Genomic DNA, 115,343 nt, shown 5'->3' with positions numbered 1-115,343 from the left:
AAAAAACAACGATTTAGACATGTTATGTACTAATCCTGTACCAGATAATTTATCAACATACTACGATAGCGAAGATTACATTTCGCACACAGATAAAAAACAAGGTTTGTTTTCTTGGCTTTACCAGAAAGTTAAAGAGTTTTCTATTAATCGTAAGGTTTCGCTAATCAATAGATTTAAGTCTGCTAATAATAGAATTTTAGATATTGGTGCTGGTACTGGGGATTTCCTTCTTAAAGCTAAAAACAGTGGCTGGCAAATTAAAGGGGTTGAGCCAAATGCCACAGCCTTAAAACACGCTGCTAATAAAGGTTTAGAACTAGAATGTTCTCTAGAAAATGTATCAAACGAATATTTTGACGTAGTAACTCTTTGGCATGTTCTGGAACATTTGCCCAATTTAGAAGCACAAATAGATGGTTTAAGTAAATTGGTCAACCCCGGTGGGGGTTTGGTGATAGCCGTTCCAAACTATAATTCTTATGATGCAAAATATTATAAGGAATATTGGGCAGCTTATGATACTCCGAGGCATTTATGGCATTTTTCTAAGTCTTCTATTAAAAAATTATTTGAGCCAAAAGGTTTTGAAGTTGTAGAGATTAAACCTATGTATTTTGATTCATTTTATGTGTCTATGTTATCAGAAAAATATAAGGGGAATAGATTCATTTGGCTTAGAGGAGGCATAATTGGCTTACTATCAAATATTAAAGCCCTTTTTTCAGGTGAATATTCTTCATTGATTTATGTATTGCGAAAAAAGTAAATTTTAAGTGCATAAGCCGTACTCTATTTTATATTTTAGCGCGGCAATTAAAATTAAAATAATGAAAAAATTAGGTGTAGCATTTTTACTGTTAAGCTTAGCAGCTTGTCAACAACAAAAAATAGGGTTTGTAGACAATGTAGAATTAATGGACGGCTATCAGGAAAAGGCTGATATTGAAGAAAAATATAAGAAAAGGGCAGAGGTTTTAACCAAAAAGGGTGATAGCCTATCTAAGGCCATTCAAATTGAATATCAAGATTTACAAAGTAAAGGTCTTTCTCAACGAAAAATGCAAGAGCAATTAGGCGCACTACAGCAGAAAAGTCAGATTGTTGGGCAGCAGTTTCAACAAGAAGAAAGAGAAATACAATTGGCTGGTCAAACAGAAATGGATAGTGTTATTAAAAAAGTAAAGAAAGAAATAAAAGCTTTTGGGGAGGCCAATGGTTATACTTATATTCTTGGTGGAGGTGAAGGCGGCAGTGTGCTTTACGGAAAAGATACTGACGATTTAACAGAAGAAATACTTAAAATTCTTAATGACAAGTATACAAAGTAGTCGTTTTGATTTTTAATGAAATTTAAGGCCTCGTTTAGAGGCCTTTTTAGTTTATTGTAATAAAAACACTAAAAAGGATGTAGCGATTAAGTGAATTACAATTGTTTTAGCACCATCATAGTCTTTAGCGATTCGTTGCCCTACTAAGAGCATTAAAAGGGTTAGAGACGCCAACAAGGCAGCATAAAACCCTATTGTAGTGGTGTTGTAAAGTAAGATGTGCACAAAGCCTGCTATGCTTAGCAAACCTGTAACTACCTCAAATATTGTGATGACACCAAGTAAAGAGGGAACTACGTTGTTAAATGGTGTTTTTGAAAAATGCTCTTTTAACCAAGATAAATTGCCTTTCCATTCTATAATTTTGTCGATACCACTTTGTAGAAAAACAATAGTTATCATAAGTAATAATATAAGCTCAGCTGCTTTATCTAAATGTATGTGCATAATGTAAATTATTGAGCCTTTGAGTGTAAAAGGCGAGTTAGTTTAATGGATAAATCTGTAAAAATAAGTTTAGAATTACCATTACGTTCAATATGATAATTTGCGTTTTCTAATTCGGTATAGATTTGTTGTATATTATTCTCATGAACAAATGGAGCAAATTTAGAAAGGTCAAAACCTTCTTCGTGCATTCTTGCATAAACTAATTCTTTTGCTCCATAATTTAGTAAAAGAGCCTGTCTAAAAATGCTTTCACAATACGAAAGAAAGTTTTTTTGTGTCTCTCGTCCATATTTAGCTAACTCTTCGCTCCAAAGTATAAGATCATGAATTGCGGATTTGTTTCCTTTTGCTTTAAAGGCTGTTCTTACCCATTGTACAAACCATTTTTCAAAAACCAAATCTTCTGATCGGTTTGCAGCTAAATCAAAGGCTTTATTTAAGTTTCCATTAGCCTCATGAGCAATTTGTGTAGCTTTTGTTTCATCTAGCCCTCTTTTTGTTAACGCCTTGGCAATTAGGGCTTCAGGTATCGGAGGAAAGTGTAATATTTGACATCGAGACCGAATGGTATTTATTATTTTTTCTTCATCTTCTGCAATTAGTATAAGTACCGTTTTTTCTGGCGGTTCTTCTATCAACTTAAGTAACTTATTGGATGCGGCTGTATTAATACGGTCAGCCATCCATATTAACATTACCTTATAACCACCTTCATAAGACTTAAGGCTTAGTTTGCGTAAGATACTTTGAGATTCGTCAACGCCTATTTGACCTTGTTTTTTTTCAATTCCAATATGCTGGTACCAGTCAAATAAATTTCCGTAAGGTTGTTGATTTAAGAACTCTCGCCATTCATTTAAAAAATCATCACTTATAGCATGACTTTTTACTTTGTCAGAATTAGCTACTGGAAAAATAAAATGTAAATCTGGATGGGTATACGAATTACATTTAGCATTACATGCTTCATTTATTCCTTGGTTTTCTCCATTTGAGTTTTGGCATAGTAGGTATTGAGCATAGGCAATAGCTAAAGGTAAAGTGCCAGAACCTTCTGGGCCAATAAATAGCTGGGCATGCGGTATTCGGCCAGAATCTGCAGAATATACCAAATGTTTTTTTAAGTGCTCTTGTCCTATTATTTTACTAAACAACATTGAACAAATATAACTTTTATATAAGAGCTTTTCATTGCATTAGATAATGCTGAGATTTTGAAATTTAGCCTTTTGCTAACGTTACATAGAAATGGGAATTCTTTACATTTGAAAATTCAACTAAATACACACGCATGAAAACTATTGAAGACTTCAATTTTGAAAATAAAAAAGCATTAATTCGAGTAGATTTTAATGTACCTCTTGATGGAGATCTAAATGTTACTGATGAAAGTAGAATCGTTGGTGCAAAACCATCTATACTTAAGGTTTTAGAAGATGGAGGCAGTGCAATTTTAATGAGTCATTTAGGTAGGCCTAAAGGACAGGTTAAGGAGGATATGTCTTTAAAGCATATCGTAAATAAAGTTTCTGAAATTATAGGTGTTCAAGTAAAATTTGTGGATGATTGCGTTGGTGAAAAAGCAGAAGCAGCAGCTTCAAGCTTAGAAAATGGTGAAATACTACTTCTTGAAAACTTAAGATTTTATGCTGAAGAAGAAAATGGTGATAAAGCTTTTGCTGAAAAATTATCAAGATTAGGAGATATTTATATTAATGATGCTTTTGGCACTGCCCATAGAGCACATGCATCTACAACCATTGTGGCAGATTTTTTCCCTGAAAATAAGTGTTTTGGTTATTTATTGGCAAAAGAAATTAATGCTATTAAAACAGTAATGGAAACTGGTGAAAAACCCGTAACTGCTATTCTTGGAGGAGCTAAAGTTTCTTCTAAAATTACCATCATAGAAAATATACTTGATAAAGTTGATAATCTAATTATTGGTGGAGGTATGACGTATACTTTTATAAAGGCACAAGGCGGCAAAGTTGGGGATTCTATTTGTGAAGACGATAAAATGGAACTGGCATTAGAAATATTACAAAAAGCTAAAGAAAAAAACGTTTCTGTTCATTTACCGGTAGATGTTATTGCCGCTGATGATTTCAGTAATGATGCCAACACTCAAGTTGTAGATGTAGACAAAATTCCTGATGGATGGCAAGGCTTAGACGCAGGTCCAAGAACCTTAGACAGCTTTAAAGAAGTAATTTCCACTTCCAAAACTATACTTTGGAACGGACCTGTAGGCGTTTTTGAAATGGAGAGCTTTGCAGATGGTACTAAAGCTGTTGGTAATGCCATTGATTATGCTACCAAAGGCGGTGCATTTTCATTAGTAGGGGGTGGTGATTCAGTTGCTGCAGTTAAACAATTTGGATTTGAAAACAAAGTGAGCTACGTTTCTACTGGTGGTGGTGCTATGTTAGAGAGCTTAGAAGGAAGAGTTTTACCTGGTATAGCGGCAATTTTAAGTTAATTTTCGACTGTAAATCTTAAATTTTACACCTTAAGGCATATTTTTTTTCGTATTTGGTTAAAATAGTGCATTTTCGTTGGCCATCAAATTGTTAACGACATAGTTAGCCATGAATAGAACTATTTTAACCAATTATTTTTGTTTAGTATGTTTTGCTTTTTCTTTTGCTCAGCAACAAGATTCAACTGAAGTAAAAAACACAATTACCGTATTAGATACTATACAAACTAAAGCTTCTAGCAAACCAATGCTAGATGCAGAGGAACCTATTGTTATTGAACAATCGCAAAAAGAGTTTAAACTTCAAGACTTAGCAAAAGCTTACACATATGATAGTTTGTGGCTGGCTAAGTTGCACGAAAGCAGACAGCTTTTCTTTGAAATGAACTCTATAGTTCATAACACTGGTGAGCTAGAAGAAGAATTCAATAAACTACCAACAGATACACTAAAGGCAAGATTGGCCTACCTGAATTCTAAAACTCCCTTTAATATTGAATATAATCCGCATTTAGAAAGTGTAATCAACTACTTTTTAAAGAAGAAAAGGCCTTTAATGGAAAAAATGCTTACGGTTAGTCAGTTCTATTTTCCACTTTTTGAACAAGAACTAGATAATTACGACTTACCATTAGAACTAAAATATTTAGCTATTGTAGAGTCTGCGTTAAACCCAAAAGCAAGGTCTAGAGTAGGGGCAAAAGGGCTTTGGCAATTTATGTTTGCTACTGGCAAACAATACGGTTTAGATGTAAGTAGTTATGTAGATGAGCGTAACGACCCAATTTTGGCAACTAAATCGGCTTGTGAATATTTAGGCGTTTTACACAGCATTTTTGGTGATTGGGATTTGGCACTTGCCGCCTATAATTCTGGTCCTGGAAATGTAAACAAAGCTATACGTAGATCAGGAGGATATCGAAATTATTGGAATCTAAGAATGTTTTTGCCACGAGAAACAGCAGGTTATGTGCCCTCTTTTTTAGCTACAATGTATTTGTTTGAATATGCAGATGAGCATGGATTAAAAAAAGAGTTAGCAGAAAGACCTTATTTTGAAACAGATACGGTTCATGTGAAGCAAACAATTTCTTTTAATCAAATTCAGAATTTACTTGGTATATCTGTTGAAGAGTTAGCGGAATTAAACCCCGCATATAAATTAAATGTGATTCCAAAAGTTGATGGCAAAAACTATGCATTACGTTTACCTAGAAAGCATTTAGGGCAATTTGTAAGTAACGAAGAGGCTATTTACGCTTTTGTGGCTCAAGAAAATGAAAAACAGGAAGAACCATTGCCGGAGTTAGTTGAAGCACCAAATAGCATACGTTATAAAGTTAAGAGCGGAGATTATTTAGGTAAAATAGCAGAACGTTACGGCGTAGGTGTAAGTCAAATAAGAAGATGGAATGGCTTACGCAGTAATAACCTTAAAATAGGTCAACGGTTAACAATTTATCCAAGAAAACCGGTCGTAGCCAAGACAGTTACAAGTAAATCTAATGGAAAAACAAGAGCTAAGGTTGTATTGCCGTCTGACCCTTCAAAAATTCATATTGTTGAAAGTGGAGATTCTTTATGGACAATCTCAAGAAAGTATCCTGGTATCTCAATAGATAACTTAAGAAAATGGAATGGTTTAGAAAACAATAAGCTTAAACCAGGAACTAAACTTAGATTGTGTGATTGTTCCTCTTAAGAATGATTTCTTTCTATTCTTAATCAGTTTACGCAATCAAATACATGGTTGACTCAATTTAACTTGGTTTTATACAGATAAATGCGCTAGTTTTCTTTTATTTGGTTGTAGTTAGTTCAACTAAATTTTGAAAATGAAAAAATTGTGTGTTCTTATTTGTATGGGTGTATTGGCTTTCTCTTGTAATGAGAAAAATCAAAAAGAACGGTTTTTACCTTCTTCAACAGGTGCTGTAAACTCCCTTATGGTTGTTATGGATAGTGACTTGTGGCAGGGAGAGGTTGGAGACCGCGTAAGAGAACATTTTGCGCAACCTGCCTTGGGTTTATCTCCAATACAGCCAATTTTTACAATAACACATGTACCGCCACCTGTTTTTAGTGGAGCGGTTACGCATTCTAGGTCAATCTTATTTTTAGAAAAAGACAGCTTGTCTTTAGGTCACGTAAAAACAGATGTTTATGCAAGTCCACAGAAAATTGCAGTTGTAAAGGGAACCAGCAACGCTGAAATTTTATCAAATCTAGATGCTGTTGCTTCAAATGCAATAGCATCATTTCAGGCTACAGAATTAGAAGGTGCCCAAAAACGATTTAGACGTTCCTTAAATCAAGAAACCGCATTAAAAGAAGAGTTTGGGATTAATTTAGATATACCATCTGCTTATAAGGTGGGTAAGCATGAAGATAATTTTGTATGGATTGACAGACAAATACCAAAAGGTACATTAAATATTATTGCCTATAGCATGCCATCCGAAAGCTTTTCAAACGATAGCACTTTTGTTGCTGATATTGTAAAAATGCGGGATTCAATTGGTAAAAAATATGTTCCTGGACCATATGAAGATACCTATATGGTTACAGAAAAAGCTTTTTCGCCATACTTGTTTCCTGCTGAAATAGGAGGCAAAAAAGGAGCATTGGCTAAGGGCATGTGGGAAATTAATGGTTATCCAATGGCGGGCCCATTTTTAACCTACATTATAAATGATAAAGCTAGTAATAGAAAACTTGTTTTAGAAGGTTTTGCATTTGCCCCTTCAACGGTAAAAAGAGATTACATGTTTGAGTTAGATGCCATTTTACAAACGGTTAAATGGACTAATAATCAAGAATAATAAACTCTGAACGTCTATTAATTCTGTGAGTTTTTCTATCGCAAACTACGCCGTCTGAACACTCATTTAATAACTGTTCTTCACCGTAACCCGTAGCACTAACAATTAGCTCAGGAGAAATGCCTTGAGATACTAGGTAATCTTTTGTTGCATTTGCTCTTTTTTGTGATAACCATTTGTTGTAAGATGCTTTACCCCTGCTATCTGTATGAGATTCAATTTTAATCTTCATATTAGGAAACTGCTCCCATAACACTAAAAGCTCATCCATCTGTGCTTTTGCTGTTTCAGAGATTAAATGTTTATCGAATCCAAAGTAAATCATGTTTTGCTTCAGGATAGGTTTTACGTTAGTTTCGAGTACAGGTGCTATTTCTAGCTTATTAGGTATGTCTTCAACTAACTCTTCATTCTCTACAACCTCTGTGCCACCCTTAAACATCCTAATATTGATATTTTTTTCTGGGATATCTGTAAAAATGGTCAAAGGTGTTGATACTTTATAGTCAACGTGCTCCGCAATCAAAACGTAGTTATAGTATTGATATAGTCTTGTAAATTCAAAACTTCCTAAATCATCACTTTCAATTTTACCAATGAATTTCTCATTTTCATCAAAAATTTTAATGACAGCGTTTCTAACCACTTCGCCCGTCTCATCATCAGAGACAACACCGATTATAGTAGTTGGTATTTTTTCTGCAGCTAGTGATTTTTCAACAGCTGTAAGGTCTTTTTTCATTACTAAAGCATTCTTTACGATTGCTTTATCTATGGTTGATATTGAAGGGTCGTATACTGAACTTTTTCCAATGGCGAAATAGTAAATATCTTCACCACCTTTTCCGCCATCTCTATTTGAAGCAAAGTACCCACTGTTATTATCGGATTTTAAAACATATGAAAAGTCATCTTTGTCGCTATTAATTGGAGCTCCCATATTTACGACTGGAGTAAATTTGCCGTTAATGTATTCTGATTTATAAATATCTAGTCCACCCACTCCTAATTCCCTGTTAGAAGAAAAATATAAAGTACTACCATTAAAGTAAGGAAATAGCTCCTTTTGCCCGGAGTTTACTTCTTCACCTAGGTTTTCTGGCTCAGAAAATGTACCGTCTTTGTTAATTGTAACCATATACAAATCTGTTTCTCCCAAACTAGATTCTCTGTCTGAAACAAAAATCATTTTTGAACCATCAGGTGAAATAGTTGCATGGGCGTTTGAGTATTTATTGCTGTTTAGCGATAATTCTCTGGGCTTAGACCATTTATTTTTCTCAAAATTGGATTTGTATATTTTTAGGAGCTTTGCTTTTTCACCGTCAGCTTTTTTAATTTTCTTGTTGGTATTTCTGGTAAAATACATGGTGTTACCGTCCGGAGAGAAAGCAACACTTGCCTCTTGAAATTTAGAATTAATAGTATTTGAAAGTTTTTCTATTTCTTCAACTTTATATTCTTCATCTAAAACAGTTCCCTTGAATAAATCTATTTGTACATCTGAGCGACCTGTTTTCTCTTTAGTGCTTCTATCAGAAGCAAAAATCAATTCTGTACCATTTAGTATAATTGGTGCAAATTCTTTGTCAGCAGTATTGCTACTAAGGTTTTCTAAAACCTTAATGCCATCTTTACTTTGAGCAAGCGCGTTTGTTTTATTACTGCTGTTTAAATAAACAGTTTTCCACTTTTTTTGGAGTAATGTATTTAATTGAGCGGCTTTTTGATTTCTACCAGTGGATTTTAAGATTTTTGATAACTTATATATAGTTTCGTTAGTCATGGAGTCACCTTGAATTTCTTCAAGCTTTTCATACCATTTAGCGGCTTTATCCATAGCGCCAGATAAATAGTTGGCATCACCTGCCATTTGAATCATATCTACAGTAGGGGCAATATTTTTATTTGCTATGGCCTTATCAAATAACCTTGCAGACTGGGCAAATCTCATTTTGTTAAAACTTGCCTCTGCAGATAAATATAATCTATTAGTGTAGTCTACTGCACTTTCAAAATCTCTTTGCGCATATTCATCATAAAAAGTTTCTGTTGCTGTATCTTCATCTTCAAATTCTAGAGAAGTAACTTGCCCATTTGCTAAAAAGCTACACAACAGCCAAAATAAAATCGCTCTTACATTCATCATAGTTTACTTTATGGGGGCTTGAGATAATTGTTGTTTTAATCACATTATCGAAAGTAGATTCTATTTGTAGAACTAATAAAAATATGTTGTGAAAGGAATAGAACTGTAGGTTAACGCTTAGTTATTGTAAATCTTAATTTGAATGGTGTCAAAAGCTTGAAAATCAAACTGCAAGAAATGTACTACAAACTATTCGCGATAGATTATTATTTCTGAACGTCTATTAAGTCTATGAGCTTGCTCTCTACAATTGGTATTATCATCGCAACCATTAACTAACTTTTCTTCACCATAGCCAATAGCTTTAATAATTCTATCTGTTTGTATGCCGTGTTCAAGTAGATAGTTTTGCGTGCTTTCTGCTCTTCTTTCTGAAAGTTTTTGGTTGTAAAGGTTACTACCTCTACTATCTGTATAAGATGCAATTTCAATACGCATGTTAGGGTATTGTTGTTTAAGAGCTAGTATCTCTTGTAGGTTTGCTATGGCTTCATTATTTAGTTTTGAACTATCAAAATCAAAATATATATTTTCCTTTCCTACTAGTAATATTTCAGGCGTTGGCATTGTTTTCAAAGGCACATCAGCCATTACCCGCTTTTGGTCAGCTATATATACTGATTGGTTTGTTTGTAAATATTGCTCTGAAGTTGTTTTTATGGTGTATGACTTGTGTTGCTCTAAGTTTTTAAATGTAAATACTCCAGAGCTAGTTGTGGTTGTTGTTTCTAAAAGATTATTATTATCATCATACAACTCAATTTCTACACCTTCAATTTTGTCTCCAGAGATTTGCTCATAAATATTACCTACTATAGCACTAAAAGATTTTGCTTTTTTATGTAAATAAAAATGATAAATATCGTCGTCTCCTTTACCTCCTTTTCTATTGGAGGCAAAATATCCTTTTTCATTATTTTCATCTACTACAAATGAAAAATCATCTCTATTACTATTAAATTTTTCACCAAGATTTATAGGATTGCTATACTTGTTTTCAACAAAATTTGAAATGTATACATCTAATCCACCAAAGCCATCCGCTTTATTAGAAGAAAAATAAAGTCTATTATTGGACACAAAAGGGAACATTTCTTTGTCTTTACTATTGACTTCTGCACCTAAATTTATAGGCTCTGAATATGTTCCGTCGTCTAAAATGTTTACCTGATAAATATCGGTTTCTCCATAGCCTCCTGGCATATCTGAAACAAAATATAATTTTTTGCCATCTAAGGATACAGTAGGATGACCCACAGAGTAATTATCACTATTAAACGGAACACGTTCTGGTGTAGACCAATTACCATCTATTAATTTAGAAACAAATAGATTTAAGTGATTGGTTCCTTTTTTGTCTTTACGAAGTTTCTTCTTGTAATTGTTTCTTGTAAAGAAGATTGTTTTACCATCTGGTGTAATGGCTAAAGCAGCTTCATGAAATTTAGAATTAATATTAGAAGAAAATTTTCTCACATTTTGTAGCTCCTTGTTTTCTTGATTTTCATCAGCGGCATATAAATTTAAAAAAGGTTGATTATTTCTTTTATACCGTCTGGTTTTTAGAAAACCAGAGTCTCTAGCTGAAGCAAATACAACTTTGTTTTTAGCAATATATGTGGGACTAAAATCAGAGTATTTGCTATTAGATTTTAAATTCTTTACAACATATTCGTTTTGAAAAATGGGAGAAAAATCTTTAACTGACTCTGTAAGTTTTTCTTTAGTTATAGATCGTAATATGGTTTCTGCCTCTTTTACCTGACCAACAGCTTTTAATGTGTGTATGTAATTAAGTTTAGCTTCTAGACTTGCCGTTTCTTTAAACTTGCCAAAAAGAATATTATACCAAAAGTTAGCATCTTCATAAGCGTTTAATTCATACAAACACTTGCCTAGACGTTCTAAATTCTCTTGACTTTGTAAGCTTTCGTATTGTTCTAAAGATTGAATATAAAGTTCTGCAGCTTTAACATACCAATTGTTTTCAAAATAGTAATTAGCATCTTCTAACCAACGTTGCGGTCCTCTAGAAAAAATAGATTTACTAGAAGATTCTGCAATAGCACTGTTCGATTGTAATTCTGACTCATCTATATCTAGTGATGTAATTGTCTGACCTACAACCGTGTGTGATAAGAAACTTAATATTATGACAAATAACAACCTCATTATTTTTTGTTTGAGGAACTTCCCTAAACTATTTGATGCGGGAAACTAGGGAGCTAAAGTACTATTACACCAAAGTGTTTAATACTTTTTGTTGTGAAATGTAAAATAAGAAGTGTAAACTAATGATTTAGAGGGTTGTGTTTTGTGTAAAGAAGTTTAAAAAGAACACTAGTTCTATTTTTTATGAATTATTATCTTCTAATTTTTCATCTTCTTTAGAGGCATCTTTAAATTCTTTAATACCACTACCAAGCCCTCTCATTAATTCTGGAATTTTTTTTCCTCCGAATAACAATAGCACAATTACAACTATTAGTGCAATTTGCCAAGGTCCAATCATACCTAAAAACATCATAATTCAATTAATTATAGAATGTAAAAATACAAAACAAAGTTATGGATAGTAGAGGAATAAACGTATTATGAGAAAAAAAGTATAGATTTTACCTTAAATATTTCTTAACAACTTTTGCCTATGCGTTCAAATTAAATTCTAAGTATATCTTTGTTGCTTATGGCAAAGAAGGTCAAAAAGGGTAAGCGTATTAAAAAGAAGTTACTTCATAAGTATCGTTTGGTAATATTAAATGAGAGCACCTTTGAAGAAAAAATTTCCTTTAAGCTCAGCCGTCTTAATGTTTTTGTGTCTGGAACACTATTTATTATAGTTTTGATAGGGTTGACTACTTTATTAATTGCTTTTACGCCATTACGTGAGTATATTCCAGGATATTCGTCGACCCGTTTAAAAAGACAAGCAACTGCCCTTACTTATAAAACTGATTCACTGGTAACTGTTTTAAATTATACCAATAAGTATTTAGACAATGTAAGAAAGGTTTTAAGAGGTGAAATTGAAAATAGTGTAGCTAATAGAGATTCGCTGTTTGCTGAATATAAACTCGACCCTTCAACTGTTGATTTAAGACCTATTAAAGAAGACTTGCAATTAAGACAAGAAGTAGAATTAGAAGATAAATATAATCTTTTCGATAGAGAAGGAGATACAAAATCACTTATCTTGTTTCCACCTGTTACTGGAACTATTTCTAATAGTTTTGATGCAGAAAAAAAACACTTTGCTGTTGATGTTGTAGCCAAAGCTAATAGTCCAGTAAAGTCAGTAGCAAACGGTAGGGTTATTTTTGCCGAGTGGACATCCCAAACAGGGTACGTAATATTGGTTGAACACAAAGACGGTTTGCTATCGGTTTACAAGCACAATAGTTCTTTAAATAAAGTACAAGGAGATGTAGTTGTCGCCGGAGAAGTTGTGGCTAGTGTTGGTAATACTGGTGAATTAACGACTGGGCCGCACTTGCATTTTGAATTATGGTTCAACGGCACTCCAGTAAACCCCGTTGATTATATAGATTTTAATTAAAATGTCTTTAAAATCACTAGCAGCTAAAGTCTTTGCCTCAAGAATTGCAAAAAAAGACGCAAAATGGATTAACAGTCCAGTTAAAGCACAACAACAAACCTTTCAGCATTTAATTGCCGAAGGTGCCACAACCAAGTTTGGTAAAGACCATAACTTTGGTAGTATAAAATCCCACGACGATTTTGTATCAAAAGTTCCCATTAGAGATTATGAAGATGTAAAGTCTTATGTGTCTCTAATTAAGGACGGACAGAAAGATGTTCTTTGGCCAGGATTACCGCTTTATTTTGCAAAAACTTCAGGTACTACATCAGGGGCAAAATATATACCCATAACTGAATCTTCAATTAAAAATCAGGTCAACGCTTCTAGAAATGCCATCTTAAATTACATTCACGAGACGGGTAATTCTAAATTTGTTGATGGTAAAATGATATTTCTTCAAGGAAGCCCTATTCTCGATACAGACGGAATAATAAAAACTGGAAGATTATCCGGTATTTCCGCTCATTACGTTCCTAACTATTTGCAAAAGAATAGACTACCTAGTTGGGAAACCAACTGTATTGAAGATTGGGAAACAAAAGTTGACAAGATAGTTGAAGAAACTATAAACCAAGATATGACTGTTATTGCAGGTATTCCGTCTTGGGTGCAAATGTATTTTGAAAGACTTCAAAACAAATCAAATAAGAAAATAACCACCTTATTTAAAAACTTTCAATTGTTCATTTATGGAGGGGTAAATTATGAGCCCTATCGTTCTAGGTTCGAAGAACTAATGGGCAAAAAGGTTGATAGTATTGAACTGTTTCCGGCGAGTGAAGGCTTTTTTGCTTATCAGAATTCTCAAAAGGAGAAAGGAATGCTTCTATTGTTGAATTCTGGTATATTTTATGAATTTGTAAAGGCGGAAGAATTCTTTGATGACAAACCAAAAAGATATACCATTGGTGAAGTTGAGGTTGGCGTGAACTATGCTATGGTAATTAGCACAAATGCAGGACTATGGGCTTACAATTTGGGAGATACCGTTCAGTTTATTTCTACAAACCCCTATAAAATAATAGTCTCAGGAAGAATTAAACATTTTATTTCTGCATTTGGTGAACACGTAATTGCCAAAGAAGTTGAGCAAGCAATGAAAGAAGCTATTGAAGCTACAAATGCTATTGTAAGTGAGTTTACTGTAGCCCCTCAAACAAACCCAAATGGTGAGTTGCCGTATCATGAATGGTTTATAGAGTTTGAAAGAGAACCAGATGATTTAACCCTATTTTTAAAAACACTGGAATCTTCAATGAAGACACAAAACAGTTACTATCTTGATTTGATTGACGGTAAAGTGTTGCAGACTTTAAAAATTAGTAAGGTTGTTAAAAATGGTTTTTTGGAATACATGAAATCCAAAGGAAAACTTGGAGGGCAAAATAAAGTACAACGTTTAGCCAATGATAGAAGTGTTGTAGACAAGCTTTCAACCGTATAAAGAAATATTCTTTTTTAAAGTTACCTTTGCGCCAATGGCCATAAAAATCAAAGAAACAACTAGAGCACAAGAGTCTACAAATGCAATAGAACGTTTGTATATAACCATGAGACACCTGCTAAATAGAGGGTTTTATAAACCATCTGGTGTTTCTGGAAAAGCTTTACGCAATGCTCTATTGGTATTGAGACCAGAAATTTATGGTTCTGTAGCCGAAGATAAATCTGAATTAAACGGGCTAATCTATGTTCTCGAAAGATTACCAGAGGGTATTGAACAGTGCAGATACATTAATCTAACATCCGATGAGGGTTTTTCTAAATCGCATATTAAACCCATTATTCCACCCAAAAGAAGGCGCAATTGTTATCGTATCGATGAGGAACAAATGAATATTGAGATAACAAGAGGAAGGTCAGATATTTATGACATTTTAACGCATCTTACTTTTTTGTTTATTGAATCCAACAAGATTAGTAACCGAGTTTTAATTGAAGAGTCACAAAGTACCATACGTGATTGGGTAAAATTAGAGGAGTTTGTTGAAAGTGAGGAAAAAACGGATGAGGAAAGAGAAGTAGCTCTTATTCATTTAGCCAACATTATGGGGCGTTCTTTTGAGGAGGTCACAGATTTGCATCAAAGATTGTTTACTAAAGAAAATCCAGATAGATTTTTAAAAGTTATTTATTGGTTGGGTAAATTAGCTATTGAAGAAGAAACCACCGGTAATAAACGAACCATAACTTTTAGTCCATTACTAAGAGAACGTTTAGGTCACCACATTCATGGAGAAAAATGGGCTAACACCATAAAGAATTCACTTTTTGAAAATGATTTAATTCATAGACCAATTCACATTATTAGTGCAAATATGCACAGTGTTATGAATTCACTTTTTGCACAACGAGCACTAGAAAATGAATTAAAAAATAAAAGCGAATTACAAATTTATGAGGCCCTTAGTGCACCTGGTAATGGGCATCTACGTAAAAAAGTAGAACAATGGGCGCAAAAAAACGGAATGGTATTTATTGACGACACCTCCGGAGCTAATATCGACATTCAAATTTTTGATACTGACAAAATTGAAGATGGTAACTGCAGGTTTACAGCAATCCAAGAAAATGCCGAAGGACACAAACCTGTTATATTTGTTATGGATTATGCTTTTGGAGAGCAAGCATATGAAACTATAGATGAACTTTTAAAACCTTATGTACGAGAAGGAAAAAAGTATTTCTTAGATGTTTGTTCTATTTCTATAATGGGTAAAGCTGGTATTTTAGAAGGAGGAAAAGGTGATTTAATGATTCCTACAGCGCATATATTTGAAGGTACAGCTGATAATTATCCATTCGAGAATGAACTAAAAGCTACTGATTTTTCAGGCAATGGATTAAAAACACTTGAGGGAACTATGGTAACAGTTTTAGGAACATCATTACAAAACAAAGACATTCTAAGGTTTTTCTACGAATCAACATGGAATGTTATTGGTTTAGAGATGGAAGGAGTGCATTATCAAAAAGCCATTCAATCAGCCTCAAAAGTTAGAAAAAGCATTAATAAAGACGTAAAGGTTAGATACGCTTATTATGCTTCTGACAACCCTTTAGAAACAGGAAGTACGTTGGCTTCTGGCGGACTTGGAACTACAGGAGTAAAACCTACATACTTAATCACTCAAAAGATTCTAGAACAAATTTTTAAAACTAGCTAAACCAATGGCAGAACAACCTAAAAATTCGTCAAACGATGAAATGGATTTGGCTCAATTATTTGAATTGATAGCTCGAGGCTTTCAAAAGTTATTCAATTTTATTGGGTCTATTTTTAAGGGTTTATTTAATCTACTAATTCTTTTATTACTTTTTATCCAAAAGAATTTTATAGTCTTAACCGCAGCCATACTAATTGGTGGCGTTATGGGTTATGTATTAGATTCGCTCAAAGCAGAAAAATACATATCTAGAATGGTTGTTGAACCTAATTTTAATAGTGTTCAGCAGTTATATAATAACATAGATTTTTATAATGATTTAGCAAAGGCAAACGACTCCGTAGCTTTAGCAGAAGCGCTTGAAATTTCCGTTCCAGACGCCTCAACTGTCAAAAAGATTTTTGTTGACTCCTATTCTGATGAAAACCAGAAAATAAAGTTGTTTGATGATTTTGTAAGAGACTTAGATACCTCAACGGTTAAGGCAATAGATTTAGAATCTTACTTGAGAAATTTTAATTCGTTAGACGCACGTTTTCATCAGGTAACACTTATTAGCACAAATAGTTTTGTAGCCAAAAAAGCCCAGCCTGCAATTGTAAAATCAATTTCAAGCAATGATTATTTTAAGCTTCAGAAAAAAATAAATGATGAGAACATACTCTTACAAGACACCATTATTCAAAATCAATTGAAAGAGATAGACTCGTTACAGCAACTTTATAAGACTGTTTTAGTCAAAGAGGCGGATAAACCCATGCAAGGAACAAATATAAATCTTGCTGAAAGCGGAGAATCCAATAATAAAGAGCTGGCATTAGTACAGGAGCGAGAAATCTTAAAAAACCGTTTGGTACGGTTGAATCAAGAAAAAGCAAATAAGTCGTCTATTTTAAATGTAATTAGCGATTTTCCAAGGAGAGGGGTTAAGGTAAAGGGTATTTTGAATAGTTATAAATTTTTAGTTCCACTTATTTTATTGGGATTAACCTTACTGTTTTTAGGAGGTAAAGGCTTGAATAATTTTTTGAAAAGGTATGGCAAACAAGACTAAAAAAATATTAATAACTGGTGGTGCTGGCTTTATTGGGTCTCATGTTGTAAGACAGTTTGTAACTAAATATCCTGATTACAAAATCATCAACTTAGATGCACTAACCTACGCCGGAAATTTGGAAAACCTTGTAGATGTCGCAGAATTTGATAATTACGAATTTGTTAAGGGAGACATTGTAAATTCTGGCTTCGTTAATGAACTTTTTGCTAAAGAATGTTTTGACGGAGTCATTCACTTGGCTGCTGAATCACATGTAGATCGTTCTATTACCAATCCAAACGCATTTGTAAACACAAATGTTATCGGTACGGTTAATTTGTTAAATGCAGCAATTGAAACAGCCAAAAAAAATGCCGATTTCAGATTTTATCACGTAAGTACAGATGAGGTTTATGGTACTCTAGGTGACACGGGGTTATTCACAGAGCAAACTGCATACAGTCCAAATTCTCCTTACTCGGCATCTAAGGCCGCATCTGATCATTTTGTACGTGCTTATGGTGAAACTTATGGCTTAGACTTTGTTATTTCTAATTGTTCTAACAACTATGGGCCGAATCATTTTCCAGAAAAGTTAATACCGTTATTCATTAATAATATTATTACAAAAAAACCTTTGCCAGTATATGGTAAAGGAGAGAATACTCGAGACTGGTTGTTTGTAGTTGATCATGCACGTGCAATAGATGAAATTTACCACCGAGGAAATAGCAAGAATACTTACAATGTCGGAGGACTTAATGAATGGAAAAATATAGATTTGGTAAGATTGCTATGTGATTTAATGGATGAAAAATTAAATCGAAAAAAAGGGGAGTCTTCAGAATTAATAAGCTTTGTTAAGGATAGACCAGGGCACGATTTACGTTATGCCATTGATGCTAAAAAACTGACCACTGAACTCAATTGGAAACCTTCTGTAACATTTGAAGAAGGACTCAGTAAAACTATAGATTGGTATTTAGAAAATACAGCTTGGCTAGAACACGTAACTTCTGGTGAATATAGAGAGTACTATAGAAAACAATACGCGATTTAATTTTTATGAAAGGAATAATCTTAGCAGGGGGTTCAGGAACTAGACTTCATCCGTTAACCTTATCTGTGAGCAAACAATTAATGCCAGTATATGATAAGCCGATGATATATTATCCGCTATCTACATTAATATATTCTGGTATCAGAGAAATATTAATAATTTCAACACCACAAGATTTACCTCTTTTCAAAAATTTATTGGGAGATGGTTCCAAATTAGGTTGTTCCTTTGAGTATGCAGTACAAGATGCACCTAATGGTTTAGCAGAAGCATTTATTATTGGTGCAGACTTTATTGGGACTGAAAAGGTTGCTTTAATTTTAGGCGACAACATTTTTTACGGCACAGGACTTTCAAAACTTTTACAAGCTAATAACGACCCTGATGGAGGAATCATCTATGCCTATCAAGTAGGTGACCCAGAACGTTACGGCGTTGTTGAGTTTAATAGCGAGGGTAAAGCAATTAGTATTGAAGAAAAGCCAGAAAACCCAAAATCTAATTATGCAGTTCCGGGAATATATTTTTATGATAATAAGGTGGTAGAAATTGCCAAAAATATTGAACCTAGCAAACGTGGGGAACTGGAAATAACTGATGTCAATAGAGTTTACCTGGCAAAAGGTAAATTAAATGTTAGTATTTTAGATAGGGGAACCGCTTGGTTAGATACGGGAACGTTTAAATCATTAATGCAGGCCTCTCAATTTGTTGAGGTGATAGAAGAAAGACAAGGCTTAAAAATAGGGGCGCCTGAAGTAGCGGCATTTGAAATGGGTTTTATAAGTGAAAAACATTTTAAAAGTTTAGCAGAACCTTTACTTAAAAGTGGATACGGAAAAAACTTGATGGCATTAATTAATTAATATGGTTGCTAGAGAAACAAAATTAAAAGGCTGTTTTATCTTGGAACCGCGTGTTTTTAAAGATGAACGCGGCTATTTTTTTGAGAGCTTTAATCAAAAGACTTTTGAAGAAGCTATTGGAAAAAAAGTAAATTTTGTTCAAGACAATCAGTCATACTCAACAAAAGGAGTTTTAAGGGGACTTCATTTTCAAAAAGGTGAATACGCCCAAGCAAAGTTAGTTCGAGTGTTATCAGGTAAAGTATTAGATGTGGCAGTAGATATTAGAAAAGGTTCTAAAACTTACGGTGAACACGTAGCAGTTGAATTATCTGCAGACAATAAGAAACAATTATTTATTCCTCGTGGGTTTGCTCATGGTTTTGTGGTGCTTAGCGATGATGCACACTTCTTTTATAAGTGTGATAATTTCTATAATAGCAGTGCTGAATCTGGTATTTTGTTTAATGACACGGAATTAGATATTGATTGGAAGTTTACGCATGAAGAGCTTATATTATCCCAAAAAGATTTAGAATTGCCTAGTTTAAAAATGTATATGTCGGCAATAAAGGTTAACCAATGATATTGTAACATTGAAAGAAGAAAATTCTCAATTACGAAAACATTTAAAGCCCACACTAAGCCATAAGCTAAGAAGACTTTACCATAAGAATAGACTAGGCTTCTTGGGAAAAAATGTGTTCATAGATAAAGATGTTTCTTTGTTGAGGTACCCTAATAATATTGCAATTGATAATGAGGTAGTATTAAAAAAAGGTGCAAACATATGTGCATGCAATTCAGATGCGAAAATTGCTATAGGTAACAGAACTACCATTGGCTTTTATACCTTTATTTATGCTTCAACGAATATTTCAATTGGGAACGACTGTCTTATAGCGCCTTTTGTATACATAGTGGATAGTGACCATTCTATTGAAAAAAGCGTAAGAATTAACCAACAAAAAAATAAAACAGCGCCAATTGTTATAAATGATGATGTTTGGATTTCAACAGGGGCTAAAATCCTCAAAGGGGTTACCATTGGCAGAGGAGCAGTAATTGCCGCAGGAGCTATAGTAACAAGTGATGTTCCAGAATATACAATATATGGGGGAATTCCCGCTAAAAAAATAAGCGAAAGAAAATGATTGGTATAATCGTTTTATGTAGATACAGCTCCTCTAGGCTTCCAGGTAAAATTTTAAAACCACTTAATGGAAAGCCAATTTTACAGTATATAATAGAAAGATTAGAGAAGCTTAACCATAATATACCAGTTGTTATTTGCACGTCTAACGAACCTTCAGATGATATTATTGAAGACTATTGCAAAACCAATAATCTAGAAATTTTTAGGGGGCACTTAGAAAATGTTGCACAACGTTTTTTAGATTGCTCTAAAGCACATAATTTTTCTAGCAGTGTGCGTATAAATGGAGATAATGTGTTCTTAGATTACGAACTAATAAAATCAATGATAATAACACATCAATCATCTCATAGTCTATTTACTTCTAATGTAAAAAATAGAACTTTTCCTAAGGGCATGAGCGTTGAAATTGTTGATGTTAATTATTATCAGAATAGCATCAACTATTTTAAGGAAGAAGACAAAGAACACGTGATGACGTACTTTTATAGAAAAGAAAATAAAAGGCACAATTTCATTTATAACAGCGAGGACTATGGTAAGACTTTAAACTTTGCTATAGATACCCCGCAGGATTTTAATAATGCTAGTGCTGTAATAGAACTAATGAAAGATTCGCATGTGAATTATAAAATGAAAGAAATCATACAACTATATAATCAAGTTTATGAAAAAAAGTAATTGGGAAGGTAAGAATGGGCCCTTATTGATTGCCGAAATTGGAGGAAATCACGAAGGAGATTTTGAATACGCAAAAAAACTAACACAATTAGCAATTGAGGCCAACGTTGATTTTATAAAATATCAATTATATTCTGGTGATACGCTAGTTAGTAAGTTAGAATCACCTCAAAGAAATAAGCATTTTAAAAAATTTGAACTTTCAAAAGAGCAATATGTTGAACTAGCGGAAATTTGTAATAAGAATAACGTAGGTTTTATGGCTTCTGTTTGGGATCCAGAATACGTGGAATGGATAGATAAATACATGCCAATATATAAAATTGGGTCTGGGGATTTAACGGCTTATCCAATGCTTAAGAAATTTACCGAACTTCAAAAGCCAATAATAGTTTCTACGGGATTGTCAACTTTTAAAGAGGTAGAAGATGCTGTAAAATATATTCAGTCACAAGACGAACTTTACAAAAATTCTGAATATTTAAGTGTATTACAATGTACATCTATGTACCCTATCCCTTTTACTGATGCCAACTTAAATGTTATGACAGAATTTGGCAATAAGATAGGCTTGCCTATTGGATATTCTGACCATACAGAAGGAAGTTATGCTTTAGAAATAGCCGTTGCAATGGGAGCTCAAATTTTAGAGTTTCATTTTACAGATTCTAGAGAAAATAAAGAATTTAGAGATCATAAAGTTTCGCTAACAAGAGATGAAGTTTTGCATTTAATTGAAAAAATAAAATTGATTGATAAATTAAAAGGTGATAAAGAAAAGAAACCTTTACCAATAGAAGGCGACCACCCTACTACCTTCAGAAGAGCGGTTTATCCCATTAAAGATTTGAAAAAAGGAACTGTTATCACTGAAAAAGACATTACAGTTTTAAGACCTAACCACGGTATAGATGCAAGAGAATATGACAATCTGTTAGGAAAGAAATTAAGAGTTGATGTAAAAGAACATCAGAAATTATCTTGGGAATTATTTGATTAAATAACAATGCTTGCTTTTTTACTTCCTTGGTATTATAAGAATTACCCGAGACTTTTGGGCCTAGTGGTAAAACTATTATTTGCTTCTAAACGTATTAAAGTTGGTAAAAACTTTACATGTGACTCATTTCCAAAATTACAGGTAGATAGTACGGCAAGCTTAGTTATTGGTGATAACGTTCAATTTAGAAGGAATGTTGAAATTAGATGTCATGGAAATTCCAAAATCAAAATTGGAAACAATTGTAGAATAGATAGAGGTGTTCGCATATTAAGTGCTAATGAGAGTAAGATAGAACTCCAAAATGAATGTAGAATTGGTTTATATTCTGTTTTTAACGGTGGTGATAGTATAACTCTTGGTAAAAATACACTTGTATCAGGGTATGTTTATCTTCAAACAAGTATGCATAAGTATGATGGTGTTGGGGCAATTGCAAATCAAGGGTATAGTCATGCTCCAATAAGTTTAGGTAAAGACTGTTGGTTAGGTACGCATGCCATTATTTTTCCAGGGGTAAACTTAGAAAATGGTTGTGTAGTTGGCAGTAGCTCTGTGGTTAATAAATCGTTTTCAGAAAAGTCAATAATTGCTGGAATACCAGGTAAATTAATTAAAACAAGAACCTAATGGATTCAAGAAATATTTTGGTTACAGTTTATATAACTAACTATAATTATGGCAAATACATTAAAAGAGCCATAGAAAGTGTACTCAACCAGACCTTGAAAAACATTCAGCTAATTATCATAGATGATGGATCCACTGATAATTCAAAAGAAATAATAGAAGAATATGCAAACGAATCAGTAGTCTCAATAATATATCAGAGAAATAAGGGACTAAACATAACTAACAATGTTGCTTTGAAAGCTGCAAAAGGTAAATATATTGTTCGTCTTGATGCTGATGATTTCTTTGAGCCTACGGCATTAGAAGAGATGTCTTCCGTTTTAGAAAAAAACCCAGACATTGGACTTGTTTTTCCTGATTATTATTTAGTTGATCCAGATGAAAATGTATTGTCTGAAGTTAAGAGACATGACTTTGATAATGAAGTTACCATTTTAGACCAACCTGCACACGGGGCATGTACAATGATAAGAGTAGACTCTCTAAATACAGTTGGCGGTTATGATGAAAGTTATACTTGTCAAGATGGATATGAGCTCTGGGTTAAGTTTGTTTCAAAATTTAAGGTTACAAACATTAATAAGTCGTTATTTTCTTACAGGAGACATAATAATAATTTAACCAATAATGAAGATAGAATACTTTCGACAAGGTCTAAAATAAAAGATGCCTTTGTACATAAAGAAGAACTGCATCTACCTAATGTTGTCGGGATAATACCTGTTAGGGCTAATTATAATTTATCTCTTGAAAAATTTGGAGAATCAACGTTTTTAGGTCATAAAATTCAAACATTAGTTGACGCAAATAAAATTAAAAAAGTACTTGTAGTTTCTAGTGATGATGATGTTGAGCAATATGTTGCCTTAAATTTTGCTAATACAGTTGAATTTGTAAAAAGACCAAAGAGATTAGAAAGAATGAATGTTGGTTTATTTGATACCCTAAAGTTTTTAATCAATGAAGATTATGTTAATGAAACAGATGCTGTTCTTTTTGCCTCGTTAAACTACCCCAATGTTTTAAGTGAATCTTTGAATGATGCTATAAATACTTTAGCAATTTTTAAAGCAGACTCATTATTAAGTGTTCGCTCAGAAGAAAACAAGTTTTTTAGACACACAGGAGAAGGTATGCGAACAATTTTACAGCAAGACAAGTTTACAAAATTAGAAAGAGAGGCCTTGTATAAATACACTGGAGGCATTATGCTCACTAATATAAAAACTGCTCTGGAGAAAGGCAAAATAGTTCATGGCAACGTAGGTCATATCGTTATTGGAGAAAAGGCAGCATTAAATGCCGATTCAAAATTTGAACGTATGATGTGCCAAATCCTATTAGAAAAAGAAAAGATTGAGACGGTTAATTAGTAGTGATAACAGAACGGGTGTTTATAACCTAATTTTTCGCGTTCTAACAATAGCGGCAAAATTTGTTTTGTCCATCCTAATAGTAAAAGAGCTTAGTGTTGCTGATTATGGAGTTTTCGGAATTTTTCAAACTACAATTACTCTATCTATTTATCTATTAGGGTTTGATTTTTATACGTACAATACTCGTGAAATCTTAAAAGTAAATCAAAAATCTGTCGCTGATTGCTTAATGAATCAATTGCTTTTTCATGGGGTTATCTATGTAATTGTGCTACCCATTCTATTAGGAGTATTTTTTTTTAATGTAATTGATATTGAGTACCTCTCCTTATTCTATTTAATTTTAATAACTGAACATATATCACAAGAAGTTTATAGGTTTTTAATTGTATTAAAAAAATCAGTGGCAGCTTCATTTATATTATTTGTAAGGAGTGGACTTTGGATATTTACATTGGCTATTTATTGGTTCATAAAACTAGAAAAATCAAGCCTTTCAGTGGTTTTGGTTTTTTGGTTTCTTGGAGCGTTACTTTCTATTTTAATTGCAATAAAATATTTGCCAAAAATTTCATCCTTTTCAATTGATTACGGATGGATAAAAAAGGGGATTAAAGTAGCTGCTCCATTTTTTGTTGCTACAATTCTTTATAAAATAATGGAGTTTAGTGGACGGTATTTTTTAGATTATTGGAGCACAAAAGCAATTGTTGGAGTTTTTACATTTTATGCGAGTATAGCTAACACTATTTTTGTTTTTGTACAGGCAATGGTATTGGTTGTGATGTCTCCTTTACTTATTGAAGCTGCTCAAAACAACCAAAAGGAACTATTTGATAATCGATTTCGCAAATTCAAAAAAAAGACCGTCACTTTTACTTTAATAGCAATGCTAGGTAGTATGTTATTAATTTATCCATTTATATATTTTCTAGATAATCAACTTTTACTCAATAATATTTACATCTATTTTTTCTTAGCATTTGCTACTAGCATATTCTGTATTTCTTATTTGCCGCACTATAAGCTATATGTTTTTGACAAAGACAAAGCTTTATTAATCAGCGCTGCAATAGGTGCAACTCTAAACCTCATTTTTAATTTTGTTTTAGTACCTAGACTCGGAATATTCGGAGCCGTAATTTCACAAATAATTGGGATGACAACACTACTTTTATCAAAACAATACTTTTTAATAAAAGAAAAATTATGAGTAATGGCACTAAAAATATATTCATTGCTCACACCCCTCTTCAGAATTTAGTAGCAATTAATATTGTAAATCAGTTTTTTAAAGATGAACAATATCATAACACCCTAATTTCTTCAGTGCCCTGTAAAACAAAAAACGTCTTTAACACTGTAAGAACTATTCGAAAGAACAACAATTTAAAATTACTTTGGGACACTTATTCTGCTAAAATATACATAGATAAAAGTGTAAAAACTCAAGCTTGTTCTTTTTTTATTTCTCATACCTCAGGACTTTTGGATAACTATATTTTTTATGAATTAGCTAATAACAATACTTCCCTTGAGGTTAATTTCTTTTATGATGGAATATTATATTTCTATGAGTATAAAGAACCTTTTAAAAAAATTCACGATACGCGCAAAAAGATTGGAAAATGGTTGGGCATTTCTTATAAGTTTATACCAAAAATATTTCCTTACAACTCCTCTGAAATTAAGGCTATTTACACAGTATTGCCAAAATTTACATTGGGGGCAAAAAACAAATTGGTTAAAGTAGCAATGCAAGCTAATACGTATGAACCAAACAAAAGAAGCGCGTTAATTTTAGGCGGCAAACCATCTTTGCTTACTAATGATGAGGTAAAAGACATTTACAGACAAATGATTTCAATTATGACCGAGCAAGGTTTTGAAATTGTATTTTTTAAAGGACATCACGCAGATAAATCATCAAATTTCGAGCGCGTGGTCGGCGCTAATTTTACCTATAAAGACATTACTCAAAACAATCCAATAGAAGAGGTTATAGAAACTTATAAGCCAACACATATATACTCTTATCCATCAACAGCGTTAGTGAATCTAAAAGCTATGTATGGCGATAAAATTGATATAAATGCTTTTTATATTGAAGATAAAAAGTCAGATATTGATTACATGACACCTATTTTTGAAGAACTTAAAATCAATTTTCAACTTTTATAAAATTCCCATTGCTATGAATTTAAAAATCTATCAATTGTGCTTAGTAGCTTTGCTCATTTTTTCAGCATGTAAAAACAGCGCTAGAAAAGATGAAAATGGAACAGAAGCTGGTTCTCTTTCAGAAGAGATTGACTTGGAAGATAGGCTAATTGTTCGGATGAACATGTTAGTGCCAGAGGACGATAACTTTGAAATTTATTTTAGGCAAAAGGACGAGAAATTTCATTCAGACTTTAAGATTGCTAAAAATGTTGTTGGCTCTGCGCAAGCTCAAGATGTGGAATTTGTATTTGACATCTTAGACTTTCCATCTCATTTAAGAATTGATTTTGGTAGAAATACAAACCAAGGTCAAATGAAACTTAATAGTCTAGTTTTTCAATATAATGACAATGTTCATGAATTTACTACAGAGGAACTTAATAAATATTTTATTCCAAACGCCGGTATGATAGTTGATTTTGAGTTTGGAAATATTACCACCAAAAAGGTTAATGAAAAGTACAACCCATACTTGAACTCTAATAATATTTCTTACTTTGTAAATAAGCTAATTCTTTTTTAAGAATCAATACTTTATAAATGACAGAAAATAGGGCGATAACTATACTTTCTATAGTTGGATTGTTTTGTATTTATTTGCTGGACTTTTTCACCCTGTTTTTCTCTAAAAACGGAAATGTTTTCTTCTTTGAAATTGGCAATTTAACCATTCCTAGTCTGGTATTATTTATTCTGGTTTTAATTATAGGTACGGTTAATACTAGGGCTTATTTTTTGCTGCTTTTTTTTGTTTTATTGGCTTTTCCATCACCTATTGACGATATTTTTCCTAGTGTTCCAATAACCTCTTTGACAGACCGTAAACAAGTATTATTTCCGTTCATCACTCGCATTGACATTTATCTTTGGCTAGGAATTATAAAAGGAGCTATAAACCATGGTTTTAAGATTAAAGATTTTCGATTGAATACCATTTTAAAATTTCTATTACTACTTTTTCCATTTGTTATTTTAGTTAATCTTTTTCAATCCGAAAATCTGTGGTATGCAAACCTAATTTTAACGTACTCTTTCCAATATAGATACCTTATTTTAGTACTCATTCTAATAAGCTATTTTGATCTAAAACAGTATCAAAAACAGTTAATTTATGGGCTGTTGTTTAGTTTGGTCTTTCTATTAATTGAGGCTACTGTAAACACCTACATGATAAAGTCTCCAAGGTTGTTAAGTGGAAGTTTATCATTAAATACTTTTGCCAATATTTCTGCAGCAATTGGACTTTATTTTTTCTATCTACTTCGATTTGGCTTGGTAAAAAAGACTTTAGGTCTAATTGTTATGTTGCTTTCCTTATTTATTGTTATTAAAACAGGAACGCGCAGTGCATTAATTTTATATTTTCTTGCTTACTTATTAATCTATTTATTTTCAAATAAAAAACAACTTATATTAAATACTATAAAAATTGGGTTTGCTGTTGTAATAATAGTTGGTCTATATGTTTTAGGGTCTGACAAAAACTATGTTCCTGAACGGTATGCTTATGCTACAATTGTAGAAAGAATAACAATAAATTATGAAGGCACTTTGCTTTCTGAAAAAATTCAAATTGCTATTTCTAAAGAAACTAATTCTCTTAGAACTAGATTAGATTTGTTTGATACTTCTATTCAAATGGCATCAAAAAATCCTATTTCTGGTGTTGGTCCTGGGTTGTGGAATCTTTTAAAAAACGAATACAAACCAAAAGGAAAGTTTCCAAATGTGCTTCTAGATTCTCATAATGATTATTTGGCCATGGTAGCACAATATGGATTTATTTTAACTATTTTTCTCTCATTATTTGTGTTTTATACCCCTTTCAAAAATTTTCATAAAATCAAGGGTAAATTAGAACCAATACACTTTCTTTTTGTCATAAACTTTGCCATGGGAATAGCTGCTTGGTCTAACGCAGGGTTTTTTAAACACCAAATTGCTGCGGTTTTAGTATTTTCATCTTGTTGTTTACTAAACTTATCTAAAGTCCAAAATGAAGCAAATTTCTAATTATGCTAATGCTGTTATATTAATTGCAATTGCCTCATTTTTCTTTGGAATAGCAATTTCATCTATTTCATTTGTATTGGTTACGCTATGTATGTTTTTAATGTTCGGAAACGCGATTAAAAAGAAAAATCTAAGAGTAAGCCTCTCGAATCTTCTAATATTACTATTGCTCTTTTTTGGATATATATTAATAAGAGAATCATTTTTTGGTTTTGAAAATCTGAAGAATGTTGGATTAAAATACCTACCTTTTTTAGTGTTTCCTTTATTTTTTTGCTTACTTAATGTTTCTTCAGAGCTTAAAAGAAATATTGCAACAGCATACATTTTTTCTGCGTTGCTAAGTGCTTTTGTAAATGGTGCATTTGCTATTTATAGAGGGGCTATACTACCAGAAAAAGTAAATCTATGGTACTTTACGTATAATTTTTTAGCCGAACCTTTTAGCTTACAACCTATCTATTTAGCACTTTTTTATGTGTTTGCGTTACTATTAATCGTTGATAGATTAAAAACCAAGAAGTATTATTGGTTAATCTTTGGGTTTTTATTAGCAAACCTATTTTTACTTTCAGCTCGAAATGCCATAATCACGGCATTAGTCTTAATTCCGATTTATCTGTTGGTAAACAATCAATTCTCAAAAAAAATAGTTGCTGGTTTTTTGGTTATGGTAGTAGCAACTTTTGCAATAGCCATACAAACACCAGTTGTAAAAAATAGAATAACTAGGGCTACTAAAAAGGGTAATTTTTTCTCGGGAACTAGCTTACGTTATAATATTTGGGCTAGCGCTGTAGAAGCCTCTAATAACAATTTAGTATTTGGTTCTGGTAAACATCAGGGGCGTGTTTTACTAGTTAACGAATTTAAAAAGCGAAACCTAAAAACACCTGTTAAATATGATTACCACGCTCACAATCAATTTTTGGCTTTTTTGATTGAATATGGACTGGTAGGTCTATTTTTATTTGTTGTATTAGTAACTCAATTGGGATATGTTTTTCTAAAAAGGAGGGAGTTTTTGGGCTTTTTCTGGCTGTTGATGATATTATTTGCATTTATAACAGAGTCCATTTTAACTAGGCAGTGGGGTATAATTTATTTTGCATTATTCGCAAGCTTATTCTGGAATACAGCAATAGCCAAACAAGTAATAGCTAAAAACAATTAGCTAAATAAATCTTGGTTCTCTTAATTATACTCATATTTGTGCCCATTAGAAAAGTTTTGATATATAATCATTAATCAAATAATGAAATTAGCTATACTTGGAACAAGAGGTATACCCAATTTTCATGGGGGCTTTGAACAGTTTGCCGAATATTTTTCAGTACACATGGCTAAATGTGGTCATCAAGTTTATGTTTATAATTCGCATTCACATCCTTATCAAGAAAAGGTTTTTGAAGGGGTGCATATAATTCACCAAAAAGATCCTGAAGAAAGCATAGGCACTTTTGGTCAATTTCTATATGACTTTAATTGTATTAAAGACGCCAGAAGTCAGGGTTTTGATGTAATTCTACAATTAGGATATACTAGCAGTTCAATCTGGGGAAAATTTTTACCTAAACAAAGTGTAATAGTTACTAACATGGATGGCCTAGAATGGAAAAGGTCCAAATACTCGAAACCAGTTCAGAAGTTTTTAAAAGTTGCAGAAAAACTTGCCGTTAATAGTAGTGATTTTTTGGTTTCAGACTCTATAGGTATTCAAGATTATATAAAAGAAAAATACGGTTGGGATTCTAAATATATTGCCTACGGGGCTAATCTTTTTAATAATCCTGATAAAAATGTGCTTAGAGAATATGATTTGAGAGAATATGAATACAACATGTTAATAGCACGGCTGGAACCAGAAAATAATATTGAAGTAATTTTAGATGGTGTAGCTTCTTCTGAGAATGGTAAACCTTTTATAGTTATAGGTAAACACGAAACAAAGTTTGGTGAATTTTTAAAACAAAAATTTAAAAAGGTTGATAGAATTAAGTTTTTAGGAGGTATCTATAACCAAAATCATTTGGATAATCTTCGATACTATTCCAATTTATATTTTCATGGACATTCAGTAGGAGGCACTAACCCTTCGCTTTTAGAAGCAATGGCCTCTAACGCTTTTATTATTGCTAATGATAATGTGTTTAATAAAAGTATTTTGGGTGAAGATGCTTTATATTTTAAAGACGCTAATGATGTGAGCAACGTGTTAGAACTGAGTAAAAAAGAATATCTTGTGTTTACTAATGCAAATAGAGATAAAGTTGCTTCACTATATTCTTGGAATCATATTAATAAGGAATACGAGCATTACTTATCTAAGTGTTTAGAAGAATCAAAATAAGAAAAGCGTAGACTTAATTTATGTTTTTTAAACGTCACAGATATTCAAACTTAATCACTCCATTTTCTTACATTATTGACCTTTTGGTTATTAATTTATTTCCTTATGTAATTGAATTAAATTTATTTGAACCCATTCTTTTTCATGTTTATATTTCAATATGTTGGATAATACTTTCTGTTAAAAACGAGTTTTACGAGATTCATCGATATTCTAAAGTCTTAATAATATTTAGAAAGTCATTTACTCAATTCGTTTTTTTCTTTTTAATTCTTTACGCTTTCATTGGCTTTTTTAAGCAACCACGTATGAGTCGTTTAGACTTAGGCCAATATTTTTTATTAGTAACGGTTACTATATCTGCTTTAAAATTTGCTAATTATATTCTTTTAATGACGTATCGTCAAAGAATAAAAGGAAATCTTAGAAATGTAGTTGTTATAGGCAAGAATAAGAAGACGGATCAATTGATAAAGGTTTTCCAAGAACGTAGCGAATTTGGATACAACTTTTTAAAACAGTTTTCACCCAAAGCTCTAGGCTTTGAAATGGAACGTTGTTTTAGTTTTATAATTGACAACAAAGTTGATGAAGTGTATTGTTCTACCTCAGAGTTAAAAAATGAAGAAATTACACAATTTGTAAACTTTGCTGATAACAATCTTATCACTTTAAAATTTATACCGGACAACAAGAATATTTTTGCAAAAAAATTAAAGTTTGAGTACTACGACTATATTCCAGTTCTTTCACTAAGAGATATTCCTTTACATAATCCTATTAACGCATTTGCAAAACGTAGTTTTGACATTATTTTTTCTTTAATTGTCATCATTGGCTTGCTATCTTGGTTGACACCTATATTGGCACTTATTATCACCTTAGAATCTAAAGGCCCCGTGTTCTTTAGACAAACCCGAAACGGAATAGACAATAGAGAATTTTACTGCTATAAGTTTAGATCTATGGCCCCAAATAGTAATGCTGATGCAATCATGGCAACTAAAAATGATATGCGTATTACCAAAGTGGGTAAATTTATTCGTAAGACAAGCATTGATGAACTACCTCAGTTTTATAATGTATTATTTGGCACTATGTCTGTCGTTGGCCCCAGACCACATATGGTAAAACAAACGTCTCAGTTTTCTGAAAAAATTGATAAATACATGGTGCGCCATTTTGTTAAGCCTGGTATTACTGGGTTAGCTCAGGTAAGAGGATATAGAGGTGAAATTGAGCAACCATCAGACATTCAAAACAGAACAAAATTTGATGTTTTTTATATTGAAAACTGGTCACTCTTTCTAGATATTAAAATAATTGCTCAAACCGTTATAAATGCCATTCAAGGTGAGTCTAAAGCGTATTGATTTATGAAAAGAACTTTAATTACAGGAGCTGCAGGCTTTCTAGGGTCACACTTATGTGATAGATTTATAGCAGAGGGCCACCATGTCATTGGAATGGATAATCTAATTACAGGTGATTTAAAAAATATAGCACATTTATTTCCTTTAGAACGATTTGAGTTTCATCATCATGATGTGTCAAACTTTGTACATTTAGAAGGTAAGCTCGACTATATACTCCACTTTGCATCTCCTGCAAGTCCTATTGATTATTTAAAAATACCCATTGAAACTCTTAAGGTAGGATCTCTGGGAACACTTAATTTACTTGGATTAGCTAAAGAAAAAGGCTCTCGTATACTAGTTGCCTCAACTTCTGAAGTTTACGGTGACCCCTTAGTGCATCCACAGAATGAAGATTATTATGGTAATGTTAGTCCTATAGGGCCTAGAGGGGTTTATGATGAAGCAAAACGCTTTATGGAGTCAATAACCATGGCTTATCACAGACATCATGGTTTAGACACTCGTATTGTGCGTATTTTTAATACCTACGGCTCTAGAATGCGTTTGAATGACGGTAGAGTAGTGCCAGCTTTTATGGGGCAAGCATTAAGAGGAGAAGATTTAACCGTATTTGGTGATGGTTCTCAAACACGTTCATTTACGTATATAGACGATCAAATAGAGGGTATTTATAGGTTGTTAATGAGTGATTATGTAGAACCCATAAATATTGGTAATCCAGATGAAACTACAATCTTAGAGTTTGCAGAAGAAATCATTCAACTTACAGGTACAAATCAAAAAATTATTTTTAAAGAACTTCCGCAAGATGATCCACTGCAAAGACAACCTGATATTACTAGAGCCAAAGAAATTTTAAATTGGGAACCTAGGGTGCACCGTAGAGATGGTCTGCAAAAGGTTTTTGAATATTTTAAATCATTATCTCCAGAAGAACTTCAAAAGAAGGAACATAGAGATTTTTCTTCAAAGCAGTAAAGTGTATTTTTGCCAAAATTTATGGCATGAACATACTTATCATTGGCTCTGGTGGAAGAGAGCATACCCTAGCTTGGAAAATAAAACAAAGCCCAAAAACAACAACTGTATTTGTTGCGCCTGGTAATGCAGGCACTGCTGAACTGGCTACGAATTTACCTATTGGAGTTTCAGATTTTGATGCCATAAAAAAAGCGGTTTTACAACATCAAATAAAGATGGTTATCGTAGGTCCTGAGGTTCCTTTAGTTGAGGGTATTGCTGACTTTTTCGAAAACGATGATCAACTAAACCATGTTCTTGTAATAGGTCCTAAAAAACATGGAGCTACTTTAGAAGGCAGTAAAGATTTTGCTAAAGAATTTATGGCAAAGCATAATATTCCCACAGCAAAATATCAAAGTTTTACAGCAGAACAATTGGAACAAGGTTATGCCTTTTTAGATAAAATGAAAGCACCTTATGTATTAAAAGCAGATGGTTTAGCTGCCGGTAAAGGAGTTTTAATTTTAGATGACCTCAAAGAAGCTAAGTTAGAATTAAAAGCAATGTTGGTTGATTCTAAATTTGGGTCAGCAAGTACAACTGTTGTTGTTGAAGAATTCTTGTCGGGTATAGAATTGAGCTGTTTTGTGTTAACAAATGGTGAGCAATACAAAATTCTACCTTTTGCAAAAGATTACAAGCGTATTGGCGAAGGTGACACGGGATTAAATACCGGTGGTATGGGCGCAATTTCACCTGTTCCTTTTGTAGATAAAGACTTTGCTAATAAAATTGAAGAAAAGGTTGTAAAACCTACGATAGAAGGTTTAAAAAAGGATAATATTCAATTCAACGGTTTTATTTTTATAGGTCTTATCAATGTAGATGGGGAACCTTTAGTTATAGAATATAACGTTAGAATGGGTGATCCAGAAACTGAGGTTGTTTTTCCAAGAATCAAAAACGATGTCGTAGCACTTTTTGAAGCCGTAGGTAATGGCACATTAGATAGCATTGCCTTAGAAATAGAGCCCAAAACGGCTTCAACGGTTATTGCAGTTTCTGGCGGGTACCCAGAAGCTTATGAAAAAGGAAAAGTAATTACTGGTCTAGAATCTGTAGAAGAAACATTAGTGTTTCATGCTGGAACCAAAACTAATAATAACTCCATAGAAACTAATGGGGGTAGGGTACTGGCTTTTACTTCATTTGGTAATAATCACCAAGAAGCATTAGAAAAATCATATCAAAACCTTCAAAAAATTAACTTTGAAGGAATGAACTATCGAAAAGATATTGGTTTCGATTTATAAATAAGAATGAGAGGTAATACTTTTATCCTCTTCATTATTATCATTGAAGATTTTTAACTGTCCCATCCAGAAAACAAAAGCAACAAAGCCAATGATTACGAAAATCCAGTTAATTGCATTTGATGCCCACCAGTTTTCTAAAAATCTAAAGAAATCATAAGGGGCAAATAAGAAATTTACAAATAGGTCTTCAATACCGTAAAAGAATTTACTCATGAGTAAGTATATTTAAGAACAAAATTAGTAAAACTAATAAGTGATAACAAGATTTTTTGGCAACACTAAACCAATAAATTACATAGTAATCTTCTTTTTTCTAGGATTATTTTATTTTTTGGTGCTTTTTTTAGGACCCAATAGCGTTTCTACCACTTCTGAAATATTGTTAGGTGTTACCGGTTATGTTTTTTTGGTTGGTCAAATTTTGATATTGGATAACCTTACTAAAAAGACTAAAATCTCTGAGGTAAGTTCTTTGCCGATGTTATTTTTCTCCGTTTTGGTTATCGCTTTTTCAGAGGTAATTACAGATACTTCTATTTTAATTTGTAATTTTTTTTTATTGTTAGCCTCATACCAATTGCTGCATTTAAATCCAGCAAAAAAAATTAATATAAGAGTTTTTAATGCTGCAATTTGGGTTTGTGTGGCTAGTCTGTTTTCGCCATTTGCAGTTTTTTTTATTTTTCCAGTTTATTTGGCGGTATATTTTTATTGTGGAAATGAGCTAAGAAATTGGTTAATGCCTTGGGCAGCAATAGGAGGCTTTCTTTTAATTACCTACGCAATTTTAATGCTCGCTGGAAACCAAGATTTTCTGCGTAGTCATTATAATTTGGTTATAAAAGCCAACTTTTCTGAAGATTATAACTACAGAGACTATACTAGGTTAACCCTATATGCCCTTTTTATGACTCTAATGCTGATTCTTGTTTTTAGCAGACTTAGAAATTTAGGTCAAGGAAGAATTACAGAGCTTAGAGGATTTACAAACATTTTTATTACCGCAATTGTAATCACTTTTTTAAGTTTAGGGGGTAAAGAAGGAATTAGGCCCATATTGTTTTCATTTTCGCCAACTGCTTTATTTCTAACTAACTATTTTGAAATGTTTAAAAAACCAAGGTTAAAAGAATTTCTATTGATTTTGGTAATTATTCTTCCGTTAACAGTAACTATTCTGAAGCTAGTTTCATAAGGCTTTTGTTATAGGTATATTTGAAAAAAATTAAGCATGTTTAGCGCTCACGCCTTTTCCGTTTTTGAAGAAAGTATAGCTATCTATCATAAGTTAGACGCTGTAGATCAACCCTTTTCAAATCCTTATAAAAAAGATAGTATAGAAGGTTTGTTGTTTCGAAAAAATTGGATAGATACTGTTCAATGGCATTATGAAGATATTATTAGAGACCCAAACATACAGCCTAAAGACGCGCTTGTTTTAAAAAGAAAGATAGATGCAAGTAATCAAGACAGGACAGATTTAGTGGAATATATTGATGATTATTTTCTCAGAAAATACCAGTTGGTAGAACCGCTTAAAAATGCTAGTATTAATACAGAAAGTCCGGCATGGGCTATTGATAGGTTGTCAATTTTGGCTTTAAAAATCTACCATATGAAAGAAGAGGTAGAAAGACCAGATGCCTCAGAAGTACATAAGAATAAATGTGCGGCAAAACTAGCGGTTTTACAAGAACAGAAAATTGACTTGTCTAGCGCTATTGATCAATTGTTACAAGATATTGAAGAAGGTAAAAAATACATGAAAGTTTATCGTCAAATGAAAATGTATAATGATGATGAATTGAATCCGGTTTTACGTGATAGCAAAGAAAGATAATAGACATTTATTGGTTATTCGGTTATCAGCAATGGGTGACGTTGCCATGCTGGTTCCTGTTCTATTAGCGTTACATAAAACATATCCTCACATACGTGTAACGGTCTTAACTAAACCTCATTTTAAACCAATTTTCTCAGATTTATCTTTCGTAAATGTTTACAGTGCAGATGTTAAGGGTAAGCACAAAGGATTTTTTGGATTACGAAAGCTCTACAAAGAATTAGTTCTCTTAAATATTGATGCTGTAGCTGATACCCATAATGTTCTAAGAAGTAAGATTTTATCCTTTTTTTTTAAACTAAAAGGAATTCAAACGGCAACACTAGACAAAGGGCGTAAAGAGAAAAAGCAATTAACGACTTGGAAAGCCAAAAAGCTTTTTCAATTAAAATCTTCTCATGAACGGTATGCTTTGGTTTTTAAAGAATTAGGGTTTCACCTTAATTTAAATGAAGCGTTAGCGCTAAAATCAAAGCCTACAAATGAACTATTGTTTTTTAAAAATGAAAATGTAGTTATAGGAATTGCCCCATTTGCTTCGTTTGAAGGAAAAGCCTATCCGCTTCATTTGATGGAAAAAACCATTGCATTATTACAGTCAAAATTAGAGTGTGAAATACTTCTTTTTGGAGGTGGACAAAACGAAAAAGAAAAATTAGATATTTTGACAGCTTCCTTTTATAGCGGTGTTCACAACATAACCAATCGGTATAATTTTAAAGAAGAGCTGGCTATTATTTCTAATCTATCCTTAATGTTATCCATGGATAGTGGTAATGGGCATCTAGCGGCAAATTATGGTATACCGGTTCTTACTATATGGGGAGTAACGCATCCGTGTTTAGGCTTTTCACCTTTTAGACAACCGCCAAAAAATTCATTGAAAGCCAACAGGGAACAATTCCCCTTTATACCAACTTCGGTTTACGGTAATAAAATGCCTGAAAACTATAGAAAAGCAATAGCAACCGTAACCCCAGATGCTATTGTTAAGCGTATACTAGAAATACTAGACAACCCCAAGTTCTTGGTTTGATTAGGCAACGGTACCCTGACAACTACTACCTGCACCAGCGGTACAACCATAACAATGCTGCGATATAATTATGTTTCTATCGTTTACGATATCTTCATTATAGTCTTTAATGTGCTGTACTTTATTGGCCAGCTTTAAATCGAGCATTTGGTTAAAATCACAATCATATAACCAACCGTCCCAGCTAACTGATAGTGTATTAGTACACATAACATTGGTAACTGCAGCAGGGTTGTAGGCTTCAACAAGTGAATACATATAATCCTCGTAATTCTCAGAAGCAATTAAATAATCTAAAAATCTTGATATTGGTAAGTTCGTAATTGCAAAAAGGTTGTGGAATTGTATTCCAAAGTCTTCTTTCAAAGCTTTTTTAAAGTCGCGTTCCAATGCCATTTGGTCTCCAGGTAAATACGCTCCTGAAGGGTTGTAGACTAAATCTAGACGTAAATTACTATCTGGCATACCATAACCTACAGCATTTAACTCTTGTAATGCTTTAATAGATTTGTCAAAAACCCCATTGCCACGTTGCTTATCTGTTTTACCACGTGTATAATGTGGCATTGAACTAATTACATGAACATTGTGTTTTTTAAAGAATTCTGGCAAGTCATAATATTTTTTATTAGCCCTTATAATTGTAAGGTTAGATCTTACTATAAAGTCATTTATACCTGCCTTTGCAGCTTCTTCAACAAACCATCTAAAATTTGGGTTCATTTCTGGAGCGCCTCCAGTTAAATCAAGAGTATGAGCACCAGTGTTTCTAATAACCTCTAAACATTGTTTCATAGTTTCTTGAGTCATAATTTCCTTGCGGTCAGGACCAGCATCAACATGACAATGTTCACAAACTTGGTTACACATGTAACCTACATTAATTTGTAGAATTTCTAGTTTTTTAGGTCGTAGAGGAAAATGTCCTATTTCTGCAATTTTATCTTTAAAGTAAGGCAATTCGCCATCTGCAAATAGGCCTCCATTTAAGATATCTAATTGTTTATGTTGAGAAGCAAGCTCGTTAGCTCTTGCTTTTAAAGATTTTGTAGCCATTTAAAAGGGGTTCTTAAATAGATTTACATTGAAAGTTTATCATACTTATTCATCATTTGTACGCCATGCACTAAAGTTGCACCACTTTCTATTGCAGCTCCAGCATGTACAGCTTCCATCATTTCTTCTTTGGTAATTCCTCTTTGAAGCCCGTCTTTAGTATATGCATCAATGCAATAAGGGCATTTAACAACGTGTGCTACTGCTAAGGCAATAAGTGATTTTTCTCTTGCACTTAATGCGCCTTCTTCAAAAACTTTCCCATAATAATCAAAGAATTTTGCTCCAAGTTCCTCACTCCATTCTGTAATTTTTCCAAATTTTCTTAAATCTTTAGGGTCGTAATAAGAATTGCTCATGTATAATTTGATTTTTGATAAACCTACGATAAAATCAGTTAAAGGTTTGGTCTTATAAATCTTAAAAAGATTACATTTTTTTTTACATAAGACTTAGTAAAACAAAATAACTTTGTGCTTAACAATCCTAACTAATATGAAATCAGTTGGTTTAGTACTTTCGGGGGGTGGCATAAGAGGTATGGCTCACATAGGACTTTTAAAAGCAATGCAAGAGCATAATATTGAAGCTGATGCTGTGGCAGGCACAAGCGTTGGTGCATTAGTTGGTGCGTTATATGCAAATGGTAATTCTTTTGATGAAATGCTTCAGTTCTTTAAAGAGACACCCATTTTTCAATACAGTTTCTTCACTTTTAATAAACCAGGCTTTATAGATACTGAAAAATATTTTGATATTTTTCTTAATCACTTTCCAGAAAATAGTTTTGAAGCGTTACAAAAAAAGCTTTTTGTAGTTGCTACTGATTTATTAAATGGTGAGGAGGTTTGTTTTAATAAAGGAACTTTAATCCACCCATTACTTGCTTCTGCTGCGCTTACACCGGTTTTTAGCCCTGTAGAGATGGGAAATACTTTCTTTGCTGATGGTGGAATTATGAATAATTTTCCAAAAGAATACTTAGATGACGATTATGATTATATTATAGGCAGCAATGTTTCGGTAGCCGGTCATTTAGAGAAAAAAGACTTAAAGAATGCCTGGCAATTAGGAAACCGTGTTACCTCATTGGCTATTTACGCTTCTTGTAAAGCAAAAATTCAGCATTGCACCTGGTTTATAGAACCATCAGAGCTAGAGACTATTGGGGTTTTTGATAAAAAAAGCGTAAGTAAAGCGTTTACAATTGGTTATGATTACGCTTCAAGAGCTATCGAAAAAGAACTAAAGAAAGCGCCTATTAATTAGAAATTATACATCATCAAAGTCAACTTTCAACGTTGATGTGGTTGGATGTGCTTGGCAGGTTAAAATAAAACCGTCAGCAATTTCTCCATCAGTTAAAATCTGATTTTTTACCATTTCAGCTTTTCCTTCCTTAATTCGAGCAATACATGAACTACAAACACCACCTTGGCAAGAATATGGCGCATCTATTTTATTTTTAAGAATTGCGTCTAGAACAATTTCTTTTTGATCCATGGTAAGCTCAAATTCTTCATCATCTAAAAGAATAGAAACTTTTGTTGTCCCATCTAAATTTTCTACCACAGTATCTTCTACATTAGAAGCGGTAAATAATTCAAAATGAATTTGATTATCTGTATAGTCATTTGCTTTAAGAGATGTGCTAACGGTATCAATCATTTGTTCTGGTCCACACAAATAAAAAGCATCAAACCTAAGGTCTTTGAATTGGTTTTTAAGCACAAGGTTAACTGTAGAATTTTCAATTCTGCCAAACAAAGCACCATCTACAGACGCTTTGCTAAATAGCCATTGTATAAAAAACCTATCGGAATATTCTTGTTTAAGCGCCTCAATATCTTTGTAGTACATAGTTTCTTCTATAGTCTTGTTCCCATAAACCAAAATAAACCTATTGGTATGGTTAGACTCTAGTACTGTTTTGGCTATACTCATTATTGGAGTAATTCCACTACCCGAAGCAAAAGCACAAACAGTAGTTGAACTCGAAGAATCTGGTTCAAATACAAATCGGCCTTCAGCTGGCATAACATCCAAAGTATCACCAACCTTTAAATCTGTATTAGCCCAAACTGAAAAGGTGCCGTTTTCAACTTTTTTTATACCAACAGTTAAATTACCAGAAGAGGGAGCGCATGAGATTGAATAAGCTCTTCGTACTTCTTCTCCATCTATTTCTTTTCTAAGGGTAATGTATTGCCCAGCTTTAAAGCTAAAAACCGTTTTTAAATCTTCTGGAATTGCAAAAGAAATGGCTATAGCATTTGGAGTTAATTGTTGTACAGCGGTTACCGTTAAGGCATAAAAATCACTCATAAGAATTTAATAAAGTGCAAATCTAGGAAATCAAATGACTTTTATAAATCTTCATTCATAGAATTCAATTATGTAACAATTTGTTTCTTTGGTATACTAACATACTGAACAAAAAACCAACCTATGTTCAAACACTTTTTTAGTTTACAATGGAAATCTTTTTTCCGGTCGGCATCTTTTAAGACGGAAATATGGTTTAAAATTTTAATGCTTTTTGGGGCACTATACTTTATTGCCGTTTTCTTGAGCCTTGGCTTTGGAGCTTATTTTATGATTGAGAAATCTGGTTTAGGCGACCCATTACGAGTGGTCAACCAATTCATGATTTATTACTTGGCTTTTGAATTGGTATTTAGGTACATGCTCCAAAAAATGCCTGTAACCAATATAAAACCACTCTTATATTTACCATTTAAAAAACGTGAGGTAGTTAACTATTCTTTAGGTAAAACCATAGTATCTTTTTTTAATTGGATGCATGCTTTTTTCTTTATACCCTTTAGCATTATCCTTTTAGTTAAAGATTACAATGCAATGGGAGTAATTGGTTGGCATCTTGCCTTTTTGGCCATTATTTACTGCTTTAATTTTATTAATGTTCTAGTAAATAATAAAGACCCTTTCTTTTATGTTTTTGCTGGGCTCGTAGTATTCTTGGGTATTTCTCAATACAATGGTTGGTTCGATATCACCATTTACACAAAACCTATTTTCAACTTTTTCTATGATGTACCTTATTCGGCCTTAATACCATGGGTGGTATTGCTGCTTTTGTACTTTATCACTTTTAACTATTTTAAAAAGCACATGTTTTTAGATGGTGGTTTGGCAGTTAAAAAAGAAGAAGCAAAAACTGAAAATCTAGATTGGCTCAACAGGTTTGGTAACCTGGGTACATTTTTAAAAAATGATATTAAACTCATTAAACGAAATAAACGTTCTAGAACAGCGGTTATCATGGGCTTCTTTTTTATTTTTTATGGTTTGCTATTCTTTACTGGTAGTATAGAAGTTTATGATGGTCCCTTTTGGAGAGTCTTTGCCGGTATATTTGTCACTGGAGGTTTCTTATTCAGCTTTGGACAGTATGTTCCTAGTTGGGATAGTAGTTATTATCCATTAATGATGAGCCAAAACATTAAATACTCTGAGTATTTACACTCTAAATGGTATCTTGTTATTATAGCTACTATTATTTCAACAGTTTTGGCATCATTCTATCTGTATTTTGGGTGGGAAGCTTATGCCGCAGTTTTAGTAGGTGCCATTTATAATATTGGCATTAATGCCTATTTGGTTTTATGGGGCGGCGCCTATGTAAAAACGCCAATCGACTTAACCTCTAACAAAAAAGCTTTTGGTGATAAACAGGCATTCAACTCTAAAACGCTCTTATTAACCTTACCAAAACTTTTACTACCCATGCTAATTTATGCCATAGGGCATTTTACCATTAGTCCTTTAGCTGGGTATTTATTTGTAGCAGCCTTTGGCTTAGCAGGCTTTATTTTTAAAAATAGAGTATTTAAATTGATAGAAGAGATTTACAAAAAAGAAAAATACAAGACTTTAAAAGCCTACAAACAAAAATAGACATGATAACAATAGATAACCTTTCAAAAACATACGGTTCGCAGACCGTTTTAAATATAGAATCACTCGAAATTCCAAAAGGGCAAAGCTTTGGTCTTGTTGGCAATAATGGCGCTGGTAAAACCACCTTATTTAGCTTACTGCTAGATTTAATTCAACCTTCAACAGGGCATATAAAAAACAATGATGTTCAAGTAGATAAAAGTGAGGACTGGAAACCTTTTACATCTGCCTTTATTGATGAATCTTTTTTAATTGGATATCTAACACCAGAAGAATATTTCTATTTCATTGGAGAGTTACGCGGCAGAAATCGTGCAGACGTGGATAGCCTATTAGCCAATTTTACTGATTTCTTTCATGGAGAAATTCTTGGACAAAAAAAATACTTAAGAGATTTGTCAAAAGGAAATCAAAAGAAAGTTGGAATCGTTGCTAGTTTTATTGGTAATCCTGAAGTAGTAATACTAGATGAACCTTTTGCAAATTTAGACCCAACAACACAGATTAGACTTAAAAGTATAATTAAAGATTTAGCAGCAAAAGAGGGTGTAACGGTCTTAGTTTCTAGTCATGATTTAATGCATGTAACAGAAGTTTGTGAACGTATCGTTGTGTTAAATAAAGGCGAATTAGTTAAAGACATTAAAACATCTGCAGAAACCCTTAAAGAATTAGAAACTTTTTTTGCGGGCTAACATGAGCACAAAAGAAGTATTTTATCGAGTAAGCTAATAATATTCTAGCCTTTTTAGAGTTATGTTCAGATAGGAAAGATTTATAAATTGAAGCTGACTACTCGCTTTTTCGTATTTGTTTTAGCAACACTACTTGGTGTTATTGGATGTTCTACTAAAAAAGACGCCTTTATCAATAGAAATTGGCACGCGCTTAATACCAAGTATAACACTCTGTACAATGGCAATATTGCTTTTGAGCAGGGAAGAGAAGAATTACGTAATTCTTACCGAGATGATTTTTATGAGTTGTTGCCGATAGAACGGTTAAAAGTAACCGATGAAATTAAACTAGACTCCGAAGACAACAATCCTAATTTTGAAAGAGCGGAAGAAAAGGCAACTAAAGCCATACAAAAACACAGTATGGATATCAAAGATGAGGAACGTAATCCTCAAACAGATGAAGCCTTTTTGCTTTTAGGTAAAGCTCGATATTTTGACCAGCGATACATTCCTGCAATGGAATCTTTCAACTATATTCTTAAAAAGTATGTTGAAAGTGATAAGCTTAATGAAGCAACTATCTGGAGAGAAAAAACAAACATGAGGTTAGAAAATCCAGAATTAGCTATAAAAAACCTTAAACGCTTATTTAAATACGAAGAGTTAAAAGACCAAGAGTATGCTGATGCAAATGCAGTTTTAGCACAATGTTATGTAAACTTAAATGCTCCAGATACCGCCTTACAAAAATTAAAAATAGCACAGAGCTACACTAAAAAAAATGAAGAGCGGGGCAGATATTTGTATATTATAGGGCAGCTTTTTAACCAGTTAGGTATTAAAGACAGCGCAAATTATGCTTTTGACAAAGTAATAGCACTCAATCGAAAGTCTCCTAGGGTATACATGATTCACGCTCATTTGGGTAAAATTAGAAACACAGATATTTCAAATGAAAACAGCGAGTTTCTTCTAGAATATTTAACTGATTTGGAAGAAAACAGAGAAAACAGACCATTTTTAGGAAAAATATATCGAGAAAAAGCCCAGTTTTACTTTCAACAAGATTCTATTGATTTAGCACTTTCTTATTATAATAAGTCTCTCAGACAAGACAATACCATCAAAAAGCTTAATGCTCTAAACTATCAAAGTTTAGCTGACTATTATTTTGACATTAATGCATACAAAACTTCAGGAGCTTACTATGATAGTACGCTAACAAATTTAAAAGAGAATACAAAAATATATAGGAGCATTAGTAAAAAATTGGAAAACCTTACTGATGTTATTAAATACGAAGGTATTGTTCAACAAACTGATAGCATAATTTCTTTGTATGAAATGCCACCGCCAGAAAGGGAGGTCTTTTTTCAAGATTATATTACTGCTTTAAAAGAAAAAGAAAAGGCAGAAGAAGAAAAAAAGGCTAAACAACAACAAGCTGGTTTTGCAACCTTAGGTCAGAGTGCCGGCGGTAAAGAAAACCAAGGAAAATTTTATTTCTATAACATAACCAGTCTAGGCTACGGTAAAAATCAATTTAGAAATCGTTGGGGTAATAGAGAATTGACTGATGATTGGCGTTGGAGTGATAAAAGCAAGGTTGCGATTTCAGAAGCAACAGGAGAACTTGTTCAAAATACTGCTACTGAAAATACTGCTCCAGAAGAGGAAAAGTATTCAGTAGATTATTACCTAGCAACAGTACCTACTAATCCAGATACCATTGATAGTTTGCGTTCGGAACGAAATTTTGCAAATTACCAACTAGGTTTAATCTATAAAGAAAAGTTTAAAGAACTCAACTTGGCAAGTTCAAAATTAGAACGAGTTTTAAATGAGCAACCAGAAGAACGATTGATATTACCTTCTAAATATTATTTGTATAAAATATATGAGGATATCAATTTACAGATGGCTGAGGTGATGAAACAGGATATTATTAAGAATCATCGAGACAGCAGATACGCAGAAATTCTTTTAAATCCTGATGCGCTAATAACAGCTGACGGTCAAGGACCAGAAGCCCGGTATGCCCAATTGTTTAAAAGTTTTGAGAATCAAAACTACTTAATGGTTATTACGCAATCTCAAGACTACATTAAAAAGTTTACAGGAGACCCAATTGTTCCAAAATTTGAAATGCTTAAAGCCAATGCTATTGGAAGATTGCAAGGCTTTATACCTTTTGAAGAAGCATTAAATTACGTAGCCTTAACTTATCCTAATAGCCCTGAAGGTAAAAAAGCAGAACAAATAGTTGCTGAACAACTTCCCAAATTAGCAAATAATACCTTTTCGTTAGATTCTGTCTCTAAGGGAACAAAAAACTGGAAGGTAGTTTTTCCTTTTACAAGAAGAACAAATGAAAAAGCAGAAGCTTTAAAAACTCGCTTACAAGAGGTTGTTAAAGACCTTAATTATAAAAATGTTGTTTCTAGGGATATATATGATTTAGAGCAGCAATTTGTGGTTGTTCATGGGTTTAAAGCTAGAGACTATGCTTTAGGTTTTGCAGAACTCATAAAAAACAACCGTGATTACCGTATTAAAGATGAGAATTTTGTAATTTCATCTACCAATTACCAAATTATCCAAGTACATAAGAATTATTCGGATTATAAAGTAAAAATGTTAACCCCAGAACCGTGAACAAAATGTTTTCAGACAAACAAAAACCCCGCCCTATGCAAGAATTTGGAGGACAGCCTAACCGTATTGAAAAGAATACAAAAATTAAAGGTGATATTACCTCAGAAGCTGATTTTAGAATTGATGGTAAACTAGAAGGTAACGTAAAAACTTCTGGTAAAGTGGTTATTGGCAAAGATGGCTTAATCAATGGAAAAGTTGAGTGTGTAAATGCAGATATTGAAGGTAACTTTAAAGGTGAACTTTATGTATCTCAATTACTATCCCTAAAATCATCGGCTAATATAGAAGGTACTGTTGATGTTGCTAAATTAGCTGTTGAACCAGGAGCTACTTTTAACGCCTCTTGCACAATGGGTAAAGGCAAACCATCAAATATAGTATCTAATAGCTCAAATCAAAACGCACAAAGGGCTAAAAATGAGCCAGCAAAAGTCTCCTAAAGAGCAAAATCAACTTATAAAAAACATTGCAAGTTTTTCTGGCGTTGCCCTACAAATGGGTCTCACCATTTACCTTGGCAATTTGCTGGGGACATGGTTAGACACCAAATACGGCACAACATTTTGGGAAGATAGTATAACTTTGTTAGCTGTTTTTTTAGCTATGGCAATGGTCATACGTAAAGCCATAGCAATAAGTAAATAATGGTCATAGCAAATATTTTAAAATATACCAGTATAGTAATTGGTGTCGGATTCTTAAGTTATTGGATTCACACCAATTTTTTTGTAGGGTCAAGCTGGTTTATGGGGTTTCTTAAACAGACTTACCTGTTTCATTTTATTTTCTCACTTTTTTTAATAGTTCTGTTTGATATTCTTTCCCTAGTAAAATCGCTACACAATTCATTAGGCTTCGTTTATTTAGCATCATTGTTTTTAAAAATTGGGCTCTTTGTGCTTCTTTTTAATACGCAATTGTTTGGCGAAGTGGATATTACCAAAATCGAAACTTTAGCATTGCTACTTCCTTTTTTTCTAGCTACTGGCCTTGAGGTCTATTTTATTTCGAGAATTTTGTTAAAAATTGAAGCTTCCAACAATAATTAAATAAAATAGTGAAGAACACAAAAGGATGTATTACTTTTGCACAAAATTTTTACGAGCCTCATTTTTGAATTGTATCATAATGAAGAAAAAACTTGGAATCTTAGGTTTGTTTGTGGCATTGCTAACAACCTTTAATTCAAATGCGAACAGCGACAAGGAGCATGTTAAAGACCATGGCGGTGAAGTAGACACTAAAGAAGAGGTTACTGAATATATATTACATCACATAAAAGACGCTCACGATTTTCATTTGTTTTCTTACACAGCAGACAATGGCGAGCGCAAACATATAGGTTTTCCACTCCCTGTTATTGTATGGTCAAGCAAGGGGTTGGTAACTTTTATGTCTTCAAAATTCCATCATGACGATTCTGGTCAACACATAGTAAATGCAGGTGGAACCAACTTTGTTAAACTTCATAGTAAAATTTACGAATTAGAAGATGGAGTAACTGAGCTTCAATTCGATGCTGAGCATCATCCAACCAATGCACACAAAGTTTTAGATCTTTCTATTACTAAAAGTGTGTTTGGTATTTTGGTTGTAGCTCTTTTAATGTTGTTGTGGTTTGGTGGCTTAGCTAAGCAATACAAAAACAAACAAATTCCAACAGGTTTTGGTAGAATTCTTGAGCCCTTAGTAATTTATGTTAGAGATGAAATTGCTAAGCCTAATATTGGAGAAGGTAAATACAGACAATTTACTGGTTATTTGTTAACGGTGTTCTTTTTTATCTGGATTAGCAATTTATTAGGATTGACTCCTTTTGGATTTAACATAACTGGTCAAATAGCAGTTACTGCTGCTTTAGCTATCATAACCTTAGTAATATACACTTTTAAAGGCAATAAAGATTACTACATGCACATGTTGTGGATGTCAGATGCCCCTTGGTGGATACGTCCTATTCTTGCAGTTATTGAATTAGCTGGGGCATTCTTAATTAAGCCATTTTCATTACTTGTGCGTTTGTTTGCTAACATTTCAGCAGGCCATATTGTAGTAATGAGCTTGATAGGAATATTAATTACTATGAAATCCGAAATGACTATTGTAGGATCGGGTTTACTTTCATTCGCTTTATCGTTTTTTATTACACTAATTGAGCTATTAGTAGCTTTTTTACAAGCCTATATTTTTACAATGTTGTCGGCATTATTTATTGGTATGGCAGTTGCTGAACACGATCATCATCATGAACATGATGACCACGGTAACGAGTTGCCAGATGCTGAAGATGTAAGAGCAGATTTTATTTAAGTATTTGAATTTTTATTAATTATATAAATAGATTTTTATGACAGTTCCAAATTTAGTAGGTGCAGGTTTAATTGTAATCGGTGCTGGTATCGGATTGGGTAAAATTGGTGGTAGCGCTATGGAAGGTATCGCTCGCCAACCAGAAGCAACTGGTAAAATCCAAACTGCGATGATTATTATCGCTGCATTATTGGAAGGTTTAGCATTTGGTGCTCTTTTCTTAGGAAAGTAATCAAAAAGCAAATCGTAACACTGTTGGTTGGTAACGGTTGGTTACTGACCAACAGTTTTTAAAAATTTAAAATTCATGGAACAATTAATAAACGATTTTTCACCTGGCTTGTTTGCAATGCAAACAATAATCATGTTGGTGTTAATTTTTCTAATGGTAAAATTTGCCTGGAAACCAATAATGAACTCAATTGAGGATCGTGAAAAAGGTATTAAAGATGCTTTAGACGCTGCGGAAAACGCGCGTAAAGAGATGCAAAATTTACAGGCTGATAACGATAAGTTATTGAAAGAAGCTAGAGCAGAAAGAGAGGCCATGTTAAAAGAAGCTCGTGAAATCAAAGAAAAAATGATTTCAGACGCTAAAGAACAGGCTCAAGTAGAAGGTGATAAAATGATTAAACAGGCTCAGGCTGCAATTGAGAGTGAGAAAAAAGCTGCGATGGCTGATATTAAATCACAAGTTGCAACACTATCTGTAGATATTGCAGAAAAAGTAATAAAAGAAGAATTGGCCAACAAAGACAAGCAATTAAAATTGGTTGAGAATATGTTGGGCGATATCAAATTAAACTAAGAAGTAGCAAGCAATGAGTGATTCAAGAGCAGCTTCACGTTATGCAAAAGCCGTTTTAGACCTAGCAGTTGAACAAAAAGTAGCTGATAAGGTTGAGGGTAATATGCGAGCTATACTTGAAACTATTAAAGATAGTATTGAGTTGCAGCAATTGCTTTCTAGTCCGGTGGTTAAAGGAGACGCTAAAAAAGAGACCCTAAAAACCCTTTTTAAAGATAGCGAACAAATTACCCTGGGTTTAATAGATGTTTTGTCTTCTAACAGAAGACAAGATTTGTTAAACGAAGTGGCTTTAAAGTACATTGCTCAATACGAAGTATTAAAAGGAGAAGATGTTGCCGTGGTAACTTCTGCTATTCCTTTAACTAAAGAATTAGAACAAAAGATTCTATCTCAAGTTACCAGTCTTACAGGCAAAAAAGTAACATTAGAAAACAAAATTGATGAAACCTTATTAGGTGGTTTTGTGCTAAGAGTAGGAGATTTACAATATGATGCCAGTGTGGCAAATAAACTGAATACGTTAAAACGAGAATTTACAAATAGCTTATAAAATGGCAGGAGTAAAAGCCGCTGAAGTCTCAGCAATATTAAAACAACAATTATCAGGTTTTGAAGCATCAGCTTCATTAGACGAGGTAGGTACCGTATTACAAGTAGGTGATGGTATTGCCCGTGTTTACGGTTTGTCAAACGCCCAGTACGGAGAGTTAGTGGAGTTTGATGGTGGTATGAACGGTATTGTACTTAACCTTGAAGAAGACAACGTTGGTGTTGTATTGTTGGGTCCATCAAAAGAAATTAAAGAAGGTGCCACCGTTAAACGTACACAACGTATTGCTTCTATCAATGTTGGTGAAGGTATTGTTGGCCGGGTGGTAGATACTTTAGGTAATCCAATAGATGGTAAGGGTGCTATTGCTGGTGAAACTTACGAAATGCCTTTAGAGCGTAAAGCTCCTGGAGTTATTTATCGTCAGCCGGTTAACGAACCATTACAAACAGGTATTAAGGCAATTGACGCAATGATTCCTGTTGGTCGTGGTCAACGTGAGCTTGTAATTGGTGACCGACAAACTGGTAAAACAACAGTTTGTATTGATACCATTCTTAATCAAAAAGAATTTTACGATGCTGGTGAGCCAGTTTATTGTATCTATGTTGCTGTTGGTCAAAAGGCTTCAACCGTTGCGGCTATTGCTAAAACTTTAGAAGATAAAGGTGCCTTAGCTTATACCACAATAGTGGCAGCTAATGCTTCTGACCCTGCTCCAATGCAGGTGTATGCTCCTTTTGCTGGTGCAGCTATTGGAGAGTACTTTAGAGATACGGGTAGGCCAGCTTTAATAATCTATGATGATTTATCTAAACAAGCCGTTGCCTACCGTGAAGTTTCTTTATTATTAAGAAGACCACCAGGACGTGAGGCATACCCAGGTGACGTTTTCTACTTACATTCAAGATTGTTAGAGCGTGCTGCAAAAGTTATTGCAGATGACGGTATTGCAAAAGATATGAACGACTTGCCAGAATCGCTTAAACCTATCGTAAAAGGTGGTGGATCATTAACGGCACTTCCTATTATTGAAACGCAAGCAGGTGACGTTTCTGCATATATTCCTACCAATGTAATTTCGATTACTGATGGTCAGATTTTCTTAGAGCAAGATTTGTTTAACCAAGGTGTGCGTCCTGCAATTAACGTAGGTATCTCTGTATCTCGTGTAGGTGGTTCGGCTCAGATTAAATCAATGAAAAAAGTGGCAGGTACCCTTAAGCTTGACCAAGCACAGTTCCGTGAATTAGAAGCGTTTGCTAAGTTTGGGTCTGATTTAGATGCGGCTACTTTAAATGTAATTGAAAAAGGTAGAAGAAACGTTGAGATTCTTAAGCAAGCTCAGAACGACCCATTTACGGTGGAAGACCAAGTAGCCATCATTTTTGCAGGTTCTAAGAACTTATTAAGAGATGTGCCTGTAAATAAGGTTAAAGAATTTGAAAGAGATTACTTAGAATTCTTAAATGCAAAACACAGAGGAGTACTAGACACCTTAAAATCAGGTAAATTAACCGATGAGGTGATTGATACTTTAACATCTGTAGCTAAAGAATTATCTAGCAAATACAAGGCGTAAGTTAATTGTTGTTGCTGAAATAGTGTTCAGAAAATAACTATTCAAATTCCAGAATTAAGGAATATAAAGAATACCAATGGCGAACTTAAAAGAAATACGAAATAGGATTTCATCGGTTAAATCAACAATGCAGATAACATCTGCAATGAAGATGGTATCTGCTGCTAAGTTGAAAAAAGCACAAGACGCTATTACGGCCATGAGACCTTATGCAAATAAGTTAACAGAATTGCTTCAAAATTTAAGTGCAAGTTTAGACGGTGATTCTGGTAGTAAGTTTGCAGAAAATAGAGAAGTAAAGAAAGTTTTAATCGTAGCCATAAACTCCAATAGAGGTTTGTGTGGGGCTTTTAATACGAACATTATTAAACAAAGTGCTTCTCTTTTTCATGGCAAATATGGTGGTAGAGAAGTAGCGTTTATGACCATTGGTAAAAAAGCTAATGATATTCTTTCAAAACAGTTCACAATAGTGGCAAATCATAGCGCTGTTTATGATGATTTAAGTTTTGATAATGTAGCTGAAATTGCTGAAGAATTAATGACGTATTTTATTGAAGGTAAATATGACAGAATAGAATTGGTATATAATCGATTTAAAAATGCTGCAACTCAAATTGTAACAACAGAACAGTTTTTACCTATTGAGCCTGTTGAAGGAGAAGTAAGTACTAATGCTGATTACAAATTTGAACCTTCGAAAGAAGAAATAATTGAACAGTTAATTCCAAAGTCTTTAAAAACGCAATTATACAAAGCTATACGAGATTCTTTTGCAAGTGAGCATGGTGCACGTATGACTGCTATGCATAAAGCAACAGATAATGCTTCTGAATTAAAAGATCAACTTACGTTAACGTATAATAAAGCTAGACAAGCTGCAATTACGAACGAAATTTTAGAGATAGTAAGTGGGGCGGAAGCGCTAAACAACTAAGACTTCAAATTGTTTTAAAAGTTTAAAAGCCTCACATTTGTGGGGCTTTGTTTTTATATGGCAGCCAAAAAAACCGCATTACTATTTATTTTCATAACCATTTTGGTTGATGTTATTGGTATTGGGATTATTTTACCGATTATCCCTGACTTTATCATGCAATTAACCGGTGAGGGAACACATAAAGCGGTTATCTATGGCATGTGGCTCACAACAGCATTTGCAGGCATGCAGTTTTTCTTTTCACCAGTTTTAGGTGAATTATCAGATAAATTTGGGCGTAAGCCTATTCTATTACTTTCTCTTTTAGGGCTTAGTATAGACTATTTAATTCATGCCTGGGCACCAACAATTATTTGGTTGTTTATTGGTCGTTTTTTAGCTGGTATAACAGGGGCAAGTTTTACTGTGGCTTCTGCCTACATAGCAGATATTAGTACGGCAGAAGAAAAAGCCAAAAACTTTGGTTTAATTGGCGCTGCTTTTGGTCTTGGTTTTATTATAGGGCCCGGTATTGGAGGGTACTTTGGAGAAATTAATATCAGATTACCGTTTTACATAGCAGCTGGCCTAACTTTTGCCAATTTTATTTTTGGTTTATTGGTAGTACCAGAGTCGTTAAAATCAGAAAACCGCAGAGCTATAAATTTCTACAAGATGATACCTGGGGTGTCCTTGGTAGGGTTACGTAATTATAAAGGTGTTTTATTGTTAATAAGTGCTTTTTTTCTAGCCAACTTGGCGGGGCAGGCTTTACCTTCGGTTTGGTCCTATTTTTCTATAGAACGTTTTAATTGGAGCCCAAAGGAAATAGGAGTTTCTTTGGTTGCCGTAGGTGTTTTAGTAGCATTTGTACAAGGGTTTTTAGTTGGAAAGGCAAATACTTGGTTTGGAAAAAAAAATGTAGTTACATACGGTTTCTTATTTTGGACATTGGGCATGTTTTTATTCTCTCAAGCTTCAGAACCATGGATGTTATATGCTTTTTTAATTCCATATGCTTTAGGAGGTGTTGCTGGACCCACCGTGCAAGGAATCATTTCTAATCAGGTATCAGAAAAGGAACAAGGAAATCTACAAGGATCTATTACCGGTTTAGTAAGTATAACGGCTATTCTAGGACAGTTACTATTTGCTCCAATTTTCTATTATTTTGTGCGCCCAGAAACAGAAATCTACTTTCCTGGCGCATCATTTGCTTTAGCAGCAGTTTTGTTGTTAGTGGCCTTTATTTTAGCCAAAATTGCAATGAACCGAATCAATTTACAATAGTGACTATCAGTTAATTCAAAATCAAGATGAAAAACTATGGTTTTAGCTTTGGCATCAATTTTGGTTTTATATCTTTAAATAAAGCTTTACACAATGAAAAATGCTGCAGTAATTTTAGTTTTAACAATGTTTTCTTATATGGGATGTGCTCCACAAAAATCATTTGTTAAGAACCCTCCTTTTGAGGTTGGAGAAGCAGTTTGTTACAACTGGGTTGGTGGTCGTGCGGAATCAGGTAAGGGTACTGTAGTTTCTATTCCACTTTCAGGAGAATCAATAGAAAATATAACTTTTAAACAACTATTCTTTAGAGGAAAGGCTACAAACATTAAATTAGAAAAAATTGAATCTGGTTGGGTTGCAAAAGGTAATTTCTATGAAACCAAAACAGAAAAGCCTGATAGAATAATGCACTCAGACGCTGAAAAGGAAGTTGGTAATCAACCACCCATGATACCAGAAAAAATTCCTTTTGAGTTGGCAGATAATGAGGGCGTAATCAGCTATATAGAAGGAGAAATTGTTAAGTATGTGAAGTTAAAAGATGTGAAGGAAACCAAACAAAAAATCCGTCAATAAGCTATTATACGTACTTTTATTAAAATAACAACCCTGAAGTTAAGCTTCAGGGTTTCTTATACAATTGCATAACAGCCATTGAATCCACTTAAAAAACTTTTTCAGCAGACTTTTATATATGGTTTGGCAACCGTATTACCACGAATGATTTCTTTTATTCTGGTAATGATTCATACCGGGGCAATGATGCCAAACACCTATGGTGATGTTTCTCTTGTTTTTGCTTGGTTTGCCATATTTAATGTGGTTTTGGCTTACGGTATGGAAACTGCTTTTTTTCGTTTTTTCCACAAGGAAGATGACAAAGATTTGGTAGTATCTACTTCTTTAATTAGCATACTTCTTTCAACAATATCCTTTGCTACAATAGCATTTTTATTTAAAAACACCTTTTCTAGTTTATTAGAGGTGAACCCCACAATTGGAGCTCTTATAATTGGAATTTTAGCTTTAGATGCTTTAACAGTTGTACCATTTGCTTGGCTAAGAGCAAAAGAACGGCCCATAAAATATTCTATTGTTAAAGTAGTAAGTGTAGCTATCAACTTTGGTTTAAATATTTTCTTGCTTATTACTTTACCCAAATTGGCAAATGGCAATTCAGAATCTTATTGGGCCAAAATTTATATCGAAAATTTTCAACCAGAATATGTTTTTATTGCCAATTTAGTTGCTAGTGCTGTGGCGCTACTTTGGATTTGTGGTTTATATTTTGATAACTCGTATCGCTTTAGTAAAATACTACTCAAAAAAATGCTGAAATACGCTTTACCTGTTATGATTGCAGGTATTGCATTTACTATTAATGAGGTGGTAGACCGTATTTTATTATCAAAATTAATTTCTCCAGAAAATGTGGCTAAAACAGAGATAGGTATGTATTCAGCTTGTTATAAATTGGCGGCTTTTATGACGCTATTTGGCACAGCATTTCGTTTAGGAGTCGAGCCTTTCTTTTTTAGTCATGCAGAAACTGAAAATCCTCAGAAAACCTATGCCCATATTACCACCTATTTTGTAATTATTGGAAGTGTAATCTTTTTGGGTGTTCTTGTTTTTGCAAATCCATTAAAAGAATTGTTTATAAGAGACGAGGCCTACTGGGAAGCAATGAAAATTGTTCCAATAGTGCTATTAGCAAGTTTCTGTTTAGGAATTTACCACAACCTATCTGTTTGGTATAAAGTGACAGATAAAACACGCTTTGGGGCTTATATTTCAAGTATAGGAGCTATACTAACTTTGTTAATTAACTTCATATTTATACCAAAATATGGATATTTAGCTTCGGCTTGGGCAACACTAATAGCATACGGTAGTATGATGTGTTTATCGTACTATCTAGGCAGAAAACATTATCCAATCCCATATAATATGCGTAAAATATTTTTTTATTCATTTATAGCAATAGGATTTGCACTTATTTCATTTTATGGTTTTAACCGAAACTTAATAGTAGGCTCCTTACTGCTTTTAGTATTTTTGGGGCTGATTTATAAACTCGAAGGCGATAAGCTCAAAAAAATATTCTTAAAAAGTGAAAGTTGATATTATTAACAAGTCTAAACATCCACTGCCCCATTACGAAACAAATGCGTCGGCTGGAATGGACCTTAGAGCCAATATTTCTGAATCAATTACGTTAAAACCACTGGAAAGAACCATTGTTAAAACAGGTTTATTTATTGCTTTACCAGTTGGTTATGAAGCTCAGGTACGACCACGTAGTGGCTTAGCGGCCAAAAAAGGGATCACCGTTTTAAATGCTCCGGGTACAGTTGATGCTGATTACAGAGGAGAAATTGGAGTAATATTGGTTAATCTTTCTAATGAAGATTTTGTAATTGAAGATGGTGAGCGTATTGCACAACTCGTAATTGCAAAACATGACAGAGCTGATTGGATAGAAGTGGAAGAATTGTCTGAGACTGCTCGTGGTGCTGGTGGATTTGGAAGTACAGGCACAAAATAACAACATTTAAAACCCTAACTATGAAAATAATTGTCCCAATGGCTGGTCGTGGCTCTAGGTTACGCCCACATACATTAACTGTTCCTAAACCACTTGTGCCTGTCGCAGGCAAACCAATTGTGCACAGATTGGTAAGTGATATTACTAAAGTTTTAGGGGAACCTATTGAAGAAATTGCTTTTATACTTGGTGATCCTGCTTTTTTTGGAGAAGATGTAGTTGAAAGTTTAAAAAATCTGGCAATTGGGCTTGGAGCCAAGCCAAGTATTTACAGACAATTAGACCCAAAAGGTACTGGGCATGCTATTATGTGTGCAGAACCTTCTTTAAGCGGGCCAGCTGTGATTGCCTATGCAGATACGTTAATAAGAGCTAGTTTTGATTTAGATAAAAATGCAGATAGCGTTATCTGGACAAAAAAGGTGGATAATCCAGAGGCTTACGGGGTGGTAAACCTAAATGAAAATGGTCATATAGTAGAATTGGTAGAAAAACCAAAAGAATTTGTAAGTGATCAAGCTGTAATTGGTATTTATTATTTTAAGGATGTTGCCGTACTGAAAAATGAATTGCAATACGTTTTAGATAACGACATAATTAATGGTGGTGAATATCAAATCAACGATGGTATTAAACGCATGATGGCTAATGGAAAAGTTTTTGTAACCGGTAAGGTTGATGAATGGATGGATTGTGGTAATAAGAATGTAACTGTAGAAACCAATCAAAGAATGCTTGGCTTTTTAGAGGCTGATGGTGAAGAATTAATTTCTAATGATATTTCTCAAGAAAATGCAAACATTATTCCTCCTTGTTTTATTGGAGAAAATGTAATTTTAAAAGATTGTACTGTAGGTCCGTTTGTATCAATAGGTGCTAATACAACAATAGCAAATTCAACAGTTAAAAATAGTCTAATCCAAAGTAATACTACTATTAAAAACGCTAATTTGGATAATGCAATGATAGGTAATCATGTAAAATATGATGGTAAATTTGAAACTGTCAGTATTGGTGATTACTCGGTACTGGAATAGAAAATAGATAAAATGATAAAAAAGGCTACAGTTTTTTGGTTAACAATATCACTAAATGCTGTAGCCTTTTTATATGCTCAAGAATCACCTTCTAATACCATTGAAGAAGAGGAAAGTGCTGAGGTGTTTTTAGAAGAATATACAGATAAGTTTCAAGACCTCTTTTTCGAAGCACTAAAACAAAAGAGCATTCAAAACTATGATCGTGCCATTAATTTATTTTTAGAGTGTAAACTCTTACAAAAACAAGACGCAACCATAAATCACGAGTTAGCTAAAACATACCTTGCCGATAAAAATGCTATAGAAGCTCAGAAGTCGGCATTAGAGGCAGTTGCAGCAGAACCTGAAAATTATTGGTTTTTAAATACCCTGGTAACTGTTTTAGAAGAACTGAACAACCCTATTGAACGTATCAAAGAACAAATTCCGTTTACCAATCAAAAGCTCCAGCAGAACTTAGCTTTGATTTATTATAAACAAGAAAAGTATGCTGATTCTAAAAAAATACTAAATGGTATTACTAATAAAAGTTTTAAAAATCAGCTTCTTTCTAAAATTGAAGACACAACTAAAGCTAACAAACGCAGTAGTATAATTGAAGAAGATATTGTTTCAGAAAAAGTAGTAAGTGAAAATCCTGCTGAGGTTTTAAAAATTGAATTTGAAACATTAATTGCCTCCAAAGAATTTAAAAAGTTGCAAATCAAAGCTGCAGATGCTGTGGAACGTTATCCTTTACAACCCTATTTTTACTATGCTTATGGTGTTGCACTTAATAATACAGGAAATGCTAATAAAGCAATCGAAGTTTTGCAATCCGGACTAGATTTTTTATTTGAACCTACACTTTTAACTACTTCAATTTATGAAGAACTTGCTGATGCCTATACTAAATTAGGCAATGCATCTAAAGCAAATGAGTACCTTAGTAAGCTAAAATCTGGTTTATAAACATGGTTAAATTTCATAGAATTGGTAGAGCCTTAGTAGTTTTACTTGTTTCATTTGTATTACTATCTTCTTGTAAACCAACAAAGGGTATAGTAACGGGTGAGGTAAACCCTAAGCTATCTGTTAAAAAAACAATTCAAAATCATTATAATAATCACATAGAATTTACAACCCTTAGAGGTAGTTTTAAAATTGATTATGATGATGGTGATATTAGACAAAATGTTAGGGTTAGTTTTAGAATGAAAAAGGATGAGGTGATTTGGTTAAGTGCCCCTTTTAATGTAATTAAAGCAAAAATAACCCCTACAAAAGTTGAGTTTTTTAATAAATTAGATAATGAGTATTTTGAAGGAGAGTTTGAATACTTAAGTGGGCTATTGGGAACAGATATTGATTTTGAAAAACTTCAAAACGTTATGTTGGGTAATGCTATTTTAGATTTAAGAGATGATAAGTACAATCAAACTGTAGAAGACAACTCCTACGTTTTGCAGCCTAAAACTTTTAATGATATATATAAAATAAAGTTTTTGTTAGAGCCAGTACATTTTAAAATTGCATCTCAAGTAGTTTCTCAACCGTTAAAAGGTGGTATGTTTAATGCTAATTATCAATACCAAACTGTTTCAAACAAGGTAGTTCCCGAAAACGTCAAAATAGATGCTGTATCTGGCGATAAAAACATTAAAGTAGCAGTAGATTATAAGAATTTAGAATTTAATCAAGAGCTTAATTTTCCCTATAAAGTACCAAGTGGTTTTAAAAAAATTGAATTAGAGTAATCTATGCCAACAAATCTAAAGCAACTACTAACAATCCTACTCCTATCATGGGCGGGTATACTTTCTGCACAAAGTGGAGAACAACAAGCACTAGAAGCTAAAAAACGCAGACTACAGCAAGAGCGTGCCCAAATAAACAAACTTTTAGCAAATACTAAGAAGGAAAAAGGCAATGTGTTGGAACAGGTTGAAGGCTTAGATCAAAAAATTAATGTTAGCCAAGAATTAATACGTGTAACCAATCAACAAAGCAATTTACTAAACCGGCAGATTAACACCAACATTAGAAAAATTAGTAGGTTGAGAGAAGAGCTTAACGTTTTAAAGAATGATTATGCAGAGATGATTCAAAAATCATATCAGAATAAAAATCAACAAAACCGATTGTTATTTTTACTTTCTTCAGATGGTTTTTGGCAAGCATATAAGCGATTACAATATTTAAACCAATACACAAAGTTTAGGAAAAAGCAAGGTGAAGAAATTGCTATAAGTGCTCAGGAATTAATAGGTCTAAACAAAGAACTTGTTGCCCAGCGCAAGACAAAAGAACAACTACTTAATGAAAATCGCGTTCAGAAAGATGAATTAACCAAAGAAATAGCGGCTCAAAAAGCATTGCTGGCAACTATCAAAGTAAATGAAAGTAAATACGTTGCTCAAATTGAAGCACGTAAGCGAGAAGAAAGGAGAATCGATAAAGAAATAGACAGGTTAATTAGGAGTGCTATTGCATCAAGCAATAAAAAAACGGGTAGTTCTAGTAAAACATCCTTCACTTTAACTCCTGAGTCTAGGGCGCTAGCTGATAACTTTTCTGCAAACAAGGGTAAACTCAATTGGCCGGTTGAAAAAGGCGTTAAAAGTCAGGGTTATGGTGTTTATGCAGACAAAGTTTATCCTGGAATTAAGCATTTAAATAATGGGGTTACCATAGCAACGGAAAAAGGAGAAAAAGTTCGTGCCATTTTTCAAGGAGAAGTAATGACCATTTATACCAATAGAAGAGGAATTAAAGGAGTTTATGTTAGACACGGAGATTATATAAGTTTTTATCTTAATCTTTCAGAAGTTTATGTTGAAAAGGGCGATAAGATAGCCCTGAATGAACCATTGGGTGAAGTATATACCAATCCTACAAACAATTCTACTAAACTTAAGTTTTACTTATACCAAAACACCACAAAACTTAATCCGGAAGAATGGATTTATAGATTATAAATTATGGAAGAGCTAACTAATTTACAAGGAACATTTACATTACATAATGGAGTTAAAATGCCCTATTTTGGTTTAGGAGTTTATCTTTCACAAGATGGTTCTGAGGTAATAAATGCTGTTAAATGGGCATTAGAAAGTGGTTATCGTCATATTGATACCGCCGCAATTTATAAAAATGAAGAGGGTGTAGGTGAAGGTATTCGCCAAAGTGAAGTAGCAAGAGAAGACATATTTGTGGTAAGTAAAGTTTGGAATGCTGACCAAGGGTATGATTCCACTTTAAAAGCATTTGATAAAAGTTTAGAACGGCTAGGGCTAGATTATCTAGATTTATACCTCATTCATTGGCCAGTGGCGGGCAAGTATAAAGAAACTTGGAAAGCACTGGAACACTTGTATGCGCAAGGTAAGGCTAAAAGCATTGGGGTTAGTAATTTTTTACGGCATCATTTAGAAGATTTGCTTCCTCAAGCGCAGGTAGTACCTATGGTTAATCAAATGGAGTTTCACCCTTACTTAGTTCAACAAGAACTGTTAGATTTCTGTAAAGCACACAAAATTCAATATGAAGCTTGGTCTCCAATGATGCAAGGGAAGATATTTGAAATGGATGAGTTCAAACAATTGGCTAAAAAGTACCGTAAAACCATAGCGCAATTGGTATTGCGATGGGATCTTCAAAAAGGGGTGGTTACCATTCCAAAATCTTCAAAGAAAGAACGAATTATAGCAAATGCCCAAATTTTTGATTTTGAGATTTCTTCGGAAGATATGCAAACCATCGATGACCTTCACAAAGGTCAACGGTTTGGACCCGACCCAGATAATTTTGATTTTTAGTTTTTAATGAATAATGCTTTAAGCTCTGTAGCGTCATTAGGCTGCATTTTACCTGCTAGTACCAAACTCAATTGTTTTCTACGTAATGCTGCGGCATAACGTTCTTTTTCTAATGTAGATTCTGGTTCTAAACCAGGAACTTCGGTTGGTGTGCCTTGCTCGTCAACAGCTACAAAAGTGTATATAGCCTCATTTGCTTTTACTTTTTCACCACTAATTCTGTCTTCCATCCAAACATCAATATAGATTTCCATTGATGTTCTAAATGCCCTAGAAACCGCTGCTTCTACAGTTACAACGCTTCCTAAAGGAACAGACCTATTAAATGCAACATGATTTACAGATGCGGTAACCGTTATTCTTCTGCTATGGCGTCTTGCGGCAATACTCGCCGCTCTATCCATACGAGCAAGAAGTTCTCCTCCAAAAAGATTATTTAATGGGTTGGTTTCACTGGGTAGAACCATATCTGTCATAACCGTTCTAGACTCACTTGGTGTCTTTGTGTGCATCTGAATATTTTTTACAAAGATATTGTGTCTTTCTAGCTAAAACCTAAAGAATAAACGCTTATTTGGTGGCAAGTAACCAAGCGTCAGAAGAAACAGTTCTTTTAATACTTCTAAGATTTTGTAAGGCTTCTTTTTTAGATGCGTAACCTGCAAATGCTACTTGGTGTAGACCAAACCTATTTTCGCCTGCATATTCAGCCTTAAATCCTTTGTTTTCTAGTTGGTTTATTTTTTTGTCTGCGTTTGTTTTTTCTCTAAAAGCTCCTGCGATAATATAATAACGAGGCCCCTTAGGTTCATCTTCCTTTTTCTCAACTTTTATTTTTAATGCAGGAAATGTCAATGGGTCATTATCAAAGAAAGTTGCCTCTTGTATGTATTTTACAACTTCATTATCAACTTGTTCTTGAACTAATACATCAGTCTCTTTATACCTCTCTGAAATCAAGTATCCTGTAGTTCCAATTGTGGCAGTTAATAAAACTAATGCAGCATATTTTGCCCAAGGAATAAAAGTTGATTTTTTTCGTCTTTCAGGGGTGAATTTAAGTGGAGCCTTACTTTCTAATTGTTCAACTTCAGCTTTTAAAGTTTCACGGTTAATTGGAGTTGCAGATACGGGGACAAAACCAAAGGAAGAAAGTAAATAGTTATGCTGGTTTTCTGGTGTAAACTCAATCTTTTTTGAAGCATTCATTCCCAATTGGCCAATACCTTCTAATTGAAGTTTTTCACCAGCAAGCATTTTCTCTTTCCAAGTATTAGAGGTAATTAATACTTGTTCTAACATATCATCATAAGGCAAACGCTTTACTTTAGCAATGTAAGAAACGAGTAGTCCGTCATTTTTAGATAATTGCTCATTAAAAGCAATTTTCTTTGTTGGGGGTGTAATTAATTTGGTGTCAGCTTCAATAACCGCTGATGCTGTGTTAGTTAAAAACGCTCCTAACTCAGGTACAATTACACAATTATATCTGTAAAGCAATTCCACTATATAGAGCTCCATTCGCATAACGGCAAATATTTAAAAAATTAAACTTTGGTAAAAACTACTTGCCTAAATTTTATTAACATTATTGCAGTAATATTATAGAATCTATTAACATTTGAGTAGAACCATGAAAAGTGAAGAGTTAATTAACTTACTTCGGCTTCAGAAAATTCCGAATATCGGAGATGTCAATGCTAAAAAACTTCTAGAGCGTTGTGGTAGTGCTACAGCCATTTTTGAAGAAAAAATAACTAGTTTAAATAAAATTGATGGAATTGGCACAGTTAAGCTATCGCAACTCTTTAACACCGAGTTTTTAGATGCGGCGGAAAAGGAGTATGATTATATTACTACAAACAAAATTGAATATTCTTATTTTAAAGATAGCCACTATCCTAAGAATCTTAAACATTGTATAGATGCACCTATTTTGCTTTTTCAACGGGGGCGTATTTCTATCCCAAACAAGAAAATAATAAGTATTGTTGGTACACGTAATATGACATCTTACGGTCAAGCTTTTTTAGAAGAATTTATATCAGAAATTGCACCGTTAAATCCTATAATCGTTAGTGGTTTTGCATACGGAGTAGATATTTATGCTCATCGTATGGCCATGGAAAATAATTTACAAACCATTGGTTGTTTAGCCCATGGGTTAAACCAGATTTACCCTAAAGTACATCAAAAATATGTAACGAAGGTTGAAGAAAATGGTGGTTTTTTTACTGAGTTCTGGAGTACCAGTAATCCTGACCGCGAGAATTTTTTAAAACGGAACAGAGTAATTGCAGGTCTTAGCGAGGCAACTATTGTTGTGGAGTCTGCAGAGAAAGGAGGTAGTTTGGTTACTGCAGATATTGCCCACAGTTATCACAGAGATGTTTTTGCATTACCTGGTAGAAATACAGATAAATACAGTAAAGGCTGTAATAATCTTATTAAACACCAAAAAGCTCATATGCTGAATTCTGTTGCCGATTTAATATATATGCTAGGGTGGAAATTAGAAGAAGAATCTAAACCCATACAGAAACAGCTATTTATAGATTTGAACGAATCTGAAAGAACTATTTACAACTATTTGCAAGCTAATGGAAAAGAGCTGTTAGATATTATAGCTATGGAATGTAAGATGCCTATTTTTAAAGTATCTTCAACTCTTTTGAATATGGAATTAAAAGGAGTTGTTCGCCCTTTACCCGGAAAACTTTTTGAAGCTATTTAATAACCTACCTTTTCTCGTACTCGTTTTAATACCTCATCAGCAACTTTTGTTGCCTTTTCTGCACCAATGGCCAATGCTTCTTCAACTTCATTTAGGTTATTCATGTAATATTCAAATTTTTCTCTTGGTTCCTCAAATTTTTGAATTATGAGTTCGTAAAGTGCCTGTTTAGCGTGGCCATACCCGTAATTGCCTGCTAAATAGTTCGCAGACATCTCTTCAATTTGTTCTTGACTACCCAATAGTTTGTACAACGCAAAAATATTGTCTTTAGCAGGGTCTTTAGGTTCTTCCATTGGCGTACTATCAGTGACAATACCCATGATTTGCTTTCGAAGCTTTTTGTCTGGTTGAAATAAATTGATAATGTTGCCCTTGCTCTTACTCATTTTTTCACCATCAGTACCCGGCACGTACATGGTGCTTTCTTGCAATTTGGTTTCTGGCAAAACAAAGGTTTCACCAAATTTTGTATGAAATCTAGAAGCAACATCTCTAGTCATCTCTAAATGCTGAGATTGGTCTTTTCCAACAGGTACAATTTCTGCATCATATAATAATATGTCTGCTGCCATAAGCATTGGATAGGTAAACAAACCGGCGTTTACATCTTCTAGGCGGTCGGCTTTGTCTTTGAAAGAATGTGCTAATGTCAAACGCTGATACGGGAAAAAGCAACTTAAATACCAAGATAACTCAGTTACCTGAGGAACATCACTTTGGCGATAAAAAACGGTTTTAGTAACATCAAGGCCAAAAGCTAACCAGGTTGCTGCTGTGGCATAAGTGTTATTGCGCAATGTTTCACCATCTTTTATTTGTGTTAACGAGTGCATATCTGCAATAAATAAAAAAGACTCATTGGTAGGGTCTTCTGCCATTTCAATAGCAGGTATAATTGCTCCTAAAATATTACCTAAATGGGGGGTTCCAGTACTTTGAATTCCAGTTAAAATTCTTGACATGCGTTACTTTTAAGGTGTAAATGTAACATTACAATTAAAATTATAAAAACACTTTATAGTAAGAGTATTTTAAGATGCTCAACCATGAAGTCTAGTGTACTAAAAATTATATTTTAGCTAAGTGTTGTTATTTTTTACAAAATTAGGTCAAGCGGTTTATCGCATTTGGTTTTATACTTTAGTAGCATTGCCTATTGTTATTTTTTTACCCTTTCTTTTTATAGCTACTATTTCTGAAAGAACATACCAACAGTTTTATTGGTTAGCTAGGAACCTATGGGCTAAACCCATTCTCTTTGGTATGGGTTTGTGGCCAAAAATTAAATGGCAACAAAGAATGAAAAACAACAAAAGCTATATGCTAGTTGCCAATCACACTAGTATGATTGATATTATGCTAATGCTTTACGTAAGTAAAAATCCGTTTGTTTTTGTAGGAAAAAAAGAGTTAGAAAAGATTCCGCTGTTTGGTTTTTTTTATAAGCGGGTATGTATTCTGGTCGATAGAGATAATTTAAAAAGTAGGGTAGAGGTATACAAACAAGTACAACATCGTTTAAATCAAAATCTTAGTATTTGTATTTTTCCAGAGGGGGGTATTCCTGAAAAAGAGGTCTTTTTGGGTAAATTTAAAGATGGTGCTTTTAGAATTGCCATTACGCACAAAATACCGGTAATTCCAATCGTTTTTTTGGATTGCAAAGAACATTTTCCATGGGAGTTTTTTAGTGGCTACCCAGGAACTTTAGCAGTTCAGGTAGAAAACTTTAAAGAAACGGCAATATTAGAAACTGAAGATATTAGAATGTTGCGAGAAGAAGTGAGAAATAGTATCTATAATACCTTAAAAGAAAAGGGCATTCAATCGTAATTGAATGCCCTGGTCACCACTTAAGTGTGGTAAACACTAACCAACTTCTTTAAAACCTAAAATTGAGTCCGCTATAAATACCCACCGCATATGGGTTAAATGTTCCAGCCTCGTCAGCAAAAGCGCTAAGCTGATATTTAAATATAGGCTCAAGATTAAATTGAATGTTTTTAGAAAATTGATAATTCAATCCTATACCAATGTTTGAACTAAAGTTGACCGAATTAACATTGTTTGCTTCTCCCATTTCGGTGCTTAAACCATCTGCTTCTAATGAAATAGAATTGTCTACTAAGAATAAAGAACTAAATCCTCCAATAACATTGATTCCAAATTTTTTATCTAACAAGGCATAATTCAATTCTACCGGAACTTCAACATAACCAACATTTTGAACCATTCTACCATTAAATGCTGGAGAAGTATTGGCAAACTCAGCAGCTGATGCATTAGCGTCTGCTCTTTTAGTATTGTTTTCAACAACAATTGTTCTTGCAGTTTGATTGTAATTAATATTTTCTATTTGTGCAGAGGCAATGGGGTCAAAAGTTGCTGTAAACGAAATCTCCTCTGTATCATAACCATAATTTACTCTATGAACGCCCGAACGAACGGTAAGTTTATTGTTCAGTTTATAGCCAACACTTAAACCGTAACTTAAATTTAGATTTCCAGATTTTGAGTTTTCTGCAAAATTAGAATGTATTGGAGAGCCATCACCAAATGCATTATAATATACTGGAGCAACAGAAGGTCCTACAGACCACTTTTTATCGGCATTAACAACTTTTACTTCTTTGTCGTCTTCTTTTTGTTTTTTCTCAATTTCTTCAAAAAGTGACTTTTTGGTAGTTTGATTAGCTGCAACTTCCTCTTTGTTTTCTTTAGTTGTAACTTGGTTTAAGCCAGCGTTAATATTGGTGTCCTTAGAAAGAGTTTCATCTATAGAATTTTCCTGAACCGCCACTGCATCTTTGGAATCATCAATTTCTTTAGATAAAGTGTTTTGTTTTACATCAGAATTTTCTTTTCTCACAATAGTGGAAACTACTTCAGAGTTTTGCTTCTCAATAGCCTTTTGAGAACTTGTATTAGTAGAAGTTAGTTTATTAGTAGTAGATGTACTAAATTTTGAGGGGTATTCCGTTATAGAATCACCTGTACTACTATTCTTTTCCTGAATTTCAGTCTTTAATTCCGTGCTTGTAACTTCTATTTCTTTAGCGTCTTTTGAAGATGAATTAACTTCAGGTGTGGTTGTTTCAGTTTCAGTTAATGCTGGATTAATTCCATTATTTGAAAGAGGATTAAACACTAAAATTGAAATGAGTAATACAGCTGCTGCTCCACCCATGTACCACCATATTGGAATTACACGTTTTTTCTTCTTTTTATCTAATGAAGCTTCTATTCTAGACCAGACCTTTGCATCTGGAAGCTCTGAATAGTCATTCAGCTTCTGTTGATAAAGTTTATCTAAATTATTTTTTTCCATCGAATCAACTTCTTAAGCGATGTTCATATTTTGTTTTTCTATTTTCTCTTTTAAAATCATTCTTGCTCTTGACAAGTTTGATTTTGATGTGCCTAAAGAGGTACCCAACATTTCACTAATTTCTTTATGAGAATACCCATCTAATACATATAGATTAAATGTTAAGCGATATTTATTTGGTAATTCTTGTACATACTTCAGAAGTACATCTAAACTAATATCTGGTAGATGTTCTTCAATCTCTATTTCGTCACCAATATTTTCATTAACTACTTTTAAATACTGCTCTTTACGGTATTTTTGCATTACCGTATTTACTGTAATTCTTTTAATCCACCCTTCAAATGAACCTTTGTGATTAAATTGACCAATCTTATCAAAAATGGTCATAAAACTATCATGAAGATTATCTTCTGCTTCGGTTTTGTTTCTTGAATATTTTAAGCACATACCATAGAGTATACCAGAGTATCTTTTGTATAACTCCTCTTGGGCCATTCTTTTACCCTTTTTGCAGTTGGTTATGAGCTCGTCAAGAGTCAAATTATTTAGTTTTAAGCAGTTTTGTTGGTTATTGTAATTAATTCTGAACTTCTACTTCATATTCTAAATAGATGGGTTCATTATTTTCATCCAAGCCATTAAAGAAACGAAAAGTATAGGTTTCATCATAAAGCACTTGAAAATTAAATGTTGCAACAGCCTCTTCAACTGCATGTGTGCATTGAGCATCGTCTAACTCAGTACCAATAGCTACAATTTCTCTTGTTGTTAAATAGGGTTTTTGAACATCGAATCCTTCAAAATAGGTACACCCATTTAGACGCTCGTAAGTAACTTGTATATTGTAAACTTGGTTATGAATAAAAGACTCTGGTAACTCTACATCAGTAATTCTGAGTGTTACAAAATGAAAGTTTTCATCTGAATCTATATCACAGCTTGATACGGAGAATACCGCAAATAGTAAGATTATGGTATAAAATATCCTCTTCATTAAACTTTTTTTTCATAGGCAAGATGCAGTTTTAGCACGCAGGTTGCGCAACAAAGAGGATATTTTATTTTTTTGAAGCTTATTGCTTCAAAGCTTCAATTGCTTCTTTAATTTTAGCTTCTAATTCTTCTGTTAATTCTGGATTATCTGCTAATAAGGTTTTAACGGCATCTCTACCTTGACCCAATTTTGAATCACCGTAACTAAACCATGAGCCACTTTTCTTAATTATTTCATAGGATACGCCTAAATCTAGAATTTCACCAATTTTTGAAATTCCTGCACCGTACATAATATCAAACTCTGTAGTTTTAAATGGCGGAGCTACCTTGTTTTTTACCACCTTAACTCGAGTTTTATTACCCATTACCTCACCGTCTGTGCTTTTAATTTGAGAAGATCTTCTTATATCTAATCGAACAGAAGCATAGAATTTTAAGGCATTACCACCAGTTGTTGTTTCCGGATTACCAAACATTACTCCTATTTTTTCTCGCAACTGGTTAATGAAAACAACGGTACAATTAGTTTTGCTAATGGTTGAGGTTAACTTTCTCAATGCTTGAGACATAAGTCTTGCATGAAGCCCCATTTTAGAATCTCCCATTTCACCTTCGATTTCACTTTTAGGTGTTAAGGCAGCAACAGAGTCAATAATAACAATGTCAATTGCTCCAGAGCGTATAAGGTTATCAGCAATTTCTAAAGCTTGCTCGCCATGGTCTGGTTGAGATATAATTAAATTATCAATGTCTACCCCTAGTTTTTGGGCGTAAAAACGGTCAAAAGCATGTTCAGCATCTATAAAAGCCGCAATACCACCAGCTTTTTGTGCCTCAGCTATAGCATGTAAAGTTAAGGTTGTTTTACCTGACGATTCTGGACCGTAAATTTCTATTACTCTTCCTCTCGGATATCCGCCAACTCCTAAAGCTAAGTCTAGCCCTAAAGAACCAGATGAAATTACTTCTACATCTTGTACTTGGCTGTCACCCAACTTCATAACAGCACCTTTACCGTAAGTTTTATCTAATTTATCTAAAGTAAGTTTTAACGCTTTTAATTTGGCCTCGTTTTCTTTGCTCATTTTACTTTTTCATTTAGAAAACTAAATTACCATTTCTTTTAGAAAAACATTCCAACGCAACCTTTTAATATTTTCTCATCTAAAAGACATTAATTTTTGCCTCAACTACATAATAACTCTTTTGCCACGAAATTCTAGACTATGAAAAAGAAGAACTAGTGGTTAGGCATTCTTTAATTAGAATGCCTTTTTTATTTTTGCACTTAATTCTTTTACTTAAAATTTGATATAGCATGCAACTGTACAATACTTTAAGTGCAAAAGAAAGAGAAAAACTTATTGAAGAAGCTGGGGAAGACCGGCTTACTATCTCTTTCTATAAATATGCACACATCCGAAATACTACAATTTTTAGAAACCATATGTTTTTGGCATGGGATGCCCTAGACGTATTAGGTAGAATCTACATAGCCAATGAGGGAATAAACGCTCAACTGTCTGTGCCAGCTAAAAAATTTGATGCGTTTAAATTGCATTTAGATAGCATTAGTTTTTTAGAAAATGTACGGTTGAATATTGCCATTGAACAAGACAACAAGTCTTTTTTAAAACTAAAGGTTAAAGTGCGTCATAAAATTGTTGCTGACGGCTTAAATGACGATTCTTTTGATGTTACTAATAAAGGAATTCACGTGGGCGCTCAAGAATTTAATAAACTTATTGCTGACCCTAATAGTGTTGTGGTTGACATGCGAAATCACTATGAAAGTGAAATTGGCCATTTTGAAAATGCAGTTACGCCAGATGTTGATACCTTTAGAGATTCTCTAGATTTAATTGAACAAAATCTAGCCGAACATAAAGAAGATAAGAATCTTGTTATGTATTGTACCGGAGGTATTAGGTGTGAGAAAGCTAGTGCTTACTACAAACACAAAGGATTTAAAAATGTATACCAATTAGAAGGTGGTATTATTGAATATACAAGACAGGTACGCGACAAAGGTCTAGAAAATAAGTTTAAGGGCAAAAATTTTGTATTCGACCATAGAAGGGGAGAGCGTATTTCAGATGAGGTAATTGCTAATTGTCATCAATGCGGTAAGCCATGTGATACTCACGTAAATTGCGCAAATGAAGCCTGTCATTTACTGTTTATTCAGTGTGAAGACTGTGCAAAATCAATGAACAATTGTTGTTCAGACAAGTGTAAAGAAGTGGCAGCGTTACCTTATAAAGAGCAAAAGAAACTTCGTAAAGGGAAACACGCGAGCAATAAAATATTTAAGAAAGGACGTTCAGAAGTGCTAAAATTTAAGAATTAGCATAAATCCACTTTTTAAATTGTGGTATATTTACTGAACTATTATTTATGAACCAAAATCAACCTTTATTTTAGGTTGATCTAAGATATTATATATGGGATGTAGCAGTTGTTCAACCGGAAAGGATGGGCAACCGCGCGGCTGCAAGAACAATGGTACTTGCGGTTCAGATGGTTGTAACAAGCTAACAGTCTTTGATTGGCTTTCAAATATGTCACTACCTTCAGGTCAAAAACCTTTTGACGTTGTTGAGGTAAGATTTAAAAACAGTAGAAAAGAATTTTATAGAAACGCTGAGGACTTGCCTTTGGTTATTGGAGATGTAGTTGCTACACAAGCAAAGTCTGGCCATGATGTTGGAATAGTTACATTGGTAGGAGAGCTAGTTAAAGTTCAAATGAAGAAGAAAAAGGTAGATTATACAGACGAAGCACTACCAAAAATTTATAGAAAAGCTACTCAAAGAGATATTGATATTTGGCAAAAAAGCAGAGACAGAGAGCCAGATATTCAAAAGCGCGCACGTGAAATAGCAATCTCTTTAAATCTTCAAATGAAATTAAGTGATGTTGAATTTCAAGGAGATGGTTCAAAAGCTACTTTTTATTATACCGCAGAATCTAGGGTAGATTTTAGGCAGCTGATTAAAGATATGGCCAAAGCATTTAGCATTAGAATAGAAATGCGGCAAATAGGTTACCGGCAAGAGGCGCAGCGTTTAGGAGGTATTGGTTCATGTGGTAGAGAGCTTTGTTGCTCAACCTGGCTTACAGATTTTAGATCGGTTAGTACCGCATCTGCTAGGTATCAACAGTTAGCATTAAACCCTCAAAAACTCGCAGGACAATGTGGTAAATTAAAGTGCTGTCTTAACTATGAGTTAGATACTTATTTAGAAGCGCTTAAAGATTTTCCTCCACAGGATGCTAAGCTTGATACTGAAAAAGGAATTGCGTTTTGTCAAAAAGTTGACATTTTTAAAGAGACACTATGGTTTTGCTATAAAAACGATAATGCTAACTGGCATGCCTTACATAAATCAGATGTGATAGAAATTATGGCACTGAACAAAAAAGGTAAAAAAGCTGCGAGCTTAGAAGAGTATGTGAATGTAGATGAATCTCACGAAGAAAAAATACTTTTTGAGAATGTGGTTGGTCAAGATAGCCTAAACCGTTTTGATAAACCCAAACGAAAAAAACGTAAAAAGCGTAAACCAAAAACAAACAAGCAAAAGCCTCCTCGTAATAAAAAGTCCCCATCCAATGCGTAAAATTTTAGCACTTTTAGGTGTTGTAGTGTCACTTTACTCTTGTGGTTCAAATATGGAATTTGCAGAATACAGAAATTTGAACAACGGAAGCTGGAGTAAAAACGATACTATTTTTTTTGAATTTTCTGGTCTAGATTCAACTGCTAACTATAACCTGTTTTTGAATGTAAGAAATGATGAAGATTATCCATTCAGTAATCTTTTTGTTATTACCCAATTAAAGCATCCTTTAGGTAAAGTAGAAATAGATACGCTAGAATATCTAATGGCGGAACCTAGCGGAGAATGGCTGGGTAATGGCATGGGTAGTCTTAAAGAAAGTAAGCTTTGGTATAAAGAAAACATCAAATTTTCAGATTCTGGCGTATATAAAGTAAACGTCTTTCAGGCCATGAGACAAAACGGTAAGGTTGAGGGCATTCAAGAGCTTTTAGGTATTACTGATGTTGGTTTAGAAATTCAAAAATCTAAGTAATTAATGAAAGCTAATTCAAAAAAATCTAACGGTTTTATAAGGTTTATTAAGTGGTTTTGGATGTTATTCTTAACCGTTTTTCTTTTAGTTTTTCTTGTATTTCTTTTGGCCTCTTGGGGCGTGTTTGGAAAACTACCAACTTTTGAAATTCTAGAAAATCCGCAAACTAATTTAGCTACAGAATTTATATCGTCTGACGGGGAAACCCTTGGTAAAATTTATCTTGAAGATAACCGCACAGACATTCCTTTTGATACCATTCCTAAACACGTTGTAGATGCCCTAATAGCTACTGAAGATGCCCGTTTTCATGATCATGCTGGTATAGATGCAAGAGGTACAGTTCGTGCATTTGCATATTTAGGTAAGAAAGGTGGTGCTAGTACTATTAGTCAACAGTTAGCTAAACAGTTGTTTACCGGGCAGGGGAGTAAAAATCTAATGGAACGTTTAACACAAAAAATTAAAGAATGGGTTATTGCTACCCGTTTAGAACGTAATTATACCAAAGAAGAAATTATTGCTATGTACTTTAATATCTATGATTTTGGTAATAATGCCGATGGTTTACGATCTGCTGCTAGAATTTATTTTGGTAAAGAACCACAAGAATTACGAGTAGAAGAAGGTGCTATGTTAGTGGGTATGTTTAAAAATTCCTCTTTGTATAACCCAAGACCGCACCGTAATCCTGAAGGCACTAAAAACAGACGTAACGTAGTTTTAGCGCAAATGGCAAAGTATGGGTATTTAGACGAAAAATCTAAAGATTCGCTTCAACAACTACCATTAAAAATTAATTATAATCCAGAATCACATAATGAAGGTTTAGCCACCTATTTTAGAATGTTCATGCAACGTTCTTGGCTAAAACAGTGGGTTAAAGAAAATAAAAAACCAAACGGCGAAGACTACAATATATATTTAGACGGACTTAAAATTTATACTACCATTGATTCTAGAATGCAGAAGAATGCAGAAGATGCAGTTATAGACCACATGAAAAGATTGCAGGCCGAGTTTTTCGTTCAAAATACAAAGGAAAGAAATCCAACTACACCATTTTTAGACCTGGAAGATGCTCAGATAGATAATATTGTAGAGCGCGCAATAAAGAATTCAGCTCGTTGGAAGTCTATGAAGCGTAAAGGAGTTTCTGAAAACGAAATTAGAGCATCTTTTAAGAAGCCCACACAAATGACGGTTTTTGATTACAATAGTGATTCTTATGAAAAAGATACTGTACTTACCCCATTAGATTCTATCCGTTATTATAAAACATTTTTAAGAACGGCAATGATGTCGATGGAGCCTCAAACTGGGCATGTAAAAGCCTGGGTTGGTGGGGTAGACTATAAACATTTTCAGTATGATAATGTGATACAAGGAGCAAGACAGGCTGGTTCAACTTTTAAGCCTTTTGTCTACGCGGCGGCCATTGATCAATTGCGTTTATCTCCTTGTGATTCCTTACCAGATACGCAATATTGTATTGAAGCTGGTAAGCACGGCAATATTGAAAAATGGTGTCCAAAAAACTCTAATGGTAAGTATTCTTTAGAAAAAAGAACGCTTAAAAATGCTTTGGCAAATTCAGTAAACACAATTACGGCTCAATTAATTGATAAGGTTGGCCCAGGTTCTGTTTTAGAAATTGCCAAAAGTATGGGTATTACTAGAGAAATGTTAGAAGTACCTTCAATAGCTTTAGGAACGCCTGAAATGAATGTTTATGAAATGGTTGGAGCCTATGGTACTTTTGCAAATCAGGGGGTATACGTTAAACCCGTACTAATTACTCGAATAGAGGATAGAAATGGTACAGTACTGTATGAATATGTGCCAGAAACAAGAGACGTTTTAAGTAAAGACGTCGCCTATACCATGGTTAACTTAATGGAAGGCGTTACAGAAGCGGGTTCTGGTCAACGATTAAGAACAACAGGTGTTGACAAATACAATACGGTTTATAAAGAAATAATAACAGGCTATCCATATGAATTTAAAAATCCAATCGCCGGTAAAACAGGAACTACGCAAAATCAAAGTGATGGTTGGTTTATGGGTATGGTTCCAAATTTAGTTACTGGTGTTTGGGTTGGCGGTGAAGATAGAGCTACGCATTTTTCAAGAACTTCCTATGGTCAAGGTGCATCAATGGCATTGCCTATATGGGGTTTATATATGAAAGCAAATTATAATAATGAAGATTTAGGCATTTCAGATGAAGCCTTTGAAGAACCTGAAGATTTATCTATTACAGTTGATTGTGCTAAGTTTTTAGAGGAGCAAAAAGAAGAACTCCAAATAGATGATGATTTAGACGATTTAGATTTTTAGAGGTTAGCATTCCCCTTCTTAATTCGTACTTTTAGTAAGGACTAAAAGTATATTTCATGATTAATAAAAAAGTGGCCAATGTGCAAGATGCTTTGCATGGAGTTAAAGATGGCATGACCTTTATGCTTGGAGGGTTTGGCCTTTGCGGAATCCCAGAAAACGCAATTAAAGAACTGGTTCAACTAGGAGTAAAAAACATTACCTGTATTTCTAACAATGCCGGAGTAGATGATTTTGGTTTGGGGCTATTGCTTCAAAAAAAACAAATCAAAAAAATGATTTCTTCTTATGTAGGCGAGAATGATGAATTTGAACGTCAAATGCTAAGTGGGGAGTTAGATGTGGAACTTACCCCTCAGGGCACTTTAGCTGAAAAGTGCAGAGCTGCCCAAGCTGGTTTTCCTGCATTTTATACACCCGCAGGTTTTGGTACTGAAGTGGCTGAGGACAAAGAAACACGAGAGTTTAATGGTAAAATGTATGTTTTAGAGCATGCGTATAAAGCAGATTTTTCATTTGTTAAGGCATGGAAAGGTGATGAAGCCGGCAATTTAATATTTAAAGGTACTGCTCGTAACTTTAATCCGTGTATGTGTGGGGCGGCTACAATTACAGTTGCTGAAGTAGAAGAATTAGTCCCAGCTGGGCAGCTAGATCCTAATGAAATTCATGTACCAGGAATATTTGTGCAACGTATCTTTCAAGGAGAAAAATTTGAAAAAAGAATTGAACAACTAACTGTAAGAACTAAGAATAATGCTTGATAAGAACGGAATTGCAAAACGTATTGCGCAAGAGGTAAAAGATGGTTTTTATGTGAACTTAGGAATAGGTATTCCAACCTTGGTGGCAAATTTTGTTAGAGATGATATAAGTGTAGAATTTCAAAGTGAAAATGGAGTTCTAGGTATGGGTCCTTTTCCTTTTGATGGGGAAGAAGACGCTGATATTATAAATGCAGGCAAACAAACCATAACTACGCTGCCCGGCGCTTCCTTTTTTGATTCAGCAACTAGTTTTGCAATGATTAGAGGACAACATGTAGATTTAACAATCTTAGGTGCCATGGAAGTTGCTGAAAATGGCGATATAGCTAATTGGAAAATACCAGGTAAAATGGTAAAAGGTATGGGTGGGGCAATGGATTTAGTAGCCTCGGCAGAAAATATTATTGTAGCTATGATGCATACCAATAAAGCAGGTCAATCCAAATTACTTAAAAATTGTTCATTGCCATTAACAGGAGTAGGCTGCGTTACAAAAATTGTAACAAATATGGCTGTGTTAGAAATTAAAGATAATGCCTTTCATTTATTAGAGCGTGCACCAGGTGTAACTGTAGATGATATTAAGTCTGCCACAGAGGGAAAATTGATAGTTTCAGGAGAAATTGCTGAAATGAAAATATAGTGGACAAATTTTTCTTTCTGTTACAATATTTATTTTAACAAAACGTTGGGATATGGACAATTGATTTAATATCTTTTAACCAGAATTTTTAACCTGCTAAATTGTTCCCATGAACTCAAACTTTAATCAAGTTCCTGTAGATGAAGAAATACAGGTATATCGCAACGATTTTTTAAGCGGTATAATGATGTTGGTAAAAAAACTTTTTATGATATAAAGTATTAGCCACCAACACTACTCAAACAAAATAAAGCTGGATTTTCCAGCTTTTTTTAGTTCTAGACCTTAAATATTGTCGATAAACGGTTATTTTATATCGATAAAATGCATTTAACTTTTTTGACAACATTGAGTTATTCTTAGACAACATATAATTGGAAGAATCTTAGTTTAAAAGTAGTTTTAGATAGTGAATTAGAAACATCCAAATTGCTTGAAGCTATGAAATTCCAAATCTACCCAAATCCTACTTATGTTGAAATAAATAGAAAGAGCGGCTTCAATAGTTTTAAGCTCTTTTTTTATTTATTTAAAAAGCTGTTTATGATTTAGTTATAAACAAAACTAAAAAAGGGGTAAAACGTTTCTGTTTTATCCCTTTTTTTGTTCAATACATTTGTAAGATGGAATTGGCGTTTAGAAAATGTTCACTAGCAGATATTCACACACTAAAAAATATCAGTGTAGGTACATTTAAAAGCGCTTTTAAAGCGCAAAATAATCCTGAAGACTTTAGGGTTTATATAAATCAAGCTTTTAGTATAGAACAGTTGCTTAAAGAATTGAGCTCTCTTAATTCAATGTTTTACTTCGCTTTAAGTAAAAATGAGATTGTTGGTTATTTTAAACTTAATATTTTGGATAATCAAAATGAGTTTAAAGAGGACAAAGGAATTGAGTTGGAACGAATTTATGTACTATCAGAATTTCAAAATAGAGGATTTGGTAGTCTTTTACTTGAAGAGGTAAAAAACATCGCTAAAAACCTTAAAAAAGGCTATTTATGGCTTGGTGTATGGGAGGTTAATTTAAGGGCAATTAATTTTTACGAAAATAAAGGCTTTTATAAGATAGGAACACATCCGTATTGGATAGGTACAGATAAACAAACTGATTGGTTAATGAGATTAGATTTATGATTATGTGTAGTATAGGGTTAATCAAAAGCTTTAAAAAGCACTACAACATTATCTGCAAGACTGTCAACGTTCAGTGTAAATCCATCAACATTAAAAGATAATAGACTAGCAGAAGTAATACCTAAGTTATCACCGTTTTGATTACCGTATCTTATTCCTACACAATGGGCGCTAGAAGCATATCTAGAAATGTCATTAATAGAATTACCCGAGCCACCCACATAAATACTTTGTTGTATAATAGTTCCACCATCGTTTCTGGCAAAACCAGTAGAGGTTCCAAAGGAATTTGGCAGACCGGTCTCATTATTTCTGGTACCATTATCAGAGTTAAGATTCAAAGTTTCTACATTGGCATGAGCAACAAAGCTAATTTGAGTAGGTTGAAATGGTAAGCCAGTAATGGTTTGATTACCTGTAGCGTTTAGAACTAATACTCCTAAATAAACAGAAGCATTGTTGTTATTAGCTAATTCTTCCCAGGAGGTACCATTGAATTTATATACTTTATCAGTGTCAGAGGCATAAGCAATTGCTCCTTCTTGCGCACCAGTAACACTATTTATTTGTGCTAATGTAGCAGTTGGAATTCCTAAAACGGAATTAGAGTCTAATTGCGCAGAACTAAATTTCACGAAAATAAACAGAAGTAAAAAAAGGGGAAGTTTGCTGTACATAGAATAAAAATAAAAAACCCTAATCAATTTGATTAGGGTTTTAAAAAATTATCCTTTAATGCTTGCGGCATAATACTCTCGATTCATTCGAGCAATATTCTCGAGTGAGATGCCTTTAGGGCATTCTACTTCACAAGCCCCTGTATTTGTACAGTTGCCAAATCCTTCAAGGTCCATTTGTTTTACCATACTCATTACACGATCTGTTGCCTCAACTTGTCCTTGCGGTAATAAAGCGTATTGTGATACTTTGGCTGAGGTAAATAACATAGCACTGGCATTTTTACAAGCCGCTACACATGCTCCACAACCTATACACGCTGCTGCATTAAATGCATTGTCAGCATTTTCTTTTTCAATAGGAATTGCATTAGCGTCGATTGTATTACCTGAAGTGTTCACAGATACATAACCTCCTGCTTGTTGAATCCTATCAAAAGCACTTCTATCTACAATTAAATCTTTAATTACAGGAAATGCTTTTGCTCTAAATGGTTCAATTACGATAGTATCACCATCACTAAATCTTCTCATGTGTAACTGACAAGTAGTTACACCTCTATCCGGTCCATGAGGTTCGCCATTAATTTGCAAAGAGCACATTCCGCAGATACCTTCTCTACAGTCGTGATCAAATTCAACTGGCTCTTCACTTTTTGCAATTAAATCTTCATTTAAGATATCTAGCATTTCAAGAAAAGACATATCTCCTTCAATACCATCTAAGGTATATTCAGTAAACTTTCCTTTGGAGTTTGCATTAGCTTGTCTCCATATTTTTAAAAATAATTTCATAGCAATTATTTATAAGATCTTGTTTTCAATTCAATGTTTTCGTAAACCAAATCTTCTTTATGTAAAACAGCGTCTTTAGGTTCACCTTTATACTCCCATGCAGAAACAAATTTGAAATTTTCATCGTCACGTAACGCTTCACCTTCAGGAGTTTGATACTCTTCTCTAAAGTGTCCACCGCAAGATTCGTTTCTAGTAAGAGCATCTTTTGCAAATAATTCTCCTAATTCTAAGAAATCTGCAACTCTACCTGCCTTTTCAAGTTCTTGATTTTTTCCTTCAGAAGAACCAGGCACTTTTACATTTTCCCAGAAGTCTTTACGTAATTCTGAAATCTCGTTGATAGCTTCTTTTAACCCTTGTTCATTTCTAGCCATTCCGCATTTATTCCACATAATTTTTCCTAATTTTTTGTGGTAATAATCAACAGAATTTTGTCCGGATCCTGACATAAGCTTTGATATTCTTTCTTGAACATCTTTTTCTGCCTGTTCAAATTCAGAAGATTCAGTAGAAATTGGTCCTGTTCTAATATCATCTGAAAGATAATCCCCTATAGTGTATGGTAAAACAAAGTAACCATCAGCTAAACCTTGCATTAAAGCTGAAGCTCCTAATCTATTTGCTCCATGATCACTAAAATTAGCCTCTCCAGCAGAATAACATCCAGGTATTGTTGTCTGTAAATTGTAATCTACCCATAATCCACCCATAGTATAGTGTACTGCTGGATAAATCATCATTGGGGTTTTATATGGATTTTGGTCTACAATTTTTTCATACATCTGAAAAAGGTTACCATATTTTGCTTCAATGATTTCTTCACCAAGTTTTTTAATGGTGGCCTCATCAGGATTTTTTATTCCAGAAGTCAAGGCTTTCTCTTTACCGTAACGCATAATTGCCGCAGAGAAGTCTAAGTAAACAGCTTCACCAGTTTTGTTTACACCAAAACCAGCATCACAACGTTCTTTAGCTGCTCTAGAAGCAACATCTCTTGGTACTAAGTTACCAAAGGCTGGATATCTTCTTTCCAAGTAATAATCTCTATCCTCTTCAGCTAGCTCAGTAGGTTTTAATCTGCCTTCTCTAATAGCTACAGCGTCTTCTTTTTTCTTTGGAACCCAGATCCGACCATCATTTCGTAAAGACTCGGACATCAACGTTAATTTTGATTGATGTTCGCCAGAAACAGGAATACACGTTGGGTGAATTTGTGTGAAACACGGATTGGCAAAGAAAGCTCCTCTTCTGTGCGCTCTCCAAGAAGCCATTACATTACTACCCATAGCATTGGTGGAAAGAAAAAACACATTACCATAACCTCCGGTTGCTAAAACCACGGCATGTGCAGAATGTCTTTGAATTTCACCACTTACCAAATCTCTAGCAATTATTCCTCGGGCTTTACCGTCTACGAGCACTAAATCTAGCATTTCATGGCGATTGTAAGCCTTTATTTTACCGCGATTAATTTGACGGTTCATGGCTGAGTAGGCGCCAAGTAATAATTGTTGACCAGTTTGCCCTTTTGCATAGAATGTTCTAGAAACTAAAACTCCACCAAAAGAACGGTTGTCTAGCAAACCACCATATTCACGAGCAAAGGGTACACCTTGCGCAACGCATTGGTCAATAATGTTGACAGATTCTTGTGCTAATCTATATACGTTAGCTTCTCTTGACCTATAGTCTCCACCTTTTATGGTGTCGTAAAAAAGACGGTAAGCACTATCGCCATCTCCTTGATAATTTTTTGCAGCATTAATACCACCTTGAGCAGCAATAGAGTGTGCTCGTCTAGGTGAGTCTTGATAGCAAAATGTTTTAACGTTGTAACCTAATTCTGCTAGCGTAGCAGCGGCGGCACCACCAGCAAGTCCAGTCCCAACTATGATAACATCAATGTTACGTTTGTTAGCCGGATTTACTAGGTTAATTTCGTTTTTATGCTTGTCCCATTTTTCGGCCAATGGACCGCTAGGTACTTTTGATTCCAATACTCCCATCTTTAGTGTGTTATTGGGTTAAGGTGATGATATAAGGCAATAAAGATGAAGCCTAATGGTATTATCACCGAAAATAGTTTAGTAATCGTTTTAATAGCAGGTGAATACTTGTTGTTTACACCCATAGTTTGGAACGAAGAGTTAAATCCGTGCCATAAGTGCATACTAAGTAGCACAAATGAAATTACGTAAATAACTGTTCTCCAGAATGGCGCGAACTTTTCTACAGTTTCTTCATGATAGCGCGTTGGGTCTTCTGCTAAACCAGATACGTATTTGTAATCCATTTCATGAACCCAGAAATCATAAAAGTGTAATCCTAAAAATGCTAGTACAACTGCACCAGTTATAATCATGTTTCTAGAAGTCCATGGTGCATTTGCACCTCCATTATATTTTGCATAACCAATACCTCTTGCTTTTTTATTCTGAATTTCTAAAACAAAACCCATAATAAAATGTATTACTACCCCACCAATTAAGATAGGTTGTAATACAAACTGAACCAGCGGGTTGTAACCCATAAAGTGTGACCACTCATTAAAGGTTTCTGGTGCAATTACAGAAGTAAAGTTGATAACAAAATGTTGTGTAAGAAAAACGACCAGAAATAGTCCAGACAACGCCATTACTACTTTTCTGGCCAGCGATGATTTAATCAATCCACTCATTAGTAGTTGGTTTTATTACAAATTTACGGCACAGCTAAATCATTAACAACTCAATTGCTACTATTTAGAAAGGTTTTAAGGAAGATTCAAGAATTGTTTCAATAATGTTTTTAAAACCTTATTAAATCGTTTAAAATGTTGAACAAAAAGGGTTATTAAAAAGTTAAAGATTTTTATAACCATTATTTTGCCCGATATTAGAAAAATCTATCTTAATTTATTTCAATGGATATTGCTTTGCTGTCGGTTAGTTTAGGTGTTCATTCTACAAGAAGAATTGCTAAAGAAGCTGAAAATTTAGGACATTTTGTAGAGTTGATTGATCATACAAAGTGCTCTGTTAAACTTGGTGATGGTAATCCTAAAATTTTTTTAGGTGAAGAAGATATCACCAATGAATTTGATGCGGTAATTCCACGTATTGGTAACAAGGTAACTAAACATGGTGCTGCTATAGTGAAGCAATTTGAAATGAATGGTGTCTACAGCAGCGCTAGAGCGCTTGGTATTACAAGAGCAAGAAACAAGGCCACAACACTTCAAATAATGGCAAAAAAGGGTATACCAATTCCAGAAACCCTGTTCTCAATTAATCCGTATAACATTGAAGATCAGATTAGACTTTTAGGTGGTGCACCCGTTATAATAAAATTACAAGAAGGAACTCAAGGTAGGGGAGTTATACTCGCTGAAAGTAAAAAGTCAGCTAAATCAATTATAGATACGTTTTATCAAATGGACACTAGTATTCTAATGCAACGTTATATTGAAGAGGCTAATGGAGAGGATTTGAGAATTGTTGTGGTTGGTGGTAAGGTAATTGCCAGTATGAAACGTAAAAGCCAATTAGACGATTTTAGGTCAAATGTTCATAGGGGTGGATTAACTGAAGCAGTTCAAATAACCCCAAAAGAAGAACAAATTGCTATTGATGCCTCCCGTTATTTAGGCTTGGGTGTCGCTGGTGTTGATATTATGCGAGCCAAAAATGGACCCGTTCTTATTGAAGTAAATGCCTCACCTGGCTTAAAAGGAATAGAAGCTGCTACCAATGTCAATGTTGCTAAACATATTATAGAATTTGTAGAGAAAAATGCACTTAGAAAACGAAAATAAATTCATTGAAATTAATAATGAAATAGTAAAACCCGGCGAAGCAAAGCAACTACGTATACCTATTTCAAGATTACCTACGGGTACACTAATTGATATACCTGTACATGTTTTTAATTCTAGTAAACCAGGTCCAACTATATTATTACAGGCAGGCTTACATGGCGATGAAATTAATGGTGTTGAAACCTTACGCAGAATGTTGGAGGCTGAAGAATTTAATATTAAACGCGGTGCTGTAATTGTTGTTCCGGTGCTCAATATTTTTGGTTTTATACATTTTTCAAGAGATGTGCCCGATGGTAAAGATGTTAATAGAAGTTTTTCAGGTAGTAAAAATGGCTCGCTAGCTAGTAGAATAGCCTATCATTATACGCAGGAGATTTTACCCCAAGTAGATTTTGGAATTGATCTACATACCGGTGGGGGTCAACGAAGCAATTACCCACAAGTAAGATACACCAAAGATGATGCCTTTAGTAAAGAATTAGCAATGATTTTTAATGCACCGTTTAGCTTTGCATCTAAACTAATTTCTGGTTCATTCAGAAAAGTTTCATTCAGTAAAGGCAAGTCAATGATTGTTTATGAAGCTGGAGAGAGTATGCGTTTTGATGAAAATTCTATAATGCTTGGTTGTATAGGTATTAGAAACGTGCTTACTCACTTTAATATGATTGAGTTATCGTCAACTAAAAAAATATATACTAAACAGCTTTCTTCCACCAGGTGGCTAAGGGCACCTAGAGCGGGTATGTTTATTCCTAAAATTGAAAATGGTTCTGCTATAAAAAAAGGAACATTACTTGGAGTGGTTGCTGATACGGTTGCTAAAAAAAGTAAAGAAATTAAGTCGCCAATAAATGGTTATATTTTTTGCATTAACAACCAAGCAGTTGTTAATCAAGGCGATGCTTTATTTCATGTGGGGACTTAATCCATTTTGATTTATAAAATCTTTGGCGCGTTTAGATTTCAATTGTTTAAGATTCCAAGAGATGGCATCTTCAATATCATGAAATTTATTTATACTACTGCCAAAAAAGATTTTTTCTAACATTAGACTGGCAAAACTGCCTTTGGTTTCACCTACAACAGAATACAATAATAGACGATGGCGATTAGCAAAAAATTTTGACCAATCTGTAGGTACCACATAATACTCATTAACACGATTAGATATGTAGGCAACAGGCATTTCATCACCAAATATTTCTTTGGCTGCTTTTATGGCCCTTTCAGCCATTTTCCAATTGAAGGTTATACCCTGGTTTATTTCTGAAATAACTAGACCATCGAAAAAGTAGAATTTTCCGAAAGAATACTCTCGGATTTCTCGAATATTTTTAAAATAGGGAATATCCTTGACCCTTTTCATAATCAATTAAGATAAAGTTGGTTGCTTATCAAAGTTAGAAAAAATTAAATAAAATTTTATTAAATAAACGTAAGAAAAAACCTACTTTAAAATCTTAAATAGCAATACCAAAATATAGCCATTCTACATTTTCTTTGAATGGATTAGATTGCTTGTGCAGCTCTCCAGCTTCTATAGTGATGCAATGACCAGGCTCTAATAACAGTACCTCATTTTCTACAGTAAATTCGGCCTTTCCTTTTTGGATATAAAAAACCTCAACCATTGTGTCATGTTTATGAAGATTCACCTCTTCACCGGGTTTAAAAACTGCAGAACCAAACATCATAAGCTGTGGTATTTCTCCAGAAGAAATCATTGTTTTCTTTTTAATTTCTGGATTGTGGCTTACTCCCAATTCTGGTAGTTCTTGCTGTTTAACCAATTTCATTTTTCCATGTTTTTTAGTTGAATATTTAATGCCTTTGTTGACAGTTGAACTTCAATTAAAGACAACAAAAGTGATAACATTAAAAACACCAAACTTATTCCAAATATTATATTGGCCCAGACATTTAACTCTACATAAATTAAAAACATGGTTACCGCAGCTAATAAAAAACTCACAATTGCAGTGCCTTGCATGTTTTTAATAATATTGAGTCTTTTTCTAAGCGATTCTATTTGCATTTTTAAGGGAGTGGCTTGTGTTTTATTAAACTCGGCATTTAGTTGACGAATCAAATTGGCAATAGCCAAATACCGAGCATTGTAGGCCAACATAGTTAAAGAAATTGCCGGAAATAGTAGAGCAGGTATGCTTAAGGTTAATTGCATTACTCTATTTCAAATTCAACAGTTTCTGAAACCCCATTTCCTGCTACTAAAACAGTATATTTTCCTTTAGGAAGGTAGGTTTTGCCATTATCGGCTTCTTTTAGTTTCATTTTGTTCTTTTTTAGAAAGTTGTCTTTGCCTTCTTTAGTAAAAGCAACATCATAAGACAACATATTAAAGCCTTTATCGGCATTTATTTGGGTGGTACTAACTACAATATTATCTGCAGTTTTCACTGTTACATTATATTTTTTAGCTGCTTTACTGTAAATAGGTATTTCTAATCCTGGGGTATTTGGCGTTCCCCAAGAACTCCAACTGTTACCCCATCTTCTAGAATGTTTTAGGTTATCTAATTTCCCAAGAACAAGATTAGTTGCAAGGTTCGCATTCGTTAGTGTTTGTAAAAACCTAATGTTAGTCTTGTAGATACTTCTTCCATGGGTGCCCACAACTAAATCATTGGCTTTTGGTTGTATCACTAAATCATGAATAGCCACATTAGGTATGCCATTTTGCATATTATGCCAAGTTTTACCTTGGTCTAGCGAACCATATAAACCGTTATCAGTTCCAACAAACAATAGGTTTTCATTCGTAGGGTCTTCTACTAGTGCATTTACTGGAGAAATAGGTATACCATCAACTATGCTTTTCCATGTTTTTCCAAAGTCATCACTTTTAAAAATATAAGTTGTAAAATCATCCCAACGATATCCGTTAAGGGTTACGTAAACGCGTTCTTTCTTATGAGCAGATGCTTTTACTTCTGAAACCCACAAATTACTTGGTAAACCGTTAGTAATATTCTCCCAGCTTGCTCCGCCATTTTTTGAGATTTGAACTAGACCATCATCTGAACCCACATACAATAGACCAAATTCAAAAGGAGATTCACTAATTGTAGTAAGGGTACCAAATGCAACATTTCCCTTTTTGCCACCTTTAGTTAAGTCTTTAGAAATGGCTTTCCAATCATCTCCTTGGTTCATTGAACGATGCAGTTTATTACTTCCCAGATACAAGATATCTTGGTTATGAGATGATAGCAAAATGGGCGTTTGCCAATTAAATCTCAATGGTCGTTCACCAAGTTCATGCTTTGGCATAATGCGAGTCATTTTGCCCTTAAGATTAATTCTAAAATAATTTCCAAATTGGAACCCCGTATACACAATGTTTGAATTTCTATTGTCTACTTGTACTTGCATACCATCACCGCCCATTAATCTTTCCCAAGGATTTTTCCCAGTAGATTGCCAATTGTTATTTTCTTCAGCATTATTTGGACCTTTCCAAACACCATTGTCTTGCAATCCACCATAAACATTGTAAGGTTCTTCATTATCTACATTGATTGCATAGAATTGGCCCACTGAAGGCGAGTTGTTTTTCATCCAAACTTTACCATCGTTATAGGTAATATTTACTCCGCCATCATTACCATTAATTAAGTGGCCTGTTTTGTTTGGGTTTACCCATAATGCGTGGTGGTCAGAATGTACATTTTCTTTGTCAATAGCTTCAAAAGTTTTACCCCCATCTTTTGACATAATTAGCGGTACGCCTGCTAAATAAATTTTTTCTTTATTGCTTGGGTCTACTCGTATTTGAGCAAAGTAGTAACCATAACTGTAAAACAAATCATCTATATAATCTGTATTAGTTTTTGTCCAGGTTTTACCACCATCATTAGTTTTATACACTTCAGCGCCAATTACTGGAGTGTCAAATAAAAGAGAATTGGCATCTTCCAGGTAATTTGATAAATCAATAGGTTTAACAACCCCATCTCTTACTAAATTTTTTACGTTTTGTGCGCGATATTTCTCTTGAAAGCCGTTGGTTTTTAAATAAGTGTTTAGTTTTTTGTCATCTAATTTTAAAAAGGTAGAAACCTGCATGTTTTTAAAATCATCCTTGTCTAATTCAGTTGAATTGGTGTTCTCTTTAGCTGCTTCATTTCTCCTAAATTGATTGTCTAAAACAGCATAAATGGTTTGCTCATCAAAAGCGGCTAATCCTATTCTACCAACTCCTTGCCCTACCGGGAATCCACTTTCTGGAGTTGAAATCAATGTCCAATTAACGCCACCATCAATACTTTTATAAATTCCGGAGCCCTTACCGCTACCATCAAAATTCCATGCTTTTCTATCTTTCTGCCAAGCTGCAGCGTATTGGGTATAATAGTTATTTGGAGCATGGGTAACATCAATAATACCGGTAATATCATCTATGAATAAGGTTTTATTCCAAGTTTTACCTCCGTCAATAGTTTTGTAAATACCTCTTTCTGTATTCTTTGAATATAAATGTCCTGTAACTCCAACTACTACATCATCTGGGTTAGATGGGTTAATTAGTATTCTTCCAATATGGTGTGAGTCTGTTAGGCCCATATTTTCCCATGTCTTACCTTGGTCTGTAGATTTTAATAGACCAATTCCGGCATAACTGGAACGCGATGAATTATTTTCTCCAGTACCAACCCAGATAGTGCGCGTTTGCCAATGCACCGCAATATCTCCTATGTTTTGTGTTGGTGCCTTATCTAATATTGGTATAAATGAAATTCCGTTATCGGTTGTGTGCCATAAACCTCCAGATGCGTATGCTACATAAAACTCTGTTGGGTCATTTGGATTTACTTCTAAATCTACAACTCGACCACTCATTACACTTGGACCAATATTTTTAAATGGTATATTTTTTAAAAGCGATGTAGACTCGATTACTGCTTTTTTTTCTAAAGCACTTGTAACTTTTTCTGATGAAGTGGCAGGTTGTTGACCTAAGGTAATAGCTGTAGATAATAAGAGAAAATAAAGGTATTTCATGTGTTGGCAATTAAATTTTTTTCAAGGTATGAAGAATTCAATTGCGAACAAATTGTGACATTTGACACAAATGCTGAGTAATACGAAAAGATTTACACAATATTTTGCGATATATCAAAAAAGGTGGTTGATTTACACCAGTTTACATTTGAATTGTCTGTCTGAATTAGTAAAACAATGGTGTTTGTAAACTGCACCGAAAAAAGCAACGTCTAAATAACGTGCAACCAAAGTGAGACTTAAGGAGCCTTCGGGCTCCTTTTTTGTGCTATCAAATTGGTATTTTTGATGAAATTCAAAAAGACTAATGAAGTACAATCAAATTCCGAACTCACTTTTTATAAAAAACCGTAAAAAATTTATGGCTCATATGAAGCCTAAAAGCATAGCGGTTTTTAATTCCAATGATATTTACCCCACAAGTGCTGATGGTACTATGCCTTTTGAACAACATAGTGATATTTTTTATCTATGCGGGGCTGACCAAGAAGAAACTATTTTAGTGTTGTTTCCAGAGGCAATGAACCCCAAGCATAAAGAGGTGCTTTTTGTGAGAGAAACCAATGAGCATATTGCCGTATGGGAAGGAGCAAAACTTACAAAAGAGCAGGCAACAGCGGTATCTGGTATTGAGACAGTGTATTGGTTATCTGATTTTGAAAAGGTCTTTTTTGATTTAATGACTGAAGCAGATACTATTTATTTTAATACCAACGAACATTACAGACAAGCCGTTGAGACTCAAACTAGGGAAGACCGTTTTATTGAAAAGTGTAAAACTCAATTTAAGGCGCATGCTTGGGCAAAGTCTAACCCCATTCTACAAAACATAAGAGGCGTTAAAGAACCAGAGGAGCTAGACTTACTTCAAATGGCTTGTGATATTACTGAAAAAGGATTTAGACGTATTCTGAAGTTCACACAACCTGGAGTATGGGAGTATGAGTTAGAGGCTGAATTTCTTCATGAATTTATTAGAAATAGAAGTAAAGGATTTGCCTATACCCCAATTATTGCTTCTGGTAATAACGCCAATGTTTTACATTATGTAGAAAATAACCAACAATGTAAATCTGGTGATTTAATTCTTATGGATGTTGGTGCCGAATATGCTAACTATTCTAGTGATATGACTAGAACCATTCCGGTTAGCGGAAAATTTACAGCGAGGCAAAAAGAAGTATACAATGCAGTACTTCGTGTAAAAAATGAAGCTACAAAAATGTTAGTTCCCGGTACCATATGGGCAGAATATCACAAAGAGGTTGGTAAGATTATGACTTCAGAACTCATAGGTTTAGGATTATTAGACCAAGAAGTTGTCAAAAATGAAAACCCAGACCAACCAGCTTATAAAAAATATTTTATGCATGGTACTAGTCATCATATAGGTCTAGATACCCATGATTATGGAGAACTAAAAACCCCAATGCAAGCAAATATGGTTTTTACAGTAGAACCTGGAATTTATATTCCAAATGAAGGTTTTGGTATTCGATTGGAAGATGATGTGGTCATCCAAGAAACAGGAGAACCCTTTAATTTAATGAAGAATATTCCCATTGAAGCAGATGAAATTGAAGAATTGATGAATTCCAATTCTTAATTCTAAAACTAAAATCTATTATGAAAGTCATATTACTTCTATTGTTGCAAGCTGATATTGAACAAAAAATTAAAGATGCTCCCGATAGTTCTTATGAAATTGGAGTAACCATTGGTGCGTATTTGCCCGTAATAGTGTTGGTAGCTTTTGTTTATGCTATTTATTACGTTAAAAAGAAGAATAAAGAATCTTAGAATTTATTTGTGTTTTGTTTGTACTTGTAGAAGTATTAAACCTAAAAAGGTTACTAAAGCAGGCAGTACCCACCCCATTTGATATTTACTTAAAGGAATCCATTTTGCAAGACCTTGAATAGCCTCACCAAATCCAATACTTCCTAAAAAATCAGGTAAGCTAAAGAAAACTGTTACCAAAACAACCCATTTAAATACGCTCTTTGTTGCCAAGCGTTCTGGTAAATTGTTTAATAGAATTAAGACAATGGTAATAGGATATATTAGCATTAATGCAGGTACAGCAATTGCTATGATGTAACCAACGTTAAACTGTCCTATTAAAATACCTAATATACAGCTTAAGATTGCAGTAATTGTATACGCTTTTTCTGAATTATTTAGTCTACTTTTTGAAAAATCAGAAGCGCCTGTAATTATACCTACTGCTGTTGTAAAACAAGCAAGACTCACTAGAATACTTAAAAAAATAGTGGCTTTATCTCCGAGTGTTTCAAGACTAATAGCATTTAAAAGATTACTTCTTGTAATGTCAGTATCAAATGATTTTTGAAATAAAGCACCTGTGTAAATTAGGCCACCATATACCAATAAAAGTGCAATTGCAGCCCATAATCCGCCTTTGGCAATTAGTTCTCTCTTTGCCTCAAAAGTTTCATGGGTGTGTTTTAGATTAATAGATACAATAATTACACCACCAACAACAACGGCACCAATAGCATCAAATGTTTGATAGCCTTCTAAGATGCCCATGGCCAGTGCATTATTTAAAGTTGAAGGTTGATAGGTAAATTCAAAAGAGAAAACAGCTATGCCAATTATTGCTAAAAGAATTAAGAAAATTGCCGGAGTAAGAAATTTACCGATGAGGTCTAAAATTTTTGATCTATTGAGAACAAAGATTAAAACAAGTACAAAGAAGATACTGCTGGTTAGCCAAGTTGAAGATGTAAAAAAAGGAGCAATTGCCATTTCATGAGTTACAGAAGCTGTTCTTGGTGAAGGCAATGCAACAGAAATCACATAAATAATTACAGCATAAATAAGGCTGAAATTGGGCGATACCTTTTTAGCAAAATCAAATAAAGTGCCTTGTAATCTTGCATGTGCTCGTATACCCAATAAAGGAATAAAAACTGCAGAAAGTAAAAAACCCAATAATAACACAAACCAATCTACTCCACCTTTAAAACCAAGCATTGGGGGTAAAATAAGATTGCCGGCCCCAAAAAATAGAGAGAACAGGGCAAACCCTATCAAAAGCACATTTTTTTTGAACATTTTCTTGCTAATAATTTGTTAAAAAAATACAAAGCTGTATATTTCCACGTATAAGAAATTGTTGAATTTGCTTTCTAAGCAAAGCAAAATTTAACTAAATACCAATTTATTACATAAAATAATACTTAGATTAAAACCGTTACGTATAATACTAATGCCTAATTGGTTAAAAATGAACAAATAACAATTGTAAAATTCTGCCCCAATTGAATCTTACAATCAAAGAACTAAAAACTTATGCCTAAAACTACTTCCCCCGAGGGTGGTAAAATTTCCGGATTTTTCTGTCAGTTATTCGGCCACCGTTATGTTATTTCAAAACAAGTTACTAGTCACGTAAAAGAATATCGTTGCGCACATTGCCACAAAGAGGTCACTACCAGTGCCGAGGGTAAACTTGCAATTTTGACTGAAAAACTCAAAACAGTAAATGCTACCTTACATGAAATGTATGTAAAGCGTAATCGTAGGTTGGCTCCTATTAAACAACCTAAAAGGCGTGTTGCATAATCTTAACTAAAAGAATTCCAACCCCTTGCTTTCAATTCTATTTTCTCGTTTCCTCGAGTTACTAGATGTGCTCCTTGGTCAGCATCTGTCATATGACCAATTACTGTAAGGTTCGGATTGCCTTTTATTTTATCATAATCTGCTTGCGCAATTGTAAATAACAATTCGTAATCTTCACCTCCACTTAAAGCTACCATTGTGCTATCTATAGAAAATTCTTCTGCAGCATTTATAACTGTTGGGTCTAAGGGTATTTTTTCTTCAAATAAATTACAACCCAAATTGCTAGAATTACATAAATGTAAAATTTCAGAAGATAATCCATCGCTTATATCAATCATAGCAGTAGGTTTAACTTCTAACTTTTCTAGAATGGTTACAATATCTTTACGAGCTTCGGGTTTTAATTGTCTTTCTACAACATAAGAGTAGGGTTCTAAATCGGGCTGGTTATTAGGGTTTACTTTAAAAACTTCTTTTTCACGTTCCAAAACTTGTAAACCAAAATAAGCACCACCTAAGTCTCCAGAAACTACAAGTAAATCATTAGGTTTAGCGCCAGAGCGGTAAGTGAGTTTGTCTTCATCAACAATACCCATTGCTGTAACGCTAATTAGCATACCTTTTGTAGATGAGGTGGTATCTCCACCTACCAAGTCTACATTGTAAATTTTGCAGGCCATAGCTACACCAGCATAAAATTCTTCTAAAGCTTCAAGAGGAAATCTGTTTGAAATGGCAATAGAAACTGTAATTTGTGTTGCCAAGGCATTCATGGCATAAATGTCAGATAGGTTTACTATTACTGCCTTGTAGCCAAGATGTTTCAACGGCATATAGGCTAAATCAAAATGTACACCTTCAATCAGTAAATCTGTAGAAATAACGGTTTTCTTGGTTTTAAAATCAAGAACAGCTGCATCGTCACCAATACCTAATTCAGTGGTTTCTTGGTTTAGCTTAAAATCTTTGGTAAGATGTTTTATTAGTCCAAACTCACCCATTTGTTCTAACGGCGTAAGTTGTTTGTCTTTGTTCTCTAGCATTTTGCAAAGGTAATGGCTAAAATTAATTTGTAACTTTACTTTAAACTGTTTTTGCTATGAAATTTTCAGCTACCACCCTACTTTTCTTAGGGTTAGTATTTTTGTATTCTTGTGATAAAAATGAATCTCCTTCTACACCAACCAATATCACAGATGATGATCAATCTATGTCAGATGATGATATTGCAATAAGTTCAAAAACGCCTTGCGAGAATGGTATGGCACTTATGTATCCTTGTAACGGTTTTGATTTATTGGCTCTTGTAAGCTTGAATACAATGGATGCTGAATTGGCTAATGATGTATGGGGTTGGAAAGATGAACAAACAGGGGTAGAATATGCTTTGGTAGGTTTAGATAATGGTACGGCATTTATAGATATCTCTGCTGATGAACCTATTTATTTGGGAAAACTATCTACCGCAACTACTAATAGTATATGGAGAGATGTAAAAATCTATGGCAACCATGCCTTTATAGTTTCAGAGGCTAGTAATCATGGCATGCAAGTTTTTGATTTAACAAAGCTTAGAAATGTAGCTAATGCACCAGAAACATTTACCCAAGATGCTTATTATTCTAATATTACCAATGCTCATAATATTGTAATTAATGAAGACGAAGGCTTTGCCTATCCTGTAGGCACTGATAGATTAGATGCTTACAATGGAGGCGTTCATTTTGTAAATATTCAAGACCCATTAAACCCTACCCCCGCAGGTGGCTATGGGGTAGATGGGTATTCTCATGATGCTCAAGTGATAACTTATAACGGCCCAGATACTGACTATGTGGGAAGAGAAATATTCATAGGCGCCAATGAAGATGTTGTTGCTGTAGCTGATTTTACAGACAAGAATAATCCTGTTGCTATTTCATCTTTAAATTATTCCCAATTGGCCTATACACATCAAGGTTGGTTTACAGAAGACCAACGTTTTTTCTTGTTAGGTGACGAACTAGATGAGGTTAACTTTGGGTTTAATTCTAGAACATTGGTTTTTGATATGCAAGATTTAGACAATCCGGTTTTACACACGGTTTATTTGGGTTCTACAGCAGCAATCGACCATAACGGCTATGTTTTAGGTGATGAGTTTTATTTGGCAAATTATACCGCTGGTATGCGCCTAATTGATATCACAGATATTGAAAATGGAAATCTTAATGAAATAGGATTTTTTGATACTTATCCACAGAATGATTCTGCTCGTTTTGATGGGGTCTGGAGTGTGTATCCCTATTTCGAAAGTGGTAAAATTTTGATTAGCGATAGCAATTCAGGTTTGTTTATTGTTACAAAATCAGAATAGAAGATGAAAAATGCCTTATATTTTATTTGTGCTATTCTTTTCATGTCTTGTATCGATGATTCGTACACCGTAGAAGGCGTTGACTCAATTCCGGCTAGCTTTTCAAATATTGAATACATTAAAGGTATTGGAGGTTCTGGTGATGATACGCCTAGATCTATAATTTCGACTAGTGATGGCGGTTTTGCAGTTTTCGGTTTTACCAATAGCATAGACCAAGACCTAAGCACAAAAAATTTAGCGGTTAACGACTATTGGCTTTTAAAATTTGACGCCGCAGGAAAATTACAATGGCAAAAGACGTATGGGGGTAGCCGTGATGATAAAGGGCAAGCGGTTGTACAAACTTCAGATGGGGGCTATGCTATAACCGGCTATGCGCAAAGTTCAGATGGCGATGCCAGTAATAATGAAGGTTTTCATGATAACTGGATTTTAAAACTTGATGGCTCAGGAAATATTTTATGGGAAAAGAGTTTTGGATTTTCTGGCCATGACCACTCTTATGATTTGCTTGAAACTATTGATGGGGGTTTATTTTTCTCTGGGTTTTTAGATGTTACCTCATCAAATGGCGAAGGAGCTACTGAGAAGTCTAGCTTAGCTGCCCACGGGGTTGGTGAATTTTGGGGTACAAAAGTAAATGTTGCCGGTGAATTAGAATGGCGCAAATATTTTGGAGGAACTAATAACGATAGAGCTTATGCAGCTGTACATGGCCATGATGGCGGTTATGTAATGGCTGGGTTTACAGAAAGTGATGATTTTGATATCTCCAACTCTAAAGGAAGTTACGATTTCTGGGTAGTAAAAATTGATAAAAATGGAGCGTTGGAATGGGAACAATCTTTTGGAGGAACTGGCATAGACCAAGCCCAAGACATTTCAAAAACAATTGATGGCGGTTATTTAATTGTTGGAAATACCTTTAGTGAAGATGTTCAAGTAACTACAAACTACGGTGTTTCTGATATTTGGGTAGTTAAAATAGATGGTGTTGGAAATCTATTATGGCAAAAAAGTTTTGGGGGTTCTGGTTTTGATGCCGCTCATAGTATTAAACCTTCAAAAGACGGAGGTTTTTTGGTTGCAGGTAATTCAAAAAGCTTTGATGGTGATGCCACTCAAAATTTTGGTGAAAATGATTTTTGGGTGTTCAAAATCAATCAAGATGGTCAATTGTTATGGCAACAAAGTATAGGCGGTACTGGTCTAGATTTTGCCTATGATGTAATAGAAACTTCTGACAGCTCCATACTATTAGTTGGTGAAACCTCAAGTACAGATTTTCCAATGGTTGAAAACAAGGGAGGACAAGATCTGGTTGTCTTGAAATTAAAGGCGAATCAATAGCATAAAAAAACCTTATTAGCTCATTCGTTATAATAATGTTAGGGATAATAGTAAAATGCTACTAATGCGGTATATTTGTGCACTTTTTAATAGATTGATAATACATGATTAAAGTTTCTGAACAAGCTCGCAGAAAAGTAGTGGCTTTAATGACCGAAGAAGGTTTTGATGCCACCAAAGACTTTGTGCGTGTTGGTGTTAAAAGTGGTGGCTGCAGTGGATTATCATATGAACTAAAATTTGATGAAGCTACTTTAGAAGGCGATAAGGTCTTTGAAGATAATGCAGTTAGAATAGTTGTAGACAAAAAGAGTTTTCTCTATTTGGTTGGTACAACATTGGAATATTCTGGTGGTCTTAATGGTAAAGGTTTTGTTTTTAACAATCCTAATGCACAAAGAACATGCGGATGTGGTGAAAGTTTTTCACTCTAAATATTGAACTAAGAGAACATGGCTTATACCGAAGAAGAATTAAAAAAAGAGTTGGAAACCAAAGAATATGAGTATGGTTTCTACACAGATATTGAGTCTGATACACTTCCTAAGGGTTTAAATGAAGATATTGTTAAGGCAATATCTCTTAAGAAAAATGAGCCTGAATGGATGACAGAATGGCGACTAGAAGCTTTTCGTATTTGGCAAGAAATGGAAGAGCCAGAATGGGCTAATGTTACTTATGAGAAACCTGATTTTCAGGCGATATCATACTATTCAGCTCCAAATAAAAAACCAAAATACGAGAGCCTTGATGAGGTTGACCCTGAGCTGTTAGATACCTTTAAAAAATTAGGTATTTCTTTAGATGAACAAAAAAAGTTAGCTGGGGTTGCCGTTGATGTGGTTATGGATTCTGTTTCTGTAGCAACTACGTTTAAAAAGACCCTTGCAGAAAAAGGAATCATTTTTTGTTCCATATCTGAAGCTATTCAAGAGCACCCAGATTTGGTAAAAAAATATATTGGCTCCGTTGTACCTCAAAAAGACAATTTTTACGCAGCATTAAATTCTGCAGTTTTTTCTGATGGTAGTTTTTGCTACATTCCTAAAGGAGTGCGTTGTCCAATGGAACTTTCTACCTATTTCAGAATTAACCAAGCAGGTACAGGTCAGTTTGAAAGAACATTGGTAGTTGCAGATGAAGGTAGTTACGTAAGTTACCTTGAAGGTTGTACAGCACCAATGAGAGATGAAAATCAGCTGCATGCAGCTGTAGTAGAATTAATTGCGTTAGATGATGCAGAAATTAAGTATTCTACCGTTCAAAACTGGTTCCCTGGTAATAAAGAAGGAAAAGGTGGAGTTTTCAATTTTGTTACCAAAAGAGGACTTTGCGAAAACAATGCTAAAATATCTTGGACACAAGTAGAAACGGGTTCTGCAGTAACTTGGAAATATCCTTCTTGTGTTTTAAAAGGAAACAATTCTATTGGAGAATTCTATTCCATTGCCGTTACTAACAACTATCAACAAGCAGATACAGGTACTAAAATGATTCACCTTGGTAAAAACACCAAGAGTACCATTATTTCAAAAGGAATTTCTGCGGGTAAGTCACAAAATAGTTATCGAGGTTTGGTACAAGTGAACAGTCGCGCTGAAAATGCACGAAATTTTTCGCAATGTGATTCTTTACTAATGGGTAATGAGTGCGGTGCGCATACATTTCCGTACATAGAAACCAAAAATAAATCAGCTCAAATTGAGCATGAGGCTACAACTAGTAAAATTGGTGAAGACCAAATTTTCTATTGTAACCAAAGAGGTATCGATACTGAAAAAGCTATTGCTTTAATTGTAAATGGTTTTAGTAAAGAAGTATTGAACAAGCTCCCTATGGAGTTTGCAGTTGAAGCACAAAAATTATTAGAAATAAGCCTAGAAGGTTCTGTAGGATAATTAATCGAAAAAGAAAATGCTTAAAATAAACGATTTACACGCCGGTATTGAGGGTAAAAAAATATTAAAAGGAATAAATCTTGAGGTGAAACCTGGCGAAGTACACGCTATCATGGGTCCAAACGGTTCAGGTAAAAGTACCTTGGCTTCGGTTATTGCTGGTAAAGAAGAATTTGAAATTAAAAAAGGAAATATTGAACTAGATGGCGAAGATATCGAAGAAATGGCTCCAGAAGAGCGATCTCATAATGGTATCTTTTTATCATTTCAATATCCAGTTGAAATTCCAGGTGTTTCAGTAACTAATTTTATTAAAACAGCCATTAACGAATCTCGCAAAGCACAAGGCTTAGAAGATATGCCCGCTAACGAAATGCTTAAAAAGATTCGTGAAAAGGCAGAATTGTTAGAGATTGATAGAAAATTTTTGTCGCGATCATTAAACGAAGGTTTTTCTGGTGGTGAAAAGAAAAGAAATGAAATCTTTCAGATGGCAATGCTAGAACCTAAACTGGCCATTTTAGATGAAACAGATTCTGGTTTAGATATTGATGCTTTGCGTATTGTAGCCAATGGTGTAAACAAACTACGTGGTTCAGATAATGCTATCATTGTTATTACGCACTACCAACGTTTGTTAGATTACATTGTTCCAGATTTTGTTCATGTTTTACATGATGGTAAAATTGTCAAATCTGGTGGTAAAGAACTAGCTCTAGAGTTAGAAGAGAAAGGTTACGATTGGGTTAAACAAGAAACGGTTGCTTAAGATGGATTTAAAAGACAAATTGGTTTCATCCTTTATGGCTTTTGAAGACGGTATTGATGTTAATGACCCTGTTCACGACATTCGTTCTGAAGCCATTAAGAATTTTGAAACAAAAGGTTTTCCTTCTAAAAAAGAGGAAGCTTGGAAGTATACTTCATTAAATAATTTACAGAAAATAGACTTTAGTGTTTTTCCTAAGCAAGAAAGCGCTTTAGAATATAAAGACATTAAAAAGTATTTTCTACATGAGATAGATACCTACAAAATAGTTTTTGTTGACGGTATTTACAGTAGCTATTTATCTGAAACCACACATGATGGTGTTGATGTTTGCCTTATGAGTTCGGCATTAACAAAGCCCATGTACCGTCAGATTATTGAGTTGTATTTCAATAAAATAGCTAAAAAAGAGGATTCTTTAACCTCTTTAAATACGGCGTTTAGCAAAGAAGGCGCTTACATTTATATTCCAAAGAATAAAGCACCTAGAAAACCAATTCAAATTTTACATTTAGCAACTGGTAATGAGGCATCTTTGATGCTTCAACCAAGAAACTTAATAATTGCTGAAGAAAATGCTGAAGTACAAGTAATAGAGCGTCATCAGAGTTTAACTTCTAATGAAGTATTTACAAACTCTGTAACTGAAATTTTTGCGGCTAAAGATGCCCGTGTAGATTACTATAAATTGCAAAACGATAACGCAAACGCTTCTTTAATTGATAACACTTATATAGACCAAAAAGATAATAGCGTTGTTCGTGTACACACCTTTTCTTTTGGAGGTAAACTTACCCGCAATAATTTGAACTATTATCAAAATGGTGAACGTATAGATTCAACGCTTAAAGGGATAACTATTTTAGATGGCAAACAACACGTTGACCATTACACTTTAGTGCATCATGCGCAGCCGAATTGTGAAAGTCATCAAGACTATAAGGGTATTTATGACGGTAGTTCTACGGGCGTTTTCAATGGTAAAATTCTTGTAGACAAAATTGCCCAAAAAACAGACGCTTTTCAACAGAATAATAATGTTTTAATTAGCGATAAGGCTACTTTAAATACAAAACCACAATTAGAAATATTTGCAGATGATGTAAAATGTTCTCACGGTTGTACTATAGGTCAGTTAGATGAAGATGCTTTGTTTTATTTACAGTCTAGAGGTATTCCTAAAAAGGAGGCAGGGGCACTTTTAATGTACGCTTTTGCAAACAATGTTTTAGAAAGTGTTCGAATACCAGAACTTAAAGCAAGGGTCAATAAACTAATTGCGAATAAACTTGGGGTAAGACTCGGGTTCGAATTATAAAATTTAAATTCCCGCTTCAGCGGGAATCTTTTTTTATGGCTAACACTACTCTTGATATACAAACAATTAGAAAAGATTTCCCTATTCTTAATAGAGAAGTTAATGGTAAACCATTAGTGTATTTTGATAATGCAGCAACATCACAAACACCACAACAGGTAATAGATGTAATTGTAGCATATTATCAAAATTACAATGCTAACATTCATCGTGGTGTACATACGTTGTCACAAGAAGCTACTGATGCTTATGAGCAAGCGCGTAAAAAAATTCAAAATCATTTTAATGCAGCTAAAGCTCATGAGATATTATTTACTTCGGGCACTACTCACAGTATCAATTTAGTGGCCAATGGCTTTGCTACTATTCTAGAAAAAGGTGATGAAATTTTGGTTTCTGCTTTGGAACATCATAGTAATATTGTGCCGTGGCAAATGCTTTGTGAGCGCACAGGTGCGGTACTCAAGGTAATTCCAATGAGTTTAGATGGCGAGCTAATAATGACAGAATTCTATAAGCTACTGTCTTCCAAAACAAAACTTGTTTTTTGTAATCACGTCTCAAATGCCTTAGGAACTATAAATCCTATCAAAGAAATTATTGATGCTGCACACAATGTTGGAGCAGCTGTACTAATAGATGGTGCTCAAGCAGCCCCGCATAGAAAAGCAGATGTACAAGCCTTAAATGTTGACTTTTATACCGTATCTGCACATAAAATGTGCGGTCCAACAGGTGTTGGCATGCTTTATGGTAAAGAAGAGTGGTTAAAAAAATTACCACCGTATCAAGGTGGAGGTGAGATGATAGCGGAAGTAACCTTTGAAAAAACTACTTATGCTGATTTACCTCATAAATTTGAGGCCGGTACACCAAATATTTGTGGCGGAATTGCATTTGGAGCAGCAATTGACTATATGAATTCCATCGGTTTTGATGCTATTGCAGCTTATGAGCATGAATTACTTACCTATGGTACCGAAAAACTCCTAGCCATTGATGGTTTAAAAATTTATGGCCCTAAGCAACACAAAGCATCAGTAATTTCATTTAATATTGAGGGTATTCATCCGTACGATATAGGCTCTATTTTAGATAAATTAGGTATTGCTGTAAGAACAGGGCACCATTGTACCCAGCCAATTATGGATTTTTATCAAATACCTGGTACGGTTAGAGCTAGTTTTAGTTTTTACAATACCAAAGAAGAGATTGATGTCTTAGTGGCAGGTATTGAACGTGCTAAAACTATGTTATTGTAGTGTCGTAGATTTTCGTTAACAATAGGATTTATATTCTTCCGTTTTTGCTTTAGGTGAGAGATACAATCGCAATCATAGCGCTATTTTTAGTATTTACGCTAGTAAATGCACAACAGTATAATGAAGCTGAGAATATTGAGTTTTCTCAATATATGTACAACTCGTTTACCGTAAATCCGGCAATGACGGGTATCGAAGGCACTCCTAATTTTACCATTAATTACCGCACCGAATTAATTCGAGATTTTAACCACTACACTAGAGAAGCTGCTTTAGTTAGTTTTCCGGCTAAAAAGAAACTGGCTTTTGGTTTTTCAATTATTAATGATGAGTTTGATAATATTCAATACACCTATTTCGACTTGGCTTCTGCCTATGTGTTAAAGCTGGCAAATGATTCTGATGTGTCTTTTGGGTTAAAATTAAGGGGTAACTTATTGGACCACCGTTTTCCAGAGACGGCAAGTAGGCCTTTACAAGATTTTTATAACGGCTTAGTAAATAGATTTGTTTTTAATATAGGAGCCGGAGTAGTATACAGTAATGATTGGTTTTTTGCTGGTGCCTCGATACCTAGTTTTTTAAACACTTTGCATTATGATATTGGTGAATTACAAGTAGATACAAGAAAATTGCCAATTGTTTTTCACAGTGGATATGTATTTTTATTAGGTAATGATTTCTCGGTAATGCCAACCTTTTTTACCAGATTTCAAGACAAAGAACAAGCGGATATTGATTTAGGGTTGAACTTTTTAATGAAAGACAAGTTTGGTGTAAGTGGAGTATATCGACTAGGTGACTCTTACAGTATTTTCACAAACTTTCAAGTATTTGATTCGTTATTGGTGAGTTTTGGGTATGGTAATCAAACAAGTCTTAGAACAGAGGGCCTAGCCATAAGTAATGACGGTATTTTTCAAATAACACTTCGTTATGAAAACGTTTTAAAACGTGGCAGTAAACTATTTACACGTTTTTGATTCAATATTTAAAAGACTTCTGTACCTTTTTACAATGCAATTTGTTGTAAGGTTTTGCTAATGTTTTGATTCCCTTTTTAACGAATTGTATTTTTACAAAAAAAATAACATGACCATTTCTGAAATACAAAACGAAGTTGTAGATGAATTCTCAATGTTTGATGATTGGATGCAGAAGTATGAGTACATCATTGAAATGGGTAAATCTTTACCCTTGATTGATGAAAACTACAAAACAGATGATAATATAATCAAAGGTTGTCAGAGTAAAGTTTGGGTACATGCAGAATTAGATAAAGACAGACTTGTCTTTACAGCAGATAGCGACGCTATAATTACTAAAGGTATAATTGCCGTGCTTATTAGAGTGTTTAGCAATCAAAAACCTCAAGAAATTATTGATGCGGATACTGATTTTATTGATGAAATTGGTTTAAAAGAACATTTGTCTCCAACTAGAGCCAATGGGTTAGTAAGTATGATAAAACAATTGAAACTTTACGCCGTAGCGTATCAAACACAATTAAATTAAAATGAGCGAAGAAACTATAGATACAGAAGATTTAGGCGAGAAAATAGTTCGAGTGCTAAAAACTATTTATGACCCCGAAATACCAGTAGACATCTATGAATTAGGACTAATTTATGATGTGTTGGTTAATGAAGATAATGAGGTAAAAATACTAATGACCTTAACTTCACCTAATTGCCCTGTAGCAGAAACATTGCCAGTGGAAGTAGAAGAAAAGGTGAAGTCTATTAACGAAATTAAAGATGCTGAGGTTGAAATTACATTTGACCCCACATGGACTCAAGATTTAATGAGTGAAGAAGCAAAATTAGAGTTAGGATTACTTTAAATATGGCTGAAGAAATTATAAATAGGGTAGCACAAAGCAAACTAATTACGTTTGATTTAGAAGAGCACTTTCCTCCAGGGCAACGCCTTGTTTTAGACATTTCTAATTGGTTGTTTGAAGGTTTACTTTTAAGAGAAAAAGAATTTAGAAAATTAGTAAACGCGCATAACTGGGAACAGTATCAAGATACCTATTTAGCCTTAACCTGCAGTACAGATGCCATTATTCCTGGGTGGGCTTACATGCTCATAGCTTCGCACGCAAATACCTTTGCCAAAAAAGTTATTGTTGGTAGTTTAGAAGAGTTAAATACGTTGCTTTATGCAGAAATTCTAAATTCTCTTGATATATCACAATTTAAAGATAAGCCTGTAATTATTAAAGGTTGTAGTAATAAACCAGTTCCCCAAAATGCTTATTTAATGGCAATTGAAAAGATACAGGCAGTTGCCAAAAGCGTAATGTACGGCGAGGCTTGCTCCTCAGTTCCTCTTTTTAAAAGAAAATAAATCTAACATACGTGTGACTTTTTATACATTTGCGCGTCTAAAAATCGATGAACAGTAATCTAAACACATTAATCATGAAAAAGATTTTTGCATTAATTGCCTTTTGTTTTGTAGCAAATTTTGCTGTGGCACAAACAGAAGATGAGTTAAAAACCACTTTAAAAGAAAAACAGGATTCTATTGCGGCTATACAAGGTAGAGCAGATGCAATACAAGCACAAATTGATGCCCTACCCGGGTGGAAAACTGGCGCTTTTGGTACTATAGGGGGTAGCCTTTCAAATTTTAATAACTGGTTTGCTCAGGGCACTCCTAACAACAGTTCTGGTAATATAGGTATTACAGGAAACGCTTTTGCTAATCTTCAAGACGATAAGTTTTTTTGGAATAACTCTTTAAACTTAAATCTTGGTTGGGTTAAATTAGATAATAAAGATATTGATACTGACTCAGAAGATTTTGAAGCATTGACAGATGTTTTTCAACTTACTTCATTATACGGTAGAAGATTGAGCGATAAATTCGCAATTTCTGCCCTTGGAGAATACAGAACTACACTTTTAAATAACTTTAATGATCCCGGTTATTTAGATTTGGGTGTTGGTGCTACTTGGACTCCAATTACTAATATGGTAGTTGTAATTCATCCTTTAAACTACAATTTTGTTTTTGCGGATAACGATTCTGTTTTTGAATCTTCATTGGGCGCAAAAATTGTTGCTGATTACACTCGTAAGATTGGAGCTATTGGTTTTAAAACTAACCTTTCTGCATTTTTAAGCTACGAAACAAGTGATTTAAGCAACTGGACTTGGGTTAATAATTTCTCATATACGTTATGGAAAGGTATTGGCGTTGGTTTTGATTTTGGTTTACGTAATAGTAGACAAGAAGCAGCCAACTTTCAAGGTGTAGCATTAGAAGATGCAGATAATGAATTACAGTCATTTTATACCGTAGGCTTGAGCTACTCATTCTAGTAAAAGAGATATATATAAACAAGAAAGCCCCGATATTTCGGGGCTTTTTCTTTGCAGTTAAGTTTGGTTGGATGGTTATTTAGTTAGACATAACGATATTTGGGGGAATCATTACAGTGTCAAATGTAGTTTCTGTTTTTGAAACGCTATCTTTTTTGATGTAAAATGAGCTATTTCTGTGGTAAATCAGAGAAATCTTTAAAATCTTATTCTTGAGAATATTCATCTAAATTTTCTGGATATAAAAAGTTGTTGTACGGAAAACGGGTCACATGAATTTCTCGCACTTTCTGATAAACTTTTTTTCGAAACTCATCAAGGTTCTCTTTATTTAGCGCAGATATAAAAAGCACAGCATCTCCCATTTTGTTGAACCATGTTTTTTTCCATTCATCAAGGGTAAAATGCGCAGTTGTTCTTTCAGTAACCAAATCATCTTCATCTAATTGCTCGGGTTGATACTGATCTATTTTATTAAAGACCATAATGGTAGGCTTGTTTATACTTTTAATATCTTCAAGAATAGCATTTACAGAATCAACGTGCTCTTCAAAATTTGGGTGAGAAATATCTACTACGTGTAACAATAAATCAGCTTCCCGCACCTCATCTAAAGTACTTTTAAAGCTTTCTACAAGTTGTGTTGGTAGTTTTCGAATAAATCCTACTGTATCACTTAAAAGAAAGGGCAAGTTGCCTAATACCACTTTACGAACCGTTGTATCTAATGTGGCAAAAAGTTTATTTTCAGCAAAAACCTCACTTTTACTAATCACATTCATTAAAGTGGACTTTCCAACATTGGTGTAACCTACTAAGGCAACACGTACCAAAGCACCCCTATTGCTTCGTTGGGTTTCCATTTGGCGGTCTATTTTGGTGAGCTTCTTTTTTAATAACGCAATGCGGTCTCTTACAATACGTCTATCAGTTTCAATTTCTGTTTCACCAGGACCTCTCATACCAATACCACCTCGTTGTCTTTCTAGGTGTGTCCATAAACCCGTTAGCCGAGGTAATAAATATTCATATTGGGCTAGTTCAACTTGTGTTCTTGCGTAACTTGTCTGCGCTCGTTGGGCAAAAATGTCTAGTATTAGTCCTGTACGGTCTAAAATCTTACATTTTAGCAGTTTTTCAATGTTGTTTTGTTGCGCAGGGGTTAGTTCATCATCAAAGATTACAGAACCTATTTCATTCTCTTTTACGTAAGTTCTAACCTCTTCCATTTTACCGCTACCGATATAGGTTTTTGGATTGGGTACATCAACTTTTTGAACAAAACGTTTAGTTACCTCTCCACCCGCAGTATAAGTTAGAAATTCAAGTTCATCTAAATATTCATCAACTTTTTCAGCAGTTTGTTTTTGATTGATAACACCAATTAAAACCGTTTTTTCGTATTCTATTGATTTTTGTTCTAGCATATATTTTATTGGAATGGCAAAGCTAAACAATGTTTATGATGCATTTTGTATTTTTCAACTTTTAGCAGTTAACGCAGAAAAGTAGATGCAGCAGAAAAACACCTATGGTATAGCCTTTTACAATTTAGAAAACCTTTTTGATACAGTAGATGACCCACATTTACTAGATGATAATTTTACTCCAAAAGGTTTTAATAAATGGAAAGATAAAAGGTATCGTAGAAAATTAAAAAAATTAGCCTATGCCATTTCAAAAATTGGCGAATATGATATGGTGGCTCCTCCAATTCTATTAGGAATCGCTGAGGTTGAAAATAGCAATGTTGTTCGAAAACTAATAACGCAAGATGCATTAAAAAATGAACCTTATGATTTTGTTCATTTTGATTCTCCTGATGAAAGAGGTATTGACACAGGATTAATTTATAATACCCGTCATTTTAAAGTGCTTTCTTCAGAAACAATGCCTTTACTCATAACCAATGGTTTTGGTAAGCGAGATTATACTAGAGATATCTTATACGTTCATGGTGAGTTGAATGGTGAGGAGGTGCACATTTTTGTAAATCATTGGCCTTCTCGTAGAGATGGTGCTTCAGCAACTGAATATAAGCGTGTAAAGGCCGCTAAATTGATTCTTCAAAAGATTGAAACTATACAAGAGTCGCCCGAATCGTTAAACTGTATAATCATGGGAGATTTTAATGATGACCCTAATTCTGCAAGTATAAAATACCTAATGCAATCAGGGTTATTTATTAATCCTATGCAAAAATTATTATCACCGTATTCTGGAAGTGCTAAGTATAAAGGCAAATGGAATTTATTTGATCAAATTCTTATTTCTCATAGCTTTTTAAATTTAGAAAAAGGTACACATACATTTGAAAAAGCGAGAATTTTTGCTCCGGATTTTTTAAAAGAATGGAAAGGTAAATACAAGGGGAGTCCGTTTAGAACATTTGCTGGCAAAAAATATCTTGGAGGTTATAGCGACCACTTTCCAGTTTATTTGATTTTAAAATATTTTGAATAGTCTTACATCAAATAATGTATGATTTACAACATAGGTAAGAAAAAACCTACGTAATTCATCGAATTAATCCTTCATTTCATCTAACAAAAGTGGTAGATTAAATAAGTTAGCTATCCCAAATCTAACATAATCTACTGTTTTATGACTATCGCATTTGTCCACAAAATGCTTTTTAAAAATGTACATAATTCCTTACTCGGGATATTGTTTGCATTTACTTGTATAGTCAGTGCACAATCAAACGCTGTAGAACACACCACTTCTTACAATGCGGAAGTTTTAAATCAATTAAAAACTGAATTTAAACTAGAACAAAATAAAATTGATAAAAAAATAAATAGCTATTTACTAGATAAACAAATTCCTAAATTTCAAAAGGCTTCAAATGGTAATACCATAAGTGTTCTAGATTTTGATGCTGCTGGGGAACCAATCTTTTATACCACATTAGTTTCAATTAGTAGTATAAATACAAGAGCTAATCATTTGTATTGGAATGGTAGTTTAGATTTGGGTATTTCAGGTGAGAACATGACAATGGGTATTTGGGATGCTGGTAGTGCGTTAGCATCGCATCAAGAATTTAGTACTAGAATTTCCACTTCTGAAATTGATATTGAGGTTGATAACCATGCCACCATGGTTACTGGTATAATCTCTGCAACTGGCATAAACGAAAAAGCAAAAGGGGTAGCGTATGATGCGGAAGTTTTAAGCTTTGATTGGACTAATGACAAAACTGAAGTTATTGATGCCGCCCTAGACGGTTTATTAGTTTCTAATCATTCTTATGGGATTAAAACTTCAAATGTACCAGACTGGTATTTTGGTGCCTATTTGCCAATTTCGAGAGCTTGGGACAAAATTATGTATAATGCACCTTATTATTTAATGGTTTCTGCTGCTGGTAACGCCCAACAATCAAAACACAACCAAGAACCGATTTCTGGTAAGAGTGAAGATGGCTTTGATTTATTGGTTGGTTTTACAACAGCTAAGAACGGACTTGTAGTCACTAGTGCACAGGCTGAGTTAGACGATAATGGAAATTTAATTAGTGCTAAAACCACTAGCTATAGTAGTTACGGACCAACAGATGATGGCCGTATTAAACCAGATTTAGCAGGTGATGGTGCAGCGGTGTATACAACTACCTCCACTAATAACTCAAGCTATGGAACATCTATTGGAACTTCAATGGCTACTCCAGGTGTATCGGCGTCGCTACTACTTTTACAACAATATTACGAACAACTGTTTGGCTCTTTTATGAAAGCGGCTACACTTAAGGGCCTAGCACTACATACTGCAGACGATGTTCTTGCTCCTGGTCCTGATTATAAATTAGGATGGGGCGTTTTAAATACCAAGAAGGCAGCACAATTTTTACAACGGGTAGACTACAGTACTTTTTTAATAGAAGAAAGATTAGGCGAAGAAAACACTTATTCCATTACGGTAGAAGCAAAGGGTAATCAGCCCCTAACGGCATCTTTATCATGGACAGATGTAGAAGGTGAGTTACAAGAATCAGGTAAGGCTAATGATTACAAATCTAGATTGGTGAACGATTTGGATGTGCGTATAACTAAAGACGGTGAAACTTTTTATCCATGGAAATTGAATCCTTCAAAAGCCAATTTACCTGCTTTTAAGGGTGACAACACGGTTGACCCTTATGAAAGAATCAATATTGAAAATCCGGAAGGTTTCTATACCATAACAGTTACTTATAAAGGAGAATTAACAAATGCACTACAAGATTTTTCACTCTTAGTTTCTGGAATCAAAAACAGCAATTGCAATATTGATGTACCAACTGACTTTAAAATTGCAGCCGTTACTGATAACGGAGGAACATTGCTTTGGAATAAATCTGATGAAACACTTTATGAGGTTCAATATAAAGCAGAAGATGATGAGTTATGGGCAGTACAAGCTTTATTCGATAATAGATTTGAACTTTTAGGATTACAAAAAGGCGTACGCTATAAGGCAAGGGTTAGAAGTGTGTGTAGTGAGAATTTAGTATCTGAATTTTCAGAAGAAATTAGTTTTGTTTTTGATGGCGGAGCTACACAAATAGGTGATGCAACCCAATGGGAAAAAATGCAATTAGTACTTTACCCAAACCCAGTTGAAAGCGAGTTGATGATTGCTACAGAGCGTTCTCGAAATACGTACTATCAGGTTTTAGACCAGGCTGGTTTTATTATTAAACAGGGTAGGTTTCAAGGTTCTGTAAAGGTTTCAGACCTAGCTTCAGGAGTATATTTTATTTCTATTCATGATGAAGGAAAAACAAAAACAAAGAAGTTTATTAAACATTAAGACACGTCTTTAACTATATAAATGCTGTTTTGGTTTAAATCATAAAAACCAAATTCATGGGTCCCCCAGGGGGTATTTAATCGTAATTTATCTTTGGTTACCGTACCTCTTCCCATGAATTCTTCAAAAATGGGGTATATATCTTTTACAAAAAGTTTAATTACTGAACCTCCAAGTAACGGGTCATCATTGGTGTCTGCATGCCATTGTAGATGAATGCATAAATGGTCTCTTTTCAACCCAGCATACATTTCATCACCAAAGACGGCTTCAAATCCAGTATATTTTTTATGCCAAGCAATATCATTTTTAATATTTAATGATGGTAAGACTGGTTCAATCTGAATAAAGTTAGACACTACACTTTCTTAATTTCATTATCAGCTAATAATTCATCTCCCCGTAAGCGTAAAAACACTTGAGCTGTAGTAACAACATCTAGCTCACAATAGGTAACAATTCGTTCCAAATCGTTTTCTTTATAAAATACATCACGCACCATGCTACCATCCATATCTTCTTTAGGGGAAGGAATGCCCAATACATTTGCCATCAATTTTAAAGAAGTATAGTGTTTATAATCTCCAAACTTCCATAGTTCCATGGTATCTAGGTGAGGAACTTCCCATGGTTTTTTACCAAACAAATCTAATTTGTAGGGTAATGTAACACCGTGAATAAGCATTCTACGGGCTATGTACGGAAAATCAAATTCTTTACCGTTATGCGCGCAAAGTAAATGTTTGGCTTGATTAAAATGTTGATTGAGTACGTTTCTAAATTCTTTGAGTAAAGAGATTTCTTCACCTGAAAAACTAGTGACTCTAAAGTTTCTAATGTCACCTTTAAAAACAAAGTAACCTACAGATATGCATACAATTTTACCGAACTCTGCCCAAATACCTGCACGTTTGTAAAAGTCGTCTGCACTTATTTCTTCTTTTCGTTGATAGGCCGTCTTTTGTTCCCAAAGTTGTTGTTTTTCTTCAGTTAGCGTAGAAAATTCTTTAAACTCTGGTACGGTTTCTATATCTAGAAACAGTATGTTTTCTAATAGTATTCTGGTTAGCATTTAAGAAAGTTACAAAAAACTTTAGTTGTTAAAACAAGCTTTGTTGTTTAACCGGACTTTCGTGATTTAGTAACCATTTTTTACGATGTAGGCCACCTGCATAACCCGTTAAATCACCATTACTACCAATTACTCGGTGACAAGGAATAACAATCCATAAGGGGTTCTTACCATTTGCGGCAGCAACGGCTCTAATGGCTTTTACATCGCCAAGGGTTTTTGAAAGTTCTAAATATGAGGTGGTTTTGCCGTAAGGAATTTGTTGTAAAGCGGTCCAAACTCGCTTTTGAAAATCGGTTCCTTGTGGATTAAGCGTTAGGTCAAAAGAAGTTCGTTTGCCTTCAAAATATTCTTGTAATTGATATACAGCATCCTGTAATACTTCAGGTACAATATCAGATTGCAAGTCCTCGTCGAATACAGTTATTGAAGCAATTCCATTTTCATTACCTTCAATCTGGGTAAATCCTAAGGGGGTGTTTAAAATGGCTGTTTCCATAAGGTTATTCTTCGTCTGGACTTTGCTCTGGAATCAAGCCCAAACGTTTAGCCCTAGTTTCCCAGTTTTTGCGAGCAAGTACTTGTAAATCTTCAACATTATCCATCTCATCCATAATTTCTAAACCTAAGAGTGTTTCAATAACATCTTCCATGGTTACCAATCCACTAACGGAACCATACTCGTCTACAACCAAAGTTATTTGTTCTTTTTTCTCTACAAACATTTTTAGTAAATCTGGGATAGGCTTGGTTCTGCTAGACACCAACATTTCTCTTTTTATTGTGCCCAACGGATTTTTTCCTTCTTTGTTTACAATGGCTTCAAGCATTTCGTCTTTTAAGATAAAACCAGTAATGTTATCAGCTCTGTCTTTAAAAACAGGAATTCTAGAAAACCGCAATGGTTTGTTAGCCTCGAAGAAATCTGCAATTGAGGTGTCTTCAGATGCAATTTTCATAACTGTTCTGGGAGTCATTACATCTTTTGCTAATATTTCATCAAAAGACAATAAATTCTTTATCACTTTTGATTCTGACTCTTCAAAAACACCTTCTTCATGGGCAATATCTGTCATTGCAGAAAAGTCTTCTCTACTTAGTACGCTGCCGTGTTCACCTTTAGAGCCTATTAATTTGGTGAATAGTTGTAAGACCCAAAGTAACCCGGTCCATTTCATGATAAATACCATGATATTTAAAGCTTTAGCAGTAAAATTTGAGAGTTGTTTCCAATAAGTTGCTCCAATTGTTTTTGGAATAATTTCAGAAGCTACTAAGATTAAAATCGTCATTACGGCAGATATAATAAATACCCCATAACCTTCCCCATCACCATATAAAACCTCTGCCTGTCCACCAACTAAAATTGCCCCAACGGTATGGGCAATTGTATTAAGGGTTAAAATAGCAATTAAAGGTTTATCAACGTCTTTCTTTAATTTCTCTAGTTCAAAGGCAAATGCTTTACCCTCATTCTTTTTTACATTAACAAAAGTTGGTGTTACACTAAGCAAAACGGCTTCTAGAATGGAACACAGAAATGAAAAAAAGATTGAAATAACTGCGTAAAAAATGAGTAGACCCATAGAATGTTTAATTGCGATAAAAATAGCCAAAAAATAGTTTGACTAGGGTTATTATTGCTACTCAATTAAGTAATCATAACATAACTGATGCAATTTGGTTCGAATATTTAAGGCATAAAGGTTCCTATTTGCTCTTGTGGGGTATACTCTATTAGAAAGAAAGATAAAAATAAGTTGGTGTTCAGGGTCAGCCCAAACAAATGTTCCTGTAAATCCTGCATGGCCAAAACTAGAGGTGCTTGCAGATGGGGCGGGGTAGGCTTTTGAGAGGGGAATGGTATCATTGCCTAATAAAGGTTTGTCAAATCCTAGCCCTCGTCTGTTATCATTTTCAGGAAATTGAATTTTGGTAAATTCTTTTACCACACTTTCTGATAGTAGGCGTTGATTACCCAATTTTCCAAAATTCTGGTATAGCAACATAATTTTAAATAGATCATCAGCAGTTCCAAAAAGTCCGGCATTGCCAGATATACCACCAAGTAGTGCCGCGTTTTCATCGTGTACCCAACCTTTAGTTAAGGTATGTCTAAACAAAGTGTCTTGTTCTGTTGGAACAATTTGGTTGGGATAGCTTTTTTTCATTGGCAAATAACCTAAAGTAGTTGCTCCCACTGGTTGATAAAAATTATTCTTAAGATATGCAGTATATGTTGTACCGGTAAGGTCTTCTATAAGTTTGGGGTAAATTAGAAAAGATAAGCCGGAATACCTATAGGTTTTATCATCAGAAACGTTAGAGCGGTTGATGTTACGGTACACTTTATTCTTAAATCCATCTTTGATATAGATAGCTTCGTAAGCTTGTGTTGAATACCTTTTTTGAGGTGTAGACCTAACAAAACGCTTTTTTAGCTTTCCATTTTTCTTTGTTACTTTAGTAAGAAATACAATATAAGGCGCTAAACCTGCTTGGTGTGCCAATATTTCTCTTAGTGTAAGTTCTTGTTTGTTTTTTCTTTTTCTCCAGGGTTTCCAGTACTTTGAAAATGGTTCGTCTAGGTCAACAAATCCTTCATCAACAAGTTTCATCAATGCTGGTAAAGCACCTGTAATTTTAGTTACCGAGGCTAAATCATACAAATCAGTAATATTCACTTTTTGTACACTGTCATAGGTATGATGTCCAAAGGCTTGATGATAAACTATACTATCATTTTGAGCTACTAAAAGCTGTGCGCCGGGGAATGCTTCATTGTGTATACCATTTGTTATAATTGAAACAATCTGATACTCAAATTGTTGCTTGCTAATGTTTTGTGCGTTTATAACTGTATTGAAGCACAACAAACAAATCAACAATATGGAGTGTGTGAATTTCATTTTTAAGCTAATCGTGCTTGTTGTTTTTCAATTAAACTTTTAATTCTGTGTTTTAATGAATCTGGTTCTAAAATACGGGCATAATCGCCAAAAGAAATATACCATCTAGCAAAATGATTCTCTACATCATCAACCATAAAAACCATTTCTAATTGAGTGTCATGTTTAATTTCAGAAACAAAACCTAAACTTTTACGACTTCCTTTTAAATATTTTGCAATTCTTTTATCTACTAAAATTCGCACTTTAGTTTTTTGACTAGGTTGTTTGTCTCGCAATTCGTCTACAGACTTATGACTTTGTAAAAAAGGCGTGTTGGTTCGCTGAATGTGATGAATTCTGTCTGTTCTAAATTGCCGATAAGCTTGTCTTAACTGGCAATAGGCTAAAACATACCAAAAGTTATTTTCATTAAAAACCCCTACAGGCTCTAGAATCCGTTCAGTTGGTTTGTCTGCCTGTATAGATTCATAGTTTACTTTAACTTGTTTTTTCTCGGCTATACTTTCGAATAGAACTTCTAAAGCGTTTGGTACGGCAGTATTAAATATTTCTTGCGAAGGTGAAATTTGTATTTGATTTTCAAGACTTTCAATCCAGTCTTTTTCTGCACCCCGAAGCACTGATTTTAATTTAAGCATGGCAGATTCATGATAAGCACCTAACGACTTATCAGTAAAATTTTGCATTAGTTTTTCTGCGGCTACAAAACTACCCGCTTCTTCTTTGGTAAACATTACAGGCGGTAACCGATAGCCATCCATTATAGAATAACCAATGCCTGCCTCACTCACTATAGGAACTCCTGCAGCCTCTAAAGTTCTAACATCTCTGTAGATGGTTCGTAGACTAACTTCAAAGCGATCGGCTAATTCTTGGGCTTTTACAATACGTTTAGATTGCAATTGAATTAGGATTGCAACAATGCGGTCAAATCTTTTAACAGTATCCATACCCATAAGTAAGTGGCCTATATTCCAAAGATAGGATTTCAGACTAAAGTCTACAGGCCTTTTGTTTTTCATAAAAATATATCTAATGTGCTAAGCTATATGTACCTAATGACAACCGTATGTCAGGTGCTTTTTTAGAATTTATTTTTTACTACTGACAAAGGGCTGTCACTAGTCACTTTTAGTTTTGTTGCTGTAATCAAAAATAAACTCTTTAAATCATGGAAAAAACAGTAAATGAAGTAATTACAAAAGACCAACTTTTAAAAGATTGGCAAGCGCATAGAAGATTAACTAGAAAGGTTATTGAAGCTTTTCCTGAAAAAGAATTTTTTAATTATTCAATTGGTGGAATGCGACCATTTTCTGAAATGGCTATGGAACTTTTAGGTATTGCTGAACCAGGTTTGCGAGAAATAGTAACTGGTATTTCTGCTGAACTTAATGAACAAATGAATCACGAAAATAAAAAGCAGAATATTCTTGAAGCGTGGGATAATGCAACTCAAAAGATTAATGCGCATTGGGAAAAAATAGATGCAATTGATTTTAATAAAGAAATTATGTCTTTTGGTCAGTTTCCTGGCACGGTACAGTCGGCTTTAGCCTACTTTATTGAAAACGAAATTCACCACCGAGGACAAGGCTATGTGTATTTAAGGTCTTTAGGTATTGAACCGCCATTGTTTTACGAAAGAGATTAAAAATGAAAACAGTATTGGTTTTTAAAACTTCTGTACGGAATAAAGGGAGTATTAATCTATTAACCCCCTACTTAAACCGATTAATCAATAAAAACGGACACTGGAATTTTGACTTGGAGGATTGCGATAATATCCTCCGGGTTGAAACTCTTAGCCCTGACCCAAATGCAGTTTCTGCGTTGTTAAACAGGAACGGATTTAGTTGCGAAGAACTCTTGTAAACAGTAATCAACCTCTTAATCTGCGTTGCTATTTACAACAAAACTAGATTATTAGTGGTCTAATAGCCGAACAACATCTTTTGCAAAATAAGAAGCTATAATGTTTGCGCCAGCACGTTTGATAGCTGTTACCTGTTCTAACATTACGGCATCATGGTCTAACCATCCTTTTTCAGCAGCAGCTTTTAGCATAGCATACTCTCCTGAAACTTGGTAAACAGCAACAGGTACTTCAACCTCATTGCGTATTTCTCTAACAATATCTAAATAACATAAACCGGGTTTTACCATTACAATATCAGCACCTTCATCAACATCCATTTGGGTTTCTTTAATAGCTTCATACCGGTTGGCATAATCCATTTGATAGGTTTTCTTATCCTTAGGCACGTCTTTAATAGCAACAGGTGCAGAATCTAAGGCATCTCTAAATGGCCCGTAAAACGCACTAGCGTATTTAGCAGAATAACTCATAATTCCGGTATTGGTAAATCCTTCATCTTCTAACGCTTCTCTAATCGTCAGAATTCTACCATCCATCATATCACTAGGGGCAACAACATCGGCTCCTGCTTTGGCGTGGCTAATGCTCATTTCTGCTAAAACATCTGAAGTTTCATCATTTAAAATCTGACCTTCGGCCACAATACCATCATGCCCGTAAGTTGAAAAAGGATCTAAAGCTACATCAGTCATAACCAGCATACTTGGGCAGGCATTTTTTACTGTTTTAATAGCACGCTGCATTAATCCATCAGCATTAAGAGCTTCGGTTCCTTTATTGTCTTTTAAATTATCTGGTACCTTTACAAATAACAAAACTGAGCACAAACCCATTTGCCATAATTCTTTTACCTCTTTTTCTAAATTATCAAGACTTAGGCGATAATAGTTTGGCATTGATGTAATTTCTTCTTTTACATTTTTGCCTTCAACGACAAACAGAGGAACTAAAAAATCATCTGGAGTGATAATGGTTTCACGAACTAATCTTCTAATAGCTTCTGATTGACGTAATCTTCTGTTTCTTATAAGTGGATACATTGTTCTTTTGTTATGAGTATTAAGTTGTTAGGATTAAGATGAATTATATGTATATCTCCCCAATTAAATAGGTAACTGCGTTACCAGCAATTTTAACACGGTCTCCTAAGAACTCACAAACCAAATAACCACCACGTTCAGAAAGTTGTTTGGCGGTAAGTTTAGTTTTTCCTAATTCTTTAGACCAGTACGGAATCATAGTAGTGTGTGCCGAGCCTGTTACTGGGTCTTCAGGTATACTGCATTGTGGCGCAAAAAAGCGTGAAACAAAATCAACTTTTTCACCTGGTGCGCTTACAATAACCCCACGACAATCTAACTGATTTACTAAATGGAAATTTGGAGTAATGGCTTCAATTTCTTTTTGACTTCTGTAGATAAGTAAATAGTCTGTTTTGCCTTTGATAGTTACAAGAGGAGCTAGACCAATGGCTTCATTTATTTCATTTTTATTTTCAAGAATTGTTGTCTCATCAGTAGGAAAGTCTAGGGTTAATAAATTATTTTCATCCTTAAATACTGATAACTTACCACTACGAGGAGAAAAAAACTGAATGGTATTCTCTTGGTAATTCAGGTAATTGAATATTGCATGGGCGGCAGCTAGTGTGGCATGGCCGCATAAATCTACCTCAATCTCGGCAGTAAACCATCGAATCTCAAAGCCATCGTTTTTACGTAAGATAAAGGCAGTTTCTGAAAGGTTATTTTCTTGAGCAATTTTTTGCATCGTAACTGTTGGTAACCATTCTTCTAAGGGGCAAATAGCCGCCGGGTTACCTTCAAAAACCTTTTCTGCAAAAGCATCAACTTGGTAAAGCGTTAATTTCATGTCTTAAATTTAGGTATTAAACCCAAGTTTTAGGTTTTTGTAATACTTGAACTAATTTTTCTTCTTCGCTTCCCGGTTCAGGGGTGTGATTGTAGACCCATTGTACATATGGAGGCAAACTCATTAGTATGCTTTCAATTCTTCCATTAGTTCTTAACCCAAAAAGTGTTCCTTTATCATGCACTAAATTAAATTCAACATATCTGCCTCTTCTAATTTCTTGCCAGTTACGGTGCTCTTCTGTGTACGCTATATCTTTTCGCTTTAAAACAATAGGCACATAAGCATCAAGAAAACTATCACCAACAGCTGTCACAAAACTATACCAGTCTTGCATCTGCATTTGTTTGTCTTTTTTTAGATAGTCAAAGAACAAACCTCCAATACCTCGGGCTTCATTTCTATGGGTGTTGTAAAAGTATTCGTCACAACGTTTTTTATAATTAGCATAAAAATTAGCGTCATGCGCGTCACAAGCTTTTTTACAAATGGAATGAAAATGCTT

116 protein-coding genes (2 of these 116 only partly in view) are annotated in these 115,343 nt (G+C 34.0%); 80 read left to right on the top strand and 36 right to left on the bottom strand.

The genetic code is table 11. The annotated features are described in order from the left end of the window. Both H5V42_RS08365 and H5V42_RS08360 read left to right on the top strand, forming a co-directional pair. Positions 1 to 769: the 3' portion of a class I SAM-dependent methyltransferase gene (locus tag H5V42_RS08365; RefSeq protein WP_185782686.1), read on the top strand. Its footprint begins 59 nt before the window's first position; only the last 769 of its 828 coding nucleotides appear in the window; its start codon lies beyond the left edge, outside the window; its stop codon occupies positions 767 to 769. A 61-nt stretch (positions 770 to 830) separates the two neighbouring features. Further along, entirely contained in the window at positions 831 to 1,331 is a 501-nt protein-coding gene (locus tag H5V42_RS08360) for an OmpH family outer membrane protein (protein WP_185782685.1), read from the top strand. A gap of 51 nt (positions 1,332 to 1,382) precedes the next feature. Here H5V42_RS08360 and H5V42_RS08355 read toward each other — a convergent pair whose 3' ends face one another. Both H5V42_RS08355 and H5V42_RS08350 read right to left on the bottom strand, forming a co-directional pair. After that, entirely contained in the window at positions 1,383 to 1,778 is a 396-nt protein-coding gene (locus H5V42_RS08355; protein WP_185782684.1) for a DoxX family protein, read from the bottom strand. An 8-nt stretch (positions 1,779 to 1,786) separates the two neighbouring features. Beyond that, positions 1,787 to 2,938, bottom strand: coding sequence for a DNA polymerase III subunit (locus tag H5V42_RS08350; RefSeq protein WP_185782683.1), 1,152 nt, complete (start codon positions 2,936 to 2,938; stop codon positions 1,787 to 1,789). Between the two features lie 134 nt (positions 2,939 to 3,072). Here H5V42_RS08350 and H5V42_RS08345 point away from each other — a divergent pair, with 134 nt between their 5' ends. From H5V42_RS08345 to H5V42_RS08335, 3 genes are all read left to right on the top strand, one after another. Further along, complete coding sequence (locus tag H5V42_RS08345) at positions 3,073 to 4,263, top strand: phosphoglycerate kinase (protein ID WP_185782682.1); 1,191 nt, start codon at positions 3,073 to 3,075, stop codon at positions 4,261 to 4,263. 109 nt (positions 4,264 to 4,372) lie between these two features. Then, on the top strand, positions 4,373 to 5,965 hold the full coding sequence (locus tag H5V42_RS08340; RefSeq protein ID WP_185782681.1) for a LysM peptidoglycan-binding domain-containing protein: 1,593 nt from the start codon (positions 4,373 to 4,375) through the stop codon (positions 5,963 to 5,965). A gap of 133 nt (positions 5,966 to 6,098) precedes the next feature. Continuing rightward, positions 6,099 to 7,085, top strand: coding sequence for a DUF4837 family protein (locus H5V42_RS08335; protein ID WP_185782680.1), 987 nt, complete (start codon positions 6,099 to 6,101; stop codon positions 7,083 to 7,085). Here the strand turns inward: H5V42_RS08335 and H5V42_RS08330 are convergent. The 3 genes from H5V42_RS08330 to H5V42_RS08320 all read right to left on the bottom strand — a co-directional run bounded on the left by H5V42_RS08330 (position 7,069) and on the right by H5V42_RS08320 (position 11,761). After that, on the bottom strand, positions 7,069 to 9,234 hold the full coding sequence (locus H5V42_RS08330; RefSeq protein WP_185782679.1) for an OmpA family protein: 2,166 nt from the start codon (positions 9,232 to 9,234) through the stop codon (positions 7,069 to 7,071). The genes H5V42_RS08335 and H5V42_RS08330 overlap by 17 nt on opposite strands. A gap of 189 nt (positions 9,235 to 9,423) precedes the next feature. Further along, positions 9,424 to 11,406 (bottom strand): OmpA family protein, encoded by a 1,983-nt coding sequence (locus H5V42_RS08325; RefSeq protein WP_185782678.1) that lies wholly within the window; start codon positions 11,404 to 11,406, stop codon positions 9,424 to 9,426. A gap of 181 nt (positions 11,407 to 11,587) precedes the next feature. Then, a complete protein-coding gene (locus H5V42_RS08320; protein WP_229665608.1) occupies positions 11,588 to 11,761 on the bottom strand; it encodes a Sec-independent protein translocase subunit TatA/TatB in 174 nt (57 codons plus the stop codon). A gap of 159 nt (positions 11,762 to 11,920) precedes the next feature. On the opposite strand from H5V42_RS08320, the gene H5V42_RS08315 reads away from it, so the two are divergent. The 21 genes from H5V42_RS08315 (at position 11,921) to purD (ending at position 34,030) form a co-directional block, all read left to right on the top strand. After that, positions 11,921 to 12,790, top strand: a complete 870-nt coding sequence (locus H5V42_RS08315; RefSeq protein WP_185782677.1) for a M23 family metallopeptidase — start codon at positions 11,921 to 11,923, stop codon at positions 12,788 to 12,790. A gap of 1 nt (position 12,791) precedes the next feature. Further along, positions 12,792 to 14,279, top strand: a complete 1,488-nt coding sequence (locus H5V42_RS08310; RefSeq protein ID WP_185782676.1) for a GH3 family domain-containing protein — start codon at positions 12,792 to 12,794, stop codon at positions 14,277 to 14,279. Positions 14,280 to 14,313: 34 nt separating this feature from the next. Continuing rightward, a complete protein-coding gene (locus H5V42_RS08305; protein ID WP_185782675.1) occupies positions 14,314 to 16,002 on the top strand; it encodes a DUF6909 family protein in 1,689 nt (562 codons plus the stop codon). Between the two features lie 4 nt (positions 16,003 to 16,006). After that, positions 16,007 to 17,056 carry a hypothetical protein gene (locus tag H5V42_RS08300; protein WP_185782674.1) on the top strand — a complete coding sequence of 350 codons (1,050 nt, stop codon included), beginning with the start codon at positions 16,007 to 16,009 and terminating at the stop codon, positions 17,054 to 17,056. Beyond that, positions 17,040 to 18,098, top strand: a complete 1,059-nt coding sequence (gene rfbB / locus H5V42_RS08295) for a dTDP-glucose 4,6-dehydratase (protein WP_185782673.1) — start codon at positions 17,040 to 17,042, stop codon at positions 18,096 to 18,098. Before H5V42_RS08300 ends, rfbB begins: the two co-directional genes overlap by 17 nt. A 5-nt stretch (positions 18,099 to 18,103) precedes the next feature. Next, the gene (rfbA, locus tag H5V42_RS08290; protein WP_185782672.1) at positions 18,104 to 18,964 is read left to right on the top strand and encodes a glucose-1-phosphate thymidylyltransferase RfbA; all 861 of its coding nucleotides are present in this window, start codon (positions 18,104 to 18,106) and stop codon (positions 18,962 to 18,964) included. A 1-nt stretch (position 18,965) separates the two neighbouring features. Then, positions 18,966 to 19,529, top strand: coding sequence for a dTDP-4-dehydrorhamnose 3,5-epimerase (rfbC, locus tag H5V42_RS08285; RefSeq protein ID WP_185782671.1), 564 nt, complete (start codon positions 18,966 to 18,968; stop codon positions 19,527 to 19,529). A 115-nt stretch (positions 19,530 to 19,644) separates the two neighbouring features. After that, entirely contained in the window at positions 19,645 to 20,097 is a 453-nt protein-coding gene (locus tag H5V42_RS15300) for an acyltransferase (RefSeq protein ID WP_313792139.1), read from the top strand. After that, entirely contained in the window at positions 20,094 to 20,780 is a 687-nt protein-coding gene (locus tag H5V42_RS08275) for a cytidylyltransferase domain-containing protein (protein WP_185782669.1), read from the top strand. The genes H5V42_RS15300 and H5V42_RS08275 overlap by 4 nt, the downstream gene beginning before the upstream one ends. Then, on the top strand, positions 20,767 to 21,780 hold the full coding sequence (locus H5V42_RS08270) for an N-acetylneuraminate synthase family protein (protein ID WP_185782668.1): 1,014 nt from the start codon (positions 20,767 to 20,769) through the stop codon (positions 21,778 to 21,780). The genes H5V42_RS08275 and H5V42_RS08270 overlap by 14 nt, the downstream gene beginning before the upstream one ends. A 6-nt stretch (positions 21,781 to 21,786) precedes the next feature. Further along, positions 21,787 to 22,410: an acyltransferase gene (locus H5V42_RS08265; RefSeq protein WP_185782667.1), complete on the top strand. Its 624-nt coding sequence runs from the start codon at positions 21,787 to 21,789 to the stop codon at positions 22,408 to 22,410. After that, entirely contained in the window at positions 22,410 to 23,786 is a 1,377-nt protein-coding gene (locus H5V42_RS08260) for a glycosyltransferase (RefSeq protein WP_185782666.1), read from the top strand. Before H5V42_RS08265 ends, H5V42_RS08260 begins: the two co-directional genes overlap by 1 nt. Before the next feature lie 67 nt (positions 23,787 to 23,853). After that, entirely contained in the window at positions 23,854 to 25,002 is a 1,149-nt protein-coding gene (locus H5V42_RS08255; protein ID WP_185782665.1) for a polysaccharide biosynthesis C-terminal domain-containing protein, read from the top strand. Then, positions 24,999 to 25,970: a polysialyltransferase family glycosyltransferase gene (locus tag H5V42_RS08250; RefSeq protein WP_185782664.1), complete on the top strand. Its 972-nt coding sequence runs from the start codon at positions 24,999 to 25,001 to the stop codon at positions 25,968 to 25,970. The genes H5V42_RS08255 and H5V42_RS08250 overlap by 4 nt, the downstream gene beginning before the upstream one ends. A 13-nt stretch (positions 25,971 to 25,983) precedes the next feature. Beyond that, positions 25,984 to 26,535 (top strand): hypothetical protein, encoded by a 552-nt coding sequence (locus H5V42_RS08245; RefSeq protein ID WP_185782663.1) that lies wholly within the window; start codon positions 25,984 to 25,986, stop codon positions 26,533 to 26,535. Positions 26,536 to 26,552: 17 nt separating this feature from the next. Then, the gene (locus H5V42_RS08240; RefSeq protein WP_185782662.1) at positions 26,553 to 28,025 is read left to right on the top strand and encodes an O-antigen ligase family protein; all 1,473 of its coding nucleotides are present in this window, start codon (positions 26,553 to 26,555) and stop codon (positions 28,023 to 28,025) included. Continuing rightward, complete coding sequence (locus H5V42_RS08235) at positions 28,009 to 29,199, top strand: O-antigen ligase family protein (protein ID WP_185782661.1); 1,191 nt, start codon at positions 28,009 to 28,011, stop codon at positions 29,197 to 29,199. The genes H5V42_RS08240 and H5V42_RS08235 overlap by 17 nt, the downstream gene beginning before the upstream one ends. An 81-nt stretch (positions 29,200 to 29,280) precedes the next feature. Beyond that, positions 29,281 to 30,375 carry a DUF1972 domain-containing protein gene (locus H5V42_RS08230; RefSeq protein WP_185782660.1) on the top strand — a complete coding sequence of 365 codons (1,095 nt, stop codon included), beginning with the start codon at positions 29,281 to 29,283 and terminating at the stop codon, positions 30,373 to 30,375. A gap of 20 nt (positions 30,376 to 30,395) precedes the next feature. Further along, complete coding sequence (locus tag H5V42_RS08225) at positions 30,396 to 31,748, top strand: exopolysaccharide biosynthesis polyprenyl glycosylphosphotransferase (protein WP_185782659.1); 1,353 nt, start codon at positions 30,396 to 30,398, stop codon at positions 31,746 to 31,748. A 3-nt stretch (positions 31,749 to 31,751) separates the two neighbouring features. Continuing rightward, a complete protein-coding gene (locus H5V42_RS08220) occupies positions 31,752 to 32,732 on the top strand; it encodes a UDP-glucuronic acid decarboxylase family protein (protein ID WP_185782658.1) in 981 nt (326 codons plus the stop codon). A gap of 26 nt (positions 32,733 to 32,758) precedes the next feature. After that, positions 32,759 to 34,030, top strand: a complete 1,272-nt coding sequence (gene purD / locus H5V42_RS08215; protein WP_185782657.1) for a phosphoribosylamine--glycine ligase — start codon at positions 32,759 to 32,761, stop codon at positions 34,028 to 34,030. Here the strand turns inward: purD and H5V42_RS08210 are convergent. Next, positions 34,025 to 34,246, bottom strand: coding sequence for a DUF6341 family protein (locus tag H5V42_RS08210; RefSeq protein ID WP_185782656.1), 222 nt, complete (start codon positions 34,244 to 34,246; stop codon positions 34,025 to 34,027). The genes purD and H5V42_RS08210 overlap by 6 nt on opposite strands. A gap of 40 nt (positions 34,247 to 34,286) precedes the next feature. Between H5V42_RS08210 and H5V42_RS08205 the strand changes: the two genes are divergently transcribed. Genes H5V42_RS08205 through H5V42_RS08195 form a run of 3 tightly spaced genes read left to right on the top strand, consistent with a single transcriptional unit; the run spans position 34,287 to position 36,912 of the window. Further along, positions 34,287 to 35,228, top strand: a complete 942-nt coding sequence (locus tag H5V42_RS08205) for a DUF6427 family protein (RefSeq protein WP_185782655.1) — start codon at positions 34,287 to 34,289, stop codon at positions 35,226 to 35,228. Positions 35,229 to 35,264: 36 nt separating this feature from the next. Continuing rightward, the gene (locus H5V42_RS08200; RefSeq protein WP_185782654.1) at positions 35,265 to 35,873 is read left to right on the top strand and encodes a DUF4254 domain-containing protein; all 609 of its coding nucleotides are present in this window, start codon (positions 35,265 to 35,267) and stop codon (positions 35,871 to 35,873) included. Then, on the top strand, positions 35,854 to 36,912 hold the full coding sequence (locus tag H5V42_RS08195; RefSeq protein WP_313792137.1) for a glycosyltransferase family 9 protein: 1,059 nt from the start codon (positions 35,854 to 35,856) through the stop codon (positions 36,910 to 36,912). The genes H5V42_RS08200 and H5V42_RS08195 overlap by 20 nt, the downstream gene beginning before the upstream one ends. Here H5V42_RS08195 and arsS read toward each other — a convergent pair whose 3' ends face one another. Together arsS and H5V42_RS08185 are read right to left on the bottom strand one after the other, a co-directional pair. Beyond that, positions 36,913 to 37,968 carry an arsenosugar biosynthesis radical SAM (seleno)protein ArsS gene (gene arsS / locus H5V42_RS08190; RefSeq protein ID WP_185782653.1) on the bottom strand — a complete coding sequence of 352 codons (1,056 nt, stop codon included), beginning with the start codon at positions 37,966 to 37,968 and terminating at the stop codon, positions 36,913 to 36,915. Positions 37,969 to 37,991: 23 nt separating this feature from the next. Beyond that, entirely contained in the window at positions 37,992 to 38,327 is a 336-nt protein-coding gene (locus H5V42_RS08185; RefSeq protein ID WP_185782652.1) for an arsenosugar biosynthesis-associated peroxidase-like protein, read from the bottom strand. A gap of 136 nt (positions 38,328 to 38,463) precedes the next feature. On the opposite strand from H5V42_RS08185, the gene H5V42_RS08180 reads away from it, so the two are divergent. Further along, positions 38,464 to 39,237 carry a patatin-like phospholipase family protein gene (locus H5V42_RS08180; RefSeq protein WP_185782651.1) on the top strand — a complete coding sequence of 258 codons (774 nt, stop codon included), beginning with the start codon at positions 38,464 to 38,466 and terminating at the stop codon, positions 39,235 to 39,237. Positions 39,238 to 39,240: 3 nt separating this feature from the next. Here H5V42_RS08180 and H5V42_RS08175 read toward each other — a convergent pair whose 3' ends face one another. Further along, a complete protein-coding gene (locus H5V42_RS08175) occupies positions 39,241 to 40,293 on the bottom strand; it encodes a ferredoxin--NADP reductase (protein ID WP_185782650.1) in 1,053 nt (350 codons plus the stop codon). Between the two features lie 123 nt (positions 40,294 to 40,416). Here H5V42_RS08175 and H5V42_RS08170 point away from each other — a divergent pair, with 123 nt between their 5' ends. From H5V42_RS08170 to H5V42_RS08075, 21 genes are all read left to right on the top strand, one after another. After that, positions 40,417 to 41,886 carry a DUF5687 family protein gene (locus H5V42_RS08170; RefSeq protein ID WP_185782649.1) on the top strand — a complete coding sequence of 490 codons (1,470 nt, stop codon included), beginning with the start codon at positions 40,417 to 40,419 and terminating at the stop codon, positions 41,884 to 41,886. A 2-nt stretch (positions 41,887 to 41,888) separates the two neighbouring features. Beyond that, positions 41,889 to 42,584: an ABC transporter ATP-binding protein gene (locus H5V42_RS08165; protein WP_185782648.1), complete on the top strand. Its 696-nt coding sequence runs from the start codon at positions 41,889 to 41,891 to the stop codon at positions 42,582 to 42,584. An 87-nt stretch (positions 42,585 to 42,671) separates the two neighbouring features. After that, entirely contained in the window at positions 42,672 to 45,224 is a 2,553-nt protein-coding gene (porW, locus tag H5V42_RS08160; RefSeq protein ID WP_185782647.1) for a type IX secretion system periplasmic lipoprotein PorW/SprE, read from the top strand. Between the two features lie 5 nt (positions 45,225 to 45,229). Then, positions 45,230 to 45,667, top strand: coding sequence for a bactofilin family protein (locus H5V42_RS08155; RefSeq protein WP_185782646.1), 438 nt, complete (start codon positions 45,230 to 45,232; stop codon positions 45,665 to 45,667). Continuing rightward, positions 45,645 to 45,872 carry an AtpZ/AtpI family protein gene (locus tag H5V42_RS08150; RefSeq protein ID WP_185782645.1) on the top strand — a complete coding sequence of 76 codons (228 nt, stop codon included), beginning with the start codon at positions 45,645 to 45,647 and terminating at the stop codon, positions 45,870 to 45,872. The genes H5V42_RS08155 and H5V42_RS08150 overlap by 23 nt, the downstream gene beginning before the upstream one ends. After that, a complete protein-coding gene (locus H5V42_RS15375) occupies positions 45,872 to 46,276 on the top strand; it encodes a DUF6168 family protein (protein ID WP_390809395.1) in 405 nt (134 codons plus the stop codon). The genes H5V42_RS08150 and H5V42_RS15375 overlap by 1 nt, the downstream gene beginning before the upstream one ends. 79 nt (positions 46,277 to 46,355) lie before the next feature. Beyond that, complete coding sequence (atpB, locus tag H5V42_RS08145; RefSeq protein WP_185782644.1) at positions 46,356 to 47,537, top strand: F0F1 ATP synthase subunit A; 1,182 nt, start codon at positions 46,356 to 46,358, stop codon at positions 47,535 to 47,537. Between the two features lie 37 nt (positions 47,538 to 47,574). Continuing rightward, complete coding sequence (atpE, locus tag H5V42_RS08140) at positions 47,575 to 47,769, top strand: ATP synthase F0 subunit C (RefSeq protein WP_014032715.1); 195 nt, start codon at positions 47,575 to 47,577, stop codon at positions 47,767 to 47,769. A 75-nt stretch (positions 47,770 to 47,844) separates the two neighbouring features. Further along, positions 47,845 to 48,345 carry a F0F1 ATP synthase subunit B gene (locus H5V42_RS08135; protein ID WP_185782643.1) on the top strand — a complete coding sequence of 167 codons (501 nt, stop codon included), beginning with the start codon at positions 47,845 to 47,847 and terminating at the stop codon, positions 48,343 to 48,345. 13 nt (positions 48,346 to 48,358) lie between these two features. Next, a complete protein-coding gene (gene atpH, locus H5V42_RS08130; protein ID WP_185782642.1) occupies positions 48,359 to 48,898 on the top strand; it encodes an ATP synthase F1 subunit delta in 540 nt (179 codons plus the stop codon). Position 48,899: 1 nt separating this feature from the next. Next, complete coding sequence (gene atpA / locus H5V42_RS08125; protein WP_185782641.1) at positions 48,900 to 50,480, top strand: F0F1 ATP synthase subunit alpha; 1,581 nt, start codon at positions 48,900 to 48,902, stop codon at positions 50,478 to 50,480. A 76-nt stretch (positions 50,481 to 50,556) separates the two neighbouring features. Then, positions 50,557 to 51,417, top strand: coding sequence for an ATP synthase F1 subunit gamma (gene atpG / locus H5V42_RS08120; protein ID WP_185782640.1), 861 nt, complete (start codon positions 50,557 to 50,559; stop codon positions 51,415 to 51,417). Positions 51,418 to 51,474: 57 nt separating this feature from the next. Continuing rightward, entirely contained in the window at positions 51,475 to 52,689 is a 1,215-nt protein-coding gene (locus H5V42_RS08115; RefSeq protein WP_185782639.1) for an MFS transporter, read from the top strand. Between the two features lie 93 nt (positions 52,690 to 52,782). Next, entirely contained in the window at positions 52,783 to 53,268 is a 486-nt protein-coding gene (locus H5V42_RS08110) for a hypothetical protein (RefSeq protein WP_185782638.1), read from the top strand. 78 nt (positions 53,269 to 53,346) lie between these two features. Beyond that, a complete protein-coding gene (locus tag H5V42_RS08105) occupies positions 53,347 to 54,816 on the top strand; it encodes a lipopolysaccharide biosynthesis protein (protein ID WP_185782637.1) in 1,470 nt (489 codons plus the stop codon). Next, positions 54,806 to 55,240 carry a dUTP diphosphatase gene (gene dut / locus H5V42_RS08100; RefSeq protein WP_185782636.1) on the top strand — a complete coding sequence of 145 codons (435 nt, stop codon included), beginning with the start codon at positions 54,806 to 54,808 and terminating at the stop codon, positions 55,238 to 55,240. Before H5V42_RS08105 ends, dut begins: the two co-directional genes overlap by 11 nt. A 20-nt stretch (positions 55,241 to 55,260) precedes the next feature. Beyond that, positions 55,261 to 56,277, top strand: coding sequence for a sugar nucleotidyltransferase (locus tag H5V42_RS08095; protein WP_185782635.1), 1,017 nt, complete (start codon positions 55,261 to 55,263; stop codon positions 56,275 to 56,277). A gap of 12 nt (positions 56,278 to 56,289) precedes the next feature. After that, on the top strand, positions 56,290 to 57,231 hold the full coding sequence (locus H5V42_RS08090; protein ID WP_185782634.1) for a tetratricopeptide repeat protein: 942 nt from the start codon (positions 56,290 to 56,292) through the stop codon (positions 57,229 to 57,231). A 2-nt stretch (positions 57,232 to 57,233) separates the two neighbouring features. Continuing rightward, complete coding sequence (locus H5V42_RS08085; protein WP_185782633.1) at positions 57,234 to 58,016, top strand: DUF4292 domain-containing protein; 783 nt, start codon at positions 57,234 to 57,236, stop codon at positions 58,014 to 58,016. Positions 58,017 to 58,019: 3 nt separating this feature from the next. Then, on the top strand, positions 58,020 to 59,237 hold the full coding sequence (locus tag H5V42_RS08080; protein WP_185782632.1) for a murein hydrolase activator EnvC family protein: 1,218 nt from the start codon (positions 58,020 to 58,022) through the stop codon (positions 59,235 to 59,237). Between the two features lie 3 nt (positions 59,238 to 59,240). Next, entirely contained in the window at positions 59,241 to 60,077 is an 837-nt protein-coding gene (locus tag H5V42_RS08075) for an aldo/keto reductase (RefSeq protein WP_185782631.1), read from the top strand. Here H5V42_RS08075 and H5V42_RS08070 read toward each other — a convergent pair. Together H5V42_RS08070 and H5V42_RS08065 are read right to left on the bottom strand one after the other, a co-directional pair. Beyond that, positions 60,074 to 60,589 (bottom strand): acyl-CoA thioesterase, encoded by a 516-nt coding sequence (locus tag H5V42_RS08070; RefSeq protein WP_185782630.1) that lies wholly within the window; start codon positions 60,587 to 60,589, stop codon positions 60,074 to 60,076. The genes H5V42_RS08075 and H5V42_RS08070 overlap by 4 nt on opposite strands. A 58-nt stretch (positions 60,590 to 60,647) precedes the next feature. Beyond that, positions 60,648 to 61,604: an HU domain-containing protein gene (locus H5V42_RS08065; RefSeq protein ID WP_185782629.1), complete on the bottom strand. Its 957-nt coding sequence runs from the start codon at positions 61,602 to 61,604 to the stop codon at positions 60,648 to 60,650. 106 nt (positions 61,605 to 61,710) lie between these two features. On the opposite strand from H5V42_RS08065, the gene dprA reads away from it, so the two are divergent. Next, positions 61,711 to 62,811, top strand: a complete 1,101-nt coding sequence (gene dprA / locus H5V42_RS08060; protein ID WP_185782628.1) for a DNA-processing protein DprA — start codon at positions 61,711 to 61,713, stop codon at positions 62,809 to 62,811. Here the strand turns inward: dprA and trpS are convergent. After that, a complete protein-coding gene (gene trpS / locus H5V42_RS08055) occupies positions 62,808 to 63,776 on the bottom strand; it encodes a tryptophan--tRNA ligase (protein ID WP_185782627.1) in 969 nt (322 codons plus the stop codon). The two genes, dprA and trpS, sit on opposite strands and share 4 nt — an antisense overlap. 337 nt (positions 63,777 to 64,113) lie before the next feature. Between trpS and H5V42_RS08050 the strand changes: the two genes are divergently transcribed. Continuing rightward, the gene (locus H5V42_RS08050) at positions 64,114 to 64,647 is read left to right on the top strand and encodes a lysophospholipid acyltransferase family protein (protein WP_313792136.1); all 534 of its coding nucleotides are present in this window, start codon (positions 64,114 to 64,116) and stop codon (positions 64,645 to 64,647) included. 49 nt (positions 64,648 to 64,696) lie between these two features. Here H5V42_RS08050 and H5V42_RS08045 read toward each other — a convergent pair whose 3' ends face one another. From H5V42_RS08045 to recA, 4 genes are all read right to left on the bottom strand, one after another. Next, complete coding sequence (locus H5V42_RS08045) at positions 64,697 to 66,142, bottom strand: outer membrane beta-barrel protein (RefSeq protein ID WP_185782625.1); 1,446 nt, start codon at positions 66,140 to 66,142, stop codon at positions 64,697 to 64,699. A 12-nt stretch (positions 66,143 to 66,154) separates the two neighbouring features. After that, positions 66,155 to 66,685, bottom strand: coding sequence for an RNA polymerase sigma factor (locus H5V42_RS08040; RefSeq protein WP_185782624.1), 531 nt, complete (start codon positions 66,683 to 66,685; stop codon positions 66,155 to 66,157). A 37-nt stretch (positions 66,686 to 66,722) separates the two neighbouring features. Next, the gene (locus H5V42_RS08035) at positions 66,723 to 67,139 is read right to left on the bottom strand and encodes a hypothetical protein (RefSeq protein ID WP_185782623.1); all 417 of its coding nucleotides are present in this window, start codon (positions 67,137 to 67,139) and stop codon (positions 66,723 to 66,725) included. 79 nt (positions 67,140 to 67,218) lie between these two features. Continuing rightward, positions 67,219 to 68,226 (bottom strand): recombinase RecA, encoded by a 1,008-nt coding sequence (gene recA / locus H5V42_RS08030; RefSeq protein ID WP_185782622.1) that lies wholly within the window; start codon positions 68,224 to 68,226, stop codon positions 67,219 to 67,221. Positions 68,227 to 68,459: 233 nt separating this feature from the next. On the opposite strand from recA, the gene trhO reads away from it, so the two are divergent. The 7 genes from trhO to H5V42_RS07995 all read left to right on the top strand — a co-directional run bounded on the left by trhO (position 68,460) and on the right by H5V42_RS07995 (position 76,128). Further along, a complete protein-coding gene (trhO, locus tag H5V42_RS08025; RefSeq protein ID WP_185782621.1) occupies positions 68,460 to 69,491 on the top strand; it encodes an oxygen-dependent tRNA uridine(34) hydroxylase TrhO in 1,032 nt (343 codons plus the stop codon). Between the two features lie 94 nt (positions 69,492 to 69,585). After that, positions 69,586 to 70,764 carry a PSP1 domain-containing protein gene (locus tag H5V42_RS08020; RefSeq protein ID WP_185782620.1) on the top strand — a complete coding sequence of 393 codons (1,179 nt, stop codon included), beginning with the start codon at positions 69,586 to 69,588 and terminating at the stop codon, positions 70,762 to 70,764. Beyond that, positions 70,757 to 71,239, top strand: coding sequence for a gliding motility lipoprotein GldH (locus H5V42_RS08015; RefSeq protein WP_185782619.1), 483 nt, complete (start codon positions 70,757 to 70,759; stop codon positions 71,237 to 71,239). Before H5V42_RS08020 ends, H5V42_RS08015 begins: the two co-directional genes overlap by 8 nt. 3 nt (positions 71,240 to 71,242) lie before the next feature. Continuing rightward, complete coding sequence (locus tag H5V42_RS08010) at positions 71,243 to 73,579, top strand: penicillin-binding protein 1A (protein WP_185782618.1); 2,337 nt, start codon at positions 71,243 to 71,245, stop codon at positions 73,577 to 73,579. Between the two features lie 56 nt (positions 73,580 to 73,635). After that, positions 73,636 to 74,343 carry a CoA transferase subunit A gene (locus tag H5V42_RS08005; protein WP_185782617.1) on the top strand — a complete coding sequence of 236 codons (708 nt, stop codon included), beginning with the start codon at positions 73,636 to 73,638 and terminating at the stop codon, positions 74,341 to 74,343. Then, positions 74,336 to 74,989, top strand: a complete 654-nt coding sequence (locus H5V42_RS08000; protein WP_185782616.1) for a 3-oxoacid CoA-transferase subunit B — start codon at positions 74,336 to 74,338, stop codon at positions 74,987 to 74,989. The genes H5V42_RS08005 and H5V42_RS08000 overlap by 8 nt, the downstream gene beginning before the upstream one ends. Before the next feature lie 623 nt (positions 74,990 to 75,612). Further along, entirely contained in the window at positions 75,613 to 76,128 is a 516-nt protein-coding gene (locus H5V42_RS07995) for a GNAT family N-acetyltransferase (protein WP_185782615.1), read from the top strand. A 17-nt stretch (positions 76,129 to 76,145) separates the two neighbouring features. Here the strand turns inward: H5V42_RS07995 and H5V42_RS07990 are convergent, their stop codons facing one another. The 4 genes from H5V42_RS07990 to H5V42_RS07975 all read right to left on the bottom strand — a co-directional run bounded on the left by H5V42_RS07990 (position 76,146) and on the right by H5V42_RS07975 (position 80,280). Then, positions 76,146 to 76,763 carry a hypothetical protein gene (locus tag H5V42_RS07990; RefSeq protein ID WP_185782614.1) on the bottom strand — a complete coding sequence of 206 codons (618 nt, stop codon included), beginning with the start codon at positions 76,761 to 76,763 and terminating at the stop codon, positions 76,146 to 76,148. A gap of 90 nt (positions 76,764 to 76,853) precedes the next feature. Next, positions 76,854 to 77,600: a succinate dehydrogenase/fumarate reductase iron-sulfur subunit gene (locus tag H5V42_RS07985; protein ID WP_185782613.1), complete on the bottom strand. Its 747-nt coding sequence runs from the start codon at positions 77,598 to 77,600 to the stop codon at positions 76,854 to 76,856. 5 nt (positions 77,601 to 77,605) lie between these two features. After that, a complete protein-coding gene (locus H5V42_RS07980; protein ID WP_185782612.1) occupies positions 77,606 to 79,609 on the bottom strand; it encodes a fumarate reductase/succinate dehydrogenase flavoprotein subunit in 2,004 nt (667 codons plus the stop codon). 2 nt (positions 79,610 to 79,611) lie between these two features. Beyond that, complete coding sequence (locus H5V42_RS07975) at positions 79,612 to 80,280, bottom strand: succinate dehydrogenase cytochrome b subunit (protein ID WP_185782611.1); 669 nt, start codon at positions 80,278 to 80,280, stop codon at positions 79,612 to 79,614. A gap of 225 nt (positions 80,281 to 80,505) precedes the next feature. Between H5V42_RS07975 and H5V42_RS07970 the strand changes: the two genes are divergently transcribed. Then, a complete protein-coding gene (locus H5V42_RS07970; protein WP_185782610.1) occupies positions 80,506 to 81,396 on the top strand; it encodes a RimK family alpha-L-glutamate ligase in 891 nt (296 codons plus the stop codon). Next, positions 81,374 to 82,330 carry a succinylglutamate desuccinylase/aspartoacylase family protein gene (locus tag H5V42_RS07965; protein WP_185782609.1) on the top strand — a complete coding sequence of 319 codons (957 nt, stop codon included), beginning with the start codon at positions 81,374 to 81,376 and terminating at the stop codon, positions 82,328 to 82,330. The genes H5V42_RS07970 and H5V42_RS07965 overlap by 23 nt, the downstream gene beginning before the upstream one ends. On the opposite strand, the gene H5V42_RS07960 is transcribed toward H5V42_RS07965, so the two are convergent. The 4 genes from H5V42_RS07960 to H5V42_RS07945 all read right to left on the bottom strand — a co-directional run bounded on the left by H5V42_RS07960 (position 82,310) and on the right by H5V42_RS07945 (position 86,427). Next, a complete protein-coding gene (locus tag H5V42_RS07960) occupies positions 82,310 to 82,771 on the bottom strand; it encodes a hypothetical protein (protein WP_185782608.1) in 462 nt (153 codons plus the stop codon). The genes H5V42_RS07965 and H5V42_RS07960 overlap by 21 nt on opposite strands. 94 nt (positions 82,772 to 82,865) lie before the next feature. Then, positions 82,866 to 83,201 (bottom strand): cupin domain-containing protein, encoded by a 336-nt coding sequence (locus tag H5V42_RS07955; RefSeq protein WP_185782607.1) that lies wholly within the window; start codon positions 83,199 to 83,201, stop codon positions 82,866 to 82,868. Next, the gene (locus tag H5V42_RS07950) at positions 83,198 to 83,587 is read right to left on the bottom strand and encodes a DUF2721 domain-containing protein (protein ID WP_185782606.1); all 390 of its coding nucleotides are present in this window, start codon (positions 83,585 to 83,587) and stop codon (positions 83,198 to 83,200) included. The genes H5V42_RS07955 and H5V42_RS07950 overlap by 4 nt, the downstream gene beginning before the upstream one ends. Next, positions 83,587 to 86,427, bottom strand: a complete 2,841-nt coding sequence (locus H5V42_RS07945; RefSeq protein ID WP_185782605.1) for a WD40/YVTN/BNR-like repeat-containing protein — start codon at positions 86,425 to 86,427, stop codon at positions 83,587 to 83,589. The genes H5V42_RS07950 and H5V42_RS07945 overlap by 1 nt, the downstream gene beginning before the upstream one ends. Before the next feature lie 307 nt (positions 86,428 to 86,734). Here H5V42_RS07945 and H5V42_RS07940 point away from each other — a divergent pair, with 307 nt between their 5' ends. Next, the gene (locus H5V42_RS07940) at positions 86,735 to 88,033 is read left to right on the top strand and encodes an aminopeptidase P N-terminal domain-containing protein (RefSeq protein ID WP_185782604.1); all 1,299 of its coding nucleotides are present in this window, start codon (positions 86,735 to 86,737) and stop codon (positions 88,031 to 88,033) included. A 20-nt stretch (positions 88,034 to 88,053) separates the two neighbouring features. Next, complete coding sequence (locus tag H5V42_RS07935) at positions 88,054 to 88,227, top strand: hypothetical protein (RefSeq protein WP_185782603.1); 174 nt, start codon at positions 88,054 to 88,056, stop codon at positions 88,225 to 88,227. 3 nt (positions 88,228 to 88,230) lie between these two features. Here H5V42_RS07935 and brnQ read toward each other — a convergent pair whose 3' ends face one another. After that, complete coding sequence (gene brnQ, locus H5V42_RS07930; protein WP_185782602.1) at positions 88,231 to 89,508, bottom strand: branched-chain amino acid transport system II carrier protein; 1,278 nt, start codon at positions 89,506 to 89,508, stop codon at positions 88,231 to 88,233. A gap of 237 nt (positions 89,509 to 89,745) precedes the next feature. Here brnQ and H5V42_RS07925 point away from each other — a divergent pair, with 237 nt between their 5' ends. Continuing rightward, the gene (locus H5V42_RS07925) at positions 89,746 to 90,018 is read left to right on the top strand and encodes a hypothetical protein (RefSeq protein ID WP_185782601.1); all 273 of its coding nucleotides are present in this window, start codon (positions 89,746 to 89,748) and stop codon (positions 90,016 to 90,018) included. 2 nt (positions 90,019 to 90,020) lie between these two features. Here the strand turns inward: H5V42_RS07925 and thiL are convergent, their stop codons facing one another. Further along, complete coding sequence (gene thiL, locus H5V42_RS07920; protein WP_185782600.1) at positions 90,021 to 91,064, bottom strand: thiamine-phosphate kinase; 1,044 nt, start codon at positions 91,062 to 91,064, stop codon at positions 90,021 to 90,023. A gap of 56 nt (positions 91,065 to 91,120) precedes the next feature. Here thiL and H5V42_RS07915 point away from each other — a divergent pair, with 56 nt between their 5' ends. The 12 genes from H5V42_RS07915 to H5V42_RS07860 all read left to right on the top strand — a co-directional run bounded on the left by H5V42_RS07915 (position 91,121) and on the right by H5V42_RS07860 (position 102,309). Continuing rightward, positions 91,121 to 92,377 (top strand): choice-of-anchor B family protein, encoded by a 1,257-nt coding sequence (locus H5V42_RS07915; RefSeq protein WP_185782599.1) that lies wholly within the window; start codon positions 91,121 to 91,123, stop codon positions 92,375 to 92,377. Between the two features lie 3 nt (positions 92,378 to 92,380). Further along, the gene (locus H5V42_RS07910; protein ID WP_185782598.1) at positions 92,381 to 93,730 is read left to right on the top strand and encodes a hypothetical protein; all 1,350 of its coding nucleotides are present in this window, start codon (positions 92,381 to 92,383) and stop codon (positions 93,728 to 93,730) included. 104 nt (positions 93,731 to 93,834) lie between these two features. After that, positions 93,835 to 94,164 (top strand): HesB/IscA family protein, encoded by a 330-nt coding sequence (locus H5V42_RS07905; protein WP_185782597.1) that lies wholly within the window; start codon positions 93,835 to 93,837, stop codon positions 94,162 to 94,164. A gap of 18 nt (positions 94,165 to 94,182) precedes the next feature. Further along, positions 94,183 to 95,628 carry a Fe-S cluster assembly protein SufB gene (gene sufB, locus H5V42_RS07900; RefSeq protein WP_185782596.1) on the top strand — a complete coding sequence of 482 codons (1,446 nt, stop codon included), beginning with the start codon at positions 94,183 to 94,185 and terminating at the stop codon, positions 95,626 to 95,628. A 16-nt stretch (positions 95,629 to 95,644) separates the two neighbouring features. Continuing rightward, positions 95,645 to 96,397, top strand: a complete 753-nt coding sequence (gene sufC, locus H5V42_RS07895; protein ID WP_185782595.1) for a Fe-S cluster assembly ATPase SufC — start codon at positions 95,645 to 95,647, stop codon at positions 96,395 to 96,397. Between the two features lies 1 nt (position 96,398). Beyond that, complete coding sequence (gene sufD, locus H5V42_RS07890) at positions 96,399 to 97,715, top strand: Fe-S cluster assembly protein SufD (protein ID WP_185782594.1); 1,317 nt, start codon at positions 96,399 to 96,401, stop codon at positions 97,713 to 97,715. Positions 97,716 to 97,750: 35 nt separating this feature from the next. Next, positions 97,751 to 98,977: an aminotransferase class V-fold PLP-dependent enzyme gene (locus H5V42_RS07885; RefSeq protein ID WP_185782593.1), complete on the top strand. Its 1,227-nt coding sequence runs from the start codon at positions 97,751 to 97,753 to the stop codon at positions 98,975 to 98,977. A gap of 53 nt (positions 98,978 to 99,030) precedes the next feature. Then, a complete protein-coding gene (locus H5V42_RS07880) occupies positions 99,031 to 99,960 on the top strand; it encodes a PorP/SprF family type IX secretion system membrane protein (RefSeq protein WP_185782592.1) in 930 nt (309 codons plus the stop codon). Between the two features lie 109 nt (positions 99,961 to 100,069). Then, the gene (locus H5V42_RS07875; RefSeq protein WP_185782591.1) at positions 100,070 to 100,492 is read left to right on the top strand and encodes a SufE family protein; all 423 of its coding nucleotides are present in this window, start codon (positions 100,070 to 100,072) and stop codon (positions 100,490 to 100,492) included. A gap of 1 nt (position 100,493) precedes the next feature. After that, the gene (locus tag H5V42_RS07870) at positions 100,494 to 100,820 is read left to right on the top strand and encodes an iron-sulfur cluster assembly protein (RefSeq protein ID WP_185782590.1); all 327 of its coding nucleotides are present in this window, start codon (positions 100,494 to 100,496) and stop codon (positions 100,818 to 100,820) included. 2 nt (positions 100,821 to 100,822) lie between these two features. Then, a complete protein-coding gene (locus H5V42_RS07865; protein ID WP_185782589.1) occupies positions 100,823 to 101,329 on the top strand; it encodes a DUF2480 family protein in 507 nt (168 codons plus the stop codon). A gap of 74 nt (positions 101,330 to 101,403) precedes the next feature. Beyond that, positions 101,404 to 102,309 carry a DUF3078 domain-containing protein gene (locus tag H5V42_RS07860; RefSeq protein WP_185782588.1) on the top strand — a complete coding sequence of 302 codons (906 nt, stop codon included), beginning with the start codon at positions 101,404 to 101,406 and terminating at the stop codon, positions 102,307 to 102,309. A gap of 206 nt (positions 102,310 to 102,515) precedes the next feature. Here the strand turns inward: H5V42_RS07860 and hflX are convergent, their stop codons facing one another. Next, positions 102,516 to 103,736, bottom strand: coding sequence for a GTPase HflX (hflX, locus tag H5V42_RS07855; protein ID WP_185782587.1), 1,221 nt, complete (start codon positions 103,734 to 103,736; stop codon positions 102,516 to 102,518). An 85-nt stretch (positions 103,737 to 103,821) separates the two neighbouring features. Between hflX and H5V42_RS07850 the strand changes: the two genes are divergently transcribed. Then, complete coding sequence (locus H5V42_RS07850; RefSeq protein ID WP_185782586.1) at positions 103,822 to 104,772, top strand: endonuclease/exonuclease/phosphatase family protein; 951 nt, start codon at positions 103,822 to 103,824, stop codon at positions 104,770 to 104,772. Positions 104,773 to 104,913: 141 nt separating this feature from the next. Further along, entirely contained in the window at positions 104,914 to 107,103 is a 2,190-nt protein-coding gene (locus tag H5V42_RS07845) for a S8 family serine peptidase (protein WP_229665609.1), read from the top strand. On the opposite strand, the gene H5V42_RS07840 is transcribed toward H5V42_RS07845, so the two are convergent. The 6 genes from H5V42_RS07840 to H5V42_RS07815 are packed head-to-tail and all read right to left on the bottom strand — an operon-like array spanning position 107,100 to position 112,043. Continuing rightward, positions 107,100 to 107,462: a glyoxalase/bleomycin resistance/extradiol dioxygenase family protein gene (locus tag H5V42_RS07840; protein ID WP_185782585.1), complete on the bottom strand. Its 363-nt coding sequence runs from the start codon at positions 107,460 to 107,462 to the stop codon at positions 107,100 to 107,102. The genes H5V42_RS07845 and H5V42_RS07840 overlap by 4 nt on opposite strands. Continuing rightward, positions 107,462 to 108,175, bottom strand: a complete 714-nt coding sequence (locus H5V42_RS07835; protein ID WP_185782584.1) for a 3'-5' exonuclease — start codon at positions 108,173 to 108,175, stop codon at positions 107,462 to 107,464. The genes H5V42_RS07840 and H5V42_RS07835 overlap by 1 nt, the downstream gene beginning before the upstream one ends. Positions 108,176 to 108,203: 28 nt before the next feature. Further along, positions 108,204 to 108,674: a methylated-DNA--[protein]-cysteine S-methyltransferase gene (locus H5V42_RS07830; protein ID WP_185782583.1), complete on the bottom strand. Its 471-nt coding sequence runs from the start codon at positions 108,672 to 108,674 to the stop codon at positions 108,204 to 108,206. 4 nt (positions 108,675 to 108,678) lie between these two features. After that, complete coding sequence (locus tag H5V42_RS07825) at positions 108,679 to 109,761, bottom strand: CNNM domain-containing protein (RefSeq protein ID WP_185782582.1); 1,083 nt, start codon at positions 109,759 to 109,761, stop codon at positions 108,679 to 108,681. Between the two features lie 57 nt (positions 109,762 to 109,818). Then, on the bottom strand, positions 109,819 to 111,084 hold the full coding sequence (locus tag H5V42_RS07820) for a serine hydrolase domain-containing protein (protein ID WP_185782581.1): 1,266 nt from the start codon (positions 111,082 to 111,084) through the stop codon (positions 109,819 to 109,821). A gap of 2 nt (positions 111,085 to 111,086) precedes the next feature. Then, positions 111,087 to 112,043 (bottom strand): helix-turn-helix transcriptional regulator, encoded by a 957-nt coding sequence (locus H5V42_RS07815; protein ID WP_185782713.1) that lies wholly within the window; start codon positions 112,041 to 112,043, stop codon positions 111,087 to 111,089. 215 nt (positions 112,044 to 112,258) lie between these two features. Between H5V42_RS07815 and H5V42_RS07810 the strand changes: the two genes are divergently transcribed. Beyond that, positions 112,259 to 112,741: a DinB family protein gene (locus H5V42_RS07810; RefSeq protein WP_185782580.1), complete on the top strand. Its 483-nt coding sequence runs from the start codon at positions 112,259 to 112,261 to the stop codon at positions 112,739 to 112,741. Positions 112,742 to 113,013: 272 nt separating this feature from the next. Here H5V42_RS07810 and hemB read toward each other — a convergent pair whose 3' ends face one another. The 3 genes in view from hemB to hemF are tightly spaced (at most 43 nt apart) and all read right to left on the bottom strand, a layout consistent with a single transcriptional unit that may run on beyond the window. Then, positions 113,014 to 114,006 carry a porphobilinogen synthase gene (gene hemB / locus H5V42_RS07805; protein WP_185782579.1) on the bottom strand — a complete coding sequence of 331 codons (993 nt, stop codon included), beginning with the start codon at positions 114,004 to 114,006 and terminating at the stop codon, positions 113,014 to 113,016. Positions 114,007 to 114,049: 43 nt separating this feature from the next. Continuing rightward, positions 114,050 to 114,838, bottom strand: coding sequence for a PhzF family phenazine biosynthesis protein (locus H5V42_RS07800; RefSeq protein WP_185782578.1), 789 nt, complete (start codon positions 114,836 to 114,838; stop codon positions 114,050 to 114,052). A gap of 16 nt (positions 114,839 to 114,854) precedes the next feature. Next, positions 114,855 to 115,343 carry the 3' portion of an oxygen-dependent coproporphyrinogen oxidase gene (gene hemF, locus H5V42_RS07795; RefSeq protein WP_185782577.1) on the bottom strand. It continues 414 nt past the right edge of the window, so the window shows 489 of its 903 coding nt (coding positions 415-903); its start codon lies off the right edge, out of view; the stop codon is at positions 114,855 to 114,857.

The organism is Croceivirga lutea (assembly GCF_014235875.1).
Taxonomy (GTDB): domain Bacteria; phylum Bacteroidota; class Bacteroidia; order Flavobacteriales; family Flavobacteriaceae; genus Croceivirga; species Croceivirga lutea.
Note: the sequence above shows the minus strand (reverse complement) of the source record. Positions and strands in the feature narration are given on the sequence as shown.

Coding starts and splice junctions, on each gene's coding strand:
- H5V42_RS08360 (WP_185782685.1), top strand. CDS start 831: ATGAAAAAATTAGGTGTAGCATTTTTACTGTTAAGCTTAGCAGCTTGT.
- H5V42_RS08355 (WP_185782684.1), bottom strand. CDS start 1,778: ATGCACATACATTTAGATAAAGCAGCTGAGCTTATATTATTACTTATG.
- H5V42_RS08350 (WP_185782683.1), bottom strand. CDS start 2,938: ATGTTGTTTAGTAAAATAATAGGACAAGAGCACTTAAAAAAACATTTG.
- H5V42_RS08345 (WP_185782682.1), top strand. CDS start 3,073: ATGAAAACTATTGAAGACTTCAATTTTGAAAATAAAAAAGCATTAATT.
- H5V42_RS08340 (WP_185782681.1), top strand. CDS start 4,373: ATGAATAGAACTATTTTAACCAATTATTTTTGTTTAGTATGTTTTGCT.
- H5V42_RS08335 (WP_185782680.1), top strand. CDS start 6,099: ATGAAAAAATTGTGTGTTCTTATTTGTATGGGTGTATTGGCTTTCTCT.
- H5V42_RS08330 (WP_185782679.1), bottom strand. CDS start 9,234: ATGATGAATGTAAGAGCGATTTTATTTTGGCTGTTGTGTAGCTTTTTA.
- H5V42_RS08325 (WP_185782678.1), bottom strand. CDS start 11,406: ATGAGGTTGTTATTTGTCATAATATTAAGTTTCTTATCACACACGGTT.
- H5V42_RS08320 (WP_229665608.1), bottom strand. CDS start 11,761: ATGATGTTTTTAGGTATGATTGGACCTTGGCAAATTGCACTAATAGTT.
- H5V42_RS08315 (WP_185782677.1), top strand. CDS start 11,921: ATGGCAAAGAAGGTCAAAAAGGGTAAGCGTATTAAAAAGAAGTTACTT.
- H5V42_RS08310 (WP_185782676.1), top strand. CDS start 12,792: ATGTCTTTAAAATCACTAGCAGCTAAAGTCTTTGCCTCAAGAATTGCA.
- H5V42_RS08305 (WP_185782675.1), top strand. CDS start 14,314: ATGGCCATAAAAATCAAAGAAACAACTAGAGCACAAGAGTCTACAAAT.
- H5V42_RS08300 (WP_185782674.1), top strand. CDS start 16,007: ATGGCAGAACAACCTAAAAATTCGTCAAACGATGAAATGGATTTGGCT.
- rfbB (WP_185782673.1), top strand. CDS start 17,040: ATGGCAAACAAGACTAAAAAAATATTAATAACTGGTGGTGCTGGCTTT.
- rfbA (WP_185782672.1), top strand. CDS start 18,104: ATGAAAGGAATAATCTTAGCAGGGGGTTCAGGAACTAGACTTCATCCG.
- rfbC (WP_185782671.1), top strand. CDS start 18,966: ATGGTTGCTAGAGAAACAAAATTAAAAGGCTGTTTTATCTTGGAACCG.
- H5V42_RS08275 (WP_185782669.1), top strand. CDS start 20,094: ATGATTGGTATAATCGTTTTATGTAGATACAGCTCCTCTAGGCTTCCA.
- H5V42_RS08270 (WP_185782668.1), top strand. CDS start 20,767: ATGAAAAAAAGTAATTGGGAAGGTAAGAATGGGCCCTTATTGATTGCC.
- H5V42_RS08265 (WP_185782667.1), top strand. CDS start 21,787: ATGCTTGCTTTTTTACTTCCTTGGTATTATAAGAATTACCCGAGACTT.
- H5V42_RS08260 (WP_185782666.1), top strand. CDS start 22,410: ATGGATTCAAGAAATATTTTGGTTACAGTTTATATAACTAACTATAAT.
- H5V42_RS08250 (WP_185782664.1), top strand. CDS start 24,999: ATGAGTAATGGCACTAAAAATATATTCATTGCTCACACCCCTCTTCAG.
- H5V42_RS08245 (WP_185782663.1), top strand. CDS start 25,984: ATGAATTTAAAAATCTATCAATTGTGCTTAGTAGCTTTGCTCATTTTT.
- H5V42_RS08240 (WP_185782662.1), top strand. CDS start 26,553: ATGACAGAAAATAGGGCGATAACTATACTTTCTATAGTTGGATTGTTT.
- H5V42_RS08235 (WP_185782661.1), top strand. CDS start 28,009: ATGAAGCAAATTTCTAATTATGCTAATGCTGTTATATTAATTGCAATT.
- H5V42_RS08230 (WP_185782660.1), top strand. CDS start 29,281: ATGAAATTAGCTATACTTGGAACAAGAGGTATACCCAATTTTCATGGG.
- H5V42_RS08225 (WP_185782659.1), top strand. CDS start 30,396: ATGTTTTTTAAACGTCACAGATATTCAAACTTAATCACTCCATTTTCT.
- H5V42_RS08220 (WP_185782658.1), top strand. CDS start 31,752: ATGAAAAGAACTTTAATTACAGGAGCTGCAGGCTTTCTAGGGTCACAC.
- purD (WP_185782657.1), top strand. CDS start 32,759: ATGAACATACTTATCATTGGCTCTGGTGGAAGAGAGCATACCCTAGCT.
- H5V42_RS08210 (WP_185782656.1), bottom strand. CDS start 34,246: ATGAGTAAATTCTTTTACGGTATTGAAGACCTATTTGTAAATTTCTTA.
- H5V42_RS08200 (WP_185782654.1), top strand. CDS start 35,265: ATGTTTAGCGCTCACGCCTTTTCCGTTTTTGAAGAAAGTATAGCTATC.
- arsS (WP_185782653.1), bottom strand. CDS start 37,968: ATGGCTACAAAATCTTTAAAAGCAAGAGCTAACGAGCTTGCTTCTCAA.
- H5V42_RS08185 (WP_185782652.1), bottom strand. CDS start 38,327: ATGAGCAATTCTTATTACGACCCTAAAGATTTAAGAAAATTTGGAAAA.
- H5V42_RS08180 (WP_185782651.1), top strand. CDS start 38,464: ATGAAATCAGTTGGTTTAGTACTTTCGGGGGGTGGCATAAGAGGTATG.
- H5V42_RS08175 (WP_185782650.1), bottom strand. CDS start 40,293: ATGAGTGATTTTTATGCCTTAACGGTAACCGCTGTACAACAATTAACT.
- H5V42_RS08170 (WP_185782649.1), top strand. CDS start 40,417: ATGTTCAAACACTTTTTTAGTTTACAATGGAAATCTTTTTTCCGGTCG.
- H5V42_RS08165 (WP_185782648.1), top strand. CDS start 41,889: ATGATAACAATAGATAACCTTTCAAAAACATACGGTTCGCAGACCGTT.
- H5V42_RS08155 (WP_185782646.1), top strand. CDS start 45,230: ATGTTTTCAGACAAACAAAAACCCCGCCCTATGCAAGAATTTGGAGGA.
- H5V42_RS08150 (WP_185782645.1), top strand. CDS start 45,645: ATGAGCCAGCAAAAGTCTCCTAAAGAGCAAAATCAACTTATAAAAAAC.
- H5V42_RS15375 (WP_390809395.1), top strand. CDS start 45,872: ATGGTCATAGCAAATATTTTAAAATATACCAGTATAGTAATTGGTGTC.
- atpB (WP_185782644.1), top strand. CDS start 46,356: ATGAAGAAAAAACTTGGAATCTTAGGTTTGTTTGTGGCATTGCTAACA.
- atpE (WP_014032715.1), top strand. CDS start 47,575: ATGACAGTTCCAAATTTAGTAGGTGCAGGTTTAATTGTAATCGGTGCT.
- H5V42_RS08135 (WP_185782643.1), top strand. CDS start 47,845: ATGGAACAATTAATAAACGATTTTTCACCTGGCTTGTTTGCAATGCAA.
- atpH (WP_185782642.1), top strand. CDS start 48,359: ATGAGTGATTCAAGAGCAGCTTCACGTTATGCAAAAGCCGTTTTAGAC.
- atpA (WP_185782641.1), top strand. CDS start 48,900: ATGGCAGGAGTAAAAGCCGCTGAAGTCTCAGCAATATTAAAACAACAA.
- atpG (WP_185782640.1), top strand. CDS start 50,557: ATGGCGAACTTAAAAGAAATACGAAATAGGATTTCATCGGTTAAATCA.
- H5V42_RS08115 (WP_185782639.1), top strand. CDS start 51,475: ATGGCAGCCAAAAAAACCGCATTACTATTTATTTTCATAACCATTTTG.
- H5V42_RS08110 (WP_185782638.1), top strand. CDS start 52,783: ATGAAAAATGCTGCAGTAATTTTAGTTTTAACAATGTTTTCTTATATG.
- H5V42_RS08095 (WP_185782635.1), top strand. CDS start 55,261: ATGAAAATAATTGTCCCAATGGCTGGTCGTGGCTCTAGGTTACGCCCA.
- H5V42_RS08090 (WP_185782634.1), top strand. CDS start 56,290: ATGATAAAAAAGGCTACAGTTTTTTGGTTAACAATATCACTAAATGCT.
- H5V42_RS08085 (WP_185782633.1), top strand. CDS start 57,234: ATGGTTAAATTTCATAGAATTGGTAGAGCCTTAGTAGTTTTACTTGTT.
- H5V42_RS08080 (WP_185782632.1), top strand. CDS start 58,020: ATGCCAACAAATCTAAAGCAACTACTAACAATCCTACTCCTATCATGG.
- H5V42_RS08075 (WP_185782631.1), top strand. CDS start 59,241: ATGGAAGAGCTAACTAATTTACAAGGAACATTTACATTACATAATGGA.
- H5V42_RS08070 (WP_185782630.1), bottom strand. CDS start 60,589: ATGCACACAAAGACACCAAGTGAGTCTAGAACGGTTATGACAGATATG.
- H5V42_RS08065 (WP_185782629.1), bottom strand. CDS start 61,604: ATGCGAATGGAGCTCTATATAGTGGAATTGCTTTACAGATATAATTGT.
- dprA (WP_185782628.1), top strand. CDS start 61,711: ATGAAAAGTGAAGAGTTAATTAACTTACTTCGGCTTCAGAAAATTCCG.
- trpS (WP_185782627.1), bottom strand. CDS start 63,776: ATGTCAAGAATTTTAACTGGAATTCAAAGTACTGGAACCCCCCATTTA.
- H5V42_RS08050 (WP_313792136.1), top strand. CDS start 64,114: ATGAAAAACAACAAAAGCTATATGCTAGTTGCCAATCACACTAGTATG.
- H5V42_RS08045 (WP_185782625.1), bottom strand. CDS start 66,142: ATGGAAAAAAATAATTTAGATAAACTTTATCAACAGAAGCTGAATGAC.
- H5V42_RS08035 (WP_185782623.1), bottom strand. CDS start 67,139: ATGAAGAGGATATTTTATACCATAATCTTACTATTTGCGGTATTCTCC.
- recA (WP_185782622.1), bottom strand. CDS start 68,226: ATGAGCAAAGAAAACGAGGCCAAATTAAAAGCGTTAAAACTTACTTTA.
- trhO (WP_185782621.1), top strand. CDS start 68,460: ATGCAACTGTACAATACTTTAAGTGCAAAAGAAAGAGAAAAACTTATT.
- H5V42_RS08020 (WP_185782620.1), top strand. CDS start 69,586: ATGGGATGTAGCAGTTGTTCAACCGGAAAGGATGGGCAACCGCGCGGC.
- H5V42_RS08015 (WP_185782619.1), top strand. CDS start 70,757: ATGCGTAAAATTTTAGCACTTTTAGGTGTTGTAGTGTCACTTTACTCT.
- H5V42_RS08010 (WP_185782618.1), top strand. CDS start 71,243: ATGAAAGCTAATTCAAAAAAATCTAACGGTTTTATAAGGTTTATTAAG.
- H5V42_RS08005 (WP_185782617.1), top strand. CDS start 73,636: ATGATTAATAAAAAAGTGGCCAATGTGCAAGATGCTTTGCATGGAGTT.
- H5V42_RS08000 (WP_185782616.1), top strand. CDS start 74,336: ATGCTTGATAAGAACGGAATTGCAAAACGTATTGCGCAAGAGGTAAAA.
- H5V42_RS07995 (WP_185782615.1), top strand. CDS start 75,613: ATGGAATTGGCGTTTAGAAAATGTTCACTAGCAGATATTCACACACTA.
- H5V42_RS07985 (WP_185782613.1), bottom strand. CDS start 77,600: ATGAAATTATTTTTAAAAATATGGAGACAAGCTAATGCAAACTCCAAA.
- H5V42_RS07980 (WP_185782612.1), bottom strand. CDS start 79,609: ATGGGAGTATTGGAATCAAAAGTACCTAGCGGTCCATTGGCCGAAAAA.
- H5V42_RS07975 (WP_185782611.1), bottom strand. CDS start 80,280: ATGAGTGGATTGATTAAATCATCGCTGGCCAGAAAAGTAGTAATGGCG.
- H5V42_RS07970 (WP_185782610.1), top strand. CDS start 80,506: ATGGATATTGCTTTGCTGTCGGTTAGTTTAGGTGTTCATTCTACAAGA.
- H5V42_RS07965 (WP_185782609.1), top strand. CDS start 81,374: ATGCACTTAGAAAACGAAAATAAATTCATTGAAATTAATAATGAAATA.
- H5V42_RS07960 (WP_185782608.1), bottom strand. CDS start 82,771: ATGAAAAGGGTCAAGGATATTCCCTATTTTAAAAATATTCGAGAAATC.
- H5V42_RS07955 (WP_185782607.1), bottom strand. CDS start 83,201: ATGAAATTGGTTAAACAGCAAGAACTACCAGAATTGGGAGTAAGCCAC.
- H5V42_RS07950 (WP_185782606.1), bottom strand. CDS start 83,587: ATGCAATTAACCTTAAGCATACCTGCTCTACTATTTCCGGCAATTTCT.
- H5V42_RS07945 (WP_185782605.1), bottom strand. CDS start 86,427: ATGAAATACCTTTATTTTCTCTTATTATCTACAGCTATTACCTTAGGT.
- H5V42_RS07940 (WP_185782604.1), top strand. CDS start 86,735: ATGAAGTACAATCAAATTCCGAACTCACTTTTTATAAAAAACCGTAAA.
- H5V42_RS07935 (WP_185782603.1), top strand. CDS start 88,054: ATGAAAGTCATATTACTTCTATTGTTGCAAGCTGATATTGAACAAAAA.
- brnQ (WP_185782602.1), bottom strand. CDS start 89,508: ATGTTCAAAAAAAATGTGCTTTTGATAGGGTTTGCCCTGTTCTCTCTA.
- H5V42_RS07925 (WP_185782601.1), top strand. CDS start 89,746: ATGCCTAAAACTACTTCCCCCGAGGGTGGTAAAATTTCCGGATTTTTC.
- thiL (WP_185782600.1), bottom strand. CDS start 91,064: ATGCTAGAGAACAAAGACAAACAACTTACGCCGTTAGAACAAATGGGT.
- H5V42_RS07915 (WP_185782599.1), top strand. CDS start 91,121: ATGAAATTTTCAGCTACCACCCTACTTTTCTTAGGGTTAGTATTTTTG.
- H5V42_RS07910 (WP_185782598.1), top strand. CDS start 92,381: ATGAAAAATGCCTTATATTTTATTTGTGCTATTCTTTTCATGTCTTGT.
- H5V42_RS07905 (WP_185782597.1), top strand. CDS start 93,835: ATGATTAAAGTTTCTGAACAAGCTCGCAGAAAAGTAGTGGCTTTAATG.
- sufB (WP_185782596.1), top strand. CDS start 94,183: ATGGCTTATACCGAAGAAGAATTAAAAAAAGAGTTGGAAACCAAAGAA.
- sufC (WP_185782595.1), top strand. CDS start 95,645: ATGCTTAAAATAAACGATTTACACGCCGGTATTGAGGGTAAAAAAATA.
- sufD (WP_185782594.1), top strand. CDS start 96,399: ATGGATTTAAAAGACAAATTGGTTTCATCCTTTATGGCTTTTGAAGAC.
- H5V42_RS07885 (WP_185782593.1), top strand. CDS start 97,751: ATGGCTAACACTACTCTTGATATACAAACAATTAGAAAAGATTTCCCT.
- H5V42_RS07875 (WP_185782591.1), top strand. CDS start 100,070: ATGACCATTTCTGAAATACAAAACGAAGTTGTAGATGAATTCTCAATG.
- H5V42_RS07870 (WP_185782590.1), top strand. CDS start 100,494: ATGAGCGAAGAAACTATAGATACAGAAGATTTAGGCGAGAAAATAGTT.
- H5V42_RS07865 (WP_185782589.1), top strand. CDS start 100,823: ATGGCTGAAGAAATTATAAATAGGGTAGCACAAAGCAAACTAATTACG.
- H5V42_RS07860 (WP_185782588.1), top strand. CDS start 101,404: ATGAAAAAGATTTTTGCATTAATTGCCTTTTGTTTTGTAGCAAATTTT.
- hflX (WP_185782587.1), bottom strand. CDS start 103,736: ATGCTAGAACAAAAATCAATAGAATACGAAAAAACGGTTTTAATTGGT.
- H5V42_RS07850 (WP_185782586.1), top strand. CDS start 103,822: ATGCAGCAGAAAAACACCTATGGTATAGCCTTTTACAATTTAGAAAAC.
- H5V42_RS07845 (WP_229665609.1), top strand. CDS start 104,914: ATGACTATCGCATTTGTCCACAAAATGCTTTTTAAAAATGTACATAAT.
- H5V42_RS07835 (WP_185782584.1), bottom strand. CDS start 108,175: ATGCTAACCAGAATACTATTAGAAAACATACTGTTTCTAGATATAGAA.
- H5V42_RS07830 (WP_185782583.1), bottom strand. CDS start 108,674: ATGGAAACAGCCATTTTAAACACCCCCTTAGGATTTACCCAGATTGAA.
- H5V42_RS07825 (WP_185782582.1), bottom strand. CDS start 109,761: ATGGGTCTACTCATTTTTTACGCAGTTATTTCAATCTTTTTTTCATTT.
- H5V42_RS07820 (WP_185782581.1), bottom strand. CDS start 111,084: ATGAAATTCACACACTCCATATTGTTGATTTGTTTGTTGTGCTTCAAT.
- H5V42_RS07815 (WP_185782713.1), bottom strand. CDS start 112,043: ATGGGTATGGATACTGTTAAAAGATTTGACCGCATTGTTGCAATCCTA.
- H5V42_RS07810 (WP_185782580.1), top strand. CDS start 112,259: ATGGAAAAAACAGTAAATGAAGTAATTACAAAAGACCAACTTTTAAAA.
- hemB (WP_185782579.1), bottom strand. CDS start 114,006: ATGTATCCACTTATAAGAAACAGAAGATTACGTCAATCAGAAGCTATT.
- H5V42_RS07800 (WP_185782578.1), bottom strand. CDS start 114,838: ATGAAATTAACGCTTTACCAAGTTGATGCTTTTGCAGAAAAGGTTTTT.